The sequence below is a fragment of the Streptomyces sp. CA-249302 genome (assembly GCF_050936785.1).
In the GTDB taxonomy this organism is placed as follows: domain Bacteria; phylum Actinomycetota; class Actinomycetes; order Streptomycetales; family Streptomycetaceae; genus Streptomyces.
The window spans coordinates 8,032,844-8,147,433 of the sequence record NZ_JBNJMG010000001.1 but is presented as its reverse complement, the minus strand read 5'-3'; the positions used below and the strand labels follow the sequence as shown (position 1 = coordinate 8,147,433).

Here is a 114,590-nt window from a genome sequence, read left to right as displayed (position 1 = left end):
GCGGCCGACCTCCTGGAACCCGGACGCACGGTGACGGGCGCCGTGTCCGTCACCGGCGGCCCCAACTCCCACGCCGCCATCGTCGCCCGCGCCCAGAACATCCCGCTGCTGCTCGGCGTCGATCCCCACCTGCTCGAACAGGCGGAGGGCCGGGAACTGCTCCTGGACACCGAGCGGCAGCGGGTCGTCCTCCACCCGGCCGAGCAGGAGCGCACCACGGCTCTGAGCGCCATCGGTGCGGCACGGATCCGCCGCCGGGCCCTGGCGGCCGAACGCCATCTGCCCGCACGGACACTCGACCATCACGCGGTGGTGCTGCAAGCGAACGTGGCCACCGCGGCCGACGCGCGCGCCGCGCTGTCCGCCGGAGCCCAGGGCGTCGGTCTGCTCCGCACGGAACTGCCCTTCCTGAACCATCCCGCCTGGCCCACCCGCGAACAGCACACGGCGGTCCTGCTTCCCGTCCTGCGCGCTCTGGTGGGCCGGACCGTCACCGCCCGCACGCTGGACTTCGCCGACGACAAACTGCCCCCCTTCCTGCGCCCGGACGCCGAGGACGCACGGATCGGGCGCGGCCTGCCGCTGCTGCTCGCCCGGCCGGACGCCTTCGCCGACCAACTCCGCAGCCTGCTACGGGCCGGAGCCGATACCGACCTGCGCGTCATGATCCCCATGGTCGCCGGTCCGGATGAACTGCGGGCCTGCCGCCGGCTCCTCCAGCGGGCCGCCGCCGATGTCGGTGTCGGGGTGCCGCCGCTGGGCATCATGGTGGAACTACCGGAGGCGATCGCCCACGCCGACGTCCTCGCCCGCGAGGCCGACTTCTTCTCCATCGGCAGCAACGACCTGACCTGCCGGCTCCTGGGCCTGGACCGCCGGGATCCCGCCGCCACGCCGGCGATGGCCGCGCATCCGGTCGTCCTGAACGCGATCGCCACGGCCGTGACCGCCGCACACCGGCACGGCAGGCGGGTCTCGGTCTGCGGAGACGCCGCCGCCGACCCCCTCGTCGTTCCCCTCCTGGTCGGCCTCGGCTGCGACAGCCTGTCCGTCGCCCCGTCCGCCCTGGACGAGGTACGCGCCCGCATCCGCCGCCTCACCCGGTCCACCTGCACCACCGTGGCCCACACCGCCCGCACGCTCGAAACGGCCGCGGACGTCCGGCAACTCGTCACCACCGAGTGCGCACCGTCCCTGCCGTGACCCCAACGCCCGGCTCCCGCCCGGGAGGCTAGCGAGGTGCCGCGAGTACGTCCCGGAGTACGTTCTCCAGCGTGACCCGGGACAGCTCGCCTCTCAGCGTCTCCTCGATGCCCTGGTAGATGCCCTGCATCGCCGGCTGGATGCCGTGACCCACCACGCATTCCTGGTCCGGGGCGGCGCGGTGCATCGCGAACAGCGGGCCGGGTTCCACTGCCTCGTACACGTCGAGCAGGGTCATCGACCCCAGCTCGCGCGCCAGCGACCAGCCCGCGCCCACACCCCGCCGGGACTCCACGAGCCCGGCCCTGCGCAGCTCGCCGAGCAGCCGCCTGATCACCACGGGGTTGGTGTTCGCGCTGCTCGCGATCTGCTCGGAGGTGGCGACCTCGTGGCCCTGGCGCTGGTAGAGACCGATCCAGGCCAGCGCGTGGGCGGCAAGGGTCAACCGGCTGTTGGCGCTCATGAACCCCTCTTCTCGGTCGCAACGCTTCATGTTACGACCGCCCAGTCGTAACAATGATGGTTGCGACAGCTCGTCGTAACACTTAATGTTACGACTACCGCGAAGGATCAACCAACGAGGTGAGAAGAATGAGCAAGCCGCTTGCGGGCAAGGTCGCCCTGGTCACCGGAGGGTCGCGCGGATTGGGAGCCGCGACCGTACGACTGCTGGCCGAGCAGGGCGCCGACGTCGCCTTCACCTATGTCAGCTCCGAGAAGCAGGCGCAGGTCGTCGTCGACGACGTGCGTCTCAAGGGGGCGAAGGCCATCGCCGTCAAGTCCGACCAGGCGGACACGAGTCGGGCACCGGCGCTGATCGACGACGTGGTCGCGCACTTCGGCGGCCTGGACATCCTCGTCAACAACGCGGCGATCTCGGTGGAGCAGGGCCGCACGGTGGACGACCCGGACGCCGACACCGCCGCGCTGGACCGGATGCACGCCACCAACTACCTCGGCGTGATCGCCGTCATCCGGGCCGCCGCCCGAGTGCTGCGCGCGGGCGGCCGCATCATCACGGTCAGTTCCGGACTGGGCTCCCGGGTCGGCGTCCCGGGCCTTGCCGACTACTCGGCGACCAAGTCGGGGATCGAGAGGTACACCATGGGGGTCGCCCGGGACCTCGGCCCCCGGGACATCACGGCCAACGTCGTGGAAGCCGGACTGATGGACGGCGGCATGGAAGGGCCGGACCCCGAGACCCTCAAGGCCCTGGTCAGCTCGCTGTCCCTGCAACGCGTGGGCCACCCCGAAGAAATCGCCGCGGCGATCGCCTTCCTGGCGAGCCCCGCCGCGTCCTACGTCACGGGCGCGGTGCTGGACGCCCACGGCGGCTACAACGCCTGAACCGGAACCCCCGCCGCGCGGCCCGAAGGGTGGGCGGGACCTCCGTCGCGTCAGTGCCCGGCGCGTGCGAGCAGGCCGGTGAGGAAGACGGCGAGTGACCGTCCGAGAGCCTCGGCGAAGTCCAGGCGCAGGGTGGCCAGAGCGGGGTCCGCGTCGTAGGCGGCCTGCACGGCGAGGGCGGGGTGGGCGTGCGTCCACAGGGCGCCGATCAGCATGATGGCGGTGTGCGCGGCCAGGGCGGCGGCGTCCTCGCCGAGCTCGGGGAGCAGGCGGCGGATCAGGTCGGCGAAGCCGTTGAGGCCGTCGAGGGCGGCGTGCTTGTAGCGCAGGGCGACCTCGGTGGAGATGTTGTGCTCCAGCACCGCGGCCTGGGCGCTGATCAGGTCGCACAGGACCCGCTGTTCCGCGAGCGAGCGGGCCAACGCGTCGGCGAGGCGCTCGGCGCGCTCCCGCGGGCCGGCTCCGGCGTCGACGCGGTCGGGCAGCCGACCGGCGACTTCGGCGAGCCATGCGCGGGCCGAGAGGTCGAGGAGGTCGAGCAGTACCGCCTCGCGGGACTCGAAGTACCGCAGCACGTTCGACTTGGCCAGGCCGACGCGTCGGCTCAGTTCGTTCAGGCTGACGGCCGAGGCCGGCATCTCGTCCAGCATGGCGGCCGCGGTGTCCAGGATCGCCTGGCGCCGGACCTCTCGCTGTTCCTGGCTGCGTGCACGCTGGAAGGTCATGCCGCCATATTACGCACCACCGGTCTCTTGACATCAGACCGGCGGTCTCTTACGTTCGAATCACAAGAGACCGCAGGTCTGTAAATCCTGGGACGCAATGAGGTGCCCGATCATGACTGACAAGGTTGCCCTGGTCACCGGCGCTTCGTCCGGCATCGGCGAAGCCATCGCCCGCCGGCTGAAGGAGGCCGGCTACACCGTGTACGGCGCCGCCCGCCGAGTGGACCGTATGGCCGCCCTGGCCGATTTCGGCGTACACGTGCTGCCCCTCGACATCACGGACGACGCCTCGGTCAAGACGGCCGTGGAGCACATCATCGGCGCCGAAGGCCAGATCGACGTCCTGGTCAACAACGCGGGCTACGGCTCCTACGGCGCCCTCGAAGACGTCCCCCTGGACGAGGCCCGCGCCCAGATCGAGGTCAACGTCTTCGGCCTCGCCCGCCTCACCCAGCTCGTCGTGCCGCACATGCGCGCCCGGCGCCGCGGCACGATCATCAACATCAGCTCGATGGGCGGGAAGTTCACCACTCCCCTGGGCGCCTGGTACCACGCCAGCAAGTACGCCGTCGAAGCCCTCAGCGACGCCCTGCGCATGGAGACCCGGCCCTTCGGCATCCACGTGAGCGTCGTGGAGCCCGGCTCCATCCGGACCGACTGGGGAACCATCGCCGCCGACAAGCTCCGCCGTACCTCGGGCCACGGGCCCTACGTGGAGCAGGCCGAAGCGATGGCGAAGGCCCTGGAGGACAGCTCCCGGCCCGGCGCCCGCATGACCTCGCCGCCGCTGGTCATCGCCCGGACCGTCACCAGGGCCGCCACCGCCCGCCGCCCGAAGACGCGCTACCGGGCCGGTTTCGGCGCCAAGCCCCTGGTCTTCCTCAGCAGGGTCCTCTCCGACCGGACGTTCGATGCGCTGATCAAGCGTGCCTCGGGCGTCCCGGCCTGACACAGGCGTCCCCTCTCCCCTGATGCAGCCGTCCCGCCGGTTTGATCAGGCCACCGCGGCGAGCGGCGGCCCCGTAACTTTTCAGCCATCGAGAACCGGTACCCTCCCGCCTGCGTCGTAGGGCAATGGGCCGGCGGCTTCGACTGTGGGGGGACCACATGAGCAGCGAGATCTACTTCAGCAACAACTACCGTGACCTGTGCGAGCGCAGCGGCACGGGCGCGGGTTTCCAGTTCGAGTTCTCCTGCTACCGCTGCTACGACACCTGGCGCTCACCGTTCGAGGCGTACGCCGGTGAGCGCGCCGCCAGTTGGCTCAGGAAGGGCACCGACGTGGCCTGGAGCCTGCTCGGCAACACGGGCCGGGGGGTGACGTCGGCGGCCGACGGGCTCGCCGGGGCCGGCTGGGGGCAGGCCCGCGACCAGGCCTTCCAGCGGGCGATCGACAACGCCCAGGGTCACTTCAACCGCTGCGCGCGCTGCACGAACTACGTCTGCGGACGCTGCTGGAACGCGGCGCAGGGGCTGTGTCTGAACTGCGCCCCCGACACCGCGGCCGAGGCCATGGCGGCCCAGCAGCGTGGCCTGAACGACATGGCCTCCCAGCGGGCCTACGCCGCCGGGCAACAGGCGGGTCAGGGCTACGACCCCAACACGCCGCGGCAGTTGGTCTGCCCCCAGTGCCGCACCGAGACCCACGGGGCCGCCTACTGCTCCGGTTGCGGCTACCACCTCGCCCAGTCCGACCAATGCTCCTCGTGCTCCGGCGTGGTGCCGGACGGCGCGGCGTTCTGCCCTGGCTGCGGCACACGGCGGTAGCCCGCTCCTCGACAGCGGCCACCCGCAGGTATCCGTGGCGGTGGACGTCACCCGCCGCTGGTCGCCCCCCTTCAGGTTGCGTCGCAATCCGGCAGGGAAGGGCGGAAATCCGGGCGAGCCGCCTCTTTAGGGATGCCGCCTCCGGTCGGGTCGGACGATGCCCGATGATGGGCGGGCCATGACCGAGTTCCGTACGACGACGCACCACGCGCCGCTGCCCGTTCTGCGGGCGGCGGTGTTCGCGCTCGTCGGGGTGGTGCTCGGCGTGAGCGCGCACCACCTGGTCGCCGAGGGACCGGTGCCGTGGCGGCAGGCCGTGCCGGCGGCCGCGGCGCTCTTCGCGGTGGGCCTGATCGGCACGCGGCGCCCCCGCTCGCTCGGCGCGGTCGTGGCGGTGTGTGGTACCGCGCAGGCGGGGCTGCACCTGTGGCTCATGGCAGAACACGCGGACGGTACGGCGTCCATGGCCGGGACCATGCCCGCGCGCATGCATCACGGCATGGACGCCCACACGGTATGGCACGAGCGGGTGCACGACTCGGTGGCCATGACCGCCGTGCACATGGTGGCCGCCGTGCTCGTCGCCGTACTGCTGCACCGCGCCGACAGCGTCTGCTGGTCGCTGGCGCGCGGGCTGACGACCGCCGTCGAGGCGGCCCGCGCCCGCGTCGTCACGGCCTGGCTGCTGCTCACCGAGCGCCCGGCACCGCCGACTGCCGGGCCCCCGGCCCGCATGCGCACCTGGCTGGAACTGCCGCCCCTCAAGGGGGCGTTGCTCGCGGACGTGGTGGTCCGCAGGGGTCCTCCCCGGGCGGGGCTCGCTCGAGCCATCGCCGACTGACCTCGCCGGGACGGCCGTTCGCCGTCCCGTGCACCACCACGCCTGGAGAGACCCATGTTCCGTTTCCCTGCCATCGGCAAGCCCCGCACCGCCCGCCGTCTGACCCTCGTCACCGCGGCGACCGCGACCGCCCTCCTCCTCACCGCGGGCCCGGCCGCCGCGCACGTCGAGGTCGAGTCCGACAGGGCCCAGGCCCTCGCCGAGAACGTCGAGATCGGCTTCGACGCCGAGTCGGAGTCCGACACCGCCGGCATCACCAAGATCCGCGTGGTCCTGCCGGAGGGCATCGCGCCCGCCGACGTGGCCTACGGCGAGGGCCCCAAGGGCTGGAAGTTCACCGCGGCCGACGACGGCTACACCGTCGGGGGCCCGGCGGTGAAGGCCGGTGCGAACGTCGAGTACTCCGTCGTCGTCAAGCAGCTGCCCGACGCGAAGGAACTGGCCTTCAAGACGCTGCAGAGCTACAGCGACGGACGTACCGACCGCTGGATCGAACTGGACGAGAGCGGCGAGAACCCCGCTCCCGTCCTGAAGTTGAAGCCAGCCGCGCCGGGCGCGAAGCCGATCACCCCGTCGCCGAGCGCGAGCGCGACGGCCTCGTCGTCGCCCACCCCCGAGGAGACCGAGCCGTCCGCCTCCCCCGTCGCGGAAGCCGAGGAGCAGAAGGACGACGGCGGCCTGTCGGCCGGCGCCTGGGCGGGCATCGCTCTCGCGGTGGCCGTCGTGGCGGGCGGCGCCGTGTATCTCGTCCGCCGTCGCGGCACAACCCAGGAGTAAGCCGGCCAGGAGTAACCCGTCACGGAGGCCCCGGCCGGCCGATCGCCCTCAGGCGTGCGGCGCCTTGCCGCTCACCCGGTGGTCGGCATGGCTGAGGGCCTCCGTCACCAGCCGGCGCAGATGCCCGTCGCGCAGGCTGTAGTAGATGTGCCGCCCCTCCCTCCGGGTCTCCACCAGCCCGGCGAGCCGCAGCTTCGCCAGGTGCTGGCTCACCCCCGTCCGGGACGCCTCGCACCGCTCGGCCAGCGAGCCGACGTCCGACTCCCCCTGTGCGAGCAGCCACAGCAGATGCAGCCGGGTCGCGTCGGACAGCAGCGCGAACACCCCGGTCGCCTCCGCGAGACGCGCGCTGTCCGGTGGCCGCAGATGCGCATCGGGTGCAGGTGGCAGAGGGTCGCGAGCAGACATGCACACAGGGTAGAGGGGTACGGAGGCGCACGCGGATGCACACAACCCCGCCCCCGAGTCAACATGTGCACAGATGCGCACTCATTGGTACGGTGGACGGGCAGTCTCCCCGCCCCGTCCGGCCCGTCCGGCCCAGGAGCCTCCGCATGCTCTCCGTCCTGCGCAACCGCACCTATCGCCATCTCTTCGCCGCCCAGGTCATCGCCCTGGTCGGCACGGGACTGGCGACGGTCGCGCTCGGCCTGCTCGCTTACGACATCGCGGGCGCCGACGCCGGTTCGGTGCTCGGCACGGCGCTCGCGATCAAGATGACGGCGTACGTGGTGATCGCCCCGGCCATCGGCGCGGTCGCCGACCGGCTGCCGCGCCGGGCCCTGCTGGTGGGCTCGGACCTGACCCGGGCGGGCGTGGCGCTCTGCCTGCCGTTCGTGGACCAGGTCTGGCAGGTCTACGTCCTGATCTTCCTGCTCCAGTCGGCGTCGGCCGCCTTCACGCCCACTTTCCAGGCGGTCGTCCCGGACGTCCTGCCCGCCGAGCGCGACTACACGCAGGCGCTGTCGCTCTCACGCCTCGCCTACGACCTGGAGAGCCTGTTCAGCCCGGCGCTCGCCGCCGCCCTGCTCTCCCTCATCACCTACAACTGGCTGTTCCTGGGCACGGTGGCCGGCTTCCTCGCCTCGGCGACCCTGGTGCTCTCGGCCGTCCTGCCCAAACCCCTCACGGCGTCGGCGCCCCGCGGCGACGGCGTGTACGCGAAGGCCACCGCGGGCACCCGCCTCTTCTTCGCCACCCCACAGCTACGCGCCCTGCTCGTCCTCAACCTGGCCGTGGCGGCGGCGAGCGCGATGGTCACCGTCAACACCGTGGTCTATGTCCGCGACCAGCTGGCGCGCGGCGCGGCGGACGTCTCCCTGGCGCTCGGCGCGTACGGCGCGGGTTCGATGGTCGTCGCGCTCCTGCTGCCCCGCGTGCTCGACCGGGCCTCCGACCGCACGGTGATGCTGTCCGGAGCCCTGCTGCTCACGGTCGTGTTCGCCGGACTCGGGGCCGTGACGGCGGTCGGCAGCTGGCCCGCCCTGCTGCTGACCTGGGCCGCCTTCGGTGCCGCCTGCTCGATGGTGCTGACGCCGACCGGACGGCTGATCCGCCGCTCGGCGCCGCCCGAGGAGCGCACCCAGGCGTTCGCGGCCCAGTTCTCCCTCTCCCACAGCTGCTGGCTGCTGACGTACCCACTGGCCGGATGGCTCGGCGCTGCGGCGGGCCTTCAGGCCGCCGTGATCGCGCTGGGTGCCATCGCCCTGACCGCCGGGCTGCTGGCCCTGCGACTGTGGCCCGCGCGGGTGCGGACGCCCGACGAGCACGAGCACACCGGCCTGTACGACGACCACCCGCACCTCGCGGACGCGGTACGGGTGGGCAGTGGCTGGCGGCACAGCCACTCCCGGCTCGCGGACGGCCTGCACGCTCACCCTTGACGCGCCACCGGCCATCGGCAGCGGCCAGCGCTCCAAGTGCGGGGGCGACCTCGGTGTTCCGACCGGGGCGACGACAACAGCCAAGTGGCATCCGGGATTCTCGTGTCGGACCCAGCGATACATGGGCATCATGGACTTCACCACGCACACGCCCGGTCTTGTGGGGGAAGCAGGTCATCACGGGCGTTCAGGCCTGGTTGGCACGAATCAACAACCGCGGGGCAAACGCCACCGTCACGACGGTGCGTCCGCGCCCGCGGTCTCACGACCCGAGGGGGGAATGCCCGATGAGCTCAACAGGGCGGAGAATGTCGGTATTGAAGTCAGGGGTCAAGCGACTCCTGGGCCGTACCGGATTCGACATAGTACGGAGCACCAACAGCCGGGGCGGAGTGGACGACTTCATCCCGTTCGAGGCGACGATGCGGGCCGCGCGGGCGGCCGATCTGCCCGTCGGCGACTACGTCGACGAGGTCATGAACGGGACGCCGGGCGCCACCCAGTCCACCATCAACGAACTGAGCGCTCTCGACGTCTTCGCCGCCGACCCGGGCACGGTGCTGGAGATCGGCCCCGGGACCGGACGGTACCTGGAGAAGACACTGAAGGAGTGCTCACCCGACCGCTACGAGATCTACGAGACCGCGAAACCCTGGGCCGACTACCTCGTGGACACGTTCGGCGTGGTGGCCCAGCCGACCGCCGGATCCAGCCTCGCCCCGACACCCGACGACAGCGTCGACCTCGTCCAGGCCCACAAGGTCTTCAACACCGTGACCTTCCTCTGCGCCTCCCGCTACTTCTTCGAGATGGCCCGGGTCACGCGACCCGGCGGCCGCATCGTCTTCGACGTCATGACGGAGACCTGCCTCGACCCGGCCACGGTGAGCGCCTGGGCGACGAAGGGCGGCACGGGACACGACTCCTACCCGACCGCGATGCCCCGCCAGACCTGCGTGGACCTCTTCGCGACCCTCGACTGCAGCCTGGAGGCCGGCTTCCTGGCCCCCATGGGCGTCGCCTCCACGGAGGTGCTCGTCTTCCGAAAGAGCGCCTGACACTCAGACCTCACAAGACGCACTCTCACACGTCCAACGCCGCCGCTGCCTACGAGGAACTCGGCACCGGCGGCGCCAGGCGTCAGTCCGGGCCGGGGCCGAGCATGCGACGCGAGAGCTCGGCGAACTGGAGCAGCTCGGGCATGGTCCTGTGCTTGGAGTAGGCCAGCGCGACCATGCGCGGAGCAACGCCCTCCAACGTCAGGTAGACGACGTCGTCACGACGGTAGAAGCCGGCCATTCCGGCCGGCATGACATAGCACCCGGACCCGGACGCCACGGACTCCAGGCATTCCTCGATCGTCGCCGGGAACCGTCCGGTGTCCCCCGGCGCCGGCGGATCGCGCGGGACACGCCCGCGCCATTCCGGTACGTCCCGCGGATCCTGGAGCAACGCCATGTCCCGCAGATCCTCGACATGCACCGCCTTGAGCTCCGCGAACGGATGCTCACCGGACAAGGCCACCACGCGCGGCTCCGGGAAGAGCGGGACCACCTCGAACATGCCCTCCGGCAAGGGCAGTCGGACGTAGCACACGTCGACCCGACCATCGATCAGGAAGTCGACCTGGTCGCTGATCGATGTGTGCACGACCTCGATGTCGAGCTGCGGCGCCATCGCGGCGAACTCCCGAACGATGGGGGTGACGACGACACCCGGCATGAAGCCGATGGCGAACTGGTTCACCTCCCGGTCCGCCATCCGCACCCGCTGCTGCACCGCCTGCGACATCGCCAGCATCGGCCGGGCGTCCTCCAGCAGCTGGTGTCCGGCCCGCGTCAGCACGGTGCCCTGCCGGTCCCGCAGGAAGAGGACCACGCCCAAGTCCTCCTCCAACGCCCGGATCTGACGGCTGAGCGCGGGCTGGGTCATGTAGAGACGGCTCGCCGCCCGCACGAAGCTGCACTCCTCGGCCACGGCCACGAAGTAGCGCACCCGGCGTAAGTCGAGATCCATGAGGCTCATCGTAGCCACACCCGCTTCGGCATATGCCGAGACGACCTCGGAATCGAACAGACAAACGCGCAGACGGCCCTGACGGGATGTCAGGGACCAGTCTCCCGGTTGCGCCAGCTCAGCGAATAGGCCGCCCGGCGGGCACGCATCAACTCTCCGAGAGGTCGATGCTCCGTTGCCGCGATCCAGGGGTTGAAGCTGCTCTTCTCGACCGCCTCGGCCAATTCCCTGTCCGGCGTCTGCCGAGGCACGCACAACCGCGCCACCGTAAGCCACGGCGCGTCCCAGCGGACCGACGAGTTCTCGATCGGCGTACGAGTCTCGTCCTCGAAGAACTGTGCCTGGAGAAGGAATTCCAGATCGTCGTCGGCCAGTCGCCCGTAGATGTCGGCGGCCAGACCCTTGCGGGCTGCTTTGTTGACCCGCGTCGAGGCGGCGCACAGCTTCAGCCGGGCCGCGTAGTCGCCGAACGTGATCGGCATGATGCTGTAGAAGTCATGCGTGGCGAATCCACTGAACGGCTTCACCATGTCCCGGACGTTCGCGACGGCCGTGCGGGTCAGCTGCGGATTCGTTGCGGCCCTACGGAGAGCAGCCGCGGGCCCGCTCGCAGAGAGCTCGACGATCCCGACGACGTCCGCGCTACCGCTGACCCTCAGGGTCTCCTGACTGACCAGGGTGAAGTTCTGCTCGACATCGGCGGACGACGGCGTCGAGGCCCCGAAGACCTTGATCGCGAAACCGCGGATGTCGGGAGCCCGGTCGACGGAGAAGTTCCCGTTGGACAGCCGAACATGTGCGTCAAGAAAAGCGGGAGCGGCAAAAATTCCTTGCCTGGCATGATCAGGAAGATCTTCTCCCACCGCCAAGACCGCCTTCAGGGCGGCCACCTGATTACGGTGCAGCGCTCGCCCGTGGCCATGCTCATTCAGACGCTTGCGTTGCAGTTCACTGAAAACGTGTACCTGTTCCGCATGCTGGACACTCTCGTCCGGCCGAAATATCTCTCGCCACTGAGTGCTCGGCATATTCAGAGACCTCTTCAATGTTACGGCCCTCCGTCAGGCGGAGAGCGGTCACGGGGGTGTTGTGTGTTCGCGCACAGCCAGGACAGTCGCGTCGACTCCGCCGAGCATTGCGGCCCACGACTCGTCACGCCAATGCCGATTGCCGAAGCCGTCATGCCGATCGGGCATGACGTCAGCAAAGGGCGGTACAAACAGGGACTTCATGTCCGCAGGAGCCGCGCCGCTTCTCCGTACCAATTCGGCTGAACAGCTCGAGAGGAACACCAGCACATGAAATCCATCGCTCGAATCAAAGCGCTGGCGGCTGCGCGCGAAGCCGACGGTGGTCCTGGTCCACGGGGCTTTCGCCGACTCCTCAAGCTGGAACAGCGAGATCGGCTACCTACGACAGCACTGCTACCAGGTCTACGCGACGCGGGAGAACTTCCGCGCCGTCCCCCTCCCCGGCGGTGACACCGACGTCTACCTCAAGGCCGACAAGTTCGGGACCGTGTACGGCAACGGGCTGCCGAAGGCGGCCATCACGACCGCGGACCACGCCGTGCCGACGGCCGCCCAGAAGTTCGGCGCCGAGCGAGTGGGCGCCCACGCCATCTCCGTGCGCTGATTGAACCCAGCGGTGAGGCGAACTGTCGACCCCGGAAAGGGCGGCGTCCCTCACGCGGCGATCGTCAACAGCGCCTCCAAACCGCCGTGTGGTCCGGTGCAGAAGCCGAGCAGGCACATCGTCCGCCAAGGCGTTGCGTCAGTTCATGGTCCCGGTCAGCCGGCGTTGCGGGTCACAGGGCCACCTGCTCCCTTCCGCGGAATCTGACCGGCAGGAGCTGCGCAACATCCTCTGCCCTCGCATGCGCACGCACAAAAACCGCAGCTCAGGAACCCTTCGCGACCGGCTCCAGAATCGCCACGCACTCCACATGATGAGTCATCGGAAACAGATCGAACGCCCGCAACATCCGCACCCGATAACCCCCCTCCCGGAAATACCCCAAATCCCGAGCCAACGCCGCCGGATCGCAAGCCACATAAGCGATCCGCCGTGCCCTCAACGACGCCAGATGCTCCACCGTCTTCCGCCCCGCCCCCGCCCGCGGCGGATCCAGGACGATCAGGTCGACCTCCGTGATACCGGTACGCGGCAGGACCGACTCCACCTTGCCCTGTTCGATCCGCACCCGTTCGAAGTCCGCGAGGTTGTGCCGCGCGTCCTCCACCGCCCGCTTCCCGGACTCAATGCCGAGCACCGCACCCTTGTCGCCGAGCCGGTCGGCCAGTGCCCCCGCGAACAGGCCCACCCCGCAGTACAGGTCGAGCGCCATGTCGCCCTTGCGCGGCAGCAGGCCCTGCATGACGGCCTTGACGAGGGTGTCCGCCGCCATCGGGTGGACCTGCCAGAAGCCGCCGCTGCCCACCCGGTGCGTACGGCCGTCGGCCCGCTCACGCACGAACGCGCGCCCGTGCACACGGTGGATGCCGCCGTCCTTCTCCTCGACCCGCATCACGGAGACCGGCTTGTCCAGCTCGACCAGAGGCAGCCGGGCGCCCGGGCGGGGCTCCAGGATCACCATCCGGTCCTGGGAGCCCGTCGCGGCGATCGCCTCCACCGACGCCATCCCGGACCAGTCGCGCTCCTCGATCCCCAGCTCGCTCACGCCCGGCGCCGCGATCATGCAGTGCTCGACCGGCTCGACCTCGTGCGAGCGGTGCCGGCGCAGACCGGCGCGGCCGTCCGGGGACACCGCGTACTGGACCCGCGTACGCCACGCAGGCACCTCGCCCGCCGGCAGCTTGTCGCCCTCGGCCGGCATCACCGTGCCGTCCCAGCCGACGTCCTCCGGCGTCAGCCCCGCCAGCCGCTGCAACTGCTCGGCGATCACCTCGCCCTTGAGCCGCCGCTGCGCCCCCGGCTTGGCGTGCTGCCAGTCGCAGCCGCCGCAGCGGCCCGGACCGGCGTAGGGGCAGGGCGCCTCGATGCGGTCCTTGGACGGCGACAACACCGACACCGCGTCCGCGCGCAGGAAGCGCGCGCCTTCCTCGCCCTCCGTCACCCGCGCCACGACCCGCTCACCGGGCAGCGCGTGCCGGACGAAGAGGACCTGGCCCTCGGCGGTACGGGCGATGCAGTGCCCGCCGTGTGCGACGGGCCCGACCTCGACCTCGTACTCCTGCCCCACCAGCGATTTCTTCGGTTCTGCCTGCATGGTGGGGTGACTCCAGGGTTGAGAGAGAACAGGGGGAAAGGACAACGGCCGGACAACAGCCCACCAGTCTACGTGGGTGTCGTCCGGCCGCCGACCGGTGAACCTCAGCCCTTGCCGCCGCCCGACGAGCCCGCCGTGCCCGAGGGCTCCTTCGGCCGGCCCTGGTCGGCCGGACCGCGCCGGACCGAACCCGGCGCGTTCCACTCCTGCCGCTTGCGGGCGCGGTTCTTCGCGGCCTCGGAGGACTCCAGCTGGTAGGGCACGGACGTCACCATGACACCCGGCGTGAACAGCAGCCGGCCCTTCAGCCGCAGCGCGCTCTGGTTGTGCAGCAGGTGCTCGTACCAGTGGCCGACCACGTACTCGGGGATGATCACGGACACCGCGTCGCGCGGCGACTCCTTCCGCAGCCCCTTCACGTACTCGATGATCGGCCGGGTGATCTCGCGGTACGGCGAGTCCAGCACCTTCAGCGGTACGTCGATGCCGCGCCGTTCCCACTCCTCGCGCAGCGCCTTGGTCTCCGCCGGGTCGACGTTGACGGTGAGCGCCTCCAGGGTGTCGGAGCGCATCAGCTTGGCGTAGGCGAGGGCGCGGAGCGTGGGGCGGTGGATCTTGGAGATCAGCACGAGGGAGTGCACGCGGGACGGCCGTACGCTGTCGTCGCTCGGGCCCTCGGGTGCCGCGATCTCGGAGGCCACCCGGTCGTAGTGCTTACGGATCGCCGTCATCGTCGCGTAGAAGATGACCATGCCGAGCAGGGCGACCCAGGCACCGTGCGTGAACTTGGTGACCAGCACGACGACCAGCACCAGGCCGGTGAAGAAGGCGCCGAAGGTGTTGATCGCGCGGGAGCGCACCATGTGGCGGCGCTTGGCGGGGTCCTTCTCGACCGCCAGGTGGCGGTTCCAGTGCCGGACCATGCCGGTCTGGCTGAGCGTGAAGGAGACGAACACGCCGACGATGTAGAGCTGGATGAGGCGGGTGGAGTCCGCGCCGTAGATCACCGTCAGCAGGGTGGCCGCGCCGGCCAGGAGCACGATGCCGTTGGAGAAGGCCAGGCGGTCGCCGCGGGTGTGCAGCTGGCGGGGGAGGTAGCGGTCCTGGGCGAGGATCGAGCCGAGCACCGGGAAGCCGTTGTACGCGGTGTTGGCCGCCAGGAACAGGACCAGCGCGGTGGCCGCCGCGAGGACCACGAAGAAGAAGCTGCCCTTGCCGAAGACGGCCTCGGCGACCTGGGTGATCACCGGGTTCTGGACGTAGTCGGCGCCGACCCCGATGCCGTTCTTGAGCAGGTCGGTGGCCGGGTTCTCGGCCATCCGGACCTTGGTCGTCAGGGCGAGGACGATGATGCCGCAGAACATGGTGACGGCGAGCAGGCCCATCGCGGCGAGCGTGGTCGCCGCGTTCTTCGACTTGGGCTTGCGGAAGGCCGGGACGCCGTTGGAGATCGCCTCGACGCCGGTGAGCGCGGCACAGCCGGAGGAGAAGGCGCGCAGCATCAGGAAGACCAGCGCGAAGCCCGCGAGGCCCTGGTGCTCGGCCTTGATCGTGTACTGGGCCGTCGGCGCGCGCATGGTGTCGTCGAGCACCAGTCCGCGGAAGGCGCCCCACGCGATCATGATGAAGACGCCGCCGACGAAGACGTACGTCGGAATCGCGAACAGCTTGCCGGACTCCTTGACGCCCCGCAGGTTCATCAGCGTGAGCAGCACGATCACGGCAACGGCGCAGAGCACCTTGTGCTCGACCACGAACGGCACCGCCGAGCCGAGGTTCTCGATGCCGGAGGCGATCGAGACGGCGACGGTGAGGACGTAGTCGACCAGCAGGGCGCTGGCGACGGTGAGGCCGGCCCGGGGGCCGAGGTTGGTCGTCGCCACCTCGTAGTCGCCGCCGCCGCTGGGGTAGGCGTGCACGTTCTGCCGGTAGGAGGCGACCACGGTGAACATCAGCACGACCACCGCGAGGGCGATCCAGGGGCTGAAGTGGTACGCCGACACGCCCGCGATGGACAGGACCAGCAGCACCTCTCCGGGGGCGTAGGCCACGGAGGACAGCGGGTCGGAGGCGAAGACGGGGAGGGCGATGCGCTTCGGCAGGAGCGTTTCGCCCAGCCGGTCACTGCGCAGTGCGCGCCCGATCAAGATCCGTTTGGGCACGTCGGTCAGTTTGGACACAACAGAGAATCGTAGGCGTTCGAACGGGTGCCCAACCACCCACCACCCCGCATCTGCTCTCCGAGTGAAATCACCCCCCGCTCCGGCTGCGGATTCCGCAGCTCAGCGCGCCCGCATGCCTATATGACAAAACCCCGCCCGTTTTCGCGGCCGTTGCCGCACCCCGGAGGTCCCATGCACGCCACCGCCGAACTGATCGGCGCCGTCGCGACCCTCGTCGGCCTCGGAATCCTGACACTTGTGAGCATCCGCAGCATCAGCCGTCGCTGAGAACTCCCTGTGCACGGCAACCGTGCACAGGGCTGCCTACGTCCTACCGCGCGTGTGTAGCTTGGGCGTCGGTCTGAGACCCTGATCTGAGCAGTAGTTTTCGGTCATTCGGAAGGACGGTCGTGCACATCGTCATCATGGGCTGCGGAAGAGTGGGTTCCGCTCTGGCCCAGACACTGGAGCAACAGGGGCACACGGTCGCGGTGATCGACCAGGACCCCACGGCCTTCCGGCGTCTCGGCCCCGGGTTCGGTGGCCGTCGCGTGACCGGCATCGGCTTCGACCAGGACACCCTGCGCGAGGCCGGCATCGAGGAGGCGGGCGCCTTCGCCGCCGTCTCCAGCGGCGACAACTCCAACATCATCTCGGCCCGGGTGGCCCGCGAGATGTTCGGCGTGGAGAACGTCGCGGCCCGTATCTACGACCCGCGTCGTGCCGAGGTCTACCAGCGCCTGGGCATCCCCACCGTCGCGACGGTCCGCTGGACGGCCGACCAGATGCTGCGCCGGCTGCTCCCCTCGGGCGCCGAGCCGCTGTGGCGCGACCCCACCGGTGGCGTCCAGCTCGCCGAGGTGCACGCCTCCGCGGCCTGGGTCGGTCACAAGATCAGCAAGCTGCAGGAGGAGACGGGCGTCCGTGTGGCGTTCCTGACCCGGCTCGGCGAAGCGATCCTGCCCACCTCCCAGACGGTGCTGCAGGAAGGCGACCTGGTGCACGTGATGATGCGCACCGACGAGGTCGACAAGGTCGAGGCGTCCTTCGCCAAGGGTCCCGAAGAGGAGGGCGGTCACTGATGAGGGTCGCCATTGCCGGTGCCGGCGCGGTCGGCCGCTCGATCGCGGGCGAGCTGCTGGAGAACGGTCACGAGATCCTGCTCATCGACAAGGCGCCGACCGCCATCTCGGTCGAGCGCGTCCCCCAGGCGGAGTGGCTGCTGGCCGACGCCTGCGAGATCACGTCGTTGGACGAGGCCGCGCTCCAGCGCTGCAACGTCGTCATCGCCGCGACCGGCGACGACAAGGTGAACCTGGTCGTCTCGCTCCTGGCGAAGACGGAGTACGGCGTCCCGCGCGTCGTCGCCCGCGTCAACAACCCCAAGAACGAGTGGCTCTTCAACGAGTCCTGGGGCGTCGACGTCGCCGTCTCCACCCCGCGCCTGATGTCCGCCCTGGTCGAGGAGGCGGTCTCGGTCGGCGACCTGGTCCGCCTGCTCCGCTTCAGCCACGGGGACGCGAACCTGGTCGAACTGACCCTCCCGGAGGAGTCGGCGCTGGCCGGCACCCAGGTGGGCGACGTGGAATGGCCCGAGGACACGTCCCTGGTCACCATCATCCGCGGCACCCGCGTCCTCACCCCCACCCGCGACGACTCCCTGGAACCGGGCGACGAACTCCTGTTCGTCGCCGCCCAGGCAAGGGAGGAACAGCTGGAGGACCTGCTGTCGGTGCGGCGCGAGGACGCGGCGGGTTAGGCACTGCGGTTACGACGATGAGGGGCGCCCCGCACTCACGGGGCGCCCCTCATCGTCGTACCGCTGACTACGCCTCTCGGCGGTGGCGTCCGCCGGTCGGCTCACCCTGCTCTGCCGCGAGCGCCGCCTTGCGCTCCTTCTCGGCCTGTTCCTCCGCCTCCATCTCGGCGAAGACGTCGATCGGCGCGGGCGCCTTCGCCAGGAATACCCAGGTCAGCCAAACCGCCAGCAGGAAGGGCGGGATCTTGAGGGCGATCAGGACCCAGCCGAGCTGAGCCGTGTTCGCCCACCAGTACAGCGGGAAGAGGATCGCGCACTTGGCGAGAAGGATCAGACCCCAGGCCCAACTGGCCTTCGCGTACGCCTTCTTGCGGCCGGGGTTGCGGGTGCGCCAGGAGAGGTTCTCCTTGAAGACCGGGCCGAGGATCAGGCCCATCAGCGGCATTCCGGCGAGCGTCGTGATGATGTACGCCAGGGCCAGACCCAGCGTGTAGAGCATGCCGGGGAGGTAGAAGTTCTTGGCGTTGCCCGTCATCATCGCGAACACGACACCGAAGGCGACGCCGAAGACCCCGCTGAAGGCGTGCTTGACGGTGTCCCGCATGGCCAGCCGCACCACGACCAGCACCAGCGACACGGCGAGGGCGGCGATCGCCGACCAGTGCAGGTCCTTGTTGATCGTGAAGATCGTGACGAAGAGGAGGCCGGGCAGCACCGTCTCGACCATGCCCCGCACGCCGCCGAACGCCTCGAACAGGGCTGCCTCGGTCACCGCCCGGGCATCGTCGGCAGACGTGTCCTCCGTCGGCTTGTCGAGCGACGTCACCGGCTACTCCCGTCCGAGGGGTCTCAGTTCGTACTTCGGGTTGAACAGCACCCGGCGGCCTCTGCTCATCGAGATCCGGCCCGATGCGATCAGCTTGCGCCCCGGTTCTATGCCCACGATGGAGCGTCTGCCGAGCCACACCACGTCCAGCGCGGCGGAGCCGTCGAACAGCTCGGCCTCCAGGGCCGGGACGCCCGCCCGCGGCCGCAGGGTGACCGTGCGCAAGGTACCAGTAACCGTGACGATCTGGCGGTCGTGGCAGTCACCGATGCGCACGCAGCCCGCCGTCTCGGCGTCCTCCCGCAGCTCCTCCGACTCCAGGTCCTCCTGCGACGTGGAGAGCCGGTCGAGCATGCGCCGGAACCGGCCCACCGGCTTTTCGGAACGAGGAACAGCACTCATGTCTGAAGCGTACCGGGGTGCACTGACACGTTCGTACCCGCGGGCCTAGCGCTCGAACCGGTAACCCATCCCCGGCTCCGTGACGAAGTGCTTGGGGTGCGAGGGGTCCGCCTCCAGCTTCCTGCGCAGTTGCGCCATGTAGACCCGGAGGTAGTTGGTCTCGGTCCCGTATGACGGACCCCACACCTCCTGGAGCAGCTGCTTCTGGCTCACCAGCCGGCCCGTGTTGCGGACCAGCACCTCCAGCAGATGCCACTCGGTGGGCGTCAGCCGTACGTCCCGGCCGTCCCGGTTGACCTTCTTCGCGGCCAGGTCGACGGTGAACTCCTCGGTCTCCACGAGGGTCACCTCGTCGTCCCCGGCCCCGACCGGCTCGGCACGCCGGACGGCGGCCCGCAGCCGGGCCAGCAGCTCGTCCATGCCGAAGGGCTTGGTGACGTAGTCGTCGGCGCCCGCGTCCAGCGCCTCGACCTTCTCGTCGGAGGTGTGCCGGGCGGAAAGGACCAGGATCGGCACCCGCGTCCAGCCGCGCAGGCCCCGGATCACCTCGACGCCGTCCATGTCGGGCAGGCCCAGGTCGAGGACGACCACGTCGGGGTGGCGGGCGGCGGCGAGCTGGAGGGCGGTGGCACCGTCGTGGGCCGCGTCGACCTCGTACTTGCGCGCCTTGAGGTTGATCACGAGGGCGCGCACGATCTGCGGCTCGTCGTCAATGACCAACACGCGGGTCATGTGACCTGCCTTTCGGGTTGTGCCAGGGCGGCGCCGTCGTCGAAGACTTCCGCGCGCGATCCTTCCGCGCGCAGGGTGAGCACCATGGTGAGGCCGCCGCCGGGCGTGTCCTCGGCGTTGAGGGTGCCGCCCATGGCCTCGGCGAAGCCCCGGGCGACCGCGAGGCCGAGTCCGACTCCGGCGCCGCGCGGGGCGTCGCCGTAGCGCTGGAAGGGGGCGAAGATACGCTCCTTGGCCTCGTCGGGGACGCCGGGGCCACGGTCGACGACCCGCACCTCGACGCGGTCGGCGATGGCACTGGCGGCCACCAGGACCGGCTTGCCCGCCGGGCTGTACTTGACCGCGTTCTCGACCAGGTTGGCCACCGACCGCTCCAGCAGCCCCGGGTCGACGGCGACCATGGGCAGCGTCTCCGGCACGTCCAGGTCGACGCTGTCCTCGGGCACCCCGACCAGCGCCATGGGCACCACCTCGTCGAGGTCGACCTCGCGGATCAGCGGGGTGACCGTGCCGGTCTGCAGCCGGGACATGTCGAGCAGGTTCCCGACCAGGTGGTCGAGCCGGTCGGCGCCCTCCTCGATGCCCGCCAGGAGCTCCGCCTGGTCCTCCTCGGACCACGCCACGTCGTCCGACCGCAGGGACGAGACGGCCGCCTTGATCCCCGCGAGCGGAGTCCGCAGATCATGGCTTACGGCGGCCAGCAGAGCCGTCCGGATCCGGTTGCCCTCGGCCAGCGCCCGCGCCCGGTCGGCCTCCTCCTGGAGGCGCCGCCGGTCCAGTACGACGGCGGCCTGGGCGGCGAACGCGGCCAGCACCCGGCGGTCCTCGGCGGGCAGCACCCGGCCGGTCAGCGCGAGGGCCATGTGGTCGCCCACCGGGACGTCCACGTCGGCGTCCTCGGGCCGCTCGACGGCGCTGCCGGGCCCGGCGCGGCCCGCGCAGGTCCACGGGTCGTGTTCGCCCGCCCGCTCCAGCAGGGCCGCCGACTCCATGCCGAAGGTCTCCCGGACCCGCTCCAGGAGGTCCTCCAGGCCGGTCTCGCCGCGCAGCACGTTGCCGGCGAGGAAGGACAGGATCTCCGACTCGGCGCGCAGCCGGGCCGCCTGGTGGGTGCGGCGGGCGGCGAGGTCGACGACCGAGGCCACCGAGATGCCGACGCCGACGAAGATCACGATGGCGACGATGTTCTTGGGGTCGGCGATGGTGAAGCGGTGCAGGGGCGGTGTGTAGAAGTAGTTCAGCAGCAGGGAGCCCACCGCGGCCGAGGCCAGCGCGGGCAGCAGTCCGCCGAGCAGGGCGGCCGCGACCGTCACCGCCAGGAACAGCAGCATGTCGTTGGCGAGGCCGAGGTCGACGGTGCTCAGGAGCACCGCCATGAGGGCCGGTCCGCCGACGCCGACCACCCAGCCCCAGATGATCCGGGACCGGCCGAGCCGGGCGCCCCGGGCCACCGGCAGCCCGCGCCCCTTGCCGGCCTCGCCGTGGGTGATCAGGTGGACGTCGAGGTCGGGCCCCGAGTCCCGGGCGACGCTCGCGCCGACGCCCGGTCCGAACACGTACTGCCAGCTCTTGCGCCGGGAGACGCCGAGCACGATCTGGGTGGCGTTGACCCCGCGCGCGAAGGCGAGCAGCGCGGCCGGTATGTCGTCGCCGACGACATGGTGGAAGGTGCCGCCGAGGTCCTCGACGAGGGTGCGCTGGACGGCGAGTTCCTTCGGGGAGGCGGAGGTCAGCCCGTCGCTGCTGGCTATGTAGACGGCCAGGACCTCGCCGCCGGCACCCTTCTCGGCGAGCCGCGCGGCCCGGCGGATCAGCGTGCGCCCCTCCGGCCCGCCGGTGAGCCCGACCACGATCCGTTCCCGTGAGCCCCAGATCTTCGACACCCGGTGCTCGCTGCGGTACTCGTTCAGGTACTCGTCGACGCGGTCGGCGACCCACAGCAGCGCCAGCTCGCGCAGGGCGGTGAGGTTGCCGGGGCGGAAGTAGTTCGAGAGGGCCGCGTCGACCTTGTCGGGCTGGTAGATGTTCCCGTGCGCCATACGGCGTCTGAGCGCCTCCGGCGACATGTCGACAAGCTCGATCTGGTCGGCCCGCCGCACCACCTCGTCCGGCACGGTCTCCCGCTGCCGTACACCGGTGATCGACTCGACGACGTCCCCCAGCGATTCGAGGTGCTGGATGTTGACCGTCGAGACGACGTCGATGCCGGCCGCGAGCAGCTCCTCCACGTCCTGCCAGCGCCTGGCGTTGCGGGAGCCCGGGATGTTGGTGTGGGCGAGCTCGTCGACCAGGGCGACCGCGGGGGCGCGGCGCAGCACGGCGTCCACGTCCATCTCGGTGAAGACGGCCCCGCGGTACTCCAGCTCCCGGCGCGGGACCTGTTCCAGGCCGTGCAGCATCACCTCGGTGCGCGGCCGGCCGTGGTGCTCCACGAAGCCGACGACACAGTCGGTGCCCCGCTCCACGCGCCGGTGCGCCTCGGAGAGCATGGCGTACGTCTTGCCGACGCCCGGTGCCGCACCGAGGTAGATCCGAAGCTTGCCGCGTCCCATGGCCCCTATTGTCTTCCGGTCACTGCTGCCTACGCAGCGTCGACCTTACGGCCAACAATCACGACATAAGGGGTCGGGCGGGGGCTCGGGGCTCTCTTTGACGGAACTCTGACGCCGGCCTTGCTCAGTGCTCGACGATCTCCCCGTCGCTCAGCTCCAGCACCCGGTCGGCCAGGTCCAGCAGGGTCGCGTCGTGGGTGGCGACCAGGGCGGTGACCTGCTCGCTGTGGACGACGGCGCGCAGCAGCTCCATCACCGCGTGCCCGGTCTCCGCGTCCAGCTGGCCGGTCGGCTCGTCGGCGACCAGGAGCGCGGGGCTGTTGGCGAGGGCGCGGGCGATGGCTACGCGCTGCTGCTGGCCGCCGGAGAGCTCACCGGGCCGCTGCTTCGCGTGGTCGGCGAGCCCGACCAGGGCGAGCAGCAGCTCGACCCGCTCCTCGCGCTCGCGGACGTCCGCCTTGCGCAGCCGCATCGGGACACCGACGTTCTCGGCGGCGGTGAGGATCGGGATCAGCCCGAAGGACTGGAAGACGAACCCGATCCGGTCCCGGCGCAGCGCGAGCAGCCCGTCCTCGCCGAGCCGCGACAGCTCCTGCCCGTCGACGCTCACCCGCCCCTGGTCGGGTACGTCGAGTCCGCCGACGATGTTGAGCAGGGTCGTCTTGCCCGATCCCGACCGCCCCTTGAGGGCGACGAGTTCGCCGCGCGGGACCTCGAAGGAGACACCGCGCAGGGCGTGCACGGCGGCCGCTCCATGGCCGTACGACTTGTGGATGTTCTCGACGCGCACCATGGTCTCGGTGACCACCTGGCTGCTCATGTCTTCTCCCCCGTCGACCGGGCGCCAGTATCACCGCCGGGCGCCCGGTCCATCAACGGTTCAGCTGGGGTTGTCCCCGTGGGTGAGCGTCTCCCAGGCCACGAAGAGGTTGTTGCTGCCGGCCGGGCGCTGCTGCTGGGTCAGCGTCTGGGTGTTGGACATCGCGATGCCGAGGCGGTTGTGCAGGGCGTTGTAGCCGACCTCGGTGACCGGCCCGAGCCCGAGCTTCAAGGACCCTCCGCACAGCCAGCTCGGCACGGCGGCGCCCAGCTGGTACTTGGCCTGGAACCCGAGCGCCTGCCGCAGCCGCTCGCCGACGTCGGTGCCGTACAGGTCCTGGCCCTGGATCCGGCTGGTCTCGGCGATGTGCGAGATCGCGGAGATGCCGTAGCCCGTATGGGTGAAGTCGCGGCAGGTCTCCTGGGTGAGCCCCGTGACGAAGGTGGACTGTCCCTGCCAGTAGTTGACGATCTTCGCCTTGGTGTCGAGGTTCTGGCTGGGCACGGTCTTCGGCAGCTCGCCGTCCGTGGACAGGTAGACGTAGGCGGCCGCGCGGGTGCGGAACCTCGCCATGGCCTTGTCGTACGACGCCTTGTCCTCCAGGAAGACAGAGATGCCGACGGCGGCCTCCATCATCGACAGCTCCCAGTTCCCGTTGGAGTTGGAGCCGTTGATGATCTCGGGGAGGTAGACGGTGCGAAGCATGGTCGCGAAGCGGCCGGAGTTCGTCCAGGTGCCGGTGTACGTGTACTTGATGATCTCGGCGGCCTTCGGCCAGGAGGAGCCCGCCCAGCCGGTCTGCAGGGGCGCGTTGCTGTTGGTGTGCTCCTTGATCACACCGGACCAGGCGTCCATGAGCTGGATCGCCTTCTTCGCGTAGCGGTCGTCGCGGGTGATGTACCAGGCGAGCGCGTCCGTGTACGCGGCTATCGCGTCCTCGCGCTCGTCGGTGCAGCCGTAGTCGGGGTTCGAGTACGAGCCGCACTCGACCGTCGCCCGCGGTTTCGGCGTGCGGTTCAGGTCGGCGTACTTGCTCGCCAGCATCTGGTCGAAGGCGCCCTTCCAGGGCTGGGCACCGGCGTTGACCTTGGTGCGGGTGAAGTCCAACTGCGCCTGGGAGACGGTGACTCCGGGGTGGACGAAGGTGCTGGGGGCGGCCTGCACCGGCCAGGAGAGGGCTCCGGCGAGGAGGGCTCCGGCAGCCACGAGGAGTCCGGTTCTGCGCATACCTGAAGGCCTTTCGTTCATGTAAGTGAACGCGAGGCGCCTTTATGAACGGCGCGTTGAGCCGTGACCGTAGGTACAGACCAATACGCCGTCAAGGGGTCGCGCATGCAAAAGAGCCGCACCCCGAAGGGTGCGGCTCTCGAACGGTTCTTCCCGCGGAGCGACTAGCGGACCTCGGTGATCTCCGGACCGCGCTGGAGCTGCCCCATGCCGCCGGAGAAGCGCGAGCCCTCCTCCTGCTGCTGGACGCCCTCGGGGACCATCTGGGCGTCGTTCGGCAGCTTCAGGACGATCGGGTCGCGGGGCGCCATCGGGCCCTCGCCGCGGACCACGACCGTGTCCCGGAAGATCTGCTCGAGCAGACCGGCCGCCTGCGGCTGCACCGCGCCCTGGCCCGAGATCACCCCGCGCAGGAACCAGCGCGGACCGTCCACACCGACGAACCGCACGACCTGGAAACCGCCCGTGCCGTCCGGCAGCTGCACCGGCACCTGGGCGCGCAGCTCCCAGCCGAGCGGGCCCTCGACCTCGTCGACGATGCCACCCTGCTGGGTGATGCCGGAGCCGATCTCCTCGCGCACCTCGCCCCAGATGCCCTCGCGCTTGGGAGCGGCGAAGGCCTGCAGCTGGATGGCGCTGTCGCGCAGTACCACGGTCGCCGCGACGATCGCGTCGCCCGCGACCTCGACCCGCAGCTCCATGCCGTCGACGCCGGGCACGAAGAGGCCGCCCAGGTCCACGCGGCCCTCGGCGGGGTCGCGCACCTCGGAGTCGTCCCAGGGCCCGTCGGGCCGCGGTTCGGGCTCGAGCCTCACACGCTCGCGCTCGACCTCTTCTTCCTCGTCCGCCTCAGTGTCGACACTGTCGACGACCTGCTCGGCCTCGCCGGCCGCGTCCTCGGCGGCACCCTTCTTCTTGCGACGTCCGAACACGTCACTGTCCTTCCCGGTCGGATACGACCGAAGCGTATCGATTCCCACCCGCCCGGCCGCCGTCGGCGGCCTGACCGTTCGTGCTGCTCGTGCCGGCCACCGCCGCATGTCCTCCGGTGGACCCGAAGCCCCCTTCGGCCCGCGCCGAGCCGGGAAGCTCCGCGACCTCCCGGAAGCGGACCCTCTCGACCTGCTGGACGACCAGTTGGGCGATCCGGTCGAAGCGCTCGAACCGCACGGCCTCGCGCGGGTCGAGATTCACCACGATCACCTTGATCTCCCCACGGTACCCGGCATCAACCGTCCCCGGGGCATTCACCAGAGCGACACCGCAGCGGGCGGCGAGACCGGATCGGGGGTGCACGAAGGCCGCGTACCCCTCCGGGAGGGCGATCGACACCCCCGTGGGCAGAACAACCCGCTCCCCGGGCTTCAGTTCGCACGCCTCGGTGGTCCGCAGATCGGCTCCCGCGTCGCCGGGGTGCTCGTACGACGGAAGCGGTACGTCCGGGTCGACGCGCCGCAGCAGCACGTTCAGGGGATCGCGGCTCACGGGTTCACCTCGAAGGCGCGGGCGCGCCTGTGCTGGTCGGGGTCGCTCATGGCGGCGCGGATCTCCTCCGGGCGGCCGTTGTCGATGAAGTGATCGACCTTGACCTCGATGAAGAGCGCGTCAGCGCGGACGGCGACGGCGCCCTCGGGGCCGTCGAGCCGGCCGGTGGCCGACGAGTAGATCTTGCGGCCCGCCACCGCCGTCACCTCGGCCGTCAGGTACAGGGTCGTGCCCACCGGCACCGGTCGGACGAAGTCGGTCTCCAGGCGTCCGGTCACGGCGATCGTGCGCAGCAGCCAGTTCAGGGAGCCGAGCGTCTCGTCGAGGGCGGTCGCCAGCACGCCCCCGTGCGCGAGGCCGGGCGCGCCCTGATGGGCGGGCTGCACGGTGAACTCCGCGGTGATCGTGACGCCTTCGCCGGCCCGCGCCGCCAGGTGCAGCCCGTGGGGCTGCTCGCCACCGCACCCGAAACACTGTTCGTAGTGCGCCCCGAGAAGCTCACCGGGCGCGGGAGCGTCGGGGTGCCGCACGGGTTTCACCGCGTCGGCGGGCGGCTTAAGCGCTGGGGAAGTACCACTCACAGCCGCAGACCTTACCCGCGCGTCCGCCATATCCGGACACCGTGCCAAGCTTGGCCCCATGCAGCTCTCGACCGCCCCTTACGAAGAACGCCTCACCGCCCCGCGCTCCTGGTGGCTGATCTCCTTCCTGGTGGGCGTCTCCTTCGCCCTGATCCTGCTGCCCTTCGGCACCCTGCCGCTGCTCGGCGGCCTGGTCGGCGGGACGGCGGCCGCGGCGGTCGTGGCGAGCTCGTACGGCTCGGTCCGCATCCGGGTGGTGGGCGGCTCGCTGATCGCGGGCGAGGCGAAGATCCCGGTGACGGCGCTGGGGGACGCGGAGGTGCTGGACGCGGAGGAGGCGCGCGCCTGGCGCACGTACAAGGCGGACACGCGCGCGTTCCTGCTGCTGCGCGCCTACATCCCGGGCGCTCTGAAGGTGGAGGTCACCGACCCGGAGGACCCGACGCCGTACCTGTACCTGTCGACGCGGGAGCCGGAGCGGCTGGCCGAGGCGCTGAAGGCGGCCCGTCAGACGGCGGTGTAGGGCCGCTCAGCGGCCGAGTTCCCTGGCGATGTCCCCGAGGTCCAGCGGCTGTGCTGGGGCCTCCAGGGCGGGCAGTTCGGGCAGCGCGTCCCAGGACACCTGCGTCTTGCGCAGGTCCTTGCGGATGCGCTCTGCGAGCTTCTTGGTGTCGCGGCGGTTCATGACCGCGCCCACCGCGGCGCCCACCATGAAGGGCATCAGGTTCGGCAGGTCGCGCACCACGCGCTTCATGATCTGCTGCCGCAGCTGGTGCTTCATCTGGCTGTTGACCGCGCCGCCGAAGCTCGACGGCTTCGTCACGTCGACCCCGCGCTCTCCCGACCAGGAGTTCAGGTAGGCGGTGCTGCGCTCCTTGAGGTTGCCGGGCGGTCGTACGCCGTAGACCTCGTGCAGTTCGGCGATGAGCTTCAGCTCGATCGCGGCGACGCCGGTGATCTCGGCGGCGAGCTCCGTCGGCATGGCGGGCGGCACGGGCAGCATCGCCATCGCTCCGATCCCCGCTCCGACCGTCGAGGTCGCGGCCGCGGCGCCCATCACGAGCTTGTCGGCGAGTTGCTCGGGCCCGAGGCCCGGGAACTGCCTGCGGAGGGTCGCGAGGTCGCGTACGGGGATCCGCGGGGCGTTCTCGATGATCCGGTCGGTGAGGTACGCCAGACCCGCCCTGGCCCGGCTGCCGCCCTTACGGACGCCTTCCGTGGCCTTGTCCCGGATCGCCGCAGCCCGCCGCTTGGCGACGGGCGCAGGTTTCCGCTCCGACGGCACCGGGAGGTCAACCCGGTGCGCCGCCGGTTCGAGCGAGGCCGATCCGGTGGATCCGGTGCTGCCGGATGTCGTACCGGACGAGCCCCGCTCGTCGTCACGCGTGCCGTGGGGGCCTGCCTGCGGCCCCTGGTCCGCTCCCGACGGGAGGAAGCGGCGCTTCCGAGGTGGGGTCGAGCCAGTCACGGCCGACCCGTCCTCAGTCGCAGTCGCGGCAGATCGGCTGACCGTTCTTCTCCCTGGCCAGCTGGCTGCGGTGGTGCACCAGGAAGCAGCTCATGCAAGTGAACTCGTCCTGCTGCTTGGGCAGCACCCGGACGGCCAGCTCCTCGTTCGAGAGGTCGGCTCCGGGCAGTTCAAGGCCCTCCGCGGCCTCGAACTCGTCGACGTCGACCGCCGAGGTCGACTTGTCGTTCCTCCTGGCCTTGAGCTCCTCAAGGCTGTCGGAATCGACGTCGTCGTCGGTCTTGCGTGGGGTGTCGTAATCCGTTGCCATTTCGCTCTCCCCCTCTGGGTGTCTGCGGGTGTCTCCAGCGCACGTAACGCGTGAGAGGCCGGACTTGTGCCCGCCTCGAGGCGGAGATTTTGCCTCACATCAAGGTCTGTTACTCAATCGACACCCAATCGGACCCCTCAAGAGTGATCGGCTTGGATGGCGAACGGGACCGTACACGGTCCCCCTGCCGCACTTCAAAGGCGTCTCAACCTGTACTTCCCGTGATCTCGACACCCGAAAACCCGGATTTTCCCGGCTTTCCGACTGCTTACATGATCACGGAGAGTAGATGGCCGGAAATTCGCCCATGTGATCGATCACACACGAAGTACCCGCTTCGAAGCCCGGAAAATTCCGCGCAAAGCGAACAACCCCGTGCGCCCACGATCCCATCTCAGATGGGCAGTGTGACGCGCATCACCAGCCCGCCCCCCTCTCGCGGCTGTGCCGAAATGTGCCCGCCGTGCGCCCGGGCCACGGACCGGACGATGGACAGGCCGAGGCCGACGCCCTTGTCGCTGCCCGTGCGCTCGGTACGCAGCCGCCGGAACGGCTCGAACAGGTTATCGACCTCGTACGCCGGTACGACCGGCCCGGTGTTCGACACGACCAGGACAGCCTGACCGTGCTGGACCTCGGTGGTCACCTCGACCCAGCCGCCCTCGGACACGTTGTACCGCACCGCGTTCTGCACGAGGTTCAGCGCGATCCGCTCCAGCAGTACGCCGTTGCCCTGGACCACGGCGGGCTTCTGCTCGCCGCGGATCACCACGCCCTTGGCCTGTGCCTCCGCGTGCACCTGGTCGACGGCCTGCTGGGCGACCTCGGCGAGGTCGACCGGCTTGCGCTCGACGATCTGGTTGTCGCTGCGGGCGAGCAGCAGGAGCCCCTCCACGAGCTGCTCGCTGCGCTCGTTGGTGGCCAGCAGCGTCTTGCCGAGCTGTTGCAGCTCCATCGGCGCGTTCGGATCGGAGAGATGGACCTCCAGGAGCGTGCGGTTGATCGCGAGCGGTGTTCTCAGCTCGTGCGAGGCGTTGCCGACGAAGCGCTGCTGGGCGGTGAAGGCCCGTTGGAGGCGTTCCAGCATGTCGTCGAAGGTGTCCGCCAGCTCCTTCAGCTCGTCGTCCGGGCCGTCCAGCTCGATCCGCCGGGACAGGTCCGAGCCCGCCACCGCGCGCGCGGTGCGGGTGATCCTGCCCAGCGGCGACAGCACCCGGCCGGCCATCGCGTAACCGAACGCGAAGGCGATCACCGCGAGGCCCAGCAGGGCCAGCAGGGAGCGGCTGAGCAGGTCGTCCAGGGCGTGCTGGCGCTGGACCGCGTCGCAGGACTTGAGGATCGAGTTGAGCTCGGTGTCGTTGGTGGCCTGGTCGAGCTTGGGGCAGGTGGTGCTGCTGATGTCGATGTTGGCGCCGGTCACCTGGAAGGACTGTCCGCTGCCCTCGTGCAGGGCCTGGGCGGCGAGCAGGTAGATGATCGACAGCAGCAGGATCCCGGCGATCAGGAACATGCCGCCGTACAGCAGCGTCAGCCGTATCCGGATGGTCGGGCGCAGCCACGGGAACGGCGGCTCGGGCTTGCGGGGGTCCCAGGTGGGCTTCGGGGGTGCCGTGGGGAGAGCGGGGGTGGCGGCCATCGGTGATCAGATCCGGTATCCCGAGCCGGGGACGGTGACGATGACCGGCGGCTCGCCCAGCTTTCGGCGCAGGGTCATGACGGTCACCCGTACGACGTTGGTGAACGGGTCGGTGTTCTCGTCCCAGGCCTTCTCCAGGAGCTGCTCCGCGGAGACGACGGCGCCCTCGGAGCGCATCAGCACCTCCAGGACGGCGAACTCCTTGGGCGCGAGCTGGACTTCCTTGCCGTCCCGGAAGACCTCGCGGCGGTTGGGGTCGAGCTTGATGCCGGCGCGCTCCAGGACCGGCGGCAGCGGCACGCTGGTGCGCCGGCCCAGCGCACGCACGCGTGCGATGAGCTCGCTGAACGCGAAGGGCTTGGGGAGGTAGTCGTCGGCGCCGATCTCCAGGCCCTCGACCCGGTCGCTGACGTCGCCGGAGGCCGTGAGCATCAGCACGCGAGTGGGCATGCCCAGCTCGACGATCTTGCGGCAGACGTCGTCGCCGTGGACCAGCGGGAGGTCGCGGTCGAGGACGACCACGTCGTAGTCGTTGACGCCGATGCGCTCCAGGGCGGCCGCACCGTCGTACACGACGTCGACGGCCATGGCCTCCCGGCGCAGTCCGGTGGCCACCGCATCGGCGAGCAGCTGCTCGTCCTCGACGACGAGTACGCGCACGTCGCTTGTCCTTCCTGTGTCCACCCGCGTAGCCCCGTCAAGGGCACACGCGGGCAGGGATCCTCATGAGTGTGTGCCTCCATCCTGCCCTTTTCGGCCATAAGTCGGCTGTAAGGCGGGGGCGGAGCCGTGGAGGCCGAGATGGTCTCAACATGAAGAACAGGTGTGAGGCCCGGGAATGCGAGATTTTCTCGTCGGGTTGAGGTTTCCGTGGAAGGAAGCGCGGGGAGGACGGTTCATACCCCGCGATCACGCTCTGCTAGTGCCGCAGCACCATGCGGTACGGCGCAATCCGCTTTCCGCAGAGTGGGCGTGGGTGTCCGGCACCGTCGCCGCCCGGCGCGGGCTGTGCCGGGCACCTGTTGGAGACGTGATCGCCCCTTCCGAACGGCACACCCCCGTGCCATCGACCCACGACCCAGGACGAGGGGGCGCAGCATGGACGCATTCACCGCAGGACTTCTGCAGCGCATAAGGACGACCGAGTCCGACCTGACGCGGGCTCGCGACGAGGGCGACGACTTCCTCGCCGAGGTGGAGCAGGCCGAACTCGAGGACCTGCGCCGCCTGGCCGCCGAGCACGGTGTGGAGGTCGGCGCATAGCGTCTGATCGGCTTTGAGCAGGGCAGTGGGCCCCCGGCGAATCCAGCGCCGGGGCCCACTGTTTTCCGTCAGCTGCGCCGGGTTTCCGGTCGATCCTGCTCAGTCGTGCCAGGCGCCGAAGTCCTCCAGGAGGCGCTGGAGGGGCTCGAAGACGCCCGGGGTGGCCGCGACAGTCAGGTCGCGTGAGGGGCGCTCTCCGGGGCGGCCACCGGTCAGGGCGCCCGCCTCCCGGGCGATCAGGTCGCCCGCTCCGTAGTCCCAGGCGTTCAACCCGCGCTCGTAGTAGCCGTCCAGGCGGCCGGCGGCCACGTCGCAGAGGTCGACCGCCGCCGAGCCGCTGCGCCGGATGTCCCGCAGGAGCGGGATCAGCCGGTGGGCCACCTCGGCCTGGTGGGCGCGGACCTCGGTGACGTAGTTGAAGCCCGTGGAGACCAGGGCCTGGTCCAGGGGCGGGGCCGATCGGCAGGTGAGCCGGCGGTCGCCCTGCCAGGCTCCGGCGCCCCGGACCGCGTGGTACGTCTCACCGCGCATCGGGGCCGCGACGACCCCGACGACGGTCTCGCCGTCCAGCTCGGCCGCGATGGAGACGGCCCAGGTGGGCAGCCCGTACAGGTAGTTGACCGTGCCGTCCAGCGGGTCGATCACCCAGCGGACGCCGCTGGTGCCCTCCGTGGCGGCGCCCTCCTCGCCCAGGAAGCCGTCGTCCGGGCGGTGGGCGGAGATCAGGTCCGTGATCAGCTTCTCCGCCGCGATGTCCATCTCGGTCACCACGTCGATGGGGCTCGACTTCGTGGCGGCCACCGCGAGGTCGGCCGGGCGGCCGTCCCTGAGCAGGTCGCCGGCCCGGCGGGCGGCCTCCTGGGCCAGTTCCAGCAGCTCCTGGTGGAGGGGGGCGGTCACGTCACTCCTCACGCGTAGGGGCTGTCGGCGCCCGCCGCGGCGGGGTGCGGGGCGCGGGCCGGACAGCAGCCGACCGGGCAGAGGTTGTGGCTCGCGCCGAGGGCGCCCAGGGCGCAGGGGGTGACCTCCTGGCCGCGCTCCACGGCCGCGCGCTCCAGCACGAGGTCGCGGACGGCCGCGGCGAACCGCGGGTCGGCGCCCACGGTGGCCGAGCGGCGCATCGGCAGCCCCAGCTCGGCCGCCTTGTCCTTGGCCTCCGTGTCGAGGTCGTAGAGGACCTCCATGTGGTCGGAGACGAAGCCGATGGGGGCGATGACGACCGCGGGGGCACCGGCGCCGTGCAGCTCCTCCAGGTGGTCGCAGATGTCCGGCTCCAGCCACGGGATGTGCGGGGCGCCCGAGCGGGACTGGTAGACGAGCCGCCAGGGGTGGTCCACGCCGGTGCGCTCGCGGACCGCGTCGGCGATCAGCTGGGCCACGTCCAGGTGCTGCTCGACGTATGCGCCACCCTCGCCGTGGTCCGCGACCGGGCCGGAGCCGTCCGCCGAGGCGGTGGGGATCGAGTGGGTCGAGAACGCGAGGTGGGCGCCGTCCCGGACCTCCTCGGGGAGGTCGGCGAGGGACCTCAGGACACCCTCGATCATCGGCTCCAGGAAGCCCTCGTGGTTGAAGTAGTGCCGGACTTTGTCGACCTTCGGTAGCTCCAGGCCCTCGGCCTCGAGGGCGGCGAGCGAGTCGGCGAGGTTCTCGCGGTACTGGCGGCAGCCCGAGTACGAGGCGTACGCGCTGGTGGCCAGGACCAGGATGCGGCGGTGCCCGTCGACCGTCATCTCGCGCAGGGTGTCGGTCAGGTAGGGCGCCCAGTTGCGGTTGCCCCAGTAGATCGGCAGGTCCAGGCCGTGGTCCGCGAAGTCCTTGCGGAGGGCGTCGAGGAGGGCCCGGTTCTGGTCGTTGATGGGGCTGACCCCGCCGAACAGGAAGTAGTGCCGGCCGACTTCCTTCAGGCGTTCCTTGGGGATGCCGCGCCCGCGCGTCACGTTCTCCAGGAACGGGACCACGTCGTCCGGGCCCTCGGGGCCGCCGAAGGAGAGCAGGAGCAGGGCGTCGTAGGGGGTGGCATCGAGCGCGTCTGACATGGGTCGATCCTGCCACCCGCCACTGACAGCCGGGAAACGGCGGGTGGCGGGCCAGGGGGCGGCTGCCCCAACAGCGGCTTCCCTAGTGCATTAGGGTGACCTAACTCGTAAGCTGTATCGGTTGCCTTCGCGCCTTACCGCACCTGCAGCACACCCCGTACGCCCCTCTGCCGTTCTCTGACCGGAGCCCGCCGTGCCCAGCCCCTACCGCGCCCTGTTCGCCGCCCCCGGCTCCAAGGGCTTCTCCGCCGCGGGGTTCCTCGGGCGGATGCCGCTGTCGATGATGGGCATCGGCGTGGTCACGATGATGTCCCAGATCAGCGGGCGCTACGGGCTCGCGGGCGCCCTCTCGGCCACCATGGCGCTGGCCGCCGCGGCGATCGGGCCGCAGATCTCCCGGCTGGTGGACCGGCACGGGCAGCGCCGGGTGCTGAGACCGGCGACCCTGGTCGCGCTCGTCTCGGCGGCCGGGCTGCTGTTCGCAGCGCGCTTCGGGTGGCCGGACTGGCTGCTGTTCGTGTGCGCGGCCGGCATCGGCGCGGTGCCCAGTCTGGGCGCGATGATCCGCGCCCGGTGGGCCGCCCTGTACCGGGGCACCCCGCAGCTGCACACCGCGTACTCCTTCGAGTCCGTGGTCGACGAGGTGTGCTTCATCTTCGGGCCGATCATCTCCATCGGGCTGTCCACTGCCTGGTTCCCGGAGGCCGGGCCGCTGCTGGCCGCCTGCTTCCTGACGGTCGGCGTCTTCTGGCTGACCGCCCAGCGGGCCACCGAGCCCGAGCCGCATCCGCGGGAGCAGCACGGCGGAAGGAGCGCACTACGCGCGCGTGGGCTTCAGGTTCTGGTGGCCACCTTCGTGGCGACCGGCGCGATCTTCGGCGCGGTGGACGTGGTGACCGTGGCCTTCGCCGACGAGCGGGGCCACAAGGGGGCCGCGAGCGTGGTCCTGGCGCTGTACGCGGCGGGTTCCTGTACGGCGGGACTCGTCTTCGGGCTGCTGCGGTTCACAGGGGCACCACAGCGCCGCTGGCTGCTGGGCATATGCGCGATGGCCGTGAGTATGATCCCCCTCCTACTGGTCGGAAACTTGCCGTTTCTGGCCGTGGCGCTGTTCGTCTCGGGCCTGTCCATCGCTCCCACGATGATCACGACGATGTCCCTGATCGAAGAGCACGTACCACGCGCGCAGTTGACCGAGGGCATGACCTGGATCAGTACCGGGCTCGCGGTCGGCGTCGCGCTCGGCTCCTCGGTGGCCGGCTGGGTCATCGACGCGGCCGGGGCGCGGGCCGGGTACGGGGTTCCGGTGGTGGCCGGGGCCGTCGCGGTCGCGGTCGGTTTCCTGGGGTACCGCCGGCTCAGCAGGCCGGCTCCGCGTCGGGGAGGCACCGTTGAGCAGCACGACGAGCGCGAAGAACGGCACGTGGCGTAACTGGGGCGGCAACGTCTCGGCCCGCCCCGCGCGGGAGGTCGAGCCGGCCTCCGTGGAGGAACTGGCGGCGGCCGTACGGAAGGCGGCCGAGGACGGGCTCACCGTGAAGGCGGTCGGCACCGGGCACTCCTTCACGTCCATCGCCGCGACGGACGGTGTGTTGATCCGCCCTCAACTGTTGACCGGCATCCGCAAGATTGATCGCGATGCCATGACCGTCACGGTGGAGGCCGGCACCCCCCTCAAGAGGCTCAACATGGCCCTGGCCCGCGAGGGCCTGTCGCTGACCAACATGGGCGACATCATGGAGCAGACGGTCTCCGGGGCCACCAGCACCGGCACCCACGGCACCGGGCGCGAGTCCGCCTCGATCGCCGCCCAGATCAGGGCACTGGAGCTGGTCACCGCGGACGGAGCGGTGCTCACCTGTTCCGAGAAGGAGAACCCGGACGTCTTCGCGGCCGCCCGGATCGGCCTGGGCGCGCTCGGCATCGTCACCGCGATCACCTTCGCCGTGGAGCCGGTCTTCCTGCTCACGGCCCGCGAGGAGCCGATGCCCTTCGACAAGGTGCTCGCCGACTTCGACGAACTCTGGGCCGAGAACGAGCACTTCGAGTTCTACTGGTTCCCGCACACCGGCTCCACCAACACCAAGCGCAACAACCGCAGCGCGGGCCCGGAGCAGCCGGTGAGCCCGGTTGCGGGCTGGGTCGAGGACGAGTTCCTCTCCAACGGCGTCTTCCAGGTGGCCCAGTGGGTCGGCCGCGCGGTGCCGGCGACGGTCCCGACGATCGCCCAGATCTCCAGCAAGGCCCTCTCCGCGCGCACCTACACCGACATCCCGTACAAGGTCTTCACCTCCCCGCGCCGGGTGCGCTTCGTGGAGATGGAGTACGCCGTCCCGCGCGAGGCGCTGACCGAGGTGCTGCGCGAGCTGCGGACGATGGTCGAGCGCTCCGGCCTCCGGGTCAGCTTCCCGGTCGAGGTGCGCACGGCCCCCGCCGACGACATCACGCTGTCCACCGCGTCGGGCCGGGACAGCGCGTACGTCGCCGTCCACATGTTCAAGGGCACCCCCTACCAGGCGTACTTCACTGCGGCCGAGCGCATCTTCACCGCGCACGAGGGCCGGCCGCACTGGGGGAAGGTCCACACCCGGGACGCCGAGTACTTCGCCGGGGTCTACCCGCGCTTCGGGGAGTTCACTGCGCTGCGGGATCGCCTTGATCCTGATCGGCGGTTCCAGAACGACTACTTGCGGAGGGTGTTGGGCTCGTAGCCGACGCGCTGGGCGTGGGAGCGACCGAGCTCTCGCCGCCGTCGGAGTCCTGGCTGCCGGTGGCGCTCGGGGTCGGCGTCGAGCTGTCCGCCGTACCGTCTTCGGCGCTCTGCGAGGAGGCGCTGTCCGAGGGGGTGGCGCCGTCGGTCGCGGACCCCGACGGCGTGGCCGTGGACTCCGGTTCGTCGTCGGACTCGGACTTCGAGGACGACGAACCGGTGCCGGAGACGGCGTCGCTGACGGTCGTGCCCCCGCCGCCGCTGAAGCTGCTGCCGGAGACGAGTTCGTAGCCGGTGATGCCGGCCATGGTGACGCCGAAGACCAGGGCCGCCGCCACCAGCGGCCGCTTCCAGCTCCTGACCCGCGCCCGGTACACGGTGCCCTCGGTGAACTCGCCCGGAGCCGGGGGCGCTTGCTCCCCGAGGCCGGAGGTCGCCGCGGCATCGCGGAGCTGCTCGCCGGTCCGTCTGAAGAAGTGCTGGAAGAGCGAGCCGCCGCAGGTCGCGATGACGCTGACCAGTCCGGCGCCGAGGATCGTGCCGTAGACCCCGAAGTACGAGGCGAGTTTGGCGGCGACCACCGCCGCCACCGCACCGCCCGCGACCTGAGGGACGTTCAGATCGATCCGCTTTTCCCTGATATCCGGCCTTTCACGCATTCCGGGGCCTTGCCGTCCTTTCCCACACTTGATCAACCAACTGCACGAGAAAGGGACGTACACGCGAAACCATTAGTTCCGTTTCTGGTGATTCCGTGAAGTACGCCACGTTCAAGATCCCGGAATTCCCGCAACGGGCGGCCGGGCCCGCTCCGTTGCCAGAAGTTGGGGGGCGAGCCAATCCACGCACGTGGCCCAAATGGAGTACTGTTGCGAGCCCTGGGTCCGGTCTCCCGCCAGGGTGTCCGCGGCTTCAAGGACCGCCGGGAGGGGGCTAGTTGCACAGGGTGACGGAGTTGGTCACTTAGCGTTGCGAATAGGTAACCGTGCCATAACGGCGATCCAGGGCCCCGGCCCGACACGCCGGGCAACTCGGCAAGGTTGTGGCAGGCTGCACCCGGGCAGGCCACACTCGACTAGCGGAAGCAGCGACGCACGTGACGTCGGCAGGCACCACCCGGGAGGTCCCCATGCCCGAACTGCGTGTCGTGGCCGTCTCGAATGACGGCACACGGCTGGTGCTCAAGGCTGCCGACTCAACGGAGTACACCCTTCCGATCGACGAGCGGCTCCGCGCCGCCGTCCGCGGTGACCGGCCCCGTCTCGGTCAGATCGAGATCGAGGTCGAGAGCCATCTCCGTCCGCGTGACATCCAGGCGCGTATACGCGCCGGTGCCAGCGCGGAAGAAGTCGCGCAGCTCGCAGGAATCCCGGTCGACCGGGTACGCCGCTTCGAGGGCCCCGTCCTCGCAGAGCGCGCGTTCATGGCCGAGCGGGCCCGCAAGACCCCTGTCCGACGCCCCGGCGAGAACGCGGCGGGTCCGCAGCTCGGCGAGGCCGTCCAGGAGCGGTTGCTGCTGCGCGGCGCCGAGAAGGACACCGTGCAGTGGGACTCCTGGCGCCGCGACGACGGCACCTGGGAGGTCCTGCTCGTCTACCGGGTCGCGGGCGAACCGCACGCGGCGAGCTGGACGTACGACCCGCCCAGGCGGCTCGTCCAGGCCGTCGACGAGGAGGCGCGCTCGCTGATCGGCGAGTCCGAGGACCTCGCCGCTCCGGAGCCCAGCTTCCCCTTCGTCCCGCGCATCGCACGGCTGCCGCGCGACCGCCCGCTGGACGGCGCGCTCCACCGGCCGAGCCCGCCGGCTCAGTCGACCGAGCCCGCCGAGGAGGTCACGGCGAGTGAACGGGACTCGCTGACCAGCCTGTTGGAGGCGGTACCGAGCTTCCGCGGCGACCTGGTGGTCCCGGAGCGCCCGTCGGAGACACCCCCTCCGCCCCCGGAGGAGCCCGTCGCCGAACCCGAGGCGGAGGAGCCGCCGGCTCCCGCGGCCTCGGCCGGTGCCGGTTCCGCCTACGCGGACGTCCTGATGCCCCGTTCGGTCGGCAGCCACCGCGACCGCCTGGTCGGCGCCACGGACCGCCAGGCCGAAGCGGACGGCGTCCGTCCGGGCCGCCGCGCGGCGGTCCCGAGCTGGGACGAGATCGTGTTCGGGACGCGCCGCAAGAAGCAGGAGTAGCCGGTCGTACGGCGGTTGACGCGACGGTACGAGGTGTAAGGGGCCGCGCCCATGGGCGCGGCCCCTTACACATGGCCTGCTCGCCCTACTGGGGCTCGGCCCCCACGGCGACCGGCCGCGACGGATCCGAGGACCACTCCGACCACGACCCCACGTACAGGGCGGCATCGATCCCGGCGACCGCCAGAGCCAGCACCTCGTGCGCCCCCGAGACGCCCGAGCCGCAGTAGACGCCGACGTCCGAACCGCCGCCCGCGCCAAGGGACTTGAAGCGCTCGGCCAGTTCCTCGGCGGGCTTGAAGCGGCCGTCGGTGCCCACGTTCTCGTTCGTCGGCGCCGACACCGCGCCCGGAATGTGCCCACCGACCCGGTCGATCGGCTCCACCTCCCCGCGATAGCGCTCCCCCGCGCGCGCGTCGAACAGCACCCCGGAACGGGCCAGCGCCGCCGCGCCGTCGGCGTCCAGCAGCCCTGCCGCCCCCGGAACCGGCGTGAAGTCGCCCTCCGCGGGCGCCGGCGCGGACGTCTCGAGCGCCCCCTCCCAGGTCGGCAACCCGCCGTCGAGGACCCGCACGTCCGGGTGACCCGTCCAGCGCAGCAGCCACCACGCCCGGGCCGCGGCCCAGCCCTGCCCGCCGTCGTACACGACCACCGGCGCACCGGCCGAGACGCCCGCCCGGCGCATCGCGGCGCCGAAGACCGCCAGGTCGGGCAGCGGGTGCCGGCCGCGCCCGCCGGCCGCGGAAGCGAGCTCCGAGTCCAGGTCGACGTAGACGGCGCCCGGGATATGCCCGGCCGCGTACTCCGCGCGGCCGTCGAAGGACGGCTCGCCGGCCGCCTTGGCCACGCTGAGCTGCCAGCGGACGTCGAGCAGGGTGGGCGGGGTCGTTCCCGCCAGGTCGCTCGCGAGTTCGGAAGCGGAGATGATGGCGTTCATGGCCACCATCCTTGCGCACGGGGTGGCCGCATCGTCCATGCCCGGCTAGTCTGCTCCGCCGGACAGGCCCGATCACGAGGCGTACGGACTCGGGCACATGCTGTACAGCCGATGGACATACGTCGGCCATCGCACGGAAACGGACGGTGAACCGCACACCGGGCATTCTGGGGCACGGGCCCCCGGGCGCGGCGCGCCCGGAGCGCGCGGTGGCACGGGTGGTGCGAGCATCGGCACGGGGATCCGGAGAGCGGAATCGACACGGCCACCGCGAGGGGTCGAGGGAGAGTGACGATGACCGAGGCACGGGGGTCGGCCGGCCCGAACGGCGACGCGCACGCCCGGCACACGCCCGGCACGCCCTGCTGGGTGAGTCTGATGGTGCACGGACTGGCCGCCACCGAGGAGTTCTACGGCGCCCTGTTCGGCTGGGAGTTCGAGCCGGGGCCGCACCAGCTCGGGCCCTACGCCCGGGCCCTGTTGGACGGCTACGAGGTGGCCGGCATCGGCCAGCTCCCGGCGGACCGCCACCTGCCCGTCGCCTGGACGCCGTACCTCGCCTCGGACGACGTGGACCTGACCGCGGAGACGGTACGGCTGTGCGGCGGCACGATCGGGGTGGGCCCCCTGGACGCGGCGGAAGCCGGCCGCCTGGCCATCGGCTCCGACCCCTCGGGCGCGGTCTTCGGCATCTGGCAGGCAGCGGCACACCTCGGCACCGGCATCACCGGCGTCCCCGGCACCCCCGCCTGGAACGAGCTCCAGACCTTCGAGTCGGCGAGCGTGGCCAAGTTCTACGAAACGGTCTTCGGCTACGAGGAGGAGCCCACCGCCTCCACGGACCTGGACTACGTCACCCTCCACATCGCGGGCCACCCGGTGGCCGGCATCCACGGCGTCGGCCACGCCCTCCCCCGCGACCGGGGCCCACACTGGATGACGTACTTCGAGGTGGCCGACACGGACGAGGCGACAACCCGTCTGGTCGACCTCGGCGGCCACGTCCTGAAGCCCCCGGCCGACACCGCCCACGGCAGGGTGTCAACGGTGGCCGACCCCGAAGGAGCCCGCTTCTCCCTCGTCCAGAGCCCGCACTGAGTCCTGGCTCGCCAGAAGGACCGCACAGGCAGATCATGGTGGCCGTCCCCGCTCTGGCACTGGCTCCCGCCGCCGACGGGATGGTCGGGGACACGCTGACTCTCACGGGCACCGGTGTCCACAACGACTCCCCTTCCAATGGAGCCACCGTGATCGACAAGGCGGGTCAGCGTTTCAGCGTCACGGTGGAGAACACGACGGCCGGCCCGGGGTTCCCCGGAACGGTGGCCATCAGCCCGGGCAGGACGGCTCTCGGCTTCATCACCTTCGCCGTGGCGAACGGCTCCCGTGTCGTCACCGTCCAGTTCGCCATGGACAGCGGCTTCTCCGACGACGTCGGTGAATGGGCCGTTCCCTAAGCCGACGAAACCGGCAGCACATCCGGGGACAGGGCTGCGGCTCGGGCCGTTGACGCTGTCATGCGGCGGCTGAAGTGGCGGCGGCAGAGGACCTCGTAGCCGATCGTGTCCGACTGGTCGACGTCGCCCACGACCACCTGGGCGCCCTCGACCACCATCTCGCCGCCTATCGTGCGGGCGTTGTGGGTGGCTCGGGCGCCGCACCAGCACAGGGCCTCGACCTGGAGGACCTCCACGCGGTCGGCGAGTTCGACGAGGCGTTGGGAGCCGGGGAAGAGCTTGGAGCGGAAGTCCGTGGTGATGCCGAAGGCGTAGGCGTCCAGGCCCAGGTCGTCGACCACACGGGCCAGTTGGTCGATCTGCTCCGGCGCCAGGAACTGCGCCTCGTCGGCGATCACGTAGTCCGCCCGGCCGCCCTGCGAGAGGTGGTCGACGATGTACGCGTACAGGTCCTGGTCGTCCTCGACCTCCACCGCGTCCGTGACCAGGCCGAGGCGCGAGGAGAGCTTTCCCTCGCCCGCCCGGTCGTCGCGCGTGAAGATCATGCCCGCCAGACCCCGCGCCGAGCGGTTGTGCTCGATCTGGAGAGCCAGCGTGGACTTCCCGCAGTCCATGGTTCCGGAGAAGAACACCAGCTCGGGCATGGGGAGTTGAACACCTTTCGGTGAAGAAGGGGGGTGCAGGGCCTCAGGAGCGTACTTCGAGCAACGGGATCAGTTGTTCGGCGGGGGTCATCGAACCGTGGTTGCCGACCATCGCCGACTCCTTCGGCTCCCGCTCCGACGCGATGATCAGCACGTCGTCCCGCGCGGCCGCGACGACGTCGCCGATCCGGGCGTACACCCGCTCGTCGACGCGCGGCCCGAACCAGCCCGCGGTGATCGCCTCGTCCCGCGAAGCCACCCAGAACTGCTCGCCGAGCACCTCGCGCCAGCAGGTCAGGACGTCGTTCTCGGCGCCGGGGACCGCGTACACGTGACGGGCACGGCCCTCGCCGCCCAACAGGGCGACCCCGGCGCGCAGTTCCCAGTCCTCGTCGAAGTCGATGCGGTGCTGCTCGTCGAACGGGACGTCGATCATGCCGTGGTCGGCGGTGACGTACAGCGCCGTGCGCGGCGGGAGTTGCTCGGCGAGGCGCTGGACCAGCCGGTCGACATGCATGAGCTGGCCGCGCCAGGTGTCCGACTCGACGCCGTAGCGGTGCCCGGCGCCGTCCAGCTCGGCGTAGTACGTGTAGACCAAGGAGCGGTCGCCGGCGGCCAGTTGCTCGGCCGCGAGATCCATCCGGTCCTCGCCGGACAGCCGCCCCAGGAACGTTCCGCCACTGAGCGCGACCTTGGTGAGCGGCGTATTCTGGAAGGTCGGGGAGGACACCTGGGCGGCGTGCACACCGGCCGCGTGGGCCAGTTGGAAGATCGTGGGATACGGCTGCCACGCGCGAGGCGACGTCCAGGGCTGCCAGCGCAGCTGGTTCATCAGTTCGCCGGTCTCCGGATTGCGCGCGGTGTAGCCGGGCAGGCCGTGCGCGCCCGGCGGCAGGCCGGTGCCGACGGAGGCGAGCGAGGTCGCGGTGGTCGCCGGGTAACCGGTGGTCAGCGGGCGCCCGGTGCCGCCGCGCGAGCTGCCGAGCAGCGAGGTCATGAACGGCGCCTCGTCCGGGTGCGCCCTCAGCTGCTCCCAGCCGAGCCCGTCGATCAGGAACACGCAGTTCCGGTCGGCGGGGGTCAGCTCGGTGATCGCGGAGGTCGTGTCCGGTACGCCCATGCCCGCGGCCAGCGTGGGCAGCAGGTCGGCGAGGGAGCCGCTGCCGTACTCGGGCAGCGGGGCGGAGTCGACGGAGAGAGGTTCGGGGTGGGCGTCCCAGGGAGCGTGGACCATCAGCGGGTGGTGTCCGCGGTCGCCTCGGAGAGCGCCTGGGCGAAGGCGAGGGCCTGGCGCACGGTCTCGGGGCCGTCGCCGGCCTCGCTGACGCGCAGGCTGAGGTCGTCCGCGGTGGAGTTGCCCGTGTAGCCGTGGTCCGCCTCGCAGTTGGGGTCGCCGCAGGCGGCGGGCTCCAGGTCGATACGGGAGACAGCACCCCAGCCGATGGTCAGCACGACCTCGCGGGGCAGCGTGCCCGGCTGGTACTGCTCCGGATTGGCGACCACCCGGCTGAGCACGACCGAGGAGATCCGGCCGAGCTTGACCGACTCGGTGGAGGTCGTCGCGTACGGCGTCGGGGAGGTGGTGTCCGCGGCCTGCTCGTCGGTGTGGCTGACGATGAAGCGGTTGCCGGTGAGGACGAGCACGGTCACGTGCCGCCGCACCTCGTTCTGGTCGAACGTCGTCTCCTGGTGGACCAGGTACGACCGGATGGGCTCGCCGCCCACGGCGGCCTCCACCGCCTCGGCCACGAGGGCCGGGTAGTAGCCGCTGCGCTCGATCGCCGCTCGCAGCCCCTGGGTCGTCGTACTGGTCTTGGCCATGACGTCCATCCTACGGGGGTGCACTGACTGCGAGGCACCGGTCAGGGCTGTCTCCGGGCTCGTCTCAGTAGACGGGAAGGGTGCGCGGGCCGAGGTCGTCGCGCGCGGGCGGGGGCGCGAGGCGCACGGAGGCGCCGAGAACGCTCAGGCCACGCGGGGCGACGACGACCGGCTCCAGGGTCACCGCGACGACCTCGGGGTGGTCGTCGACCAGGCGCGACACCCGCAACAGCAGTTCCTCCAGGGCAGGCGTGTCGACCGGGGTCGAGCCGCGCCAGCCGAACAGGAGCGGTGCCGTCCGGATCGACCGGATCAGCGAGGTCGCGTCCCGGTCGGTGACCGGGACCAGCCGGTGCGCCATGTCGCCGAGCAGCTGCGAGGCCGCCCCGGCCAGTCCGAAGGACACGACGGCCCCGGCCGCCGGGTCGATGACGGCCCGTATCACCGTGTCCACCCCGCGCGGCGCCATGCCCTGCACGACCGGCCGCAGCTCCTCGGGCTTCCCGAACAGCTCGGTCAACTCGGCGTACGCCCGCCGCAGTTGCTCCTCGTCCGCGAGATCCAGGCGTACGCCGCCCAGGTCGGCGCGGTGGCGCAGGTGCGGGGCGGTGGCCTTGAGGGCGACGGGGTAGCCGAGCGTCCCGGCGGCCCGTGCGGCGTCGTCCGCGGTGAAGGACGGGACGGCCCTGCGTACGGCGATTCCGTACCGCCCGAGCAGCTCGCAGGTCTCCTCGGTGCCGAGGGTGAGGCCCTGTCCGCGCGTGAGCATGCCGTCGATCTGGGCGGCGGCGCCCTTCTCGTCGATGTCCTCGTACTCGGGCACCTTGCCGGGCTCGGCGGCCTCGCGCCGCCACTGGGCGTACTTCACGGCTTCGCCGAGGGCCCGGACGGCGCGCTCGGCGGCGGGGTAGGCGGGGATGAGGCGGGGTTCGGTGTCAGGGGGCCGCGGCGCCCCGGGCGGGGTCGGTGCGGAGGACGGCGGGGGCAACTGCTGCGAAGGGCGGAGCCGGCGGGCACCGGAGGCCTTGGCCTCGGCCTGCGGTGCGGTGCCGGCCGCGGCCGACAGGGCTTCGGCGAGCCCGCCGAGCTCCACATGTACGACGAGCACGGGCTTGCCGGGGACCTGTTCCGCGGCGGACCGCAGCGCCTCGGCCAGCTCGGCGTCCGCGACCGAGGCCTCGCCGATCGCCGGGATCGCGGTGACGACCACGGCGTCGCACGAGTCGTCCCCGAGGGCCCGCAGCAGCGCCGCGTGGAAGTCGCCCGCCGTGGCCCCCGTGGTCAGGTCCAGCGGCTGCTGCGGCCTGAGCCCCTCGGAGAGGCAGGCGTCGTACGTCAGCAGCCCCAGCGACTCGGAGTTGCCGAGGATCGCCACGCGCGGGCCCTTCGGCAGCGGTTGCCGGGCCAGCAGCAGGCCCGCGTCGACGAGTTCGGTGATGGTGTCGACACGGATGACCCCGGCCTGCCTCAGCAGCGCGGACACCGTCGCGTGCGGCAGGCGCGTGGCCCGTACGGCGTGCCCTTGCGGTGCGCTGCCGGCGCCCTGGACGACTACCAGCGGCTTGGCGGCCGCGGTGCGCCGGGCGAGGCGGGTGAACTTGCGCGGGTTGCCGATGGACTCCAGGTACATCAGTACGACGTCGGTGTCCGGGTCGTCGTACCAGTACTGGATGACGTCGTTGCCGGACACGTCCGCGCGGTTGCCGGACGACACGAAGGTCGAGACGCCGGTGACCCCTGTGACGCCGCCGCCGCGCCGGTGCAGCCGGGACAGCAGGGCGATGCCGATGGCGCCGGACTGGGCGAACAGGCCGATGCGGCCGGGGCGGGGCATCTCGGGGGCGAGGGAGGCGTTGAGCCGTACCTCGGCCGAGGTGTTGATGACCCCGAAGGCGTTCGGCCCGATGATCCGCATGCCGTACGTGCGCGCGTGCCGCACGAGTTCGCGCTGGCGCTCGCGCCCCTCGGGCCCGCTCTCGGCGTACCCGGCGGAGACCACGACCAGCCCCTGCACTCCGTGTTCGCCGCACTCGGTGACGACCTCGGGCACCTGCTCGGCGGGCACGGCGACGACCGCGAGGTCCACGTGCCCGTCGATGTCCCGGACCGAGCGGTGGGCGGGGATGCCGTCGAGTTCCTTGAGGTCGTCGGGGAAGGCCTTGTTCACGGCGTACAGCGAACCCGTGAACCCGGCGTCCCTGATGTTGTCGAGAACGCTGCGGCCCACGCCCCCGGCGGTGCGCCCGGTGCCGACCACGGCGACCGAGCCGGGCACCAGGAGCCGCCGTACGGACCGCGCCTCCGCGCGCTGCTCACGCGCGCGTTGGACGGCGAGCGAGCGGTCGGTGGGTTCGAGGTCGAACTCCAGGCGTACGACGCCGTCCTCGAAGTGGCGCTGCTGGGTGTAGCCCGCGTCCGTGAACACCTTGATCATCTTGGTGTTGGCGGGCAGCACCTCGGCGGCGAAGCGGCGGATGTCGCGCTCGCGGGCGACGGCCGCGATGTGCTCCAGGAGGGCGGAGGCGACACCACGGCCCTGGTGCGCGTCCTGGACAAGGAAGGCGACCTCGGCCTCGTCGGCGGGGGCCGACGCGGGCATGCCGTCGGCACCAATGCGGTCATAGCGTACGGTGGCGATGAACTCGCCGCCGACCGTGGCCGCGAGTCCCACCCGGTCCACAAAGTCGTGGTGCGTGAAGCGGTGGACGTCCTTTGCGGACAGACGCGGGTAGGGCGCGAAGAAGCGGTAGTACTTCGACTCGTCCGACACCTGCTCGTAGAAGCTGACCAGGCGCTCGGCGTCATCAACGGTGATGGGGCGGATGCGTGCGGTGCCGCCGTCGCGCAGCACCACGTCGGCTTCCCAGTGGGCGGGGTACTCGTGCCGGTCCGACGAGGTCTGCATGGGCCCCAGAGTACGGCTCGCGTCCGACAACGGCGCGAGGCAGTCTGTGGAGAACCGACAGCAGAGCGGGCAGGACGGAAGTCGGGCCGAGGCCGCGGCCCGACTACTCACACCGGACGGACGAAGGTCCGGTCCGGGCACGCTTCGCGTGTGGGAAACTGGTCTAGACAACCCTGAACACCGAAGGGCAGCATCACATGGCTGAGCGCCGCGTCAACGTCGGCTGGGCCGAGGGCCTCCACGCCCGCCCCGCTTCCATCTTCGTCCGGGCCACCACGGCCGCAGGTATCCCGGTGACGATCGCCAAGGCCGACGGCAACCCCGTCAACGCGGCCTCCATGCTGGCCGTCCTGGGCCTGGGCGCCCAGGGTGGCGAGGAGATCGTCCTCGCCTCCGACGCCGAGGGCGCGGACGTCGCCCTCGACCGTCTGGCCAAGCTGGTCTCCGAGGGCCTCGAGGAGCTTCCCGAGACCGTCTGATCAGGGCATCACAGAAGGGCTCGTCCGAATTACCGGGCGAGCCCTTCGCATTTCCTCCACCGGGATCGCCGAATTCCCGATCGGGGGCAGCATGAATAACCCCCGCGAATTTCTCACTTCTTTGTATACGGCGCCCGTGTTAATGCCGCAGGCTCGGCATGTTTACGGCATGTTGCGAGTTCCTCACACGGTCGGTGCGATCGCCGCCGGAGGTGAACCGCAGCCGGTGCACCGCGCTGGAGCGCTCGGTGTGCAGCGAGGTGACGGCACGCGCGCGTTCGCTGTCGCCACGGGCCACCGCGTCGACGATCGCGCCGTGCTCCGCCCAGGACTCCACGGGGTTGACGGGGGCGTCCACGGCGTACATCCAGGCGATCTTGTGGCGCAGCTGCGTCAGCATCGAGGTCAGCGCGGGGCTGCCGGAGGCCTGGGCGAGCGTCTCGTGGAACCAGCTGCCCAGGGAGCGCAGATCCTCGCTGCTGCCCCTCCTGGCCCGCTCCTGACCCAGTCTCACCAGGCCGCGCAGGACCTTGAGGTGGGCCTCTGTACGCCGCTGGGCGGCGCGGGAGGCGCCGAGCGGCTCCAGGAGCATGCGCATCTCCAGCAGGTCGGCGGCCTCCTGCTCGTTCGGTTCGGCCACGCACGCGCCCGCGTGCCGCCGGGTCACCACGAAGCCCTCGGCCTCCAGGGTGCGCAGGGCCTCACGGACGGGGACGCGCGAGACGCCGTAGCGACGGGCCAGGAGTTCCTCGGTGAGGCGGCTCCCGCGCTCGTAGACACCGGCGACGATGTCGTCTCTGATCGCCGTGCATACCGAGTGCGCCGGAATACGCATGACCGACCTCCGTCTTAATCCCCGTGAAACGTCGCCGATTGACGTGTGTTCGGTGACTCTATTGCAAACGGCGGGAATTTCCGACGGGGGGTCGGAATCCATGGATATTTTTTGGACACCAAGGTGACGGAAACGGCGAAACCCCGGCTCGGGGAGCCGGGGTTCCAGGAGATCCTGCGGTCCGTCGTCAGACGTTCACGCCGTGCGAGCGCAGGTAGGCGACGGGGTCGATGTCCGAGCCGTAGTCGGGGGTCGTACGGGCCTCGAAGTGCAGGTGCGGTCCGGTGACGTTGCCGGTCGCGCCGGAGAGGCCGATCTGCTGGCCCGGGGTGACGGTCTGGCCCACCGAGACGCCTATGGACGACAGGTGACCGTACTGGGTGTACGTCCCGTCGCTCATCTTGATCACGATGTTGTTCCCGTAGGACCCGCCCCACCCGGCCTCCACGACCGTGCCGGAGCCGACCGCGTGGACGGACGTACCGCTCGCCGCGTGGAAGTCGATGCCGGTGTGGCTGCCGGAGGACCAGAGGGAACCGCCGGTCTTGTAGCCCGTGGAGACGTACGAGTTGGAGATCGGCGCGACGAAGGTGTTGAGGCGCTTGCGCTCGGCCGCGCGGGCGGCGCGCTCCTTGGCCTCACGCTCCGCCTTGGCCTTGGCGGCGGCCTTCTTGCGCGCGGCCTCCAGGGCGGCCTTCTTGCGGGCGGCCTCCTCGGCGGCCTGCTTCTGCGCGTCGGCCTGGGCGTCGATCTTGTCGGCTATGGAGTCGCCGATGGCGATGACGGGGTTGAGGCCGGTCTGCTCGACCGAGTTGTCGGCGGCGAGCGCGGGAGACGCGAGGGTGCCGATGACACCGGTGGTGGCGAGGGCGGCGACGCCGGCCGCCTGGACGGTGGAACGCTTGACGCGGCTGGGACGGCGGTGCTTCCCGGTGGCGCACATGAACGCCATGTACTGGCTGGTCCTTTCCTTCCTTCTCGCCTACCGGGTTAGCTGACGGGTTCGGAGCAGGAAGGTCTCCTACGGACCCCCTCGCTGGCGCGCGGGCGTCCGATTCACCCCAGGGACTTCGATGGGTCCCCGGCTCCCCTGGCTCGCGCCGTACGGGGACTCGGCGATGACTGCCCGGTGCCACGGATGCGGCGCGGTGCCTGACGGACAGCCCGGACGACGCTAAGCGGGCCCGCTTTCAATCCCCAAACGGATCACGGTGTTTGTAGCGCATCCCACAGGGCAGACAGGCAACCTCCGCCCCAATTCGGACATACGAGGGCCCTGGTGACACTTCAGTCACCAGGGCCCTCACGCGCGCGTGCCCCTACTCGGCGGCCACCACGGTCACTTCACCGATGCCGAGGGCCTCCACGGGCGCCTTGATCTGCGCCGCGTCACCGACGAGGACGGTCACCAGGCGGTCCACCGGGAAGGCGCTCACTGCCGCCGCGGTGGCCTCCACGGTGCCGGTCGCGGCGAGCTGCCGGTACAGCGTCGCCTGGTAGTCGTCGGGCAGGTGCTGCTCGACCTGGTCGGCCAGCGTGCTCGCGACGGCCGCCGCGGTCTCGTACTTGAGCGGCGCCACCCCGACGAGGTTCTGCACGGCGACGTCCCGCTCGGCGTCGGTGAGGCCGCCCTCGGCGAGCGTGCGCAGCACCTTCCAGAGGTCGTCGAGCGCCGGGCCGGTGTTCGGGGTGTCGACGGAGCCGCTGATGGCGAGCATCGAGGCGCCGGTGCCGTCCGGGGCGGAGCGCAGGACCTGGCCGAAGGCCCGCACGCCGTAGGTGTAGCCCTTCTCCTCGCGCAGGACGCGGTCCAGGCGGGAGGTGAGGGTGCCGCCCAGGCAGTACGTGCCGAGCACCTGCGCGGGCCACACGCGGTCGTGCCGGTCGGCGCCGACGCGGCCGATGAGCAGCTGCGTCTGGACGGCGCCGGGGCGGTCGACGATGATCACGCGCCCGGTGTCGTCGGCGGTCACCGGGGGCACGGGGCGGGGGTCGGCCTTGGAGCCGGTCCAGGTGCCCAGGGTCTCGCCGAGCAGCGCGTCCAGGTCGATGCCGGTGAGGTCGCCGACGACCACCGCGGTGGCCGTGGCGGGCCGGACATGGCGGTCGTAGAAGGCACGTACGGCCGCCGCGTCGATCTTCTCGACGGTCTCCTCGGTGCCCTGGCGCGGGCGCGACATCCGCGAGGTCGCCGGGAACAGCTCCTTGGAGAGCTCCTTGGCGGCCCGGCGGGAGGGGTTGGCCAGCTCGTGCGGGATCTCGTCGAGGCGGTTGCGGACCAGCCGCTCGACCTCGCTGTCGGCGAACGCGGGCGCCCTGAGGGCGTCGGCGAGCAGACCGAGCGCCTTGGCCAGGCGGGAGGCCGGTACCTCGAGGCTGATGCGGACGCCCGGGTGGTCGGCGTGCGCGTCGAGGGTGGCGCCGCAGCGCTCCAGCTCGGCGGCGAACTCCTCGGCGGAGTGCTTGTCGGTGCCCTCGGAGAAGGCGCGCGCCATGATCGTGGCGACACCGTCGAAGCCGGCCGGTTCGGCCTCCAGGGGCGCGTCGAGGAGCACCTCGACGGCGACGACCTGCTGGCCGGGGCGGTGGCAGCGCAGCACGGTGAGGCCGTTGCCGAGCGCCCCGCGCGTGGGTGCCGGGAACGCCCACGGCTTGGCCTCGCCCGCCTGGGGCTGCGGGTGGAACTCCATCGTGGCGAGCTCGGTCACTTGGCCGCCTCCTCGTTCTTGTCGCCGGCTTCGACCGTGGCCTCGGCCTCGGGGTCATCGGGGAGATCCGCGTCCTCGGCGGCCTCCGGGGAGACGGGCTCGTAGACGAGCACCGCGCGGTTGTCGGGCCGCAGCCGGGCCTTGGCGACCTCCTGGACCTCCTGCGGAGTCACCTCCAGGACGCGCTTGACGGCGGTCAGGGCGAGCTGCGGGTCGCCGAACAGGACGGCGAACCGGCACAGTTCGTCGGCGCGGCCCGCGACCGTGCCGAGGCGGTCCAGCCACTCGCGCTCCAACTGGGCCTGGGCGCGCTCCATTTCCTCGGCCGTGGGGCCCTCCTCGGCGAACCGGGCGAGCTCCTCGTCGATGGCGGTCTCGATGACCGGCACCTCGACGTCACCGGAGGTCTTCACGTCCAGCCAGCCCAGGGAGGGCGCGCCGGCCAGCCGCAGCAGGCCGAATCCGGCCGCGACGGCCGTACGGTCGCGGCGTACCAGGCGGTTGTACAGGCGGGAGGACTCGCCGCCGCCGAGGACGGTGAGCGCCAGGTCGGCCGCGTCGCACGCGCGCGTGCCGTCCTCGGGCAGCCGGTAGGCGGCCATCAACGCGCGCGCGGGGACCTCCTCCTCGACGACCTCGCGCAGCTGCTCGCCGATGATCTCGGGCAGCGAACCGTCACGGGGCGCGGGCTTGCCGTCGTGCGCGGCGATGGAGCCGAAGTACTTCTCGACCCAGGCGAGCGTCTGCTCCGGGTCGATGTCGCCGACCACCGACAGGACCGCGTTGCCCGGCGCGTAGTACGTGCGGAAGAACGAGCGCGCGTCCTCCAGGGTCGCCGCGTCCAGGTCGGCCATCGAGCCGATCGGGGTGTGGTGGTAGGGGTGGCCCTCCGGGTAGGCGAGGGCGGTGAGCTTCTCGAACGCGGTGCCGTAGGGGACGTTGTCGTAACGCTGCCTGCGCTCGTTCTTGACGACGTCGCGCTGGTTCTCCATGGACTCGTCGTCCAGGGCGGCGAGCAGGGAGCCCATGCGGTCGGCCTCCAGCCAGAGGGCGAGCTCCAGCTGGTGGGCGGGCATCGTCTCGAAGTAGTTGGTTCGCTCGAAGCTGGTGGTGCCGTTCAGCGAGCCGCCGGCGCCCTGCACCAGCTCGAAGTGGCCGTTGCCCTTGACCTGGCCCGAGCCCTGGAACATCAGGTGCTCGAAGAGGTGAGCAAGGCCGGTGCGTCCCTTGACTTCGTGGCGCGAGCCGACGTCGTACCAGAGGCACACCGCCGCGACCGGGGTCAGGTGGTCCTCGGAGAGCACCACGCGCAGCCCGTTGGCCAGGCGGTGCTCGGTCGCTGTCAGGCCCCCGGTGCCTGCCTGGTCTGTGGCCGTGTGACCCATGGGCATGTACGTCCCTTCACCTCGCGGATGCGGTGGTTGAAACCGCGGTTTTCCTGCCGGTCCTGCCACTGTATGCAAGCGTGCGGATCGTCGGCGAAGTTCCCGCGGGACGTACGCCCACAGCGGATCGCGTAGCCTGCGGGCAGCCGCGGCGGAGTTGACCCCGCGCGCCGGGTGGACCGCCGACACCGGGTCCTGACCCCTGTTGTCAGTGCCACGGTCCACAATGGTCCGCGTCAGATACCGTTCACGCTTCAGCAAGGAGCCGGCAGCGATGGCCCGCCGCAGCACGAAGACCCCGCCGCCCGACGACTCGTTCGAGGAGCGGATCCTCGACATCGACGTCGTCGACGAGATGCAGGGCTCCTTCCTCGAGTACGCGTACTCGGTCATCTACTCCCGCGCCCTGCCCGACGCCCGCGACGGCCTCAAGCCGGTGCACCGGCGCATCGTCTACCAGATGAACGAGATGGGGCTGCGCCCCGACCGCGGCTATGTGAAGTGCGCGCGCGTGGTCGGCGAGGTCATGGGCAAGCTGCACCCCCATGGCGACGCGTCGATCTACGACGCCCTCGTGCGCATGGCCCAGCCCTTCTCGATGCGCGTGCCGCTGGTCGACGGCCACGGCAACTTCGGTTCGCTGGGCAACGACGACCCGCCGGCCGCCATGCGGTACACCGAGTGCCGCCAGGCCCAGGCGACCAGCCTGATGACGGAGTCGATCGACGAGGACACGGTCGACTTCGCGCCCAACTACGACGGCCAGGAGCAGGAGCCGGTCGCCCTCCCGGCCGCCTTCCCGAACCTGCTGGTGAACGGCTCCTCGGGCATCGCGGTCGGCATGGCGACGAACATGCCCCCGCACAACCTCGGCGAAGTCATCGCGGCCGCCCGCCATCTGATCCGCTATCCGAACGCGGATCTGGAAACGCTGATGAAGTACGTCCCCGGCCCCGACCTGCCCACCGGCGGCCGGATCGTCGGCCTCGCCAGCATCCGGGAGGCGTACGAGACGGGCCGCGGCACCTTCAAGATCCGCGCCACCGTCGAGGTCGAGACCGTCACCGCCCGCCGCAAGGGCCTGGTCGTCACCGAGCTGCCCTTCACGGTCGGCCCGGAGAAGGTCATCGCCAAGATCAAGGACCTGGTCGGTTCGAAGAAGATCCAGGGCATCGCGGACGTCAAGGACCTCACCGACCGCGCGCACGGCCTGCGTCTGGTCATCGAGATCAAGAACGGCTTCGTGCCGGAGGCCGTCCTGGAGCAGCTCTACAAGCTGACGCCGATGGAGGAGTCCTTCGGCATCAACAACGTGGCGCTGGTGGACGGCCAGCCGCTCACCCTCGGCCTCAAGGAGCTCCTGGAGGTCTACCTCGACCACCGCTTCGAGGTCGTACGGCGCCGGAGCGAGTACCGCCGCACCAAGCGCCGCGACCGCCTGCACCTGGTGGAGGGCCTGCTGACCGCCCTCGTCGACATCGACGAGGTCATCCGGCTGATCCGTTCCAGCGAGAACAGCGCGCAGGCCAAGCAGCGCCTGATGGAGCGCTTCTCGCTCTCGGAGATCCAGACCCAGTACATCCTCGACACCCCGCTGCGCCGTCTCACCAAGTACGACCGCATCGAGCTGGAGTCGGAGAAGGAGAAGCTCAACGCGGAGATCGCCGAGCTGACCCGGATCCTGGAGTCGGACACCGAGCTGCGCAAGCTGGTCTCCACCGAACTGGCCGCGGTGGCCAAGCAGTTCGGCACCGATCGGCGGACGGTCCTGCTGGAGGCGTCGGGCGCCCCGACCGCCGCCGTACCGCTGCAGGTGGCGGACGACCCGTGCCGGATCCTGCTCTCCTCGACGGGCCTGCTGGCCCGTACGTCGAACGGCGAGCCCTTCCCGGAGGACGCCGACGCCAGGCGCGTGAAGCACGACGTGATCGTCTCGGCGGTCCCGGCGACGGCGCGCGGCGAGGTCGGCGCGGTCACGTCCTCCGGCCGCCTCCTGCGGATCAACGTCGTAGACCTCCCGCAACTCCCCGAGACGGCGTCGGCGCCGAACCTCGCGGGCGGAGCGCCTCTGTCCGAGTTCCTCACCCTGGAGGACGACGAGACGGTGGTCTGCCTGATCACACTCGACGAGTCCTCCCCCGGCCTCGCGCTCGGCACCGAGCAGGGCGTGGTCAAGCGTGTGGTGCCCGACTACCCGTCCAACAAGGAGGAGTTGGAGGTCATCACGCTCAAGGACGGCGACCGGATCGTCGGCGCGGTCGAGCTGAGCACCGGCGAGGAGGACCTGGTCTTCATCACGGACGACGCGCAACTGCTGCGCTACCAGGCCTCCCAGGTCCGCCCGCAGGGCCGCCCGGCGGGCGGTATGGCCGGCATCAAGCTCACCGACGGCGCGAAGGTCATCTCCTTCACGGCGGTGGACCCGGCGGCCGACGCGGTGGTCTTCACGGTCGCGGGCTCGCGCGGCACGCTCGACGACTCGGTCCAGACGACGGCCAAGCTGACCCCGTTCGACCAGTACCCGCGCAAGGGCCGGGCCACCGGCGGCGTCCGCTGCCAGCGGTTCCTCAAGGGCGAGGACTGCCTGTCCCTGGCCTGGGCGGGCCCCGTCCCGGCCAAGGCGGCCCAGAAGAACGGCACCCCGGCCGACCTCCCCGAGATGGACCCGCGCCGCGACGGCTCGGGCGTGTCCCTGCCGAAGACGGTGGCGGTGGTGGCGGGTCCGGTCTAGGCCGGCGGGTCCGTACGGTCGTCTTCCGGATCCTGTACGTAGCGCAGGACGCCCCACATACCGTGCTCGTCGGCGGTGTGCGGGGCGTCTGCCGTGCAGGCCTCCAGCTCCTTGCCGAGGGCGGCCGTGTCGATGCCGGAGCCGATGAGGACGAGCTGGGTGAGGCCGGGGTCACCGGCCGCCCGGGCTTCCGGGTAGAACCGCAGGAACCTCCCCACGGCGTGTACGGCGTAACGGTTGCGGACGTCGTACGCGCCGAAGTCGACGTACCCCTTGATCCGGTACAGCCCCTCGGGCCGGCTGTCGAGGAACGCCATCAACCGGCGCGGATCCATGGGCGCTTCGGAGCTGAAGGACAGGCTGTCGTACGCCGTGTGGAGGTGACCGGCGTGCTCGTGCCCGTGCCCGCCGCGCGCGTCATCCTCGTCGTGCTCGTGCAGGTCGTCGAAGGAGAGCTGACCGATACGTTCCTCGCTGGGCCGGCAGTCGAAGAGGAACTCCGGGTCGATACGGCCGTATGTCGCCGGTACGACGGCGGCGCGGTCGACGAGCGACCGTACGACCCCGAGGACCCTCTGCCCCTCCTCAGCCCGGTCGAGCTTGTTGACGACGACGAGGTCGGCGAGGGCGAGATGCCGGTCGAGCCCGGGGTGCTTGGCGCGGGTGTCGTCGAACTCGGCCGCGTCGACGACCTCGACGAGACCGCCGTAGACAACCCCCGACTGCTCGCTGGCCAGCACCATCCGCACGAGTTCCTCCGGCTCGGCGAGCCCGCTCGCCTCGATGACGATCACGTCGATACCGGCGCCGGGCCGGGCGAGCTTCTCGAGGTACACGTCGAGTTCGCTGACGTCGACGGCGCAGCACAGGCATCCGTTGCCGAGCGAGACGGTGGAATCGCCGAGCGCGCCCGCGACGGCCATGGCGTCGATCTCGATGGCGCCGAAGTCGTTGACGATGGCGCCGATACGGCTGCCACCGCTGCGGTGGAGGAGGTGGTTGAGGAGCGTGGTCTTGCCGGAACCGAGGAATCCGGCGAGGACGACGACCGGGATCTGCCGACGGCTGTGGCTCGGCTGGCTCAACGTGCGACCCTCTTCCGCGCTTCCGTGTGCGCCGGATCGCGGCTGCGGCGCACGTACGAGATTTGAATGCCGGACCAGGATACGAGCCGGAATAATCACTGCGAAGTGAACGATTGTTAGCAGCTCTTGCGGGGCAGACGTTGGGCAAGGCGCCGGAGCGTGCGACCCTCGCATCCCTCCGTGCGCCTCCTCTCCGCCTCCCCGCCGATCAGAGCCGCTCGGCACCCTGGGAGACGGCAAGCGCCGCCCACCGCTCGCCGGTCCCCTTCAGTCGACCCGCACCCCGACGACCGGCGGACGGCCGCCTGATCGGGGGTAGTTGACATGGCCACACAGAAAGACGCAGCGGGGAGGCTCGGTTTCGCCGTGGCCGGCCTGCTGCTCGCCACCACCGGGATGGCCCTGGCCGCAGGACGTCGGCGCGTCGAGGCGGAACGGCTGGAGACGAAACGGTTGGAGCTCGAGGAGCGGGCCGCCCGCCGCAGGGCGCTGGCGCACCAGCAGCGCATGCATTGGGAGTTGCTGTCCAGGGCGATCGACGATCCGTCCCTGGCCGCGGTGATCGACACCTACGACTCGCGCATTCCGGAAGCGAAGCGGCGGCAGTACTTCTACGCCAACGCCTGGTACGTCAACCTGTACCACCTCTATCGGGCGGGGATCGTCAACCAGGAGCAGTTCTACGGTCATGCGCGCGAGCTCTTCCAGAACCCCTTGATGCGCGAGTACTGGGAAGCCTCCAAGGGGCAGCGCGCGACCCTGAAGACGTCGTCCGACGAGGCGCGGCTGGGACGCATGGTGGACAGCCTCATCAGGGAGATCGACGAGGCCGACACGGACGAGTGGTGGGTGGTGGGCGACCCGCTGTCCGACTGAGCTTCCGACGGTCCGGTCCACCAGTCAACGCAGGGGTATCAGCAGCCTGGTCGAGTGACTTTCGTAGATGCAGACGCACGTGCATCAGCAATCCCAGTAGCCTGCTGCCCACCACTCTGCCCAGATCGTGTGTAAGGACCGGTATCCCTTGAAGATCGTGCGCCGCATCGGTGTGCCTCCAAGCGCCCGTGGCAGTGCCTCAGGAGCCAACTGCCCGGACGTTTTCGAACTGAGTGACGGAAACTTCGCCGTCATCGGTACGGAGGCCACCGAGTCGCTGGAGCATGAGCTCCCCGCAGACGCCTCGAGAGCCGACTACGAACGCATTGTCGTCGTGAGCCGGGAGACGCTGATCCGCGCCAAGGCGGACATCCCCGACGCCTGACCCCATCGCACGAGCACGCGTCCACCCAGACCCGTGTCGTCCCACCTCCCGGCCGCGCGCCACCGTTGAGCGAGCCGGTCCCCGACCCGGCGAGCAGCCGGTACCCCGTCACTGCTCGATCTCCACCGATGAGGCCTGGCGTCAGAACGGCACCAGGCCGCACGCGTTCCTCACGCCGGCACCGCCACCGGCGCCCCCGGCCCCACATACCGCGCCACCGGCCTGATGATCTTCCGGTCCTCCGCCTGTTCCAGGATGTTCGCGCTCCAGCCCACCACCCGCGCCGCCGCGAAGGTCGGGGTGAACATCTCGCGGGGCAGGCCGCAGAGTTCCATGACGACGCCCGCGTAGAACTCGACGTTCGTGTGCAGTTCCCGGCCGGGCTTCAGTTCCGCCAGGATCGCCTCCACCTGACGCTCGACCTCCACGGCGAACGCCACCCGCGGACCACCGAAGCTCTCGGCCACCTCGCGCAGCATCCGGGAACGGGGGTCCTCCGTACGGTAGATCGCGTGGCCGAAACCCATGATGCGGTCGCCGGTCAGCACACGTTCGCGGATCCACGCGTCGATGCGGTCCGGCGTCCCGATCGCGTCCAGGGTGTCCAGCGCCCGGCTCGGCGCGCCCCCGTGCAGCGGACCCGACAGCGCCCCCACGGCCCCGACGAGACACGCGGCCACGTCCGCCCCGGTCGACGCGATCACCCTCGCCGTGAAGGTTGACGCATTGAAGCCGTGATCAATGGTTGAGATCAAGTACTGCTCGACCGCCCGCGCCTGCCGCGCGCCCGGTTCCGAACCCGTCAGCATGTAGAGGTAGTTGGCCGCGTAGGACAGGTCGTCGCGGGGTTCGACCGGGTCGAGGCCCTGACCCAGCCGGTACAGGGCCGTGAGCAGGGTCGGTACGGCCGCGGCCGCCACGAGGGTGTCCCGGCGCCGCTCCTCCGCGTCGATGTCGTACACCGGCCGGAAGCCCTTGGCCGCGCCGAGCAGCGAGAGCGCGGTGCGCATGCCGACCAGCGGGCCGGAGCGGCCGCTCGCCGCCGCGATGGCGGGCAGCGCCGCCCGCACCTCGTCGGGCAGTCGCCGCAGGGCGGCCGTCTCCGCGGCGAACGCCACCCGCCGCGCCGCGTCCGGCAGTTCACCGTGGACCAGGAGATGCCAGACGTCCTCGAAGCCGCGGGTCCGGGCGAGCTCGACGGCCGAGTACTGACGGTAGTGATAGAAGCCCTCGCGCCCCCGGACGTCCCCGATCTCGGTGTCGGTGACGACGACGCCGGCGAGTCCCCGCGGGACGTCGACGGTGACGGCTGCTGACCTGTTGACGGACATGATTCCTCCCTGGACTTGATTTGACTGTCCATGCTTGACTGAGCTTCTGTCAATATTGATTGGATCAATGTAATCAGTCCATACGTCGTGATGCCGATACGGTGACCCCATGCGCGATCAAGAGCCCTCCCCCGGTCCCGCCGAGCAGCGGCTGACCACCAAGGAAGCCGCCGAACTGCTGGGCGTGAAACCCGAGACCGTGTATGCCTACGTAAGCCGCGGCCAGCTCAGCAGCCGACGCGTGCCCGGCGGCCGGGGCAGCACCTTCGACGCCGCGGAGGTGTCCGCGCTCGCCCGGCGCAACAGGCGGGAGAGCAGCGGGAGTCCGGCGTCCGGCGGCGAGCTGTCGGTCCGGACCCGGATCACGCTCATCGAGGAGGACCGGTACTACTTCCGGGGCGTCGACGCCACCCAACTGGCCACCGCGCACTCCTACGAAGAGGTCGCGGAGTGGCTCTGGACCGGGACGCTGCGCCCCGGCATCGCCTTCACCGCGCCGAAGGCCTCGGTCACCGTGGCCCGCCGCGCGGTCGACGCGCTGCCCGAACACGCCGGTCCCACCGACCGGTTGAGGGTCGCGGCGATCGCCGCCGCGGTGGCGGACCCGCTGCGCTTCGACCTCTCCGAGGACGCCGTGCTCGGCACCGCGCGCACCCTCATCCCCACCCTCGTCGCAGCTCTCCCGGCCCGGCGCGGCCACCGCGACGAGGGCCCGCTGGCCCGCCGGCTGTGGGCGCGGCTGAGCGGGAGCGAGCCCGATGAGGACTCACTGCGCGTCCTGGACACCGCCCTCGCCCTGCTCGTCGACCACGACCTCGCCGCCTCGACCCTGGCCGTCCGCGTCGCCGCGTCGGCCCGTGCCCACGCCTACGCGGCCGTCTCCGCCGGCCTCGGCGTGCTCGAAGGCCCCCTGCACGGAGCCGCCAGCAGCCATGCCCACCGGCTGCTGCTCGACGTCCTCGACCGGGGCGACGCGGCCCCCGTGATCGCCGAGGAGCTGCGCGCCGGCCGCCGCATCCCGGGACTCGGCCACCGGCTCTACCCCGGCGAGGACCCACGCGCGCGTGTCCTCTTCGGCCTCCTGGAGCAGCTCCCGCACGCGGCCCCCGCGCTCGCCGCGGCCCACGACATCGTGGCCACCACCGCCCGTCACACCTCGCTGCACGCCAATGTCGACCTCGCCCTCGCCGTCTTCACCACGTCCTCCGCAATGCCGTCATCGGCGGGCGAGACGATCTTCGCGGTGGCCCGTACGGCGGGGTGGATCGCACACGCCCTGGAGGAGTACGGGGAACGTCCGCTGCGCATGCGCCCGAGCGGCCACTACGTAGGTCCGAAGCCGCCTCAGCCCCTGCCGGAGTAGGACACGACCGCGCCAACAAGTCGCCACGGGCCGAGTCAGGTTAGGCTCACCTCTGTGAGTACGTGCTCAACCGCGTCGCGGGTGCTCGACGAGCCCCTTGCGGGAACCGCGGCCACCGCGCGGACCTGGCTGCTGCTGGAGCAGCCCGGTCCCTGGGGCGCCAAGGCGCTCACGTCGAGCCACCTCGATTCGGCACTCGGCCGCGCCCTGGAGGCGGCCGCGAAGGGCACGGGCGTCCGCATCGCGCTCATCCGCCGGCCCGGACGGCACGCCGACTGCGGCACGCCCGCCGCCCGGCAGGTGTACGCGGCCCACACCGTGCCCGGCAAGGTGTGGCTGCACTCCGCCACCACCCGTGACCCCCGGGAACTGCTCGACCTGGACTTCGCCGCGCTCGGCAGGGGCGAGGTCCAGAGCTTCGACTCGGCCCTCGGCGCGCGGCCGCACACGGGCGACCCGCTCGCGCTCGTCTGCACCAACGGCAAGCGCGACCGCTGCTGCGCCCTGCTGGGCCGCCCGCTCGCGGCCGAGCTCGCCGCCTCGGGGGTGGAGGGCGTCTGGGAGGTCACTCATCTGGGTGGTCATCGCTTCTCGCCCACGCTGCTGGTCCTGCCGTACGGCTACGCGTACGGCCGCGCCGAGGCCCACGCCGTCAAGGAAGTCCTGCACGGCGCCCAGGAGGGACGGATCGTCGTCGAGGGCTGCCGCGGGAGCTCCGCCTGGGAGCGGCCCGGCCAGGCGGCCGAGCTGGCCGTGCGCTCGCAGGCGCGCGTGGAGGCCGCGGAAGCCCTGACTGTCGTACGGACGGAGGGTGCCGCCCCGCGCTGGGAGGTGACCGTCGCGCACGTGGACGGGCGCCGCTGGCGGGTCGTCGTGGCCCAGGGCGCCTCGGCGCCGCCCCGCCCGGAGAGCTGCGGCACGTCGATCCTGGGCGCGCCGGCACGCATGGACGTCGTGGAGGTCCGTGAGGTGGTCAGGACAACCGCACTGGCGAGTTGATCAGGACGGCTGGAGCAACAAGTTGATCAGGACTGCCGGATTCACGAGTCCATCCGGTCGATCAACACCACGACCTGCACGTCTCAGCATTGATCAAGAGATCCATGCCACACCCCCTACGGCAGTTCCGGCGCGCCCACGTACCGTCGTGGGTATGAGCCCCACTCCCCCCGCACGCCGCCTGCGCCTCGGTATGCCGAAGCGGATGTTCTCGCAGGTGCTGCTGATGCAGGTGGCGATCGCCGCGGGGGTCGCGGTGCTCGCGACCGGACTCTTCCTCGCACCGCTCAGCCATCAGCTGGACGACCAGGCGATGCGCCGCGCGCTCTCGATCGCGGAGACGACCGCGCAGGAGCCGCAGATCGCCGAGGAGCTCCGGACCACCGCACCGTCGCCGGACGGGCCACTGCAGAAGGCCGCGGAGCGGATCCGCAAGGCCACCGACGCCCGGTACGTCGTGATCATGGACTGGCGGGGCGTGCGCTGGTCGCACACCGACATCAAGCAGATCGGCGGCATCGTCTCGACCAACCCCGGCGAGGCCCTGGCCGGCAACGAGGTCATGGCGATCGACAACGGCACCCTGGGCCGCACGGCCCGCGGAAAAGTGCCGCTGTACGACGCCGAGCACCGGATCGTCGGCGCGGTCTCGGTCGGCATCGCCTACGACAGCGTGCGGGCCCGGCTGCTCAGCGCCATCCCGGGGCTGCTCGCGTACGCCGGCGGCGCCCTGGCAGTCGGTGCGCTGGCCGCCTGGCTGGTCTCCCGCCGGGTCCAGCGGCAGACCCGCGACCTCGCCTTCTCCGACATCTCGGGGCTGCTGGCGGAGCGCGAGGCGATGCTGCACGGCATCCGGGAGGGCGTCGTCGCCCTGGACCGAACCGGCAGGGTGCGCCTCCTCAACGACGAGGCGCACCGCCTGCTGGGCATCGACGAGGAGGCCGTCGGCCGCTCCCCCGACGAGGCGCTCGGCGAGGGACGTACCGCCGACATCCTGGCGGGCCGGGTGACCGGCACCGACCTGCTCACCGTCCGCGGCCAGCGTGTCCTGGTCGCCAACCGCATGCCCACCGACGACGGCGGCGCCGTCGCCACCCTGCGCGACCGCACCGAGCTGGAGCAGCTCGGCCGGGAGCTCGACTCCACGCGCGGACTGATCGACGCCCTGCGCGCCCAGGACCACGAGCACGCCAACCGCATGCACACGCTTCTCGGGCTGCTGGAACTGGAGATGTTCGACGACGCCGTGGACTTCGTCGGAGAGGTGGTCGGCGACCACCGGGCCACCTCGGAGCAGGTCACCGAGAAGATCCACGACCCGCTGCTGGCCGCCCTGCTGGTCGGCAAGGCGACCGTCGCGGCCGAGCGTGGTGTCGCCCTGTGGATCTCGGACCGGACCCGGCTGCCCGACCGGTTGATCGACCCCAGAGGGCTCGTCACCGTCGTGGGCAACCTGGTCGACAACGCGCTCGACGCGGTGGCGGGCACTCCGCACGCGCGCGTGGAGGTCGAGTTGCGCGCCGAGGGGCGTACCGCCGTCCTCAGGGTGCGCGACACCGGGCCCGGAATCCCGGCGGAACAGCGGGAGTTGGTCTTCACCGAGGGGTGGTCCACCAAGGAGCCGCCCGCCCACCGCAAGCGCGGCATCGGGCTCTCCATGGTGCGCAGGCTCGCGGAGCGGCAGGGCGGCAGCGCGACCGTGGAAGAGGCGCACGGTGGCGGCGCGGAGTTCACCGTCGTACTGCCCGAGGCGCTCACCGAGCCTGGGCCGGAGTCGGAACCGGCCCAGTCGGAACCGGCCCTGAGCGCATCCGAGGACGCGCCCGTCAAGGAGGAGTCGCGATGATCGAGGTCCTGGTCGTGGACGACGACACCAGGGTCGCGCAGGTCAACGCGGCCTACGTCGAGAAGGTGCCGGGCTTCCACGTCGCCGGCGAGGCGCACAGTGCGGCCGAGGCGCTGCGCCGGCTGGAGACGCTGCCTCGCCTGGATCTGGTCCTGATGGACCACTATCTGCCCGACGAGACGGGTCTTGCGGTCGTCCAGGAGATGCGCCGGCGCGGCCACCAGACCGACGTGATCATGGTGACGGCGGCCCGGGACGTGTCGACCGTGCAGGCCGCGATGCGGCACGGGGCGCTCCAGTACCTGGTGAAGCCGTTCGCGTTCGCGGGCCTGCGCACCAAGCTGGAGGCGTACGCGGCGCTGCGGCGCACGCTGGACGGCGGCGGAGAGGCGGAGCAGGCCGAGGTGGACCGTATCTTCGGCGCACTGTCCGCGCCTTCGGAGCCGGGGCTGCCCAAGGGCCACTCCCCCACCACCGCGGAACTGGTGCGCCAGTCCCTGATGAGCGCCGAAGGCCCGCTGTCGGCCCAGGAGATCGCCGACCGGACGGGAGTGAGCCGGCAGACCGCCCAGCGCTATCTGAAGCTCCTGGAGCGCACGGGCCGGGCCCGGCTCACCCTCAAGTACGGCGACGCGGGCCGCCCTGAACACCGTTACGTGTGGGCGACCCGCGCCTGAGGGCACGGCCGTTGGGGGCGGGGGAAGGGGCCGTACCCCCCTCATGGATACGTACTCAGTGCGCGGCCTTCTCCACGAACTCGGTCGTGAAGGTCTTGCTCAGATCCACCTTGGCGTTCTTGATGTTGGGGTTGAACGCCTTGAGCACCTTCTCAACAGTTGCGGGACCGTCGGCGGGCATCACGCCGTCCTTGGTGAACATCGGCAGCGAGCTCTCGATGGCCGCGGCGTAGAGGACCTTGTTGCCCTGCGAGTAGTCGGCGGGCATCTTGTCGGCGATTTCCGTCGAGCTGTGGGTGGACATCCAGTTGAGCGTCTTGACGAATGCATTGGCCAACTTCTGGACGGTGTCCTTGTGACCGTTGACCCAGTCCGTCTGCATGTACAGGCTTGACGACGGGTACGGACCGCCGAGCGCCTCCTGGGATCCCTCGGGCGTCCGCATGTCGAGCAGGACCTTGCCGGCCTTCTTGTCGAGGATCGTGGCGACGGTCGGGTCGGTCGTCATACCTCCGTCGATCGCGCCCTTCTGGAGGGCCGAGATGAAGGTCGGTCCCGCTCCGACGGCGACCGGCGTGAACTCGCTGACCTTCACGCCGTTCTTGACGGCGAGGTACTTGGTGAGGAAGTCGGTCGACGAACCGAGGCCGGTGATGCCGAGCTTCTTGCCCTTGAAGTCCTTGGGCGACTTGATGTCGCCCTCCGCCTTGGTGGAGACGATCTCGACCTCGCCGGGCGCCTGCGAGAACTGCACGACGGACTCCACGGACTTGCCCTTGGTCTGCAGGTCGAGGGTGTGGTCGTAGAAGCCGACGGCCCCCTGGACCTGCCCGGAGACGAGCGCCGTCTCGGCCTGGACGCCGGCCGGCTCGCTCAGCAGCTCGACGTCGAGGCCCTCGGCGTCGAAGTAGCCCAGGCGCTGGGCGAGCATCGCGGGCAGGTAGATGACCTTGTCCAGGCCGCCGACCATGATCTTGACCTTCGTACCCTTGCCGTCGCCCTTGCTGGTGGAGGCGGTGCTGGCCGCGTCGTTGGCGCAGGCGGTGAGGGAGGAGAGGGCGAGCAGGCCGGCGGCGGCCAGGGAGGCGTATCTGGCGGACTTGCGCATGAGGGTTCACGTCCTTGTGAGGTGGCGGTGCGGGGAGGAAGAGGAAGGGGGGTGACGTCAGGGGGCGTTCAGCTGTCGGAGCCCGTCGGCTTCCAGCGGAAGATGCGGCGCTCAGCGAAGGTCAGCAGCCCCTCGGCGGCGAGTGCGACGACGGCGAGGATGACCATCGCGGCGTACACACCGGCCGTGTTGAAGGTGCCCTGCGACTGCGAGATGAGCAGGCCGACGCCCTTGGTCGCGCCGATGTACTCGCCGACGATGGCGCCGATGAGGGCGAAGCCGAAGCTGACGTGGAGGCTGGTGAAGATCCACGAGGTCGCGGAGGGGATGACCACCTGGAGCGTCACCCTGCGGCTGCTCGCGCCGAGGATCCGGGCGTTGGCGACGAGGTTGCGGTCGACCTCGCGGGCGCCCTGGAAGGCGTTGAAGAAGACCGGGAAGAAGACCAGGACGACGGCGGAGGCGACCTTGGAGGCCGGGCCGAGTCCGAACCAGATCATGAAGATCGGGGCGAGGACGATCCTGGGTATTGAGTTGAGCACCTTGATGTATGGACCAAGGACATCGGCGAGGAAGGTGATCCGCCCCAGGACGATGCCGAACACGACACCGGCGATCACACCGAACACCCAGCCGAGCAGCGCCTCGTACAGCGTGTACCAGATCTGTTCGCCCAGGGAGCCGATGGCCGTCCCGTGCATCACCCAGGTGGAGATCTGGTCCCAGATCTTCGAGGGCATCGAGAAGTTGAACGGATCGATGACCTTGGTCCGGGCGAGCACCTCCCACAGACCGAGGACGGCGACCAGAAGCAGTACGCGGGTGACGTTGACTACGATCTTGCGTCTGCGGGCGGCACGCGCGCGTGAGTGCGTACGGCTCGTCTTGTCGCCGGGCTCGGTCATGGTCACGGCGACCTGGGCCTCGGGCATGACGTCAGGCGACATTGGCGGCACCCCTCTCACGGGTGATGCGGACCTCTTCGCCGAGCGACTCCCAGATCTCGCGGTAGATCTCGATGAACCGCGGCTCCAGGCGCACCGACTCGACCTTGCGCGGCCGCGGCAGGTCGATGTCGAAGACCTGCTTCACGGTGGCGGGCCCGGCCGTCATCACGACGACCTTGTCGGCCAGGGCGATGGACTCCTCCAGGTCGTGGGTGACGAAGACCACGGAGGCGCCCGTGCCCGACCACAGCTCCAGCAGCTCGTCCGACATCAGCGCCCTGGTCTGCACGTCGAGCGCCGAGAAGGGCTCGTCCATCAGCAGGATCTCGGGGTCGTTGACGAAGGTCGCGGCGAGCGCGACGCGCTTGCGCTGCCCGCCGGAGAGCTGGTGCGGGTAGCGGTCCTCGAAGGCGGCGAGCCCGACTCGGGCCAGCCATTCGCGCGCCTTCCGCTTCGCCTCCGCCTTGGGCACACCGCGGAAGCGCGGGCCCGCCATGACGTTGGACAGAACGGTGCGCCAGGGGAAGGTGGCGTCCTGCTGGAAGACGAAACCGACCTTGTCGCCGACGCCCTGCACCGGCTCACCGGCGACCAGGACCTCGCCCTCGGTGGGCTCCTCCAACCCGCTGACCAGCGTCAACGTGGTCGACTTGCCGCAGCCGGTGGGGCCGACGACCGCCACGAACTCCCCACGCCCGACCGTGAGATCGAGTTCCCTGACGGCCGTGTGCAGACCCCCCGACGGGGTCCTGAAGATCTTGCTCGCGCCCCGCAGCTGGATGGCGGGGCTGGTGTCTGCGCTCATGGCGGGGGACGGTAGATGTGGCCCGGGCCACAGCAGCAGCCTTGTGAGCACATGCCGTTCTTTTGCTTGCAACAGCCTGTTGTGCTCTTTTTGCTCGCGCTACAACAGCGGAGCCGAAACACGGGCTTAACGCTCGCCAGGCCTTGACAGAAAGAGGCCCGATGATTGACGTCCTGGTCGTGGACGACGATTTCCGCGTCGCCGAGATCAACGCCAAGTACGTGGGAAAGGTTCCCGGCTTCCGGGTGGCCGCCCGCGCACACAGTGCTGCCCAGGCCCTGGCCAGCGTCCAGCGGGGAACCATCGACCTGGTCCTGCTCGACCACTATCTGCCCGACCAGACGGGCCTCGAACTCGTCCACCGCATGCGGGAACAGGGCCACGGCACCGACGTCATCATGATCACCGCGGCCAGCGACGTGACGACCGTTCAGGCCGCGATGCGCCTGGGCGCGCTGCACTACCTGGTGAAACCGTTCACCTTCGCCGCCCTGCGCACCCGCCTGGACTCCTACGCCGCCCTGCGCCGCACGGTCGACCGGGTCGGCGGCCGCGGCATCGCCGGCCAGGAGCAGGTCGACCGCATCTTCGGCGCCCTGCGCACCGGCCCGGTGCCGTCATCGCCCGGACTCCCCAGCGGCCACTCCGAGCCGACGAGCGATCTCATCTGCCGCGTCCTGCACATCGCCGACCACCCGCTCTCGGCCCACGAGGTCGCCGCCGAGACAGGCCTGAGCCGCTCCACCGCCCAGCGCTACCTCCGCAACCTCGAACAGGCCGGCCGCCTCCGCCTCTCCCTCAAGTACGGCGACACGGGCCGCCCGGAGCACCTTTACGCGTGGGTGGCCCCATAGCCCGAAGGCCGCGCCTCAGGCGGTACGCCGGTGGGGGTGCCCGCCCTTTCACGCGGTACGCCGGTGAGCGCGTCCGCCATGTCATGCGGTACGCCGATCAGGGCGCCCCACTTACGCGGCTCCCGCCCCCGTCAGCGACCGCACCTCGGTCTCCGCGTGCTTGGCCTCGTCCGGGACCTCGGCGGAGGTGACCGTGCCGAGCCAGCCCGCGAGGAAGCCGAGCGGGATCGACACGAGGCCGGGGTTCTGGAGCGGGAAGTACTGGAAGTCGACGCCGGGGAACAGCGATTCGGGGCTGCCCGAGACCACGGGGGACAGCATGACCAGCCCCAGTGCCGGGACGAGCCCGCCGTATACGGCCCACACCGCGCCACGGGTGGTGAAGCCGCGCCAGAAGAGCGAGTACATCAGCACCGGGAGGTTCGCGGACGCGGCAACGGCGAAGGCGAGGCCCACCAGGAAGGCGACGTTCAGGTCGCGGGCCAGCAGGCCGAGGGCGATCGCCACCACACCGATACCGACGGAGGCGACGCGCGCGACGGCCACTTCGCTGCGCGGCTCGGCCCGTCGGCGCCGCAGGGAGGCGTACAGGTCGTGGGCGACGGAGGCCGAGGAGGCGAGTGTGATCCCGGCGACCACCGCGAGGATGGTTGCGAAGGCGACCGCAGCGACGATCGCGAAGAGAACCGTTCCTCCGGTGGAATCCGCACCGCCTCCCAGATCGAGTGCCAGCAGCGGAACCGCCGTGTTCCCCGCCGCGTTCGACCCGCGTACCGCCTCCGGCCCCACGATCGCGGCCGCGCCGAAGCCGAGGACGATCGTCATCAGGTAGAAGCCGCCGATGAGCCCGATCGCCCAGAGCACCGAACGCCGGGCCGCCCGGGCGGTGGGCACGGTGTAGAAGCGGGACAGGATGTGCGGCAGCCCCGCCGTGCCCAGCACCAGCGCGAGCCCCAGGCTGATGAAGTCGAAGCGGGCGGTCCAACTCCCGCCGTACTTCAGTCCCGGTGCCAGGAAGGCGTCGCCGTGTCCACTGCGCTCGGCCGCGGTGAGCAGCAGTCGGTCGAAGTCGCCGTGGAACCGCAGCAGGACGAGCACGGTGAGCGCGACCGTGCCGCCGAGCAGCAGAACCGCCTTGACGATCTGGATCCAGGTGGTGGCCCGCATCCCTCCCAACGACACATAGATCACCATGAGCGCGCCGACGCCGATCACGGTCCACGCCTGCGCCGCCTGACTCGTCCGCCCGAGCAGCAGCGCGACCAGACTGCCCGCCCCGACCATTTGCGCCACCAAATACAGAACGGACACGGTGACCGAGGAAGTTCCCGTCGCGATCCGCACCGGCCGCTCGCTCATCCGTGCCGCCACCACGTCGGCGAGCGTGAACCGCCCGCAGTTGCGGACCAGTTCGGCGACGAGGAACAGCACCAGCAGCCAGGCCACCAGGAAGCCGACCACGTACAGCAGCCCGTCGTAGCCGAACAGCGAGATGAGGCCGGTGACACCCAGGAAGGACGCGGCCGACATGTAGTCGCCCGCGATGGCAAAACCATTCTCCAGGGGTGAGAAGAGGCGCCCGCCGGCGTAGAACTCCTCCGCCGAGCCATGCCGGTTGCGGCTGACCCAGGTCGTGATCGCCAGCGTGACGGCCACGAACGCGCTGAACAGGAGCAACGCCAGCGTCTGATGATGCCCCGTCACAGCCCACCGCCCCGCGCCGAGCGCGTCAGCTCCTGGGTGTCCCAGCGCAGTTCGAGCGCGGGGCGGTCCCGGCGCAGCCGCGCGTGCCGGGCGTACGCCCAGGCGAGCAGGAACGTGGTGAGGAACTGACCGAGCCCGGCGAGCATCGCCACGTTCACCGCGCCCGCCACCGGCCGCGCCATCAGCCCCGGCGCGGTCGTGGCGGTCACGACGTACCCCACGTACCAGGTGAGGAAGACGGCGACTCCCGGCACCACGAACCGCCGGTACCGGCTGCGCACTTCCTGGAACGCCGCGCTCCGCTGCACCTCCAGGTAGACGTCAGCCGCGCCCGCTCCGCCGTCCTCGCCCGTCTGCTGTGCCGGTACAGCCCCGGCCGCGGGCGCGCCGGCACCGGCCGACTCACCCCAGCCGGAAGCCAGTGCGTCGTACCACGGGTCGTCGTACCGCATGCCCCCGGGCGCCTCGGCGGAGGCCTGGTCCTGACCCTCGCGGTGCTCGGCCGAACTCTCGGCGCCACCCCCGCCTCCGCGGGGACGACCGTTGCTTGACTGCATGCCCAAGGATGGACAGAACGGGAAGATCCCCGACTTCTCTTCCCCGCGCTCTTCACCCCATCAGGTGATTCAACCCACCGGTGGCCGTGCGATCCCCTTCGCGTACGCGTAACGCACCGCCTGGGCGCGGTCCTTGAGCCCCGTCTTGGTGAAGATGTTGTTGATGTGCGTCTTCACCGTCGCCGTGGACACATGCAGCTTCCGGCCGATCTCCGTGTTGCTGAACCCCTCGGAGATCAGCACCAGCACCTCGATCTCCCGGGCGGTGAGCCCGTCGGGCGGCTCGGCCGGCGCCACCGGCCGCGGCTCGGGCTCCGACAGCCGCTCCAGCAGCCGCCGTTGGATGCTGGGCGACAGCCCCGCGTCGCCGGACAGCACGCTGTGTACGGCCCGTACGATCTCGTCCCCTCCCGCGTCCTTGGTGAGATAACCCCGCGCCCCCGCCCGCAGCGCCGGGAACAGCGACTCGTCGTCCGCGAACGTCGTGAGCACCACGACCTGCGTCCCCGGGTGCTCGGCCCGGATCCGCCGGGTCGCCTCCACGCCGTCGCACCGGGGCATGCGCAGGTCCATCAGCACCACGTCCGGAGCGAGTTCGGCGACGAGCTTCACCGCCTCCTCCCCGTCCCCCGCGGCTCCCACGACCTCGATCCCGGGCAGCAGGCCCAGCAACATCACGATGCCCTCCCGGACGACGGTCTGGTCGTCCGCGACGACGACCCGTGCGGGCCGCGGCTGTGCTCCTTCCGTCATACGGGCACCTTCAGCGTCACCACGAACCCCTCCTCGTCCGGCCCCGCGTCCAGCGAGCCGCCCAGCAGCTCGGCACGCTCCCGCATGCCCAGCAGACCGTACCCGGCACCCGCCTCGCTCAGCTCGCCCGGCGGACCGCCCGAGTCCCGTACAGCCAGCGTCACTTGACGGTCGCCGTAGTCCAGCCGCACCCGCACCTTGGCCCCCGGCGCGTGCTTGCGGACGTTCGTCAGGGCCTCCTGGGCGACCCTGCGCACCGCCTGCGAGGCTTCAACCGGCAGCGGCTTGCGCTCACCCGTAATGGTGACCTCGGCGCCGGCGGTCGTACCGACGAGCTGCGACAGGAAGTCCTCCAGCGGAGTCAGCTCGCCGCGCAGCGCGGAGAGCGCCTGCCGGGTCTCCTCGAGGCCGTCCCGGGCCATGCCGCGCGCCGCCACCACCCGCTCCAGGATCTGCTGCCGCTCCGCGCCCCGCTCGATCAGCAGGCGGGCCGCCTCCAGGTGCACGAGCTGCGCCGAGAGACTGTGCGCCAGCACGTCGTGGATCTCTCGCGCGATCCGGGCCCGCTCGGCGAGCGCCGCCGACTCCGTCTCGGCGGCCCGGGCGGCCCGTTCATGGGCCAGCAGCCGCTGGGCGGTGCCCCGGGATTCGGCGTCCAGCCGCAGAACGTAGCCGGCCAGGGCCAGCCCGGCTGTCGTCACGGTCGTGGTCAGCCATACGTCGTTGTTGGTCGCGGCGTAGGCCGCGAGGGAGACGGACGTCACGGGCACCCCAGCGGCGAGGGGGAGCCGCTCCAGGGCGGTAATGGCACAGCCGCACCAGATGACGAGGGACACCGTCTGGAAGCCGGCCGCCTGCGCCGCGACCGCGAGTCCCACGAGGGTCGTGATGAGCATGATCGACGGCAGGAGCCGGTGCGCGAGCGTGGTGCGCCAGAACGCCCAGGCGGCGACGGCGGTCACCAGGACTCCGGCCAGCGCCGCGACCCCGGCCCAGCCATTCACACGGGTGCTGTTATAGGTGCCCCACAGCAGCATGCCGATCACCAGTGACCGCACGACCCAGCCGAGCAGCCGCCGGGACCGTGAGGCACCCTCACGGCCCAGCGCCTCCCGGGAAGGCCAGCGCAGCCAGGGGTTCTCCGTCACACACGCTCCTTCCGCGTGGACCAGGCCGTGTCGTCACCGTACGTCGTGGCCGCACCGACCGCCGGTACGACGGACTGGGCCCGCCAGACCAGGATCCCGCCGCGGACCAGCAGGGTGGCCGCGAGGGCGAGGAGCAGGGCGGAGCTGTCCTGGTGCACGCCGATCGCGGCACCGAGCGCGAAGAGGCCGATGCGCAGGGCGATGCCGATGATCCAGACGGTCACGCTGGCCTTGCTGCTCTTGCTCCACACGGTGCCGTCCGGCTCCGCCCATATCCGGGTGGTCCAGGCCCAGCCGGCCCCGGTGGCGAGACCGATGAGCAGTTCGACGACGAGCAGGGCCACCGACTCCGTGCGGTGGTGGGCGTCGACGACTCCGGGCTCACGCAGCGCTACGACGGCGAGGACGACGGGGACGAGCCACCAGCGCTTCGAGGTGCCTATCTGCTGTGCGCGGAACTGCCGCACGACCACCAGGACGACGACGGCCGCGATCATCAGCGCGTTGGCAAGCCCGGACATCAGAGCCTCCGTGGGCGAAGAAGGGAGATGCGGCAGCGAGCGCTGCCGACGCCTTCGACGCTACGGAAGTTCGCAGGTCGCCAGATCGGAGCAGGGGTGGATCGTGGGTGGATCCGCAAACGCCCGTCGGCTCCACCCACGGGTGGAGCCGACCGGGCCGGCCTTTGCGGACCGGCCGACGGCCGACTCCCAGCAGCTGTCGGACCAGTCCCGGCGCAGCCGCTACGCGTCGATGCGCGACCTGTCCAGCGTGGCCGCCGAGCTGGAGATGAACTCCTTGCGGGGCGCCACGTCATTGCCCATCAGCAGATCGAAGACCGTCTCCGCGGAGTCCAGGTCGGAGAGGTTGATCCGGCGAAGGGTGCGGTGGCGCGGGTCCATCGTCGTTTCGGCCAGCTGGTCGGCGTCCATCTCGCCCAGACCCTTGTAGCGCTGGATGGAGTCCTTGTACCGGACGCCCTTGCTCTCGAACTCGAGCAGCTTGTCGCGCAGTTCACGGTCCGAGTACGTGTAGACGTACTTGTCCTGGCCCTTCTTGGGCTGGACGAGCTCGATGCGGTGCAGCGGCGGCACGGCGGCGAACACCCGGCCGGCCTCGACCATCGGCCGCATGTAGCGGTGGAAGAGCGTCAACAGCAGCGTCCGGATGTGCGAGCCGTCGACGTCGGCGTCGGTCATCATGATGATCTTGCCGTAGCGGGCCGCGTCGATGTCGAAGGTCCGGCCCGAGCCCGCCCCTATGACCTGGATGATCGCGCCGCACTCGGCGTTCTTCAGCATGTCGGTCACGGACGACTTCTGGACGTTGAGGATCTTGCCGCGGATCGGCAGCAGCGCCTGGAACTCGGAGTTGCGTGCGAGCTTGGCGGTACCGAGCGCGGAGTCTCCCTCGACGATGAACAGCTCGCTGCGGTCCACGTCGTCGCTGCGGCAGTCGGCGAGCTTGGCCGGCAGCGAGGAGGACTCCAGGGCCGTCTTCCGGCGCTGCGCGTCCTTGTGCTGGCGGGCCGCGATACGCGTGCGTGCCGCGGCGACGGCCTTCTCCATGACGACCCGGGCCTGGGCCGCGGCGTCGCGCTTGGTGGAGGTCAGGAACGCCTTGAGCTCCTTGGAGATCACGGTGTTCACGATGCGGCGGGCCGCCGAGGTGCCGAGGACCTCCTTGGTCTGGCCCTCGAACTGCGGCTCGGCCAGCCGGACGGTGACGACCGCCGTGAGGCCCTCCAGGGCGTCGTCCTTGACGATGTCGTCCTCGGCGACGCGCAGCAGCTTCTTGGCACGCAACACCTCGTTGATCGTGCTGGTCACCGCGGTCTCGAAGCCGGCGACATGGGTGCCGCCCTTGGGGGTGGCGATGATGTTCACGAACGACTTCAGGGTCGTGTCGTACCCCGTGCCCCACCGCATCGCGACGTCTACGTCGAGCTCGCGCGTGACCTGGGTGGGCGTCATCTGCCCGTGCTCGTCGAGGACCGGGACGGTCTCCTTGAAGGTGCCCTGGCCGGAGAGGCGGAGGACGTCGTTGACCGGCTTGTCGGTCGCCAGGTACTCGCAGAACTCGCTGATACCGCCGTCGAAGCGGAAGGACTCCTCGCCCTTGCTGCCGCCCTCGCCGAGCCCGAACTCGTCGCGGACGACGATGGTCAGGCCGGGCACCAGGAACGCGGTCTGGCGGGCGCGCTGGTGGAGGTTCTCCAGGGAGAGCTTGGCGTCCTTGAGGAAGATCTGGCGGTCGGCCCAGTAGCGCACGCGCGTGCCGGTGCGGGTCCTGGGGATCTTCTTGGCCTTGCGCAGGCCGCTCGTGGCGTCGAACGTGGCGTCCGGGCCGGTCGCGGCGAAGGCGCCCGGCACACCGCGCCGGAAGCTGATGGCGTGGGTGTGGCCGCTGCGGTCCACCTCGACGTCCAGCCGGGCGGACAGGGCGTTCACCACGGAGGCGCCGACGCCGTGCAGACCGCCGGAGGCGGCGTAGGAGCCGCCGCCGAACTTGCCGCCGGCGTGCAGCTTGGTCATGACGACCTCGACGCCGGACAGGCCGGTCTTCGGCTCGACGTCGACCGGGATGCCCCGGCCGTTGTCCCGGACCTCCACCGAGCCGTCGTCGTGGAGGATGACGTCGATGTGGTCGCAGAAGCCACCGAGGGCCTCGTCGACGGAGTTGTCGATGATCTCCCACAGGCAGTGCATCAGACCGCGGCTGTCGGTCGACCCGATGTACATGCCCGGGCGCTTGCGCACGGCCTCGAGCCCTTCGAGGACGAGCAGGTGCCGCGCGGTGTAGTTGGAACCGTCCCGCTCGGCTCCTGCCAGCAGCGCTGTGGACGACACGGACGTTTCGGCGGTCACGCGGTTCGCTCCTCGCTGAATTTCAGATGGGGCCCTTCTGGGTAAGGGCACGGCTTCGGTTGCCGTGAAGAGGGTACCGAGGCCTGGTAGAGCCGTTGTAACGCCACCCTCATCTGAACTCAGGGTAGTCCAGAGTCGTATGCATGTTCGACCCCTCGATGGAGTGAAGTACATATCACGTTCCCTTCGAGGCATGAACCATTTAGGCTCCGGGCACGTCCTCATGAACAAACCGGCAAGCCAGCCGGGCGGACGAACCCTGACAGCCAGCGCGAACCCGTAAGACACATAGACACGCAATACGGCACATTCGCCGCCAACCGGCAGCAGACAGCCGGCCTCGAAAAAATCTTTCGAGGAAAAGCCCCGGGCGGGAACGTTTTGGGGCTGGTTGGATGTTGACCCTGGTACGACAGCTCGTCGAGCTAGAGAAGAGGCGACGTGACTACTGTTCTGACCCCCGCGAGCCCGCTGACGGCCGCCGATCGCTGCGACCGCTGCGGCGCACAGGCATACGTGCGCGTTGTACTGCTCAGCGGCGGCGAACTGCTCTTCTGCGCCCACCACGGTCGCAAGTTCGAGCCGGAACTCAAGAAGATCGCCGCTGAGATACAGGACGAGACGGAGCGGCTGACCACCGTGCCGGCCATCGCTTCCGAAGAAGAGCGCTGACACCTCGCATCCACGACGAGCCAGCTCCGGCACAGGCCGGTGTACGGGCGGCGCGGTCCCTGCTTCAGGGACCGCGCCGCCCGCTCTCGTAGCCGTGGATACGCTCAGGCTCCGCCGGCGGCCCTCTCCGGGCCTCCCGTGGCACCGCCCCGGCCCAGCGCCCGTACGACCTCGGACACGCGCGTGTAGACGCCGGGACTGCCCGCCCGACCGCAGCCACTCCCCCAGGAGACCAGCCCGATCAGCTTCCCCTGGGCGACGAGGGGCCCGCCGCTGTCCCCCTGGCAGGCGTCGCGCCCGCCCTCCGGCTCCCCGGCACACAGCATGCTCCGGGCCACATAGGTGCCGTCGGAGCTCCCCGGATACGCCTCCTCGCACTGTGCGTCGGGCAGTACGTGCACCTGTGCCGCGCGCAGACTGCGCGCGTAGTCGCCGCCGCCCGTGACATCCCCCCAGCCGTAGACCGTGGCGCTCGTACCGGGCTCGTAGGCGGGATCGCCGGTGGCCGCCATCGGGAGGACCGAACTGTCGGGCAGCGGCTCGGCGAGAGTGAGTACGGCGAAGTCCCCGGCGTTACTGACACTGTCGTAGCCCGGATTCACCCGGACCTTGCGGACCCGGATCTCCCTGCCCTGCGCCGAGAGCAGGTCCGTACGGCCCACGATGGCCTTCAGGTCCCGAACCCGGTTCGGCGGTGCCCCCAGGACGTCCTCGCCCATGCAGTGGGCCGCGGTGAGCACGGTCGTCCGGCCGATGGCCACACCGCCGCAGAACTGCCCCGCGCGCGTACCCCCGAACCGGTCACGGCTGGACAGCGCGACCGTCCAGGGGCTCTGGGAGATGTCGACCGGGAAGCCGCCGACGACGACGTCCGCGGGCGCGGGGGCGGCCGACAACAGCGGTATGCCGGTCGCCGCGGCCGCCAGGACCAACGGCCGGGTCAGGGCCCGGACAAGAGAACGGCGCATGCACGCTCCTCACTCTGGGGTGTTCATGGGAAACCCAGAGTGATCCAGTCGGCGGCGCACCGCACCCGCGCACCGGCACGACAAGGCCCGGTTCCCCACGGGGAACCGGGCCTTGGACGTCGTACGCCCGCGATCTAGTCGAGGTAGTCGCGCAGTATGGACTGGTGAGCGCTGTGCTTGACCTGCATAAATGCAGGTGGGTGGGGAGCGCAGGCTGCGAAATATCTTGGATTGCGATGACCCACCATGAACCTCCGTACGATCGCCCACGACCTCGGTCTGCCCGTCCGGCGCGACCCGCAGGAGGTCGCAAAGATCATCGAGGGACTCCGCCCCAACCTGGACGAGCTTCCTAATGACAGTCGGGAGGGGCTTGTCGCCGACTGGACCAAGGTCCCCAGTGAACGCCACTAGCACGGGCCCTATCTCCGGGACTGAGCGTCACTGCGCCCTACGGCAACACTACGACCAGTACTAATCGCGGGATGCGTCCAGCCTGCGTCGACTCCTCTGGACCGCCTCTGACCTGCGCAGGAGGGTTATCGTTGATTCTGGTTGTTTCTGGTCGTCGCTCGGTGCCTGGTGTCCTGACTGTCTACAGGAAGGAGCCACAGGCAGCACAAGGCCCCTTTGGTCATTCCTCCGGCGAAGAGGGCGGCTGCACCGCCGCGAGTTCGATGCCCCGTACCCGACGCAGCCAGCGGGCTAGGACATAGAGACCCGCCCCGAAAGCTCCGCAGGGCTCCCAGATCTCTGTCACCAGAGCCGGGATGCCGCCGTCATCCACGATGTAGATCGCCTGCGCGCCGACCACGCTGGCGATGAACCCGTTCGTGCGAGAGCCCTTCGACAGCAGCCAGTCCGCTGGGCGCCACAGAGGCTGGGCAATATCGTGGAGACGGTACTGCAGCGCCGCACGAAGGAAGCCCGCGGCATATTGGCGCTGCTGACGTCGAGTGAGTACGACCCCGTTGGCTGGATCTCCTTCGAGATGAGCATGCCATGCGTTCAGGGTGTTGCGGCGCTCACCCGCTAACTTCGCGGCGCACCACGTGGCCTTGAACGCAGCCTGCGACCTCCAGTGCCCGGACTGCGGTGGGCTGCCCTCGACCTGGTCAGCCCACCGACGCATAACGATGATCGCGATCACGGGAAAGCCCGCTTGGGCGATAGCCAGGAGAGTTAGCGGATCCGTTGGGTCCCCGCCTGACTCGCATACCACTCGTGCTGTTGCCGCCACCACCCCGACGCCCAGGACGAGGAGCATCGTGGTCGACCATTTCACGCAGTGCCTCCGGACAAGCCGAGGCCGAGCGTCGTGCGCCGGGCTCGCCTGGCATCAAGCGCAGCCTGAGCCTGCGCGCGGCCAGTGCCCGTGAGTTCGTAGTAACGCCGGGCAGGACGACCGGGATGGGGTTCGGCCTCGTCGTAGCTCGTCACCCAGCCTCGTTCCAGCAGGCGATCGAGGATCGGATACACGGTGCCGGAGCCGAGGTCCGCGTCGCGACAGATACTCAGCCCCCACGCGGGGGCGTCGTGCGTCGCGGCCAGCAGCACCTCCAGCACGGCGATGGTCGGCTTTGTAAGCCTCGGAGCGGTCATGACCCCATCAGATCATATGTCGAGTACGACACACCTGCACTTCGGGGGTGCACTACTCGACGGGCTCACGCTCACGGCACCGTGAGGGTGGCGCAACCGAAAGCAACCGACGCGACATGGGGAGGGGGGCCATGGGCCTACGGTTCGCCGGGAAAGATCCAGAGTCCGGAGACCACGGCTGCCCAGTCGCGTGGGGGACGAAGAGCGGTCACACCGACCGTGCAGGACGAGCCGATCCCGGACCCTGAAGGCGCGATCCGGCTGCCGCAGCGCCTGGCTCGCTGTCCATCTGACGACGATCCTCGCCGGCCAAGCACATCGCGCAGCCAAGGAGATGACCGCCCAGGCCGACCCGGGTCATCCTGTTCGCAGGTCGGGCTGATGCCTACTCTTGCCTGGCCGGCCACCTCGACCAACTCCGCCACGACATCGATCTGGCCTCGCGTCGTCTAGGGCCTGTCCGGCGGATCATGTGACTGTCGGGTGGCCTGCTCGTTGATGTCGGCGTGGGGCGGGGTGATCTGACGAACGCGGAGTGGGTGCGGCTGGAGCCGCATCTGCCTCCGTCCGGGCGGCGTGGCGGCCGGTGGAACGACCACCGCTCGGTGGTCAACGGGATCCTGTTCCGGGTCCGCACCGGCATACCGTGGCGCGACCTGCCCGAGCGTTTCGGCAGCTGGAAGACCGTCTATGAACGCCACCGGCGCTGGTCGGCGGACGGCACGTGGGACCGGATCCTCACGGCCGTCCAGGCGGATGCCGACCTGGCCGGCCGGATCGACTGGAGCATGGTCGGTGTGGATTCGACGTCCTGGCGTGCTCATCAGCACGCGGCCGGCGCCCGCAAGACCAAGCCGCGCGTCCCGAAAAAAGGACCACGCCCCGAAACCATCGCCCCGATGAGGGACTTGGACGGTCCGGGGCGGCCTGACCTGCAAAATCCACCTCGCAGGCGAAGGCGGATGCCGCCCCCTGGCCCTGCTCGTCACCCCCGGCCAGTTCGGTGACGCTCCGCAGATGATCGAGGTCCTCAGCCGCATCCGCGTTCCCCGCCCCCAGGGCGGACACCCACGCACCCGCCCCGGCCACCTCAGCGGCGACAAGGCATACAGCTCCCGCCGAAACCGCCGCTACCTGCGAAGACGTCAGATCAAGCACACCATCCCGGAGCCGAAGGACCAGCGGGCCCACCGCAAACGACGCGGCAGCAAGGGCGGCCGGCCCGCCGGCTTCGACAGCGAAATCTACAGACGCCGCAACGAGGTCGAGCGGACCATCAACCGGCTCAAGAACTCCCGGGCCGTCGCGACCCGTTACGACAAGCGGGCCTACGTCTTCCACGGCACCGTCACCACCGCAGCCATCAAACTATGGCTCCGACCATGATCCGCCGGACAGAACCTAGCCCTGCCGAGCCCTCGCCGATCACGCGCGCCCGAGGCCGGCCATCGACGCACTGTCAGCTACCGCTTCCTGCGGGGTGCAACCTGCGAGAAGGCCGACGAGAGGATGCCGGTGTCCCCTATCATCCGTTGCACGCTACACCTTTGGCCATGCCTAGCACTCCACTGCCGGAACCAGTGCGTCCTTAAGGGTTCAATCACCTAAGGGTGTGTGATCAAATGGTGAGGGATATGCGGCTATAGCGCCTAGGGAGGGGCGAGCCGCGCAGTACGTGGGGGGCAAGATCATGAACAACGGTCATGCGGATGATTCCCTGTGCGGGGCTTTCGTCCGGGTACCGGGCGGACCGGGGATCGGCAAGGTCGGGGAAGTAGAAGAGGGACGCCTTCGCGTCGATTACTTCGAATCGCCCATCACGATGGTTGCGCACTCGCAATGGGTTGCCGCTCCAGCGGCGCAGCGGGTGCTGCTCGACCGCGAGGAGCGCATCTGGTGGAAGAGCCGCAATGGGGCTTGGAACGCCGGCCGCGTCGTTCATGCCAGCACGCTCGAGTACATCGTGCGGTTCCCTAATGCGGACTACGACCTCCCGGTACCCGTAGACGATCTTTACGTCCGCTGGGATCGTCCGGTGCAAGATCCGGTGGCCAATCTCGCCGTGCGCGGGGGCAGCACAGCGCCCTTCCGGGACGCCCGATTGCCGATGTTGCACAGTCTGATGCGGCAACGGGGCGCATGTGCCGGGATGGGCACGTTCTTGTCCTCTTCGGTGGAGGTCTACCCACACCAAGTAGAGGCGGCACTAACAGTGTTGTCCGATCCCGTCCAGCGTTATCTGTTGGCCGACGAGGTGGGACTGGGGAAGACGATCGAGGCAGGCTTTGTGATCCGGCAGGTGCTGCTGGACGATCCGACTGCGCATGTCGTGATCGTCTGCCCTGCCGCACTCCGCCGACAATGGCTGAGGGAGCTTCAGGAGAAGTTTCACATCGGAGACTTCCCGGTGGAGCGTCTGGTTGTCACCTCACATGAGACGCCACAAAAGTGGCAGGCCTACCAGGGGTCTGCGCTGCTAGTCGTGGATGAGGCGCACGCTTTGGTGCAGTCGAGCCCACAGCAGTCGCCGTATCGAGAACTGCGTGGTCTTGCCCACTCGGCCGAGCGGTTACTGCTGCTGTCTGCAACGCCCGTCACGTCACACTACCTGACCAACCTGGGACTGCTGCACCTGCTGGATCCTGAGCTGTACCGGTGGGACCAGCAAGCTGAATTCGAGCAGCGCTATGCGATGCGCTCGGCCCTGGCAGACAGTGTCCAATCGCTGGATCCGGACTTGAACTACATCATCCGCGAAAGCCTCAAGGACATCGCCAAACTGCTCCCGGACGCCGACACCCGCTTCCACGAACTCGCCCAGGGTGTCCTGGCCTTGCTCGACGACGAGGACGAGTTGGTTGACGCCTCGCTGCAGGGCGAGTTCAGCTATCGGGTCGCGCAGGTGCGTGCCCATCTCAGCGAGACCTACCGCATCCATCGCCGTGTGATCCGCCATCGCCGCGAGGCGGTGCTGCGGGAGAGCACCGACCCCGAGGCAGTGGGGCTGGCGTATGCGGTGCGAGGCCGGGCCCGACCCACGCTCATACCCGCTCCGGCCGGCGGCGGCGAAGCGGGATCCGAGTTGGTGCTGCACTGGTGGAATCAGGTACAAGACCACCTAGACAACGAGGCAGCCACGGGCAGCAGCAGCGCCTACAGCATGGTCCTGGCGGTCCTGGCGGCACGGGCGACTGTGTTGCCTGCAGACGTTGTGGACGTGCTGCGGTGGCGCGTGCACGCTGACCCTGAGGCTGCCGAACGGGCCGGTTTGAGCGCTCACGAGATGGCCTTGCTGGCCGCGGCCCCCGTGGTGGCCGTCGAGCGTAGCCTAGTGAACAGCCTGGAAGAGGGAGAGCACTCCCCTACGCAGGAAGACATGCAGGTGCTCGTCGACACCCTGCTGCCGCAAATGCGGCAATTGAAGAAGTCGGTCATCTTCTGCGGTCCGGGGCAGTTGGCCGGGCATCTAGCCGCATATCTGCATAATCGCTTTGGTCGTCTGATGGTGGCCGAGCACACCCGGCGCCGGGAACCTGGGCATGCCGCGAATGCGCTCACAGCCTGGTCGGGTGCCACGGGACAGGCGGTGCTTGTTGCGGATGACTCCGCAGAGGATGGTTTGAACCTGCAGGTGGCCGACGGCGTGTTTCATTTGCGGCTGCCGTGGTCCGCCAACCAACTGGAACAGCGACTGGGGCGCGTCGACCGCTACCCCGGCGCGCAAAGGAGTGGACAGGACGTACCCGCGGCGCAGTTCCGTCTGGCAGACGAAAGTGGGAGCGATGCTTCCTTCGCCGAGGCGTGGGCGACGCTGCTGACTGAGGGCTACGAGGTCTTTGACGCCTCCACGTCCACTCTGCAGGACGCCATCGCACAGTCCCTTGACGGGGTGTGGGCGCAGGCCTTTGCCGCAGGACCCGAAGGGTTGCTGGTTCAGCGGGAAGAGGTGCGGCGTCAGTTGCGGGCAGAGCAGCGGGAGATCGCCAAGATGGATCTTCTGGAGTCAATTCACACCGCGGGCCAGGGGCTGCGCAGTGTGCCGACGTCCTTGATCGATGCGGAAACGGATTGGAAGCAGTTCCAGTCGGCCATGCTGCGCTACACCGAGAAGGATGGCGGAGGAATCCGTCTGCCCCATGTGACACGTTCTGTTGATGGTGTGCCGATGGTGCAGTTCGCTGTGCGCTCGGCGCATCCCTTGCTGGCGCCCCGGCATTGGCGGCGGGTGCAGCAGCGCATCACAGATGATGCTCTGGCGTCAGGATTGTTCAACCGTTCCTCAGCGCTGCGCCAACCTGGCACCCGCTTGTTCCGGTTGGGCAATCCGCTGGTGGATCTGCTCAGTGAAGCAGTCCTTAACGACGACCTGGGGCAAAGCGCAGTCTTTCGTCGCATCGACCGCCATATGCCTCGTGGTGAGGAGCCTCAGCCGTACTACGGGTTTGATTTCCTCGTCGAAGCCGACGTTGCCGCCGCCCTGTCCTGTGTGGTGAATAGTTCCGATGCAGGGCGTGCGCTGCGCCGGCAGGCGGACCGCATCCTAGCTCCCTTCGTGCGTCGGGTCTGGGTGGAAGGGGGTACCAACCGGGCGGTGACCAATCCGGCGCAACTGGCGTGGCTGAATGAGCCGTACGACAAGACCAACGGTGACCGCAATTACAACAGTGCCCGTGCTGATGAGTACTTCGGCCTCTTCGGCGGGCAGGAGGCTGCAGCTTCCTTTGCCCGTGAAGCTTCGCAGGCAGCCCTGGAATTCTTGCACCAGTACACGAATCTGGCGGCCACCTGCGAAGAAGCCCAGCAGCAGGCGTTGGAGGTGGCAGCAGTCCTCAACGCCCAGTGCGGTGCGCGGCGCGCTGCGGGACACCTGGTGGGAGACATCGAAGGCCTGGTCACCGACGCAGCCGTCTTGCAAGCCTTGGCCGAGGGGCTGTCCCGTCCGGTGATTCGTATTGTGGCGGCCGTGTGTGTCGTGCGGCGCGGGTTGGAGTCCGTGCAGGCATGAGCGCAGACGAGTGGGGACAGACCCGGCGTCTATTCGCGGCTTGGCCGGCAGCAGCTACGGATGTGGCCCAGGCGGGCACGGTGCGCCGTCTGGGCGATGCACTGGCCGGGCTGGGCAGTGGCCAGAGCGGATGGCGTGACGTGGTCACGTTGACACATCAAATCCTGCTGCGGGCCCAGGCCCTGGGCAACGCCAATCCTCTTCCAGTCCCCTTGCGTACGGGGCTACCAACGCGTGAGCAGTGGCGGATGGGTGGCGTGGACGTGGTCTTCGACGGCGAGCGAGTCTTGCTGCGCGGTGTGCCGTGGGCGCCGGCACAGGGGTCTGTTGCAGCCGAAGAGGCAGCACTGGACCAGGTGCGTCACGCCGTCTTGGGGACTGACTCTGCGATGCGGCGAACGTTGGACCACACACCCGCCGACCCTTTTTGGACCCATGCCAACGGCTACCACCACTACCTGTCCCGGGGGCAGCAGCAGGCCGCGCGGTCGCTGGCGATAATGCCGCCGGGGGAAACGGCGATCGTCTGTCTTCCCACTGGGCACGGCAAAACACCGGTGGCTCTGGCCGCGTGTCTGCTGGCCGGCACCCACGGCGGCGTATCAGTGCTCGTGGTTCCCACCGTGGTGCTGGCCCTCGACATGGAGCGCCGCATCCGCAGCCTGCTCGGGCGCAGCGACCCCCACGGCCGCCAGCGCCGATATGCCTATATCGGCTCGCTGGATGCCGCTGCCAAGCAGCGTATCCGCGACGACATCGTCTCCGGACGCCAAGGTCTGGTCGTGGCCTCCCCGGAAGCCGTAACCATGGGGTTGCAAGCGGCCCTGCTGGAGGCTGCCAGCGCGAGGCATCTGCACTACCTCATTTTGGACGAGGCTCACCTTGTCGAGCAGTGGGGCAACGACTTCCGCACGGCGTTTCAGTCCCTGGCCGCGCAGCGGCGCAACTGGATCAGCGCAGCCGGCAAACGGCGGGCTCCGCGCACCGTAGCCATGAGTGCCACTCTCACGCAGCAGCAGGTGAACACGCTCGAGAACCTTTTCGCCCAGCCGCGGCAAGCCAAATTGGTGTGGGCGTCGGAGTTGCGGCAGGAGCCCGCTTACTTCCTCGACTCCTTCCCCAGTGAGGATGAACGCGCCGAGGCCGTGCTGGAAGCAGTCACGCGTCTGCCCAAGCCCTTGGCCCTGTATGTCGCACGGCGTGAGGACGCCAAGCGGTGGCTGCAGCACCTGCACTCAGCCGGGCTATATCGGGTGGCCACCGTCCATGGTGATTCCACCGAAGACGAGCGGCGTACCGCTTTGACCGGGTGGTCAGGTCGCAGCCAGGACACCCCCGTGGCCACGCAGTTCGACATTATTGTGGGCACCTCAGCCTTCGGCCTCGGAGTCGATCTCGCCGATGTACGCACAGTCATCCACGCCTGCCTTCCGGAAACCGTGGACCGCTACTACCAAGAAGTCGGACGCGGTGGTCGGGACGGTAGCCCCTCCCTGGCCTACCTCGCCACCTCTGGCGCGGACCGAGGCATTGCCCAGAGCCTGAATCGACAGAAACTCATCTCCGCGCCTACGGCGTGGGAGCGCTGGTGGGAGGGCATGTTCCTGCAGCGCCCTCGTACCGACAGCACGCTGTATCGGCTGAATTTGACGCATCGGCCGGCTCGCTTGGCCGAGGGCTACAAGCGCCACCGCAGTTGGAACGAACAGATCCTCAACTTCATGGTGCGGGCCGGGCTGATCGAGATCCTGCCCCCCGAACCACCGCGGCGAACGCCGGATGAGGACGACCAGGCGTGGGATCGGCGGTTGAATGCGTTCTACGAGCAGGCGCCAGATCTCGTCGACGTTGTGCTCAAAGATGGGCAGACGAACAATCGCGACTACTTCGCCGACGCCATCAACCGAGTTCGTCAAGACATCAAGGTGGCGCAGGACAGCGCTTTGCAACGGATGGAACAGTTGCTCTTGCGTCGGCGGTGCATGGCCGATGATCTGGTGGAGTACTACACCGTCCACAGCTATTTCACGATGCCGGCCTGTCGCGGATGCCCTTCCTGCCGCCGCCGGGGACTGCCGCCGGCCGGGCCTGGGACGATGTATCGCACTCCCCTGTCTCCCGACCCGGACATTGCCGAATGGGTGCGCAGCGACGCGCCGCTACATGGGCTGCATCCCTATGGCCCGAGCCTGTGCCTGTACTGGCGTAGCGACGACGAGCGACGTACGGAACTGATGCCTTTGTTGGTGCGCCTGGCGCGGGCCGGGGTGTCCTACTTTGGCGGTCCCGGCCTGAGCCTGACCCAGGCCTGCGAGATCCAGGACGAGGCCGGATCGACAGCTGTCGTGTTCGACTACGACGGCAGCCTCGTGCACGAGGTCCGCGGGCTGATGGTGTGGGTGGAGAAGGAACACACAGCCGTTGTGGATGCTGAGGCGTGGACGCGCCTGTGCGAGGACGAGCCCGTCTATCTGCTGCACCCCGAGCAGGCGGAAGATCCTGAACGGCCTGGCCGACTCCTTCTCGACACGCACGTGACCGCGCTTCCTCTACAGCATGCAAGAAAAGGGCTCTGACCATGCAGTTGCTGAACACACCCACACCCTCCCCGGCCGTTGTCTGGGCGGTGGTGCGTTTCCTCGCTGCGGAGCGAAAGCCCCTGCCCAAAAAAACGATCACCGTATATTTGGAGCCTGGAGAAGAGGCGAGGAACTCCGGGCCTGTGCATCATGCGCTGAGCACACTGAGGGATCTTGGGCTGGCGGCCGTATCGCAGGACGGTGCCTGGTCGCTGGCGGGCGGGCTGGAAGAGATCACCGCCGACGACTACGCCGCATTCCAACGAATCGCTCGTGCGGCGATCTTGGCCGTGGAGGGCGAGGTGCCGGATCCGCCGGAGGACATGCGCCGCGCCCTTGCCTGGATTCTGACGAGGGACCCGTTCCATGAGTCGTTCAACTGGGCCACCGTCGATCAACTACACAACCGCTCCGCCCCGGATGGCGAGTTGGTGCTGGCCAACGACACTCGGTGGCCCTCGTTTGCCGCCTGGGGCACGGCCCTGGGACTGATCGCGCCTGCGTCGCACGCCGCCAACCGGCAGGTGGCGGACTGCACACGTGCCGTGCATCAGGTGCTCACCGATGGACTCAAGCGCGGCCGCTCCACCGACGCCATGAGCGTTCTGCACCTGCTGCGCCGGCACTTGCCGGTGGTGGCCGGCGGGTCACTGGCCACCTCCCTGGGCTACCCCCTTGATGCGGCGAAGACGGTCGGTGCTGCCCTCTCCTTTGCCCTGATGCGTGGGGAGCACGAGGGGTGGCTGCTGCTGGGACAGGACTCGGACGCCTCCCTGGTCATCAACCTGTATGACCCGGAACGGTCTTCCGCACGGATTTGTTCATCTATCACCCTGCTGGAGGGCGACGATGCCTGACCTGCGCGACTACGTCTGCTGGGACATCGAGCGGGTCATCTCGACGATCCAGACCGAGGCGGTGGTGGCCTCTTCCGCGGTGTTCCTTGCCACCCACACGCATCTACAGATCCAGCGTGCTGAGATTGATGGCAGGTCGTTCACCAACACAGGCCGGATGGTCAGCGAAAAGGACGTCCTGAAGGATTTTCTAGGGCGCAAGACCGCAACGGGGACCGTGCTGATGCCGGTCGTCGGCGAGTCTGGTTCCGGCAAGTCCCATCTGGTGCGCTGGGTGCGGGAGAAGCTCCCGGCCTCGGATAAGCGCAAGGTGATCTACCTTGAGAAGTCCAAGACCAGCCTGCGGCATGTAATCGAGTCGCTGCTGGACGGTGTCGACGACGAGGACGTCGCCCAGGTCCGCGCGGATGTGCGGGCATCCACCAGCAGCACCGACGCCTCCGCCCTGGCGCTGCGGCTCATCAATGAACTGATGATCGCCCTGGCCGGGACAACGGCGGCCGAACTGCGGGGCAGGCAGCGGCAACTGGCCGGCCCCAAGGGGTTGGCTCTGATACTGCAGGACCCCGTTCTGCAGGATCAAATGCTGGCGGAGGGGGAGTTCATCCCCCGCTTCGCGGAGCACATGCTCAGTGATCGCGATACGGATGACGAGCGACCCGCCCACTTCAGTGTTGATCACCTCCCGCTGAAGGTCACGGCCGCGATGGAGGGGGTGGCCGCACCTACCCGGGTCATGCTGCGGTTGCTGCTGTCGAAGCCGGAGATGCGCGATGCAGCCGTGGACATGCTCAACGAATACTGGGAAAAGTCCGTCCAAGCTACGTCGTCACTCGGCGGCGGACGCGTCTTGGACGCGATGAAGAAAGTCCGTGAGATCTATGCGCGACAGGGCAAAGAAATCGTTCTGCTGGTCGAGGACTTCGCTCTGATCCAGGGAGTCCAACGCGATCTGCTGGACGCCATCACTGAGACATCGCAGCGCGAAGGCCGCACCGTACTCGCCCCCATGCGCACCCTCATGGCAATCACCAGCGGTTACTTCCACGACCTGCCAGAGACAGCAATCACCCGAATCGAGGCGTCCACCGGCGGCCACGTCTACAACCTGGACCTCGTCCTAAATAACGAGGCCGACGGCATCGAAGCGATTGCTTCCTTCGCCGGCCGCTACCTCAACGCCGCCCGAGCGGGGCGCAAAGAGTTGGAGGCCCACACCGGGAAGTCGGTGCCCAACCGGTGCGACCAGTGCCAGGTTCGAGCCGCATGCCACGAAGCGTTCGGCACGTCCGCCGAAGGGTATGGCCTGTATCCGTTTAACCGGCCTGCCCTGCGCAGGACCGTCCACGCGGTCGCTCCGGCCGAGCAACCGCACACCTTCGTGCCACGGACAATTCTCAGCCGGGCCCTGATCCCCGTCCTGACTGAGGGCTACGACAGCATCCAAGCAGGCACGTTCCCCGACGAACAGTTCCGCAGCCGTTTCAAGAGCAACCGCGATGCCGGTGATATCCCGCTCGCTGGCCGAGTGCGCGAGCAGATCGACGACCTCGACCAGGCCGAAGGTGCTCGTCGTGAAAAGCTTCTAGAATTCTGGGCCGACAGCCCCACCGAACTCGTCAACATCGAGCCTGGGATCGCCACCGCGTTCTCCCTGCCTGACCTGTCGATTGACGCCGCTCGCACCAAACCACTCCCCGAGACAACCAGAACAACATCCCCGCCCAAGCCTGTGGTGGACGGCCCTCAAGGGCCCGGGGAGCCGGCTCTATCGCGGAGCCTGCAGAAGCGCTTGGACGCGGTGGAGAGTTGGAGCGCTGGCGATGGCCTGCCCACAACGGAAGCCTCGACGGTGCGTTCGGTGGTATCACGGGCTGCCGTCTACCGTCAGGACTGGCTCAACCCCCCTGTGAAGCCACTCGGTGTATCGGACGCTGGGCAGGCAGGCTGGGGGAACCGCGCCAACACCGTCTCTATCGAAGGAGCTGCCGCTCAGGCACTCGCAGGGGATGACTCACCTGTCACCTTCAAGCGGACTGCCGCCAACTCTGAGTTCTTCAAGAGCCTGATCCTGCTGAATGCTGAAACCCTCACGGCTGTGCGCTCTCAGGACGTCGTGCGGTTGGCAAGCATGGCTGACCGCTACGCACGCGTATTGCGCCAACGGGTCACCGCCCAAGCCCAGCTGAGTGACGACGATCTTGTATCGGGTTTGCGTGTGTCACTGATGGGAGCGGCACTCGCCGGCCACGCTCATCCCTACCTGCCCTTGGAGCAGTTGCACGCTGCCGCCTTTGATCACGGTCAGTCCTGGCAGCGCAGCGACGGCTCGTCCCGTACCGAGATGTGGCAGCGGAGTCTGAACACGCACCTGGCCAAACGTGAGGCATTGATCGACACGCTACGCGGAGCGCTCGGTGTGGGGCAGGGTACGGGCGCCGTGCAGGTTATCGACGCCGCGCGGGCGTTGCCGTTGCTGCGTCGCGCCGCCGAGCAGTGGGACTTGGACGGCGTCGAACTGCCCCGGTGGGCGCAGGAAGCGGCGCAACCGCTCGCGGGTTGGCGAGTGCTGGTGCCGGCACAGCATGCACAGTTGGTGAAGCTGCTGCACGACATTCGCCAGTGTTTTCCACGGGGCGAGCGCTCAGCAGACCTGCTCAGTCAGTTGGACGCTTCGCTACGGGTAGCAGCGGAGTTGGGGCTGGAAGGCGGCAGCCACATCTTGGCAATTCGGGCTCTCATGGAGAAGATCGAGGACGCGGGTTGGGCCAGTTTGACGGTGTTGGAACGCGACCTGGCCAAGCTCCCGGATGAGCTTGAGGGGCCTGCCGCGTTGGCTGCTGCACTTCAGGGCGTCGTTCCCTTGAGAGATCCGCACCTTGCTGGCATGCATCAATTGCTGCGTTCAGCAGATGCGTTTCTCAGCGATGCGTTGCAGGCCGCCGAGGCGCGCGGGCAGACAGCGGCCAGTACCGCCAGTCAGCAAATGGAAGCGTTGATGGATAGCTGGCAGCAAATCACCCAAGCGGTTTCGGGGGATCAAGCGTGAGCACGTCGGTGTTGGAGAAGGCGCGCGAACTGCAGAATCAGGCGCGGCACATCGCTGAGGCACAAAAGGACGCGGTGCAGCAAGAGCGTGTGGTGCGGCGTATCGATGAGGTCCGCAGCGCGCTGGAGAAGGCCACCGGCCAGGTGGGCATCGCCGGGCTGCTTAGGGAGCGCACAGGGCAGTCGGTGGACATGGCGGCGTTGGTGAGCGCCTACGAGCGTTTCGAGACCAAGTCGCGCGGCGGCCTTCCGGCCGACCGAGTGTTCACGGAGGCCCAAAAAGCGCTCGAGACCTGCGCCAAGGACATCGCCACCGCGATCCGGGATGTCTGGGGCGAGTGGGCTCGCGCGCGGGTGAGCGCTGTGTCGTCGGCGCGCTTTGCGGCCCTGGCTCCGGCGGATCGCCGGGAGGCGGAGACGCTGCTGCGGGACATGCGCGGGTATGCCGAACGTAGGAACATCGATGGCATCGTGATCCGCTCCTTTTGCACCGCTTACTCAGACGTGCAGCGCCTGGTCGAGCATGCGCCTAGCGAAGTTCCCCCAGAACTCGCCCAGTTGATCGAGCGGATCGATGCGGGCGGACTGACGCTACGTGATCTGAGTTTGGGTGACATCGAGTTGCTCCGCGAATACGATCAAGATGTTTGGATCTCTGTCACTCGAAAGGTGGACTGACGCTCGGTGGTGGCTTCGCAGACGGTTCCCAGTCGCGCCCTGCTCGGACGTGCGCTGACGGCGCTGGAAGACCTTGAGTTGCCGTTGCTGTCCTGGGGGGTGACAGAGGGAGCGCTGGCTCGCGACGAGGTAGTGCGTGAGTTGTGGGAACTGGCCGCTGCCGACCCCGATCCCGCAGCCGCCGAGCTAGGGGGCGATGGACTGCTCGCGGCCCTGGTGCAGCGCCATCTATTGTTGCGCCTGCCGGGCGGCCCCGAGCGCTACCGCACACGCCTGGCCGAAGGCGTGCGGTTGACCGCAACGTTGCGACAATCCTTCGCCCCCCGCGGCTATCAGCCCGGGGGGCCACTGCCCGACCGGTGGTGGGAGCAGGGCCGGCGCCTGGTCGCGGACTATCGCCTGCACGTGACCGAACGCCGCTACCCCACGCGGAACATTCCCGCCGCCGAGGCAATCACCGAATTGGCACAGGTGCCCGGGTGGACCGACCTGCACACCGAAGTGGCGCGCAGCCAGATCGGCACCTATGAACTGTCCCGCTTCCAAGTCGAGGCCACCAAAGCGGTCCTGCAGGGCCTGCAGGCCACTGACTCCCGCGGCATCGTGGTCAGCGCCGGAACCGGCAGTGGTAAGACGCTGGCGTTCTACCTGCCCGACTTCGCTGCCCTGGCCCACGACCAGCGTGCCAAGACCGTCCACACGCTGGCGCTGTACCCGCGAGTAGAACTGCTACGCGACCAATTGCGGGACGCCGTAGCAGGAAACCTTCGACTGTTAGAGCGAGGCCTTCCCGCGCCTCGCATCGGTGTGCTGTATGCCAGCACCCCCTGGGAGGGAGCCAACCTTACCGAGCCCGATCCCCGGCGCACGGGGACGGCCTGGCCTGTGCTGGGAGACGGATTCGTCTGCCCCTATCTGGGATGCCCCTCCTGCGAGGGCGGCCAGTTGGTGTGGTCGCGTCGCGACATCGCGCAGCAGCGAGAATTGCTGCAGTGTGCGCAGTGTCGGCGGCCTTTGCCCGCCGGGATGGTGGCACTGACTCGGCAGTCGCTGTGCAATGACGCTCCCAAACTGCTCTTCACCACCACGGAGATGCTCAACCGGGCCAGCGCCGGCTCGGCCTTGGGTCGTGTGCTGGGCTGGGTTCCGGGGGCAGGGCCACGGGTGGTCCTGCTGGATGAGGTGCACACGCATACCGGTTCGACGGGAGCGCAGACCGGCTTGTTGCTGCGGCGCTGGCGCCACGCCCGACGCACCCCGGTGACGTTCGTGGGCTTGAGCGCAACGCTGCGACAGGCAGACCAGTTCATGGCACAGTTGACCGGGCTGGAGACAGACAAGGTCACCTTGATTGAACCGCATCCGGCGGACATGGACAGCGAGGGGCGCGAGTATGCGCTAGCGCTGCGGGGCGACCCGGTCTCAGGGGTGAGTTTGCTGTCGGTGGCGATCCAGACGGCCATGCTGCACGGGCGCCTCCTCGACCACGCCGTCCCACTGCAGCAGTCACTCTTCGGCAGTCGGGGCTTCTTGTTCACGGACGACCTGGACGTCACCAACCGGTTGTACGACGACCTGCGGGACGCGGAAGGCGGCCAGGTAGGCCGTCAGGGGCGACGCAAGCGCGGCAAACCGGTGCTAGCGGCGCTGCGCAGCCCGGATCTGCCGGCACAAGATGCCCGCTACGAGGCTGGCCAGTCCTGGAACCTGCCCGAGCGCATCGGGCATCACCTCAGCGAAGATCTCTCGCAACGGCCGCTGCTGATCGGGCGGACCTCCTCACAGGACGCCGGGGTGGATGCGGACGCTAACCTGGTCGTGGCGACCGCATCGCTCGAGGTGGGCTTTAACGATCCCCGCGTCGGGCTGGTGCTGCAGCACAAGGCCCCGCACGATGCTGCCTCCTTCCTACAGCGGCGTGGCCGAGCCGGGCGTGAACGCGGCACCCGACCCTTCACGGTGGTCACCCTGTCCGATTTCGGCCGAGACCGGTTGGCATATCAGGGCTACGACGCGCTGTTCTCACCGGAAATCGCCGCGCGATCCTTGCCCATGGGTAACCGCCACATCATCAAAATCCAAGGCGCCCAGGCGCTCGTGGACTGGCTGGGCATCCGCTTGCGTCAGCGTCGCCTCGGGGTGGATGCACGTCACCTTCTGACCGGGCCAGCCGATCCGGATGTGGGTGAGAAATACGTCCGTGCGCGTCGGCACATCTGCGCCGATCTTGCGGCCTTGCTGGACGGTGACGACGGGTTGCTGGCCGAGTTGACCGTGCATCTGCAGAGGTCTTTGGCCTTGAACGACGACGGTGTGCTGGCTCTACTGTGGGAACAACCGCGGTCGCTGATGCTGGCCGTGGCACCGACGATCCTGCGGCGCCTTCAAGTGGGCCGTGACGCCGTGCACAATGATGCCGGGGCGGCCCCATCTGCGCTTTTGCCTGAGTTCATCACCCGCTCGCTGTTCGATCCGCTAAATCTGCCGGAGGTGGAGTTCACCCTCCCCTTCGTCACTGGCAGCGAGGAGCGTCTCCCCGTGGGCAGGGCGCTGGCAGAAGCGGTCCCCGGGCGCGTCAGTCGGCGCTACGGCTATCAAAGCGACCGTCACCGCACCTGGCTGGCTGTGCCGGCCGGCGCGACGGACGTCACGATTGACCTCAAAGCCATCGTCGAGCGTGATTTTCCCCAAGGCCGTTGGGACAGCGGTCGCGTGGATGTGGGGCGAGTACTGGTCACGCGGCCTCAGGTGATCAGCCTGGTCGCACCGCCCGATGATGTGGCCAGCCATTCCCAGGGACGTCCTCTGTGGGCGAGTGAGTTCGTACCCAACTGGTCGGGCGGCCCCACCGAAGCCGCTGTACCGGATCTGGCTGCCTGGCAGGGCCGGATCACGCAGGTGGGCTTTGCCACTCACGCGGCGGGAAACCCGATTGAGGTGCGCCGCATGACCTACGGCGCCGCGTGCGACATCGCACGGGGCACACCGGTAGCGCGGGAGCAGGTGTCGGTGCGCTACACGTTGGACGGCGAAGCCGCCGCCATGGGGTTTGCCTCCTCGGTTGATGCTCTGCAGGTACAGGTCGCTGCCTTGGAGGTCACCGCGCCGCGCGTGGTGAAACACCTTCGCTCTCGGCAATGGCGTACGAAGGCGTTCACGCGCGTAGTCGCCGAGGATGCGCGTATCGCGGCGCATGCCAATGTCTTCCAGCGAGGCTGGTTGGCGTTGGTCTACCTGGCCGCATTCGCCGTGCGGGGCCTGCGGGACGACACGCCGGAGACGATCCATGCCGCCTTGGCGGGCGGGGCGTGGCGCCAGGACGTCCCGCAAGTGATCCAGATGCTGTATCGGCAAGACCCGGTCACCGGTACGGCGCAGGCGGGGATAGCAGACAGAGTGACGGACGACTTGGTGGCGCTCAGCCAGCAAAACGATGTGGTGCAGGCCCTCGATGAGGCGGGCACGCTGCTCTTTGGCGTCGACGTCGAATCGGCCACCGCCGCTCTGGCTCGCCGGGCCTACCGCGATACGTTGGCCGCGGCGATCCTCGAGGCGGTGTTGCGTTCCTGCCCCGATGCTCAGGACGGTGACCTGACCATCGACGTGGTGGCCGGCGGCGAAGGCGTCGACACCCTCTGGATCAGTGAGACCTCGGAAGGTGGCCTGGGCATTGTCGAGGCGGTGGCCTACCGCTACAGCGAAGATCCCGCCCGCTTTTGGATGCTGGTGGCGGCTGCGTTGCGGCCCAACGTATACGAGTACACCGATCGACGGATGACCGATCTGCTGCGACACGTCGTCGAGGACGAGCCAGCGGGGGACTTGGCTCGGGCGATGGCGCAGGTGCGAGAAGCTGCGTCGGCCGGCCAAGCCACCACCGCGTTGGGGCAGGTCCGCGCGGCGTGGGCGGCGCTGGATGGCGCTCCCAGGCATGCTGATATCGCGGCGTTAGCAACGCGGCTACTGCGTCCAGGGTCGGACCGAACGACGGACACGGCCGCGTGGGCGCTGATTCAAGCGTGGGACGCTCTGGAGGAGACTCTCGGCATCGAGGTGGACGCCCGAGTGGTGGCTTATACAGCCGGCGCCGGCGAATTGCTGCTGCCGCGACCGCTGACATCGGACCAGGCCTTCAGCATGTTGTGGCCGCGTGGGGATCAAGCTCGCAACCATCACCTGGAGTCGTATCAGCCCTATCGGGACAGTGAGCAGCCCGCAGTGCTGGATCGGCTGCTGGTAGCGATTGTTCATGCGCATGATATTCCGCGCATTGACGCCACGACTGAAAACTGGACCACGCAGTATCAGAAAGTGCTGGCCCACGAAAGGGAAGTGGAGTTGGTGCTGCCGCTCAATCAGCCGGGGTTGCTGCGAAGCGTGCTGCTGCAGGTGCCGCTCATTATCGTGGACCGTGAAGTGATGCGCCTGTTCGGTGAGGTAGTGCAAGTAAGCCGAGATCATCAGCAGGTTCTGGTGCGGGCTGTCATCAAGGAGTCAGAGCAGTGAGCATGCCGAGCCGGACGCTGCGCACCAATGCGCGCAGTGCCTTGCGCGCGGACTCGCTGATCCGCACCGCACTGTTGGCGCAACTGGCTGCAGGCGGAGGTGAAGTGTGGCTGGTGTCCGCGTGGATCAGCGATGTGGCGTTGGTAGATAACGGCGACGGCTCCTTCGACTACCTACTCGGAGAGGACCCGCCTGAGCGCTGCCGGTTGTCGGATCTGCTGTTGCTGCTGGCGCGGGCCGGCACGAGGGTACGGGTGGTAACCCGGGCTGCCACTGCGAATGAGGTGTTCGTGCAACGGTTGAGGTCGGGTGCAGACCTCACGTGTGACCTACGGGTCGTGGAAGACGATGCCGTGCACGAAAAGTGCTTGGTGGGTCCGGGATGGATCTTCCAGGGTTCGATGAACTTCACCCGCAACGGCCTGGCCCGCAACAAGGAGCAGATCACGTACTCCCTGGACGAGCGCAGTGCAGCGCAGGCCCTGGTGGAGTTTCAGCATGAGTGGGAGCAGGCGTGACAGGCACTGACAAGCCCCAGCCAGGCCAGGCCGAAGCGCTGGAGACCTTCGTTGATTTGTTTCTCGACCCGCGGCACAACGCTGCCGGAAAGCATCCCGAGTGGTGCGCGCCGTTTCGTGACAATGCCCTGCAAGCCAAGCGCGCACCCGTGGTGCTGCCTCGCCTATGGGAGGAGAGGGATGAGTCCGCGTATTACGTGATCGCTCGCCGGCCGAACGAGGCGGGAGTGGTGCGTGATCTATTGGTCGCCTTTGCCGGCCCGTCCCTGGTGAAAGTAGGCTACGACGTTCCCCTCCTGCTAGATGACGAGGATGTAATCGAGTCAGCCATCGCAGCCCGTTTCGGACCGTCCAGCACGTTCAAGTTGCGTGCACCGCGCGAGAAGCGCAAGGAGTTGCACGCGGCGCTGATACGGCTGCTGGGCATGGTGGAACACAGCCCCCAGCGGGCGTGGTCGACGCCCAAGTCGTTGAGTCAGCTGCTGACGGACTTTGAGGCTGCCCTGGTCGGCGGTGCCTCGCAGGTGGCCGCTGACCTCCTGGATCAGATAAGCCGCCAGGGCGGACTGTCGGTGGCTAACCTCAAGCATCTGCAGATCAAGCGACTGGCGGTCACAGGTCAGGCTCGTCAACTGCTCGCACTGCCGGGGCTGCGCGAGGTGCTCCTGCAAGATCCTCCGCGGGCAGTGAAGGACATGGTGCTCAGCGCCATTTACGCCACCTGCATCGAGCCCGCGTTGGCCGAGGATTGTTTGGAGCAGGCCTTCGTCGCGCTGGCGCAGCCACGGGTACCGATGGCGCTGCTGGCCGAAGAGAACCCGGTGCACTTCAGCGATGCCGCGGCCGCTGCGCTGTTGATCGGTTTGCTGGCGCGCGGGCAGGAAACGGAGTTGGCTGGTGCCATCGCGGCCTTGGACGGGGTGCAGCGCTCGGCGGCGATACCGGCGGCATTGGACCGCTACCGCGTCAAGGTCGCGCCCTCGGAGGTGGCGGATGCAAGCACCGCCGCCGAAAGGGCAGTTGATGCAGCATCCGACGCTGGCGGGGCCTGGCGGCCAGCCACCTGGGAAGAGTTGCTCACCGCTGTGGCCAGCGGCGACAAGGCTGCCGTGCGCGTCTGCCAGGACTTGGAGGCGGACGGCGCAGCCGAAGTGCCTTTGGCCGCGGATACCGATGTGGACGCGGCCTTGGCCGAGTTGCTATCGGGCATGGGAGACGCCAGCTACGAGAACGTGTGGCGATATGCGCTGTCGCCGTTCTTGCAAGAGGTATCCCGCAGCGGGCTTTCTCTGCCGTTGACATTGGCGCAGATCACCGCGAGCAGTATCGGCCAGCGACGCGATCCGGCGAACCTGGCCGTGCTGGATCTGCTGCTCGAGTTGTTCCTGCGGACCTCTCCGTCCGCAAACGACTACGACGAATTCCTCGAGCATCTGACCATGCGGGTGCAGGAGTGGGTCGCCTCGGAGACGGCCAGCCAGGCACTGGACTTCGTCGACCGATTGGCAGCCTTCGCCACTCCCGACAGCCAGATGCGGGCACAGGCAGCACTCGAATTGCTGACGCCGCTGTATCGACATGCCCAGCGCCTAGATGAAGCCAGCCTGGCCTCGGCGCGTTCCTTGACGCACGAGTTGGAGTTGGACCTTGACTGGCCCCTCTGGCAGCAGTCGGACAGCGGCGAGGATACCGTCGACATCCCGCCAACTCACGTGCTGGTGTACGGCATGGATGCGGGAGTGCTGGACCGGGTGCAGCAGTGGATGGCGCAGCAATATCCTCAGGTGAAGGTCTCGGTGTCGGCGGACAAGGTGGGCTCCAGTCGGCTGCGGGAGGTGGCGCGCCATGCTGACTTCAGCGTGTTGATCACACAGTGTGCCACTCATGCCGCCACAAACTTCATCGGCCAGCACGCCCTAGCGGTGGTGTATCCCAGGGGGGCCGGTTCGGTCTCGGTGGTACGCGCCATCGTCGATGAGTTGCAGCATCGTGCCCGTTCGGCCCCTCTTGCTGCAGCCCTAGGCGGACGACGGCCCCGATAGGCCCTCGGCCCCGCAAGCCTTTAGTGTTCACCGTGTCCCGTCGGACACGGTGAACCACCCGTCATCCGCGGACGCTGCGTACCAGCAGGTCGGTTAGCAGGCGGATGTCGCTGGGGGTGTTTTGCAGGCCGTTCCAGCGGCGCTGCTCGCCGTCGGGGAAACGCCACATCCCGGAGGTCCAAGCGGTGATCGGCATCAATCCCAGGACGGCATTGCGCACTTCGGCGCAGTCGACGTCTTCGGCCGCCATGCCGTCGGTGAGGCTATCCATGACGAAGCCCATGGCCTGGATGCCGACACCATGAGTGAGCCGGGATTGGCGGGGCGGGAGTTTCCAGGCGTCGCTGTAGGTGTCCTTCACGATGGTCCAGTAGGAGCGCAGGTGCAGCACCATGCGCTCGACGTCGCCAGAGCCGTCTTCGGGGTTGCGGTATTGGTAGAGAGCGCCTTCGAAGAGGCTGTGCTCCAACATGCGCAGCAGGCTGGTGTCCTTGATGTTGCCGTTGGGTGAGGTGGGGCTGGCCACCCGGCCGTAGAACGGGCCCTGGCCGTCGGTGTTGAGGCGGGTCATCAACTGCGCCGGCAGGCGCTTCCGGGCGTAGGCCGGCGGGAGGTGACCGCTGGTTTCCGGCAGCAACTCGTGGATGAGCCCCTTGGGCAGCGGCTTGGTGGAGTTGACCAGAATGAACTGCGAGCGCTGGTCTTCGTGGTTGTCGGCGATGAATCCAACCGCGGCGACGGGAAATTCGGCCAGGGCGGCGTCGCGGATGGCGGCGCTGCGTTGCTGGCCGTCCACGATCAGGGCGGGCTTGTCCTCATCGGACTGCGATTCATCGACAGGGATGACCAACTCGCCGGGGACGGAATAGCCGACGCCATCGCGGTGTGCTGCGGTCTCGAACCTGACGGAATCGTCGAAGGCTAGGACAAGAGCGTTGGGGAGCATGGCATTGTCGGACTCAATGTAGCGGCGGATGCCCCGGATGTGGCTGAGGACTTCGGGGCGCTGATAGCCCTGGAGGTTGCTGCTGTCGTCCCGGCGGACGCGGGAGACGGCGGCGAAGCTATGGAGTCTCTTTCCATCGACGGCAAAGCAGTAAATTTTTCTATCGCCCTGGCGTACTTCGAGCGCCGGGAGCCGGAGTTCGTATCGGTCGGCCATCGCATCTCCTGACATGATTAAAATAAAAAGAGGGTGGTGCGTTTTACCCGAAGGTTAGGGAGCGCATTTTGGCCTCGAGCACGGTCAGATTGTGGAATCCGCGTCGCTTGTTGCGCTCGCTTCCCCGGAATATCGCAATCTCAATACCATGTTTGTCGCATAGGGCGCAGGGGCAGTTGCGCCAGGGTGCGTCACTCAGGGTGCGTTCGTAGTATTCGAGGTAGCTTTTCTTTTTTGGCCCGAGGACGAGGGATTCGTAGGCTTCGAGGGCGGTCAGTACGTCCTCAAGGGGTGTTTCTTCGCGGTCGAATTCTCGCAGGGCGCGCAGGCAGGCCCGCTCGGCAATAATTGCTTCTGCCTGGGAGACGCTGCCGGACAAGATGAGGCGTTTGAGTGCGGGGTTGCCGTCGACCTGGGGGACTCTGATGGCGGTGTAGGAGTCGGTGGCGGTGTGGTAGTTGTTGCGGTCGTCCATGAAGGCCTGGCGGAAGGCTGAGGTGCTGTCGAAACTGGTCACGCCGTGGCGGGCGAACTGTTCCATGCTGTCGACTCGGTTGATGCCGAGCAGGTGCAGTTCGGTACCGGGAGCGCGGACGGTGTCGATGACGCGCAGGCACGCGAGGATTTCGTGGGATTTGAGGGGGACCATACCGCCCAGGGCGATGCGCCGGTAGCCCATTTTCTGCAACTCTTGGACGCTGTGTGCGTAACTGTGTGGGCCCCATCCCTGTGCTGCACCAACCGGTTCGAAGCGTGCGCCTGAGGTGCGGGCGGTGGTGATGAAGTCTTCGGCGAGCTGGAGGGAGATCTGCTGGCGGTTAGTCCATGCGGCTTCGGGTTCCGCGTCGGATTCTTCCGGGATGTAGCCGAAGATGATGTGGTCGATGCTGATGCCTGCGTCGAATCCGCAGCGGCCGTAGAAGTCGAGGACTTCGTCGACCTCGTAGGGCGGGTGCTCTTCATCGATGTAGTTGAAGGCGCCGCAGTCGCCGATAGTGGAGCAGGTCTCGGGCAAGCGGAAGAAGTTTTTCACGCCCAGGCGGTAGAAGCGTTCTCTCTGCGGGGCAGAATATTTTCCCGCACCTTTCATGGATCCGTCGACCACCGCTTTACTGACGAGGATCCCGTCGTAGGGGATCGGTGTCACGGCCTGGTGGGCGTAGACGTCATCACGCTGGCGTACTCGGTAAGGCGAGTACTCGTCGTTGATGAAGTCGTAGGTAGGGCTCACCAGGTCCTGACTGTCAGGGAAATAGAATTTCACGCGGCTTTTGCCTTTTCCTGCACATAGATACGGAGGAGGTAGTTCGACAGAGTACTGATGTGGCGGGGATTGTTTTGGAGTTCGTTCCAGGGAATGTTCAGATCGGGCCAACGCCCCTTGGTCCAGTGGCAGTGCGGGGCGATCAGGGCGAGTTCGACCCGTGCCTGCTCAACGGCGCGAGGGGAGGCAGGATCGATGGCCATCATCACCCGGTCCATCAAGCGTCCCATCGAGCGGATGCCCACCCCGTGCATCAGCCGACTCTGGGTGGCGGGCAGTCCCCACGCTTCGGGGAAGGTGTCACGCACAGCAGTCCAGTAGACGACGAGGATCTGGCGGATCGTTGCGGTGTCCACCGTGCCGTTGGACAGGTTCTTGTAGGGGAAGAAGGCTCCCGACGGGGAGTTCAGGGATTCCTGGATAGCTGTGGTGAGGCTGTTGTCTGTGACGACGGTGTCCGCTTTTTGTTCGGCGGTGGTGGAGGGACGGCGCACCAGTCCGCGAAATGGTGAGTCCTTGTCGTGATTGAGGGCTTCGACGAGGACGGAGGGGAGTTTGCGGGCGGACAGTTTGGTGGGCAGGGCCGTGCCGACCTCTGGGAGGAGTTCCGTGACCAGGTTGGTGGGGAGGGGGGAGACCGTGTTCACGCGCAGGAACTGGTCGCGTTGGGTTTCCAAGTCTTCGGCGACAAAGCCGGCAATCGTGACGGCGAGACGGGTGTTGCGGGTGCGGGCCAGCGCCAGGCTGCGCTGCTGGCCGTCGACGATCCAGGCTGGCCGGGGAGCATCAGGTGAATCGGGCAGGGGGATTTCCAGCGTCCCCGACGTGCACAGGCCGTCGCTACTGCTGGGGCCGGGGCTGGACTTGAAGCGCACCGTGGAGGGCAGCGCCAGGATCAGACCGTTAGGGAAGAGGACCTCGTCACTGTCGAGGTATTCCAGGATCTGCTTCACGTGCTGCTTCTTCTCGGGACGCTGATAGCCGATGAGCTTGCCGGCCTCATCCCGGGAGATCCGTGCGACGTCGGCGACCTGATAGACCTCCTCGGCGGCCAAGGTGAAGACATACAGCGGGATCGTGGGGTGCTGCTCGATCCGCAGGGCCCGGCGCTTAAGCACAGTGGAAGTCATCAGCGGCCAATCGTTGCGGTGTACAGGTCCGCGAAACGCTTCTGTTCGCAGGCCATCCCCTTGTCTCTGAACAGACGCAGCAGACGAGTACGAGACGAGTCGGGGTGGAGGTTTTTCATCTCTTGAATGAAAGAGATCACCGTCTCGTCCGACACGGGGGTACGGGCGTAGCGTTCGGGCCGAGCCGCCTGCAGGGTCCAGGCATCCCAACGCGCCTGCGCTTCACGAGTGATGAGGCGGCCCGATGAACAGTGCTCCAGCCAGATGGCCGCCGTGCGGACGTTCAAGCTGGTGAGGGTGCCACCCAGGGCGTGACGCAGGGCGGCATTGGCCGGCACGCGCAGCACCCCGTCTAGATCGCAGGCGCCTCCGATCAGCACCACGTCGGCGCCGGTAGCGCCGAGCGCGAGCAGCTCGTGGTGCATGGCCTGTGCGTAGGTCTCCGACAACACGACAAGCGCCCGTCCCGCGGCCGTCGCGATCTGGGGCAGGCCGCAACTGCCCTCCATGCGCTGCAGATGATCCCACCAGTGGGATGCCTGGGCGGTGGAGGAAACCACGGAATCTGCGTGTCGTCGCATGAAAGTTGCGGCATACGAGGGCGCGAGGCTAGAGACTGGCCGCAGGCCCAGACCGGCCGAGGCCACGTACAGGCGGGGCGCGAATCCCGCTTGGGAGGCGGTGGTGGTGAGCGCCAGGGCGCGCCTCCACTGATCTCCCTGATACAGCCCTTCCAACGGTTGCTGATCCGGCGCGGTGCGCAGGCGGCGTGCCCATTCCGCGGCGCGCTGCGGCACCTCCTCTGCCGGCAGCGCGCGGGCGTGCAGGTCCGCCGCAGGCGGTGAGGCCTTCCGGTCCGTGCACGTGACCACGATGGGCAACTCGTTCACTGCGGCTCGACCTCTGACTTCCGTAACTCGTTTGCTGTTGTGGTTACTGTAGCCGGTAGTTAGCGGGGTAGGCTGCACCTGTCTCAACTGAGGCAACTGGACTTCAGACAAGGGAGTGACGGCATGAACAGTCCTGCGATCGTATTGCTGAGCGGTGGCCTGGACTCGACCACCGTGCTGGCCATCGCCAAGGACCAGGGCTTCACTCCCTATGCGCTCAGCTTCCGCTACGGCCAGCGGCACAGCATCGAGTTGGAGGCCGCGCAGCGGGTCGCGGCGGCGCAGGGCGTGGCCCGGCATGTCATCGCCGACATCGATCTGCGGGTCTTCGGTGGCTCCGCCCTGACGGCTGATATCGAGGTGCCGAAGCACGAGACGCTCGCGGACGTGGAGGATGCAGGGGTGCCGATCACCTATGTACCCGCTCGCAACACGATCTTTTTGTCGTTCGCGCTGGCGTTCGCGGAGACCGTCGGCGCCAGTGACATCTTCACCGGGGTAACGGCCGTGGACTACAGTGGCTACCCCGACTGCCGGCCCGAGTACATGGAGGCGTTTGCCACCATGGCCAACCTGGCCACCCGCGCGGGCGTCGAGGGAACCTCCAAGATCACGCTGCACTCCCCTCTGATCGCGCTGTCCAAGGCCGACATCGTCCGCGAGGGCTTGCGTCTGGGCGTCGACTACTCCCTGACCTCCTCCTGCTACGACCCCGACGAGCAGGGTCGGGCCTGCGGCAAGTGCGACACTTGCCTGCTGCGGCTGAAGGGCTTCGCTGAGGCCGGCATGAAGGATCCCGTCCGGTACCAGAGCGCCTGAGCATGACCTACCTGATCAAGGAAATTTTCTACACGCTACAGGGGGAAGGCGGCCATGCTGGGCGGCCGGCCGTCTTTTGCCGCTTCTCCCGCTGCAACCTGTGGACGGGCCGGGAGAAAGATCGCTCCCGTGCCATCTGCCAGTTCTGCGACACCGACTTCGTCGGCACCGACGGCGACGGGGGCGGCCGCTTCCGCACCGCCAGCGACCTGGCCGACGCGGTGGAGGCCGCCTGGCCCACTGACGATCGCGCCCACCGGTTTGTCGTGTGCACCGGAGGAGAACCCTTGCTGCAGTTGGACGTGGACGCCATCGACGCCATCCACGGCCGCGGCTTTGAGATCGCGGTGGAGACGAACGGCACCCGGCCCGCTCCCCACGGCATCGACTGGCTTTGCGTCAGCCCGAAGATCGGCTCCACATTGGTCCTCACCCACGGCGACGAACTGAAACTGGTCTACCCCCAAACCGGCGGCGACCCGGCGCAGTTCGAGGATCTCGACTTCCGCTTCTTCAGACTGCAACCGTTGGATGACGCCCATCGCGAGGACCACACCCGCGCCGCCGTCGAATACTGCATGAAGAACCCGCGCTGGACACTTTCTCTCCAGACGCACAAGTATCTGGGAATTGAGTAATGGAAATCTTTCGCGAGTTCGCCTTTGAAGCAGCCCACCGCCTACCGCGGGTGCCTGATGGTCACAAGTGCGCACGCCTGCACGGCCACTCCTACAAGGTTTCCGTGCACGTCGAAGCGCCTGTGGATAGGGAACTGGGCTGGGTGATGGACTTCGGTGACATCAAGCGAGCCTTTCGGCCCATCGATGCGCAGTTGGACCACTACTACCTCAATGACATCGAGGGACTTGAGAATCCCACCAGCGAGAACCTGGCTCGCTGGATCTGGGACCGGATGATCACTGAACTGCCCCACCTGTCCGCGATCACCGTGCGCGAGACCTGCACCTCCGGCTGCACTTACCGAGGCGAATAAGGCATGCACGACATCCAAAACGAGCCCGATGGTCGCGGCATCGCGATTGACGAGGTGGGCATCAGCGGCCTGCGCTACCCCCTCACCTTCGATGACGGCCACACCCGCCAGCAAGGCATTGCCGACATCAGTGTCACCGTCGCCCTGCAAGCCGATCGGCGCGGCACCCACATGAGCCGCATGATCGCGCTCGTGCACGAGGAGGTTGCCATCCTCACCCCGCAGGAGTTGCCCCTTGCTCTCAAGCGAGGCCTCGCCCTGCTGGACGCCCCGGCCCTGACGCTCACCCTCACTCTGCCCCTTGCCACACCCGTCACCGCTCCCGCCAGCCAGCAGGAGTCCTGGCAGACCCACGACGTCACCATCACCGGCCGCATAGACACTGACGGCTGCACCGTCACCACCGCGGTGACCACCCATGTCACCAGTCTGTGCCCGTGCTCCAAGGCCATCTCCGACTACGGCGCACACAATCAGCGCAGCGAGATCACTCTCCATGTCACCGGCAATGCCGACACCCCTTACCCCCTCCCCGTCCACGAGATGGTCCACCTGCTGCGCTCCGCCGGTTCTGCCCCCGTGATTCCCCTCATCAAGCGGCCTGATGAACGTGTGGTCACCATGCAGGCCTACGACCACCCCGTCTTCGTCGAAGACATCATCCGTGACATAAGCCTTGTTTGTAGAAGAAAGGGTCTCCCTCACATCATCAAGGCAAGGAACCTGGAAAGTATCCACAGTCACGACGCCATCGCCGCCCTCCGCTACACCTCCTGATACGCGGACACGGAGCGCTGCCCCGATTGCCAGGGCCTCGACATATAATCGCCTAACGTCTGATTTGTGGCGATATTCCAGATAGGCGGCCCTGGGTACATGACTGGCACGACTTCCAAGATCATTGACTGCGGCACTGCCATAACCGGTGCCACCCTCGCCGAACGTCGCCGCCGCCATGTGGTACCAGAACGCAGCCGCGACGCCGAACTCGTACAACCACGCACCCCACACCCGCTAGAAACGACGACGGGCGCCGGGATTCCCCACCGCGAGAGTCCCGACGTCCGCTGCTGTCCTGTCTGTGCCGAGCCGCTGCCCGCGTACGGAATCACGTTACGATCACCGTAGGCGTTCGACTGCGGTGGCGGTTCGCATGTGAGAGAGTGCCGCTGTTGCCGTCAACCTATCGAAGAACCAGAGGCTCACGATGCCGTTTCCCGTGATCCTGGTAGCAGTCGGCGTCGGCACGACGGTCGTCAATCTGGCCGGCAACAAGATCATCGCGGATCATGCAAAGAAACAGATTACAGACCGGCACGGGCACCACGACGTCGAGTACGAGAAGCATTGCCAGGTCGCGAACTCCACCACCGCGGAGCTGGAGAGTCTCGGTCACAAGCAACAAGCCGCGCTCGACGACGTGTTGCCTCGAATGAAGGCCTTTGCAGAACGCAACGAGCGACAGTTACGTATACTTGCGCGCGAAATCGTCGACGGCGGCGACGCACCCACGAATCGCAAGATCGACGCATCCCCAGACATCTCAGGGCCCGGCGCCGTCCCGAGCGCATTGGCTGGTGTCGGCTCGGCCGTTGCTGGCAATTGGCTGAGTGGCGCGGCCTACGTGGCCGTGGCCAAGTTCGCTACCGCGTCCACAGGTGCCGCGATCAATACGCTGAGCGGAGCGGCTGCAAGAAATGCCATCCTCGCGGCCATCGGAGGCGGGGCCAAGGCCGCTGGCGGTGGTGGCATTGCTGCAGGTGTGCTCAGGCTCAACGTCATCACTGCGATCCCAGCGGCTGCGCTGACCGTCGGATTGATGATCAAGTCAAAGTCCGACGCCGACAAGGCCGTCGCGAAGTACGACGTGGACGTCAAGAAGGCAATCGCCACTTACAAACATCGCAACACGCTTCTTCGCGGCGTGGACAGACGAGTGGATGAGTTGCGAGACGTGCTCGCAGGACTGGTTTCTCAGGCTGGCGAGGCCCTTCGCCACCTGGAAGCGACAGAGCGCGAGCCTGGCGGGTTTAACCTCGACAACGACAACCATGCCCACCGGCTCCAAACGGCGCTCCTGGTCGCGAAGGGCGTGGGCGACATCGCCACTGCGACTGTGGTGAATCCGGATCTGACGCTTGACCCGAACGGTGAGTACCTGGTGGTCAAGTACCGTAACTACAACCCGGAGCAGGCAAATGGTTGACGTTCATATGGCCACAGGTGCCCTCGAATCGGCCCGCGGCACCGTCACACAAGCGAACGCTACTCAATCCCTATTGGCAATCATCGAAGTCGCCAAAGGTATCGACACCAACATCACCGAGCGTGCCCGAATCGCTGCAGACCGCGACAGGGAGGTGGCCAGAGTACACGCCGCGAGCACGGGTTTGCGGGACTATCTGGACCGCGTTTTCGAGGAGCGTCGCGAACTCCACCGAGGGTTCTTCGCCAGGCTGGACAAAGCCATCGGGGATCGCGACCCCGTAACCATTCAGGCCTGCGTCACCGGGATCGTCGAAGTCGCCAAAAACTCGCCGCTCAGTGACATCATGGAACTTCGCTCTGTCTGGGCAGACCCGAACGCGGCGATCGAGATTTAGTGGTCAAGCCTCGCGTTCGATGTATCACCAGGACCTCGACATGGTCGCCTGACGCCCCGTTTGTGGCGATCTGCCGATCTGCCAGATATGCACCCCTGGAAACATGTCGGTACGGCTTCCAAGATCATGAGAAACGGCGCCGACCCCTACCGGTGGGCCAGCGCCGCGTCTCAGGCCTCGATACGGGCGACTTGCGGTCCACTCTGAGGTACAAAATCGGCACCTTCAAGTGCCCTGATCTCGCTCACGACTTCGGTGAGCGTCTGCTGGACCGAAGCCTCCGTGAGTGGCGTCGGCTGCTGGTCTCCGTTCGATTCATTATCAGACCGCGAGGTGGGATCTGGACCTACAGGCGCATCTCTTCCTCGATGGCACGGGCGATCTCAGGCCACGGTGCGCGCAGCGCACCAACGAGCGACCAAGTAGGCGTGCATGTCTCGGACCAGGGCCCCGACGCCAAGGCGTGCGGCATCTCGGTCGATGGTGCCTATGACACGCCGGGTGATTCCTCCAACTCCTCGGGCAACTGGGATGATCCCGTGTCCGAGGAGGAGCGTGGCCGTGCGGATGGCATCCAGTGTGGCCGGCGGCGCAGTCCCGGCGAAGCTGCCATAGATCAGTTGGTGCCAGCGCTCCTGGGTGCGAGCCCATGCCAGGCGTTCCAGTCCGCTGCCGAGGTCTACGGCCATCCGGCCTGGGTGTTCGGTGTTCCACAGGAGGACGATGTCGCCAAGGGTACGGTCCAGATGGCGGAAGCGCAGCGTGATCCCCTCCACCTGACGCCGGCGCCACGAGGTCGGGTCACCGATGACGCTCAGGTGTCGTGCGTGGAAGCCGAGTTGGGAACGGACTGTCAGCCAGCCATCGAGAATTACGCCGTACTCGTCCAGGCTGCCTATGGGTTGGACCCGGGACACGTTGACGAAGGAGGTCAGGAAGCCGTCCTTCAGGTGGCCGGTAGCGTCGCGCTGGCCTGTGAAGCGGACGACTGACTGGGGAAGGAACCCGCTTCGGTACGTGCGGAGTTGGCCATCTTTGAGGAGTGGGTCAAGTGCCTGGACCGCGGAGATGGTCAGTTCGGTCTCCCGCCCTCAGCGGAGGGGAAGGCAGGCATCGCGTGGGGCTCCCGCTCGCGCGAAGCCAGTCTCCAGGGAGTCGAGCAGTTCCCGCCACGAGGGCGGTCTGCGCGGTGGCCTGTAGGGGGTACCGCGGTTCGGGTGGAGGATCTGGATGCGGCGGCCGTCGGCCGTGAACTCCCAGTGGGGGCCTAACGCAGCACGCAGTACGACCGGCATCTGCTGGGCCAGGTCCTCCCCGAGCGCGCGGTTCGCGCGGGTCAGCACGGTCGCGTCGCCATCGTCTGGAAGTGGCGTTCCGGGTCGAAGCGCTGCATCCCGATGGCCTGGACCCGGCGGTGGTCGAGGTCTTCTGCCTGCTGAATCGCGTCGGCGAGCTTTTGCGCCGCCGTCTCGTCGTCCTCCAGCGGGTCGACGACGGCGACCCCACCGGTCTCGTTGCACAGGGCGGCCTGGGCGCATGTCCCTTCCCGCCAGGTCAGAGCCGCGATTGGGGTGCCGGAGCGAAGGGATTCACCGAAGACAGCAGCACCGGCTTCCACGTACGCACGGGCGTACGTATAGACGAAGACAGACGCCTCGGCGATCGCGGCCGTCTTGGCGGTGCCGCCGAGTTCCCCGACCCACTCCACGTGTTCGGCGCCAAGGAGGTCCTCATGGCGGCGCACATATTCCTTGTCGAAGACCGGGCCGCGACGATTCGGATCCGGCTGCCGAGGATCTGTGCCGCCCGCACAGCGATGTGCGGGGCCTTGTCCTCGTCGATCCGGCCGAGCCAGACGAGGTCGGTACCGGCGGTGGCTGGAGGTTCCTCCTCGTGGAGGCCCAGGTGAACAGCGAGTTCGGGTATTGGTCGGTGGCCGGCGTAGCGCTCCGTCATCTCGGGCGAGTAGCAGTAGAGCCGCGACCGCTGGCCGTCGAAGGCGCTGGCGGTGTGCTGGAAGACCGGCGAGTGCTGGAATGTGGCGACGTCGCAGTCCAACTCGCTCCATGTGCGAGTCCAGGTCGGAAGCGGTGGGTATTCGTGGCCCACGACCAGGAGGTCGTAGCCGCTGTCGCACAGTTCACGCTCGGCGAGGGTTCCGGGCTTGATGTCCTCCAGGCGGACCGGCTTGCGGACCCAGTCGTGTTCCAGGTCCGTGAGCCAGCCCGGCCCGAGGAGGTGTACGTCGGCGCCTGCGGCTCGGGCGCCTGTGGCGACCGCCCATAGCCATCGTTCGATTCCGCCGTATCCGGCGGGTGGAAAAGCGTAGCTACCAGGGAAGTCGCAGACACCGACGAGCACTATGCCTCCGGTGTTCCGTCCGCCGAGATCCGGCGGAAGCCGAGGTATGGGACGAGGGATTCGGGCGGGAGGATGGAACCGTCCTGCTGCTGGCACTGCTCAAGGAGAGCGGCCAGGGTGCGGCCGATGGGCAGGCCGGAGCCGTTGAGCGTGGCGACGAGCTTGGGCTTGCCGTCCTCGCCACGGGTCCGGATGTTCGCCCGACGGGCTTGGAAAGTGCCGAAGTTGGAGACCGAGGAGATCTCGCGGTACGTGTTCTGGCTCGGGATCCAGACCTCGAGGTCGTAGGTGAGCTGCGCGGAGAAGCCTGTGTCGCCGGCGGCCAGCTTGATGACGCGGAAGGCGAGGCCGAGTTCCTTAAGGCACGCCTCGGCGTGGCCGATCATCTTCTCCAACTCGGCGTCGGCGTCCGCCGGGTCGACGAGCCGGACGATCTCTACCTTCGCGAACTGGTGCTGGCGGATCAGGCTGCGGGTGTCGCGGCCATACGAACCGGCCTCGGACCGGAAGCAGGGGGTGTGTGCGGTGAGTGCCAACGGCAGCTCCGCCGGAGGGATGATCTCGTCGGCGTAGAGGTTGGTCAGCGGGACCTCGGCCGTGGGGATGAGGAACAGTTCACGGTCGGCGACGCCGGTCTTGAACAGGTCCTCCTCGAACTTCGGGAGCTGGCCGGTGCCGGTCATGGTCTTGCGGCTGACCAGGTAGGGGACGGCGTACTCGACGTAGCCGTGCCGACGGGTGTGGAGGTCGAGGAAGAGCGTCGCCAGTGCGCGCTCCAGGGCAGCACCGGCACCGCGGGAGACCGCGAAGCGCGGGCCGAACAGCTTCGTGGCCCTGCCGAAGTCGAGGATGCCGGTGGCCTCGCCGAGGTGGTCGTCGCAGTTGGCCCACATCTCGTGGGCGGCGATCTCAGCGCGGAGACGGCGCTGCTTGGCGGTGAGGGAAGTGGACGCGGCCACCTTGGAACCTCCACGGTAAACGTGGTGTTCGCAGGTGCTCGCCTACGTCTACATGTCCGGGAAGCGATGGCACCTAGACGAGCTTGCGAGCTAGCGTACCGGACGCGCTCGCAAGGTGACAGGACGGCGTTTGCTAGTGCTGTGACCGGGAAGGTTGGCCGGGTTGGGGTCTTCCGCCGGTGCTGATGGCCTCGGAGTATCGGAGTGTGGGGCATCAAGAGGGTCTGTTAGAGGCATTCCGGGCGGAAGCCGGCGTTGAGTTCGCGTTTCTGGTCGAGGACGCAGGTTTCTCGGGCCCGGAGCAGACTGACGTTGGACTGCTCTTCCACAGCAGTGATCTCGACGTGGAGGTCTGGTTCCTGGACGGGCATGAGCCCGTGGTGACGACGCTGGTCGCCCCGGTTGCACCGGACGGGGCGAGGACCAGGGGAGTGTGGCTGGACGAGCTGTACGTCTTGAGCGGATGCGGTCCCGCTCAAGACGTGCCCGGCTCGGCCCCGACCCGTCGAGCCACGCTTAAGCGTGTCCATCAGCATGCGGCTGCCCTGCGCCTGCTCATGCCGCAGTTGCTCACCGCTGAGGGTGCACAGCTCATTGCCCACTGTCGCCAGGACTGACTGCGGCGCCTGGATCCTTATGCGCCTTGGCTGCGGGGCGTCCGCCCCAGCGGATGCCCTTCTCGCTGCGGATGCGGGCGCGCTCCTTGCGCTCGGCGGCCAGGACGTCGCGGTGGCGGGCATTGGCGTTGCGCCAGCGCAGATAGGCGTGCAGGGCCCGGGTCTGCATCGTGTGGTTGGGGTGATGGGAGTTGGCGACGGTGAACTGCCGCAGCGGTCCGAAGTGGGCCTCGATGGGATTCGCCCAGGAGGCGTAGGTCGGTGTGAAGCACAGCTCGACCTTGTTCTTCTTCGCCCAGCGCCGGATGCCGGTGCCCTTGTGGGCGGAGAGGTTGTCCAGGATCACGTAGATCGGTGCGCGGTTGGGCCGGGCGGCGCGGATGGACTTCAGCGCGGCCAGCGTGTTGGCGGCCCCCTTCTTGCGCCTGTCGACGCCCCACAGCCGGTCGTCGCCGACCGAGTAGCAACCGTGGAAGTACCGCACGCCGTGGGTGCGGTGGTAGGTGGCGGGCAACCGGTCGGGGCGTTTCCGCGCGCCCCAGCACGAACCGGCGGTGGGCCGGATCCCGAGCGGGCCGAACCCGTCGAAGGCGAACACCCGGTCCGGAAAGCGGTCGAGGACTTCCTCGAACCTGTCCAGCTTCACCTCGCGTTCGGGGTCCGGGGATTCCTTCCAGGTCTTGGTGCGCTGAAAGGTGACGCCGCGGCGGGCGAGCAGGCAACGTAACGCCTCGCGGCCGATAAGGATCACCCGGCCATGGACTTTGCGCAGGTAGGCGACGAGTTTGCGCAGCGACCAACGGGTAAAAGGCTGGCCGAGCTTGGTGGGACGTGTGGTGGCCGTCTGGATGACGAACTCCTCCTCGTCACGACTGAGCAGGAGGGGACGGCCTCCCGCCCACCGAGGGTCCAGACAGGCCAGGCCGATCTCACTGAACCGGTGGATCACATCGCGCACGGTGTCCTCATCGGCCTGCACCAGCTGGGCGATCACCGGCACCCGATTCCCGCCGGCCGAAGCCAACAGCATCATCGCCCGCCGGTAGCGCACTGAGCCGGTGCTGCCCCGACGCACGATCTACTGCAGCTTCTGCCCCTCCTGATCGGTCAGTCTGCGCACACGGACAGGCTCAGCCACCACACATCCAGCGGTCGGACGGACATCACCGCACATCCAACCGCCACAACGGCCAACCCGGCGAACCTTCCCGGTCAGCGCACTAGACGCTTCGGCCATGCGCTGGTGCAGCTTGTCCAGGTCCAGACGACCGTGATCAGCACACTCCACGTCTGGCACACCTTGGTGCCTCCACCCTTGCCATAGGGTCACGGTGCTGTTGTCCTCTTCATCGACCTCCACCCGCGCCACACGCTTGCCACATCGTCCACAGACGATGTGCACCAGAGGTGTGCCAGGCATGTCGGGCTGGACCTGTCGCCAGATACCCGCCATCAGAGATCTCCCAAGTTCAGCCGCCGCGCCTCCTCCGCTGCCCGACGCTCGGACGTGGCGCGGGTGTGCCGGTCGATCATGTCGCGGCGCGACCATCCGGCCACAGCCATCAGCCCGCCTTCGGAGCCGCCAGCGGCGAGCCAGCGCCCGGCGGCGGTGTGGCGCAGCACGTGAGGATGGAAGTCGGGGATCCCGGCCGCGTCGGCGCGCGCCTTCAGCGCGCTGTACAGCGCCTGATAGGTGAAACCCTTGCTCCTGTCGCCCAGCCACAGGTACGGAAGGCCGGCCAGCCGGTGCGTCCGGCGGATCCGCAGGTAGCGGTCGATGGCCCGGCCAGTCTGTGCGCCGAAGGGCACGGTGCGGCTCTTGCCGCCCTTGCCGCGCCTGACAACCGCCATGCCAGCCTTGAGATCCACGTCCCTGATCTCCATGGCCACGACCTCACCCGCCCTCGTGCCGGTCTCGATCATCAGCCGGATGATCGCTTCGTCACGACGATCACGGAAGTCCCGCCCCGAACACGCCTTGAGCAGCAACCGGCACTGATCATCGTCGAGCTCCTGCACCACCTTGTGGTCGAGCTGTGGCGGCTTGAGGTTGACGAGCTGATCGGCAGCGACCTCGCCCTCCTCGGCGAGCCAGGCCGAGAAGCGGCGCACGGCCAGCTGTCGTGACCGCGCCGTGGACGCCTCCGCTCCCCCGCCCAGCAAGGCAGAGACGAAGGCGTTCACAGTCGGCCGGTCAAGGACCGTGGAACGACCCGTCGCCTCACACCACCTCAGGAAGGCACGGACTCCGCCGCCATAGGTCTTGATCGTCTGCACGCTCTTCCGCTCGGCGGACAGGTGAAGCAGTCAGGAGTCGAGGAGGGAGGCTATGTCCGGGTTTGCGCTCATGCCGCTAGCATATGCCAAAGGTCGAGTTATCTAGGCTAGGAGCGTTGTGTTCACACACAAAAGCGCCCCTGCCCGGTAAAATCCGAGGTCAGGGGCGCTTCCGAGAAAAGGCCTAGTCGAGGTAGTCGCGCAGCACCTGCGAACGCGACGGGTGGCGCAGCTTCGACATGGTCTTGGACTCGATCTGGCGGATCCGCTCGCGCGTGACGCCGTACACCTTGCCGATCTCGTCGAGGGTCTTCGGCTGACCGTCGGTGAGACCGAAGCGCATCGAGACGACGCCCGCCTCGCGCTCGGACAGGGTGTCGAGGACGGAGTGCAGTTGCTCCTGGAGGAGCGTGAAGCTGACCGCGTCGGCCGGGACGACGGCCTCGGAGTCCTCGATGAGGTCACCGAACTCGCTGTCGCCGTCCTCACCCAGGGGGGTGTGGAGGGAGATCGGCTCACGGCCGTACTTCTGGACCTCGATGACCTTCTCCGGGGTCATGTCGAGTTCCTTGGCCAGCTCCTCCGGGGTGGGCTCGCGGCCCAGGTCCTGGAGCATCTGGCGCTGCACGCGCGCAAGCTTGTTGATGACCTCGACCATGTGCACCGGGATACGGATGGTGCGGGCCTGGTCGGCCATGGCGCGGGTGATCGCCTGACGGATCCACCAGGTGGCGTACGTGGAGAACTTGTAGCCCTTGGTGTAGTCGAACTTCTCGACCGCGCGGATCAGACCGAGGTTGCCCTCCTGGATGAGGTCCAGGAAGAGCATGCCGCGGCCGGTGTAGCGCTTGGCCAGGGAGACCACCAGACGGAGGTTGGCCTCCAGGAGGTGGTTCTTGGCGCGGCGGCCGTCCTCGGCGATGATCTCCAGCTCGCGCTTGAGCTTGGGGGCCAGCTTGTCGGCGTTGGCCAGCTTGTCCTCGGCGAACAGACCGGCCTCGATGCGCTTGGCGAGCTCGACCTCCTGCTCGGCGTTGAGCAGCGGGACCTTGCCGATCTGCTTGAGGTAGTCCTTGACCGGGTCGGCGGTGGCACCGGCGACGGCGACCTGCTGGGCCGGCGCGTCGTCCTCGTCGTCGTCGGAGAGGACGAAGCCCTTGTTCTCGGCCCCCTCCTCTTCCTCTTCGCCGGGCTTGACGTCCTCGAGGACCTCGTCCTCGGGAACCTCGGCGTCGTCCTTGCCGGTGGTCTTCTTGGCCGCCGTCTTCTTGGCGACGGTCTTCTTCGCGACCGCCTTCTTGGCGGTCGTCGTCTTCTTGGCGGCGGCCTTCTTCACGGGCGCCTCATCCTCGGGGGAGGTCTCGGCGGTGGGCGCCGCCGGGGTGGCGGTGGCGGTGGCCTTCTTGGTGGTCACCGTCTTCGCCGCGACCGTCTTGGTGGCGGTGCGCTTGACCGGACTCTTCGCTGCGACGCTCTTTCGGGTGCGCTTGGGCTCCGCGGCACTGACCATCAGCGTCACACCCTCTTCCTCGAGGATCTGGTTGAGGCTGCGCAGTACGTTCTTCCACTGAGTGGCCGGAATCTGGTCAGCTTCGAAGGCCCGACGCACATCGTCGCCGGCGATCTGCCCCTCGGCCTTTCCCCGCTCGATGAGAGCCATGACAGAGACGGACTCGGCGATCTCCGGCGGGAGCGTACGGGATGTGCTGGCCGACACGAACAACCTCTCGGAACGTTGGAAAACGGCTTCCGGCCCCGTCCGGGACGGACAGGAGCCGACCGCCGGCTTTGGGGATTGGGCCGACGGCGCGGGCGGGGGCCGGGAAGATGCACAGCGCCGCGAACGGCGTCCGTATTCCCTCCTCGGCAGTCACCTCTTAGGTCATCGCGCTGTTCCCACGAGCGTTACGCCCAATCTGCGTGGCCCGAGTCACACCCCGTAAGCGGTCAAAAACGGTCAGACAAGGGCAGAGAAGGCCACCAACACCTCCTACCCAGGGCTCGCGCCCCGAACACACGTCCCGTCGCGCCGTCGGACCCCGCAGGATTACGCCCATCCTGCGGGGTCCGACGGAGGCGGTTCGCCGACCGGGCGATGCCACAGGAGGGGGAGACATCCCCGGCCGCGCCACCCGCGGTGCGCGCGGTCAGTGCTCGCGCGGCGCCGGCACCACGCGCTCCACCTCGGGGTGGACGGTGAGCAGTTGGCGCATGGCCGCCTCGGCGGCCGCGCCGTCGCCGGTGGCCAGGGCGTCGGCGATCCGGCCGTGGTGCGCCAGCGAGGTCTCGTTCGGCCGGTCACAGCCCGTGACGGGGCCGCCGGAGACCTGGAGCGCGGCCGACACGATGCCGGAGAGGTGCTCCAGCATGCGGTTGCCCGCGACCTGGATGAGCAGCGAGTGGAACTCGGCGTCGGCACGGGAGAAGGTGAGCGCATCGCCCTGCCCCATCGCGTGGCCCATGATCTCGACCATGTCGCCGAGGCGCTGCTGGACGTCCTCGCGCCCGTGCCCGGCGGCGAGGCGGGCGGCGAGCGGTTCGATCGTCCAGCGCAGCTCGCTGAGCTCGCGGCGCTGGTCGTCGCGCTGCGGCCCGAAGGCCCGCCACTCGATGATGTCCGGGTCGAGCAGGTTCCAGTCGCTGACGGGACGCACGCGCGTGCCGACGTTCGGCCGGGCGCTCACCAGGCCCTTGGCCTCCAGGACGCGGAGCGACTCGCGGACGACGGTGCGGGAGACCTCGAAACGCTGGCCGATCTCCTCGGGCACCAGCGGGCGGTCGGCGCCCAGGTCGCCGGAGACGATCATCTGGCCCAGCTGCTGGACGAGTTGGCCGTGCAGCCCGCGCCCGCGGCTGCCCGCGGTGCGCCGGCCCATGCGGCCCAGCTCCGGTTCCGCGCTCTCCCAGACAGGGGCTCCGACGCGGTCGGCGACGGGGGCCTCGGCGTAGGGGTAGCGGTCGAGTTCGCCCGGGCCGGCGAGACCTGAGTCTGCGGAGCGGGCGGCGGTCATCATGGTGTGCGCAAGGGTACTCACGGATCCTTTGTCGGCGCCGTCCCCAACTCCCTTGAGGTCTTTGGTGAAAAGCACACGAAAGGGTGATCGCTCACCCCGTCGCAATTGACGCCTTATCGGAAAGAAATGGGCTTTCCCCGGGGAGTTGTGCGCAGGGTGGGGCGAACGGACACGGACGGTCGTCATCGGACCCTGCTGCGCAGGGTCGTGAGCAGATACGCGCAGAGCAGAGCGGTCAGCGACAACGCCAGCGCGCCGCCCACGGGTTGGGCGAGCACCCGCACCGCGGCAGACAGATAGCGCTCTCCCCCGAAGGGCCACTGCAGCAGGAGCGTCTCCCGCAACCGCAGCGGAAGACCGGCCGCGGTCCGCACGGACGATCCCGCCAAGGCCTTCTGTACGAGGGGAACCACGAGCACCGGTACGGCGACCACGGCCGCGAGCCCGGCCGTGGTGGACCGGAAGACGCCGGCCGCCAGCACGCCGGCCCAGGCGCATCCGACCACGAGTCCGATCCAACTCGCGCTCAGCGAAAGCCAGTCGGCGGGAACCTGCGCGAGCTCCCGACCGTAGACGAGGTAGAGCACTTCGGCGTCGCAGCCGATCGTGAGGAAGGCCAGCGTCAGCGCGGTGGCCGCGGCGACGAGGAGCTTCGCGACGAGCAGCCCAAGCCGCCGGGGCACGGTGCCGCGATCCGCCGCCAGCGCGGGGTGGCGGAACTCGTCACCGAAGGCCAGCGCCCCGAGCAGCCCTGCCCCGACCGCGGCGGGCGGCAACGGCAGCTCCCGCGGCCACGCGGCGAGCAGCCGCGACTGCGGGGTGTGCCCGATCCGCGCCAGGAGTACGGCGGTGAGGGCGGACACGAGGAGCACGGCGGCGGCG

101 protein-coding genes, 2 pseudogenes and 1 riboswitch (2 of these 104 running past the window's edge) are annotated in these 114,590 nt (G+C 68.9%); of the genes and pseudogenes, 46 read left to right on the top strand and 57 right to left on the bottom strand.

Annotation, left to right across the window (positions count from 1 at the left end; translation table 11 throughout):
- A protein-coding gene (locus tag ACQEWB_RS36945; RefSeq protein ID WP_432838916.1) for a phosphoenolpyruvate--protein phosphotransferase crosses the window boundary here: on the top strand, positions 1-1,203 show its 3' portion. The gene continues 483 nt to the left of window position 1, outside the view; only the last 1,203 of its 1,686 coding nucleotides appear in the window; its start codon lies off the left edge, out of view; its stop codon occupies positions 1,201-1,203.
- A gap of 28 nt (positions 1,204-1,231) precedes the next feature.
- Here the strand turns inward: ACQEWB_RS36945 and ACQEWB_RS36940 are convergent, their stop codons facing one another.
- The gene (locus ACQEWB_RS36940; RefSeq protein WP_432838914.1) at positions 1,232-1,666 is read right to left on the bottom strand and encodes an Rrf2 family transcriptional regulator; all 435 of its coding nucleotides are present in this window, start codon (positions 1,664-1,666) and stop codon (positions 1,232-1,234) included.
- A 128-nt stretch (positions 1,667-1,794) separates the two neighbouring features.
- Here ACQEWB_RS36940 and ACQEWB_RS36935 point away from each other — a divergent pair, with 128 nt between their 5' ends.
- Complete coding sequence (locus tag ACQEWB_RS36935) at positions 1,795-2,550, top strand: SDR family NAD(P)-dependent oxidoreductase (protein WP_432838912.1); 756 nt, start codon at positions 1,795-1,797, stop codon at positions 2,548-2,550.
- A gap of 50 nt (positions 2,551-2,600) precedes the next feature.
- Here ACQEWB_RS36935 and ACQEWB_RS36930 read toward each other — a convergent pair whose 3' ends face one another.
- A complete protein-coding gene (locus tag ACQEWB_RS36930; RefSeq protein WP_432838910.1) occupies positions 2,601-3,275 on the bottom strand; it encodes a TetR family transcriptional regulator in 675 nt (224 codons plus the stop codon).
- A gap of 112 nt (positions 3,276-3,387) precedes the next feature.
- Here ACQEWB_RS36930 and ACQEWB_RS36925 point away from each other — a divergent pair, with 112 nt between their 5' ends.
- The 4 genes from ACQEWB_RS36925 (at position 3,388) to ACQEWB_RS36910 (ending at position 6,660) form a co-directional block, all read left to right on the top strand.
- A complete protein-coding gene (locus ACQEWB_RS36925; protein WP_432838908.1) occupies positions 3,388-4,224 on the top strand; it encodes an oxidoreductase in 837 nt (278 codons plus the stop codon).
- 158 nt (positions 4,225-4,382) lie between these two features.
- Complete coding sequence (locus tag ACQEWB_RS36920; protein ID WP_432838906.1) at positions 4,383-5,042, top strand: zinc ribbon domain-containing protein; 660 nt, start codon at positions 4,383-4,385, stop codon at positions 5,040-5,042.
- Between the two features lie 178 nt (positions 5,043-5,220).
- Positions 5,221-5,883, top strand: coding sequence for a hypothetical protein (locus ACQEWB_RS36915; protein ID WP_432838904.1), 663 nt, complete (start codon positions 5,221-5,223; stop codon positions 5,881-5,883).
- A gap of 54 nt (positions 5,884-5,937) precedes the next feature.
- Complete coding sequence (locus ACQEWB_RS36910) at positions 5,938-6,660, top strand: DUF1775 domain-containing protein (protein ID WP_432838902.1); 723 nt, start codon at positions 5,938-5,940, stop codon at positions 6,658-6,660.
- A gap of 48 nt (positions 6,661-6,708) precedes the next feature.
- Here the strand turns inward: ACQEWB_RS36910 and ACQEWB_RS36905 are convergent, their stop codons facing one another.
- Positions 6,709-7,068 (bottom strand): ArsR/SmtB family transcription factor, encoded by a 360-nt coding sequence (locus ACQEWB_RS36905; protein WP_432838900.1) that lies wholly within the window; start codon positions 7,066-7,068, stop codon positions 6,709-6,711.
- Positions 7,069-7,214: 146 nt separating this feature from the next.
- On the opposite strand from ACQEWB_RS36905, the gene ACQEWB_RS36900 reads away from it, so the two are divergent.
- Positions 7,215-8,543 carry an MFS transporter gene (locus ACQEWB_RS36900; protein WP_432838898.1) on the top strand — a complete coding sequence of 443 codons (1,329 nt, stop codon included), beginning with the start codon at positions 7,215-7,217 and terminating at the stop codon, positions 8,541-8,543.
- 308 nt (positions 8,544-8,851) lie between these two features.
- Positions 8,852-9,601, top strand: coding sequence for a methyltransferase domain-containing protein (locus ACQEWB_RS36895; protein WP_432838896.1), 750 nt, complete (start codon positions 8,852-8,854; stop codon positions 9,599-9,601).
- A gap of 82 nt (positions 9,602-9,683) precedes the next feature.
- Here ACQEWB_RS36895 and ACQEWB_RS36890 read toward each other — a convergent pair whose 3' ends face one another.
- Complete coding sequence (locus ACQEWB_RS36890; protein ID WP_432838894.1) at positions 9,684-10,559, bottom strand: LysR family transcriptional regulator; 876 nt, start codon at positions 10,557-10,559, stop codon at positions 9,684-9,686.
- 89 nt (positions 10,560-10,648) lie between these two features.
- Positions 10,649-11,587 (bottom strand): hypothetical protein, encoded by a 939-nt coding sequence (locus tag ACQEWB_RS36885; protein ID WP_432838892.1) that lies wholly within the window; start codon positions 11,585-11,587, stop codon positions 10,649-10,651.
- Between the two features lie 322 nt (positions 11,588-11,909).
- On the opposite strand from ACQEWB_RS36885, the gene ACQEWB_RS36880 reads away from it, so the two are divergent.
- A complete protein-coding gene (locus ACQEWB_RS36880; RefSeq protein WP_432838890.1) occupies positions 11,910-12,194 on the top strand; it encodes a hypothetical protein in 285 nt (94 codons plus the stop codon).
- A gap of 265 nt (positions 12,195-12,459) precedes the next feature.
- Here the strand turns inward: ACQEWB_RS36880 and ACQEWB_RS36875 are convergent, their stop codons facing one another.
- A complete protein-coding gene (locus tag ACQEWB_RS36875) occupies positions 12,460-13,788 on the bottom strand; it encodes a class I SAM-dependent RNA methyltransferase (RefSeq protein WP_432838888.1) in 1,329 nt (442 codons plus the stop codon).
- Between the two features lie 104 nt (positions 13,789-13,892).
- Positions 13,893-15,968 (bottom strand): APC family permease, encoded by a 2,076-nt coding sequence (locus ACQEWB_RS36870; protein WP_432838886.1) that lies wholly within the window; start codon positions 15,966-15,968, stop codon positions 13,893-13,895.
- A 392-nt stretch (positions 15,969-16,360) separates the two neighbouring features.
- On the opposite strand from ACQEWB_RS36870, the gene ACQEWB_RS36865 reads away from it, so the two are divergent.
- Together ACQEWB_RS36865 and ACQEWB_RS36860 are read left to right on the top strand one after the other, a co-directional pair.
- Entirely contained in the window at positions 16,361-17,032 is a 672-nt protein-coding gene (locus tag ACQEWB_RS36865) for a potassium channel family protein (protein ID WP_361270339.1), read from the top strand.
- The gene (locus tag ACQEWB_RS36860; protein ID WP_432838883.1) at positions 17,032-17,709 is read left to right on the top strand and encodes a potassium channel family protein; all 678 of its coding nucleotides are present in this window, start codon (positions 17,032-17,034) and stop codon (positions 17,707-17,709) included. The genes ACQEWB_RS36865 and ACQEWB_RS36860 overlap by 1 nt, the downstream gene beginning before the upstream one ends.
- Before the next feature lie 67 nt (positions 17,710-17,776).
- Here ACQEWB_RS36860 and ACQEWB_RS36855 read toward each other — a convergent pair whose 3' ends face one another.
- The 9 genes from ACQEWB_RS36855 to ACQEWB_RS36815 all read right to left on the bottom strand — a co-directional run bounded on the left by ACQEWB_RS36855 (position 17,777) and on the right by ACQEWB_RS36815 (position 26,334).
- Entirely contained in the window at positions 17,777-18,535 is a 759-nt protein-coding gene (locus ACQEWB_RS36855; protein ID WP_432838881.1) for a DUF3159 domain-containing protein, read from the bottom strand.
- Between the two features lie 3 nt (positions 18,536-18,538).
- On the bottom strand, positions 18,539-18,937 hold the full coding sequence (locus tag ACQEWB_RS36850) for an OB-fold nucleic acid binding domain-containing protein (RefSeq protein ID WP_432838879.1): 399 nt from the start codon (positions 18,935-18,937) through the stop codon (positions 18,539-18,541).
- A gap of 45 nt (positions 18,938-18,982) precedes the next feature.
- Positions 18,983-19,669 carry a response regulator gene (locus tag ACQEWB_RS36845; protein ID WP_432838877.1) on the bottom strand — a complete coding sequence of 229 codons (687 nt, stop codon included), beginning with the start codon at positions 19,667-19,669 and terminating at the stop codon, positions 18,983-18,985.
- A complete protein-coding gene (locus tag ACQEWB_RS36840) occupies positions 19,666-22,221 on the bottom strand; it encodes an ATP-binding protein (protein ID WP_432838875.1) in 2,556 nt (851 codons plus the stop codon). The genes ACQEWB_RS36845 and ACQEWB_RS36840 overlap by 4 nt, the downstream gene beginning before the upstream one ends.
- Before the next feature lie 124 nt (positions 22,222-22,345).
- Positions 22,346-23,041, bottom strand: a complete 696-nt coding sequence (locus ACQEWB_RS36835) for an ABC transporter ATP-binding protein (protein WP_432838873.1) — start codon at positions 23,039-23,041, stop codon at positions 22,346-22,348.
- A gap of 60 nt (positions 23,042-23,101) precedes the next feature.
- Entirely contained in the window at positions 23,102-24,268 is a 1,167-nt protein-coding gene (locus ACQEWB_RS36830) for an alginate lyase family protein (protein ID WP_432838871.1), read from the bottom strand.
- A 164-nt stretch (positions 24,269-24,432) separates the two neighbouring features.
- Complete coding sequence (locus ACQEWB_RS36825; protein ID WP_432838869.1) at positions 24,433-25,200, bottom strand: DUF3710 domain-containing protein; 768 nt, start codon at positions 25,198-25,200, stop codon at positions 24,433-24,435.
- 1 nt (position 25,201) lies between these two features.
- Positions 25,202-25,753 (bottom strand): dUTP diphosphatase, encoded by a 552-nt coding sequence (dut, locus tag ACQEWB_RS36820; protein WP_432838867.1) that lies wholly within the window; start codon positions 25,751-25,753, stop codon positions 25,202-25,204.
- Complete coding sequence (locus ACQEWB_RS36815; RefSeq protein ID WP_432838865.1) at positions 25,750-26,334, bottom strand: PaaI family thioesterase; 585 nt, start codon at positions 26,332-26,334, stop codon at positions 25,750-25,752. Before ACQEWB_RS36815 ends, dut begins: the two co-directional genes overlap by 4 nt.
- Positions 26,335-26,392: 58 nt before the next feature.
- On the opposite strand from ACQEWB_RS36815, the gene ACQEWB_RS36810 reads away from it, so the two are divergent.
- Positions 26,393-26,857: a DUF3093 domain-containing protein gene (locus ACQEWB_RS36810; RefSeq protein ID WP_432838863.1), complete on the top strand. Its 465-nt coding sequence runs from the start codon at positions 26,393-26,395 to the stop codon at positions 26,855-26,857.
- A gap of 6 nt (positions 26,858-26,863) precedes the next feature.
- Here the strand turns inward: ACQEWB_RS36810 and ACQEWB_RS36805 are convergent, their stop codons facing one another.
- The 4 genes from ACQEWB_RS36805 to ACQEWB_RS36790 form a co-directional block, all read right to left on the bottom strand.
- Positions 26,864-27,802, bottom strand: coding sequence for a hypothetical protein (locus ACQEWB_RS36805; RefSeq protein WP_432838861.1), 939 nt, complete (start codon positions 27,800-27,802; stop codon positions 26,864-26,866).
- A 13-nt stretch (positions 27,803-27,815) separates the two neighbouring features.
- Positions 27,816-28,112, bottom strand: coding sequence for a DUF4193 domain-containing protein (locus ACQEWB_RS36800; protein WP_005481602.1), 297 nt, complete (start codon positions 28,110-28,112; stop codon positions 27,816-27,818).
- A gap of 394 nt (positions 28,113-28,506) precedes the next feature.
- Positions 28,507-29,748 (bottom strand): sensor histidine kinase, encoded by a 1,242-nt coding sequence (locus ACQEWB_RS36795; protein WP_432838855.1) that lies wholly within the window; start codon positions 29,746-29,748, stop codon positions 28,507-28,509.
- A gap of 6 nt (positions 29,749-29,754) precedes the next feature.
- Complete coding sequence (locus ACQEWB_RS36790; protein ID WP_003993508.1) at positions 29,755-30,408, bottom strand: response regulator transcription factor; 654 nt, start codon at positions 30,406-30,408, stop codon at positions 29,755-29,757.
- A gap of 438 nt (positions 30,409-30,846) precedes the next feature.
- On the opposite strand from ACQEWB_RS36790, the gene ACQEWB_RS36785 reads away from it, so the two are divergent.
- Complete coding sequence (locus ACQEWB_RS36785; protein WP_432838853.1) at positions 30,847-31,011, top strand: hypothetical protein; 165 nt, start codon at positions 30,847-30,849, stop codon at positions 31,009-31,011.
- 99 nt (positions 31,012-31,110) lie between these two features.
- Here the strand turns inward: ACQEWB_RS36785 and ACQEWB_RS36780 are convergent, their stop codons facing one another.
- Both ACQEWB_RS36780 and ACQEWB_RS36775 read right to left on the bottom strand, forming a co-directional pair.
- Complete coding sequence (locus tag ACQEWB_RS36780; protein WP_432838851.1) at positions 31,111-31,911, bottom strand: inositol monophosphatase family protein; 801 nt, start codon at positions 31,909-31,911, stop codon at positions 31,111-31,113.
- Between the two features lie 8 nt (positions 31,912-31,919).
- Positions 31,920-33,047 (bottom strand): ferrochelatase, encoded by a 1,128-nt coding sequence (locus ACQEWB_RS36775; RefSeq protein WP_432838849.1) that lies wholly within the window; start codon positions 33,045-33,047, stop codon positions 31,920-31,922.
- Between the two features lie 193 nt (positions 33,048-33,240).
- Between ACQEWB_RS36775 and ACQEWB_RS36770 the strand changes: the two genes are divergently transcribed.
- The gene (locus ACQEWB_RS36770; RefSeq protein ID WP_432838847.1) at positions 33,241-34,479 is read left to right on the top strand and encodes an MFS transporter; all 1,239 of its coding nucleotides are present in this window, start codon (positions 33,241-33,243) and stop codon (positions 34,477-34,479) included.
- Positions 34,439-35,758, top strand: coding sequence for a D-arabinono-1,4-lactone oxidase (locus ACQEWB_RS36765; RefSeq protein WP_432838845.1), 1,320 nt, complete (start codon positions 34,439-34,441; stop codon positions 35,756-35,758). Before ACQEWB_RS36770 ends, ACQEWB_RS36765 begins: the two co-directional genes overlap by 41 nt.
- Here the strand turns inward: ACQEWB_RS36765 and ACQEWB_RS36760 are convergent.
- Positions 35,682-36,416: a hypothetical protein gene (locus ACQEWB_RS36760; protein WP_432838843.1), complete on the bottom strand. Its 735-nt coding sequence runs from the start codon at positions 36,414-36,416 to the stop codon at positions 35,682-35,684. The two genes, ACQEWB_RS36765 and ACQEWB_RS36760, sit on opposite strands and share 77 nt — an antisense overlap.
- A 470-nt stretch (positions 36,417-36,886) precedes the next feature.
- Between ACQEWB_RS36760 and sepH the strand changes: the two genes are divergently transcribed.
- Positions 36,887-37,936 (top strand): septation protein SepH, encoded by a 1,050-nt coding sequence (sepH, locus tag ACQEWB_RS36755; protein WP_432838841.1) that lies wholly within the window; start codon positions 36,887-36,889, stop codon positions 37,934-37,936.
- 85 nt (positions 37,937-38,021) lie between these two features.
- Here sepH and ACQEWB_RS36750 read toward each other — a convergent pair whose 3' ends face one another.
- Positions 38,022-38,873 (bottom strand): sulfurtransferase, encoded by an 852-nt coding sequence (locus ACQEWB_RS36750; protein ID WP_432838839.1) that lies wholly within the window; start codon positions 38,871-38,873, stop codon positions 38,022-38,024.
- A 294-nt stretch (positions 38,874-39,167) separates the two neighbouring features.
- Here ACQEWB_RS36750 and ACQEWB_RS36745 point away from each other — a divergent pair, with 294 nt between their 5' ends.
- Both ACQEWB_RS36745 and ACQEWB_RS36740 read left to right on the top strand, forming a co-directional pair.
- A complete protein-coding gene (locus ACQEWB_RS36745) occupies positions 39,168-39,971 on the top strand; it encodes a VOC family protein (protein ID WP_432838837.1) in 804 nt (267 codons plus the stop codon).
- A gap of 35 nt (positions 39,972-40,006) precedes the next feature.
- Positions 40,007-40,330, top strand: coding sequence for a hypothetical protein (locus ACQEWB_RS36740; protein WP_432838835.1), 324 nt, complete (start codon positions 40,007-40,009; stop codon positions 40,328-40,330).
- Here the strand turns inward: ACQEWB_RS36740 and ACQEWB_RS36735 are convergent.
- Genes ACQEWB_RS36735 through ACQEWB_RS36720 form a run of 4 tightly spaced genes read right to left on the bottom strand, consistent with a single transcriptional unit; the run spans position 40,327 to position 45,700 of the window.
- Complete coding sequence (locus ACQEWB_RS36735) at positions 40,327-40,974, bottom strand: thymidine kinase (protein ID WP_432838833.1); 648 nt, start codon at positions 40,972-40,974, stop codon at positions 40,327-40,329. The genes ACQEWB_RS36740 and ACQEWB_RS36735 overlap by 4 nt on opposite strands.
- Before the next feature lie 43 nt (positions 40,975-41,017).
- Positions 41,018-42,208, bottom strand: coding sequence for an alkaline phosphatase family protein (locus ACQEWB_RS36730; protein WP_432838831.1), 1,191 nt, complete (start codon positions 42,206-42,208; stop codon positions 41,018-41,020).
- Complete coding sequence (locus ACQEWB_RS36725; protein ID WP_432838829.1) at positions 42,208-42,804, bottom strand: DUF5998 family protein; 597 nt, start codon at positions 42,802-42,804, stop codon at positions 42,208-42,210. Before ACQEWB_RS36725 ends, ACQEWB_RS36730 begins: the two co-directional genes overlap by 1 nt.
- Before the next feature lie 55 nt (positions 42,805-42,859).
- Positions 42,860-45,700 (bottom strand): GNAT family N-acetyltransferase, encoded by a 2,841-nt coding sequence (locus ACQEWB_RS36720; RefSeq protein ID WP_432838827.1) that lies wholly within the window; start codon positions 45,698-45,700, stop codon positions 42,860-42,862.
- 197 nt (positions 45,701-45,897) lie between these two features.
- On the opposite strand from ACQEWB_RS36720, the gene ACQEWB_RS36715 reads away from it, so the two are divergent.
- Positions 45,898-46,179 carry an HPr family phosphocarrier protein gene (locus tag ACQEWB_RS36715; protein WP_062703811.1) on the top strand — a complete coding sequence of 94 codons (282 nt, stop codon included), beginning with the start codon at positions 45,898-45,900 and terminating at the stop codon, positions 46,177-46,179.
- Between the two features lie 139 nt (positions 46,180-46,318).
- Here ACQEWB_RS36715 and ACQEWB_RS36710 read toward each other — a convergent pair whose 3' ends face one another.
- The 4 genes from ACQEWB_RS36710 to ACQEWB_RS36695 form a co-directional block, all read right to left on the bottom strand.
- Positions 46,319-47,014: a GntR family transcriptional regulator gene (locus ACQEWB_RS36710; protein WP_432838824.1), complete on the bottom strand. Its 696-nt coding sequence runs from the start codon at positions 47,012-47,014 to the stop codon at positions 46,319-46,321.
- Positions 47,015-47,201: 187 nt separating this feature from the next.
- A complete protein-coding gene (locus tag ACQEWB_RS36705; protein WP_432838822.1) occupies positions 47,202-47,966 on the bottom strand; it encodes a M23 family metallopeptidase in 765 nt (254 codons plus the stop codon).
- Positions 47,967-47,979: 13 nt separating this feature from the next.
- Positions 47,980-48,142, bottom strand: a riboswitch (cyclic di-AMP (ydaO/yuaA leader).
- A 191-nt stretch (positions 48,143-48,333) separates the two neighbouring features.
- Positions 48,334-49,722, bottom strand: coding sequence for a M16 family metallopeptidase (locus tag ACQEWB_RS36700; RefSeq protein ID WP_432838820.1), 1,389 nt, complete (start codon positions 49,720-49,722; stop codon positions 48,334-48,336).
- Positions 49,719-51,113, bottom strand: coding sequence for a M16 family metallopeptidase (locus ACQEWB_RS36695; RefSeq protein ID WP_432838818.1), 1,395 nt, complete (start codon positions 51,111-51,113; stop codon positions 49,719-49,721). The genes ACQEWB_RS36700 and ACQEWB_RS36695 overlap by 4 nt, the downstream gene beginning before the upstream one ends.
- A 268-nt stretch (positions 51,114-51,381) precedes the next feature.
- On the opposite strand from ACQEWB_RS36695, the gene ACQEWB_RS36690 reads away from it, so the two are divergent.
- Positions 51,382-53,838: a DNA gyrase/topoisomerase IV subunit A gene (locus ACQEWB_RS36690; protein ID WP_432838816.1), complete on the top strand. Its 2,457-nt coding sequence runs from the start codon at positions 51,382-51,384 to the stop codon at positions 53,836-53,838.
- Here ACQEWB_RS36690 and ACQEWB_RS36685 read toward each other — a convergent pair.
- Positions 53,835-54,923 carry a CobW family GTP-binding protein gene (locus ACQEWB_RS36685; protein WP_432838814.1) on the bottom strand — a complete coding sequence of 363 codons (1,089 nt, stop codon included), beginning with the start codon at positions 54,921-54,923 and terminating at the stop codon, positions 53,835-53,837. The two genes, ACQEWB_RS36690 and ACQEWB_RS36685, sit on opposite strands and share 4 nt — an antisense overlap.
- Positions 54,924-55,247: 324 nt before the next feature.
- Here ACQEWB_RS36685 and ACQEWB_RS36680 point away from each other — a divergent pair, with 324 nt between their 5' ends.
- A complete protein-coding gene (locus ACQEWB_RS36680) occupies positions 55,248-55,799 on the top strand; it encodes a DUF6082 family protein (RefSeq protein ID WP_432838812.1) in 552 nt (183 codons plus the stop codon).
- Between the two features lie 148 nt (positions 55,800-55,947).
- Positions 55,948-56,184, top strand: coding sequence for a hypothetical protein (locus ACQEWB_RS36675; RefSeq protein WP_432838810.1), 237 nt, complete (start codon positions 55,948-55,950; stop codon positions 56,182-56,184).
- 170 nt (positions 56,185-56,354) lie between these two features.
- On the opposite strand, the gene ACQEWB_RS36670 is transcribed toward ACQEWB_RS36675, so the two are convergent.
- Positions 56,355-57,515, bottom strand: coding sequence for a citrate synthase/methylcitrate synthase (locus ACQEWB_RS36670; protein ID WP_432838808.1), 1,161 nt, complete (start codon positions 57,513-57,515; stop codon positions 56,355-56,357).
- A 109-nt stretch (positions 57,516-57,624) separates the two neighbouring features.
- On the opposite strand from ACQEWB_RS36670, the gene ACQEWB_RS36665 reads away from it, so the two are divergent.
- From ACQEWB_RS36665 to ACQEWB_RS36650, 4 genes are all read left to right on the top strand, one after another.
- Positions 57,625-58,878 (top strand): citrate synthase, encoded by a 1,254-nt coding sequence (locus tag ACQEWB_RS36665; protein WP_432838806.1) that lies wholly within the window; start codon positions 57,625-57,627, stop codon positions 58,876-58,878.
- Positions 58,879-58,932: 54 nt separating this feature from the next.
- Entirely contained in the window at positions 58,933-59,877 is a 945-nt protein-coding gene (locus ACQEWB_RS36660) for a sucrase ferredoxin (RefSeq protein ID WP_432838804.1), read from the top strand.
- 154 nt (positions 59,878-60,031) lie between these two features.
- Entirely contained in the window at positions 60,032-61,723 is a 1,692-nt protein-coding gene (locus tag ACQEWB_RS36655; RefSeq protein ID WP_432838802.1) for an ATP-binding protein, read from the top strand.
- On the top strand, positions 61,720-62,400 hold the full coding sequence (locus tag ACQEWB_RS36650) for a response regulator (RefSeq protein WP_432838800.1): 681 nt from the start codon (positions 61,720-61,722) through the stop codon (positions 62,398-62,400). Before ACQEWB_RS36655 ends, ACQEWB_RS36650 begins: the two co-directional genes overlap by 4 nt.
- Before the next feature lie 55 nt (positions 62,401-62,455).
- On the opposite strand, the gene ACQEWB_RS36645 is transcribed toward ACQEWB_RS36650, so the two are convergent.
- From ACQEWB_RS36645 to ACQEWB_RS36635, 3 genes are all read right to left on the bottom strand, one after another.
- Positions 62,456-63,508 carry an ABC transporter substrate-binding protein gene (locus ACQEWB_RS36645; protein WP_432838798.1) on the bottom strand — a complete coding sequence of 351 codons (1,053 nt, stop codon included), beginning with the start codon at positions 63,506-63,508 and terminating at the stop codon, positions 62,456-62,458.
- A gap of 68 nt (positions 63,509-63,576) precedes the next feature.
- Complete coding sequence (locus ACQEWB_RS36640; RefSeq protein ID WP_432838796.1) at positions 63,577-64,455, bottom strand: ABC transporter permease; 879 nt, start codon at positions 64,453-64,455, stop codon at positions 63,577-63,579.
- Positions 64,445-65,260, bottom strand: a complete 816-nt coding sequence (locus ACQEWB_RS36635) for an ABC transporter ATP-binding protein (protein ID WP_432838794.1) — start codon at positions 65,258-65,260, stop codon at positions 64,445-64,447. Before ACQEWB_RS36635 ends, ACQEWB_RS36640 begins: the two co-directional genes overlap by 11 nt.
- Before the next feature lie 161 nt (positions 65,261-65,421).
- Between ACQEWB_RS36635 and ACQEWB_RS36630 the strand changes: the two genes are divergently transcribed.
- Positions 65,422-66,114 carry a response regulator gene (locus ACQEWB_RS36630; RefSeq protein ID WP_432838792.1) on the top strand — a complete coding sequence of 231 codons (693 nt, stop codon included), beginning with the start codon at positions 65,422-65,424 and terminating at the stop codon, positions 66,112-66,114.
- A gap of 111 nt (positions 66,115-66,225) precedes the next feature.
- Here ACQEWB_RS36630 and ACQEWB_RS36625 read toward each other — a convergent pair whose 3' ends face one another.
- The 6 genes from ACQEWB_RS36625 to ACQEWB_RS36600 all read right to left on the bottom strand — a co-directional run bounded on the left by ACQEWB_RS36625 (position 66,226) and on the right by ACQEWB_RS36600 (position 73,143).
- A complete protein-coding gene (locus tag ACQEWB_RS36625; RefSeq protein WP_432838790.1) occupies positions 66,226-67,818 on the bottom strand; it encodes a solute symporter family protein in 1,593 nt (530 codons plus the stop codon).
- Positions 67,815-68,375 (bottom strand): DUF485 domain-containing protein, encoded by a 561-nt coding sequence (locus tag ACQEWB_RS36620; RefSeq protein ID WP_432838788.1) that lies wholly within the window; start codon positions 68,373-68,375, stop codon positions 67,815-67,817. Before ACQEWB_RS36620 ends, ACQEWB_RS36625 begins: the two co-directional genes overlap by 4 nt.
- A gap of 69 nt (positions 68,376-68,444) precedes the next feature.
- On the bottom strand, positions 68,445-69,128 hold the full coding sequence (locus ACQEWB_RS36615) for a response regulator transcription factor (RefSeq protein ID WP_432838786.1): 684 nt from the start codon (positions 69,126-69,128) through the stop codon (positions 68,445-68,447).
- Entirely contained in the window at positions 69,125-70,276 is a 1,152-nt protein-coding gene (locus tag ACQEWB_RS36610) for a sensor histidine kinase (RefSeq protein WP_432838784.1), read from the bottom strand. The genes ACQEWB_RS36615 and ACQEWB_RS36610 overlap by 4 nt, the downstream gene beginning before the upstream one ends.
- Positions 70,273-70,797 (bottom strand): DUF1453 domain-containing protein, encoded by a 525-nt coding sequence (locus ACQEWB_RS36605; RefSeq protein ID WP_432838782.1) that lies wholly within the window; start codon positions 70,795-70,797, stop codon positions 70,273-70,275. Before ACQEWB_RS36605 ends, ACQEWB_RS36610 begins: the two co-directional genes overlap by 4 nt.
- A gap of 222 nt (positions 70,798-71,019) precedes the next feature.
- Positions 71,020-73,143 (bottom strand): DNA gyrase/topoisomerase IV subunit B, encoded by a 2,124-nt coding sequence (locus tag ACQEWB_RS36600; RefSeq protein ID WP_432838780.1) that lies wholly within the window; start codon positions 73,141-73,143, stop codon positions 71,020-71,022.
- Between the two features lie 441 nt (positions 73,144-73,584).
- Between ACQEWB_RS36600 and ACQEWB_RS36595 the strand changes: the two genes are divergently transcribed.
- Positions 73,585-73,815 (top strand): DUF7455 domain-containing protein, encoded by a 231-nt coding sequence (locus ACQEWB_RS36595; protein WP_432838778.1) that lies wholly within the window; start codon positions 73,585-73,587, stop codon positions 73,813-73,815.
- 104 nt (positions 73,816-73,919) lie between these two features.
- On the opposite strand, the gene ACQEWB_RS36590 is transcribed toward ACQEWB_RS36595, so the two are convergent.
- The gene (locus ACQEWB_RS36590) at positions 73,920-74,783 is read right to left on the bottom strand and encodes a serine protease (RefSeq protein ID WP_432838776.1); all 864 of its coding nucleotides are present in this window, start codon (positions 74,781-74,783) and stop codon (positions 73,920-73,922) included.
- A 246-nt stretch (positions 74,784-75,029) separates the two neighbouring features.
- Here ACQEWB_RS36590 and ACQEWB_RS36585 point away from each other — a divergent pair, with 246 nt between their 5' ends.
- Positions 75,030-75,197: a hypothetical protein gene (locus ACQEWB_RS36585; RefSeq protein ID WP_432838774.1), complete on the top strand. Its 168-nt coding sequence runs from the start codon at positions 75,030-75,032 to the stop codon at positions 75,195-75,197.
- Positions 75,198-75,417: 220 nt separating this feature from the next.
- Here the strand turns inward: ACQEWB_RS36585 and ACQEWB_RS36580 are convergent, their stop codons facing one another.
- Positions 75,418-75,933, bottom strand: a complete 516-nt coding sequence (locus ACQEWB_RS36580) for a hypothetical protein (RefSeq protein WP_432838772.1) — start codon at positions 75,931-75,933, stop codon at positions 75,418-75,420.
- Between the two features lie 131 nt (positions 75,934-76,064).
- Complete coding sequence (locus ACQEWB_RS36575) at positions 76,065-76,385, bottom strand: PadR family transcriptional regulator (protein WP_432838770.1); 321 nt, start codon at positions 76,383-76,385, stop codon at positions 76,065-76,067.
- A gap of 506 nt (positions 76,386-76,891) precedes the next feature.
- On the opposite strand from ACQEWB_RS36575, the pseudogene ACQEWB_RS36570 reads away from it, so the two are divergent.
- From ACQEWB_RS36570 to dpdD, 9 genes and pseudogenes are all read left to right on the top strand, one after another.
- Positions 76,892-77,771: pseudogene (locus ACQEWB_RS36570) on the top strand (IS5 family transposase).
- Between the two features lie 304 nt (positions 77,772-78,075).
- Complete coding sequence (gene dpdE / locus ACQEWB_RS36565) at positions 78,076-81,390, top strand: protein DpdE (RefSeq protein WP_432838768.1); 3,315 nt, start codon at positions 78,076-78,078, stop codon at positions 81,388-81,390.
- Positions 81,387-83,966, top strand: a complete 2,580-nt coding sequence (dpdF, locus tag ACQEWB_RS36560; protein WP_432838766.1) for a protein DpdF — start codon at positions 81,387-81,389, stop codon at positions 83,964-83,966. The genes dpdE and dpdF overlap by 4 nt, the downstream gene beginning before the upstream one ends.
- Before the next feature lie 2 nt (positions 83,967-83,968).
- The gene (gene dpdG / locus ACQEWB_RS36555) at positions 83,969-84,826 is read left to right on the top strand and encodes a protein DpdG (protein ID WP_432838763.1); all 858 of its coding nucleotides are present in this window, start codon (positions 83,969-83,971) and stop codon (positions 84,824-84,826) included.
- Entirely contained in the window at positions 84,819-87,875 is a 3,057-nt protein-coding gene (gene dpdH, locus ACQEWB_RS36550; RefSeq protein ID WP_432838761.1) for a protein DpdH, read from the top strand. Before dpdG ends, dpdH begins: the two co-directional genes overlap by 8 nt.
- Positions 87,872-88,552: a hypothetical protein gene (locus ACQEWB_RS36545; RefSeq protein ID WP_432838759.1), complete on the top strand. Its 681-nt coding sequence runs from the start codon at positions 87,872-87,874 to the stop codon at positions 88,550-88,552. The genes dpdH and ACQEWB_RS36545 overlap by 4 nt, the downstream gene beginning before the upstream one ends.
- 6 nt (positions 88,553-88,558) lie before the next feature.
- Positions 88,559-93,058 carry a protein DpdJ gene (gene dpdJ / locus ACQEWB_RS36540; protein ID WP_432838757.1) on the top strand — a complete coding sequence of 1,500 codons (4,500 nt, stop codon included), beginning with the start codon at positions 88,559-88,561 and terminating at the stop codon, positions 93,056-93,058.
- Positions 93,059-93,060: 2 nt separating this feature from the next.
- The gene (gene dpdK, locus ACQEWB_RS36535) at positions 93,061-93,576 is read left to right on the top strand and encodes a phospholipase D-like domain-containing protein DpdK (protein ID WP_432844205.1); all 516 of its coding nucleotides are present in this window, start codon (positions 93,061-93,063) and stop codon (positions 93,574-93,576) included.
- Complete coding sequence (gene dpdD / locus ACQEWB_RS36530) at positions 93,573-95,618, top strand: protein DpdD (RefSeq protein WP_432838755.1); 2,046 nt, start codon at positions 93,573-93,575, stop codon at positions 95,616-95,618. The genes dpdK and dpdD overlap by 4 nt, the downstream gene beginning before the upstream one ends.
- Positions 95,619-95,679: 61 nt before the next feature.
- On the opposite strand, the gene dbpB (ACQEWB_RS36525) is transcribed toward dpdD, so the two are convergent.
- Genes dbpB (ACQEWB_RS36525) through ACQEWB_RS36510 form a run of 4 tightly spaced genes read right to left on the bottom strand, consistent with a single transcriptional unit; the run spans position 95,680 to position 100,064 of the window.
- Positions 95,680-96,780: a DGQHR domain-containing protein DpdB gene (dbpB, locus tag ACQEWB_RS36525; protein WP_432838753.1), complete on the bottom strand. Its 1,101-nt coding sequence runs from the start codon at positions 96,778-96,780 to the stop codon at positions 95,680-95,682.
- Between the two features lie 43 nt (positions 96,781-96,823).
- A complete protein-coding gene (gene dpdA, locus ACQEWB_RS36520) occupies positions 96,824-98,044 on the bottom strand; it encodes a tRNA-guanine transglycosylase DpdA (protein ID WP_432838751.1) in 1,221 nt (406 codons plus the stop codon).
- The gene (gene dbpB, locus ACQEWB_RS36515; protein ID WP_432838749.1) at positions 98,041-99,174 is read right to left on the bottom strand and encodes a DGQHR domain-containing protein DpdB; all 1,134 of its coding nucleotides are present in this window, start codon (positions 99,172-99,174) and stop codon (positions 98,041-98,043) included. The genes dpdA and dbpB (ACQEWB_RS36515) overlap by 4 nt, the downstream gene beginning before the upstream one ends.
- A complete protein-coding gene (locus ACQEWB_RS36510; RefSeq protein WP_432838747.1) occupies positions 99,174-100,064 on the bottom strand; it encodes a hypothetical protein in 891 nt (296 codons plus the stop codon). The genes dbpB (ACQEWB_RS36515) and ACQEWB_RS36510 overlap by 1 nt, the downstream gene beginning before the upstream one ends.
- A gap of 123 nt (positions 100,065-100,187) precedes the next feature.
- Between ACQEWB_RS36510 and queC the strand changes: the two genes are divergently transcribed.
- From queC to ACQEWB_RS36475, 7 genes are all read left to right on the top strand, one after another.
- The gene (gene queC / locus ACQEWB_RS36505) at positions 100,188-100,883 is read left to right on the top strand and encodes a 7-cyano-7-deazaguanine synthase QueC (protein ID WP_432838744.1); all 696 of its coding nucleotides are present in this window, start codon (positions 100,188-100,190) and stop codon (positions 100,881-100,883) included.
- Between the two features lie 2 nt (positions 100,884-100,885).
- The gene (gene queE, locus ACQEWB_RS36500; protein WP_432838742.1) at positions 100,886-101,521 is read left to right on the top strand and encodes a 7-carboxy-7-deazaguanine synthase; all 636 of its coding nucleotides are present in this window, start codon (positions 100,886-100,888) and stop codon (positions 101,519-101,521) included.
- Positions 101,521-101,877, top strand: coding sequence for a 6-carboxytetrahydropterin synthase QueD (gene queD, locus ACQEWB_RS36495; protein WP_432838740.1), 357 nt, complete (start codon positions 101,521-101,523; stop codon positions 101,875-101,877). Before queE ends, queD begins: the two co-directional genes overlap by 1 nt.
- Before the next feature lie 3 nt (positions 101,878-101,880).
- Entirely contained in the window at positions 101,881-102,654 is a 774-nt protein-coding gene (locus ACQEWB_RS36490; protein WP_432838738.1) for a GTP cyclohydrolase, FolE2/MptA family, read from the top strand.
- 442 nt (positions 102,655-103,096) lie between these two features.
- Positions 103,097-104,083: a hypothetical protein gene (locus ACQEWB_RS36485; protein WP_432838736.1), complete on the top strand. Its 987-nt coding sequence runs from the start codon at positions 103,097-103,099 to the stop codon at positions 104,081-104,083.
- Positions 104,076-104,480, top strand: coding sequence for a hypothetical protein (locus tag ACQEWB_RS36480; RefSeq protein ID WP_432838734.1), 405 nt, complete (start codon positions 104,076-104,078; stop codon positions 104,478-104,480). Before ACQEWB_RS36485 ends, ACQEWB_RS36480 begins: the two co-directional genes overlap by 8 nt.
- Before the next feature lie 428 nt (positions 104,481-104,908).
- The gene (locus tag ACQEWB_RS36475) at positions 104,909-105,472 is read left to right on the top strand and encodes a hypothetical protein (RefSeq protein ID WP_432838732.1); all 564 of its coding nucleotides are present in this window, start codon (positions 104,909-104,911) and stop codon (positions 105,470-105,472) included.
- A gap of 344 nt (positions 105,473-105,816) precedes the next feature.
- Here the strand turns inward: ACQEWB_RS36475 and ACQEWB_RS36470 are convergent, their stop codons facing one another.
- Positions 105,817-106,224: a hypothetical protein gene (locus tag ACQEWB_RS36470; protein ID WP_432838730.1), complete on the bottom strand. Its 408-nt coding sequence runs from the start codon at positions 106,222-106,224 to the stop codon at positions 105,817-105,819.
- 616 nt (positions 106,225-106,840) lie between these two features.
- Positions 106,841-107,716, bottom strand: a pseudogene (gene serS / locus ACQEWB_RS36465) (serine--tRNA ligase); the annotation flags it as partial.
- Positions 107,717-108,006: 290 nt separating this feature from the next.
- Between serS and ACQEWB_RS36460 the strand changes: the two are divergent.
- The gene (locus tag ACQEWB_RS36460; protein ID WP_432838728.1) at positions 108,007-108,417 is read left to right on the top strand and encodes a hypothetical protein; all 411 of its coding nucleotides are present in this window, start codon (positions 108,007-108,009) and stop codon (positions 108,415-108,417) included.
- Here the strand turns inward: ACQEWB_RS36460 and ACQEWB_RS36455 are convergent.
- The 5 genes from ACQEWB_RS36455 to ACQEWB_RS36435 form a co-directional block, all read right to left on the bottom strand.
- A complete protein-coding gene (locus tag ACQEWB_RS36455) occupies positions 108,392-109,495 on the bottom strand; it encodes an IS630 family transposase (protein ID WP_432844203.1) in 1,104 nt (367 codons plus the stop codon). The two genes, ACQEWB_RS36460 and ACQEWB_RS36455, sit on opposite strands and share 26 nt — an antisense overlap.
- Positions 109,496-109,869: 374 nt before the next feature.
- Entirely contained in the window at positions 109,870-110,715 is an 846-nt protein-coding gene (locus ACQEWB_RS36450) for a tyrosine-type recombinase/integrase (RefSeq protein WP_432844201.1), read from the bottom strand.
- A 163-nt stretch (positions 110,716-110,878) separates the two neighbouring features.
- A complete protein-coding gene (locus ACQEWB_RS36445; protein WP_432838726.1) occupies positions 110,879-112,411 on the bottom strand; it encodes an RNA polymerase sigma factor in 1,533 nt (510 codons plus the stop codon).
- 430 nt (positions 112,412-112,841) lie between these two features.
- The gene (locus ACQEWB_RS36440) at positions 112,842-113,729 is read right to left on the bottom strand and encodes a FadR/GntR family transcriptional regulator (protein ID WP_432838724.1); all 888 of its coding nucleotides are present in this window, start codon (positions 113,727-113,729) and stop codon (positions 112,842-112,844) included.
- 161 nt (positions 113,730-113,890) lie between these two features.
- Positions 113,891-114,590: the end of an ABC transporter ATP-binding protein gene (locus ACQEWB_RS36435; protein ID WP_432838722.1), read on the bottom strand. Its footprint extends 1,274 nt past the window's final position; only the last 700 of its 1,974 coding nucleotides appear in the window; its start codon lies off the right edge, out of view — the gene reads right to left on this strand; it ends in the stop codon at positions 113,891-113,893.

What these genes read in the sequence shown, in the direction of transcription:
- dpdE (WP_432838768.1), top strand. Translation starts at nt 78,076, where the DNA reads ATGAACAACGGTCATGCGGATGATTCCCTGTGCGGGGCTTTCGTCCGG.
- ACQEWB_RS36800 (WP_005481602.1), bottom strand. Translation starts at nt 28,112, where the DNA reads ATGGCAACGGATTACGACACCCCACGCAAGACCGACGACGACGTCGAT.
- ACQEWB_RS36630 (WP_432838792.1), top strand. Translation starts at nt 65,422, where the DNA reads ATGATTGACGTCCTGGTCGTGGACGACGATTTCCGCGTCGCCGAGATC.
- ACQEWB_RS36590 (WP_432838776.1), bottom strand. Translation starts at nt 74,783, where the DNA reads ATGCGCCGTTCTCTTGTCCGGGCCCTGACCCGGCCGTTGGTCCTGGCG.
- ACQEWB_RS36925 (WP_432838908.1), top strand. Translation starts at nt 3,388, where the DNA reads ATGACTGACAAGGTTGCCCTGGTCACCGGCGCTTCGTCCGGCATCGGC.
- ACQEWB_RS36845 (WP_432838877.1), bottom strand. Translation starts at nt 19,669, where the DNA reads ATGACCCGCGTGTTGGTCATTGACGACGAGCCGCAGATCGTGCGCGCC.
- ACQEWB_RS36920 (WP_432838906.1), top strand. Translation starts at nt 4,383, where the DNA reads ATGAGCAGCGAGATCTACTTCAGCAACAACTACCGTGACCTGTGCGAG.
- ACQEWB_RS36710 (WP_432838824.1), bottom strand. Translation starts at nt 47,014, where the DNA reads ATGCGTATTCCGGCGCACTCGGTATGCACGGCGATCAGAGACGACATC.
- dbpB (WP_432838749.1), bottom strand. Translation starts at nt 99,174, where the DNA reads ATGACTTCCACTGTGCTTAAGCGCCGGGCCCTGCGGATCGAGCAGCAC.
- ACQEWB_RS36730 (WP_432838831.1), bottom strand. Translation starts at nt 42,208, where the DNA reads ATGGTCCACGCTCCCTGGGACGCCCACCCCGAACCTCTCTCCGTCGAC.
- ACQEWB_RS36695 (WP_432838818.1), bottom strand. Translation starts at nt 51,113, where the DNA reads ATGCCCATGGGTCACACGGCCACAGACCAGGCAGGCACCGGGGGCCTG.
- ACQEWB_RS36645 (WP_432838798.1), bottom strand. Translation starts at nt 63,508, where the DNA reads ATGCGCAAGTCCGCCAGATACGCCTCCCTGGCCGCCGCCGGCCTGCTC.
- dpdG (WP_432838763.1), top strand. Translation starts at nt 83,969, where the DNA reads ATGCAGTTGCTGAACACACCCACACCCTCCCCGGCCGTTGTCTGGGCG.
- ACQEWB_RS36760 (WP_432838843.1), bottom strand. Translation starts at nt 36,416, where the DNA reads ATGCGTGAAAGGCCGGATATCAGGGAAAAGCGGATCGATCTGAACGTC.
- ACQEWB_RS36750 (WP_432838839.1), bottom strand. Translation starts at nt 38,873, where the DNA reads ATGAACGCCATCATCTCCGCTTCCGAACTCGCGAGCGACCTGGCGGGA.
- ACQEWB_RS36585 (WP_432838774.1), top strand. Translation starts at nt 75,030, where the DNA reads ATGAACCTCCGTACGATCGCCCACGACCTCGGTCTGCCCGTCCGGCGC.
- ACQEWB_RS36640 (WP_432838796.1), bottom strand. Translation starts at nt 64,455, where the DNA reads ATGTCGCCTGACGTCATGCCCGAGGCCCAGGTCGCCGTGACCATGACC.
- ACQEWB_RS36900 (WP_432838898.1), top strand. Translation starts at nt 7,215, where the DNA reads ATGCTCTCCGTCCTGCGCAACCGCACCTATCGCCATCTCTTCGCCGCC.
- ACQEWB_RS36575 (WP_432838770.1), bottom strand. Translation starts at nt 76,385, where the DNA reads ATGACCGCTCCGAGGCTTACAAAGCCGACCATCGCCGTGCTGGAGGTG.
- ACQEWB_RS36850 (WP_432838879.1), bottom strand. Translation starts at nt 18,937, where the DNA reads ATGAGTGCTGTTCCTCGTTCCGAAAAGCCGGTGGGCCGGTTCCGGCGC.
- ACQEWB_RS36940 (WP_432838914.1), bottom strand. Translation starts at nt 1,666, where the DNA reads ATGAGCGCCAACAGCCGGTTGACCCTTGCCGCCCACGCGCTGGCCTGG.
- ACQEWB_RS36620 (WP_432838788.1), bottom strand. Translation starts at nt 68,375, where the DNA reads ATGCAGTCAAGCAACGGTCGTCCCCGCGGAGGCGGGGGTGGCGCCGAG.
- dpdK (WP_432844205.1), top strand. Translation starts at nt 93,061, where the DNA reads ATGCCGAGCCGGACGCTGCGCACCAATGCGCGCAGTGCCTTGCGCGCG.
- ACQEWB_RS36745 (WP_432838837.1), top strand. Translation starts at nt 39,168, where the DNA reads ATGACCGAGGCACGGGGGTCGGCCGGCCCGAACGGCGACGCGCACGCC.
- dpdF (WP_432838766.1), top strand. Translation starts at nt 81,387, where the DNA reads ATGAGCGCAGACGAGTGGGGACAGACCCGGCGTCTATTCGCGGCTTGG.
- ACQEWB_RS36860 (WP_432838883.1), top strand. Translation starts at nt 17,032, where the DNA reads ATGAGGGTCGCCATTGCCGGTGCCGGCGCGGTCGGCCGCTCGATCGCG.
- ACQEWB_RS36735 (WP_432838833.1), bottom strand. Translation starts at nt 40,974, where the DNA reads ATGCCCGAGCTGGTGTTCTTCTCCGGAACCATGGACTGCGGGAAGTCC.
- ACQEWB_RS36895 (WP_432838896.1), top strand. Translation starts at nt 8,852, where the DNA reads ATGTCGGTATTGAAGTCAGGGGTCAAGCGACTCCTGGGCCGTACCGGA.
- ACQEWB_RS36785 (WP_432838853.1), top strand. Translation starts at nt 30,847, where the DNA reads ATGGACGCATTCACCGCAGGACTTCTGCAGCGCATAAGGACGACCGAG.
- ACQEWB_RS36615 (WP_432838786.1), bottom strand. Translation starts at nt 69,128, where the DNA reads ATGACGGAAGGAGCACAGCCGCGGCCCGCACGGGTCGTCGTCGCGGAC.
- ACQEWB_RS36740 (WP_432838835.1), top strand. Translation starts at nt 40,007, where the DNA reads ATGGTGGCCGTCCCCGCTCTGGCACTGGCTCCCGCCGCCGACGGGATG.
- ACQEWB_RS36690 (WP_432838816.1), top strand. Translation starts at nt 51,382, where the DNA reads ATGGCCCGCCGCAGCACGAAGACCCCGCCGCCCGACGACTCGTTCGAG.
- sepH (WP_432838841.1), top strand. Translation starts at nt 36,887, where the DNA reads ATGCCCGAACTGCGTGTCGTGGCCGTCTCGAATGACGGCACACGGCTG.
- queC (WP_432838744.1), top strand. Translation starts at nt 100,188, where the DNA reads ATGAACAGTCCTGCGATCGTATTGCTGAGCGGTGGCCTGGACTCGACC.
- ACQEWB_RS36670 (WP_432838808.1), bottom strand. Translation starts at nt 57,515, where the DNA reads ATGTCCGTCAACAGGTCAGCAGCCGTCACCGTCGACGTCCCGCGGGGA.
- ACQEWB_RS36490 (WP_432838738.1), top strand. Translation starts at nt 101,881, where the DNA reads ATGCACGACATCCAAAACGAGCCCGATGGTCGCGGCATCGCGATTGAC.
- ACQEWB_RS36795 (WP_432838855.1), bottom strand. Translation starts at nt 29,748, where the DNA reads ATGGCCGCCACCCCCGCTCTCCCCACGGCACCCCCGAAGCCCACCTGG.
- ACQEWB_RS36480 (WP_432838734.1), top strand. Translation starts at nt 104,076, where the DNA reads ATGGTTGACGTTCATATGGCCACAGGTGCCCTCGAATCGGCCCGCGGC.
- ACQEWB_RS36875 (WP_432838888.1), bottom strand. Translation starts at nt 13,788, where the DNA reads ATGCAGGCAGAACCGAAGAAATCGCTGGTGGGGCAGGAGTACGAGGTC.
- ACQEWB_RS36715 (WP_062703811.1), top strand. Translation starts at nt 45,898, where the DNA reads ATGGCTGAGCGCCGCGTCAACGTCGGCTGGGCCGAGGGCCTCCACGCC.
- ACQEWB_RS36905 (WP_432838900.1), bottom strand. Translation starts at nt 7,068, where the DNA reads ATGTCTGCTCGCGACCCTCTGCCACCTGCACCCGATGCGCATCTGCGG.
- ACQEWB_RS36810 (WP_432838863.1), top strand. Translation starts at nt 26,393, where the DNA reads ATGCAGCTCTCGACCGCCCCTTACGAAGAACGCCTCACCGCCCCGCGC.
- ACQEWB_RS36915 (WP_432838904.1), top strand. Translation starts at nt 5,221, where the DNA reads ATGACCGAGTTCCGTACGACGACGCACCACGCGCCGCTGCCCGTTCTG.
- ACQEWB_RS36885 (WP_432838892.1), bottom strand. Translation starts at nt 11,587, where the DNA reads ATGCCGAGCACTCAGTGGCGAGAGATATTTCGGCCGGACGAGAGTGTC.
- ACQEWB_RS36910 (WP_432838902.1), top strand. Translation starts at nt 5,938, where the DNA reads ATGTTCCGTTTCCCTGCCATCGGCAAGCCCCGCACCGCCCGCCGTCTG.
- ACQEWB_RS36705 (WP_432838822.1), bottom strand. Translation starts at nt 47,966, where the DNA reads ATGGCGTTCATGTGCGCCACCGGGAAGCACCGCCGTCCCAGCCGCGTC.
- ACQEWB_RS36655 (WP_432838802.1), top strand. Translation starts at nt 60,032, where the DNA reads ATGAGCCCCACTCCCCCCGCACGCCGCCTGCGCCTCGGTATGCCGAAG.
- queE (WP_432838742.1), top strand. Translation starts at nt 100,886, where the DNA reads ATGACCTACCTGATCAAGGAAATTTTCTACACGCTACAGGGGGAAGGC.
- ACQEWB_RS36840 (WP_432838875.1), bottom strand. Translation starts at nt 22,221, where the DNA reads ATGGGACGCGGCAAGCTTCGGATCTACCTCGGTGCGGCACCGGGCGTC.
- ACQEWB_RS36650 (WP_432838800.1), top strand. Translation starts at nt 61,720, where the DNA reads ATGATCGAGGTCCTGGTCGTGGACGACGACACCAGGGTCGCGCAGGTC.
- queD (WP_432838740.1), top strand. Translation starts at nt 101,521, where the DNA reads ATGGAAATCTTTCGCGAGTTCGCCTTTGAAGCAGCCCACCGCCTACCG.
- ACQEWB_RS36935 (WP_432838912.1), top strand. Translation starts at nt 1,795, where the DNA reads ATGAGCAAGCCGCTTGCGGGCAAGGTCGCCCTGGTCACCGGAGGGTCG.
- ACQEWB_RS36635 (WP_432838794.1), bottom strand. Translation starts at nt 65,260, where the DNA reads ATGAGCGCAGACACCAGCCCCGCCATCCAGCTGCGGGGCGCGAGCAAG.
- ACQEWB_RS36605 (WP_432838782.1), bottom strand. Translation starts at nt 70,797, where the DNA reads ATGTCCGGGCTTGCCAACGCGCTGATGATCGCGGCCGTCGTCGTCCTG.
- ACQEWB_RS36775 (WP_432838849.1), bottom strand. Translation starts at nt 33,047, where the DNA reads ATGTCAGACGCGCTCGATGCCACCCCCTACGACGCCCTGCTCCTGCTC.
- ACQEWB_RS36680 (WP_432838812.1), top strand. Translation starts at nt 55,248, where the DNA reads ATGGCCACACAGAAAGACGCAGCGGGGAGGCTCGGTTTCGCCGTGGCC.
- ACQEWB_RS36725 (WP_432838829.1), bottom strand. Translation starts at nt 42,804, where the DNA reads ATGGACGTCATGGCCAAGACCAGTACGACGACCCAGGGGCTGCGAGCG.
- ACQEWB_RS36890 (WP_432838894.1), bottom strand. Translation starts at nt 10,559, where the DNA reads ATGGATCTCGACTTACGCCGGGTGCGCTACTTCGTGGCCGTGGCCGAG.
- ACQEWB_RS36665 (WP_432838806.1), top strand. Translation starts at nt 57,625, where the DNA reads ATGCGCGATCAAGAGCCCTCCCCCGGTCCCGCCGAGCAGCGGCTGACC.
- ACQEWB_RS36830 (WP_432838871.1), bottom strand. Translation starts at nt 24,268, where the DNA reads ATGCGCAGAACCGGACTCCTCGTGGCTGCCGGAGCCCTCCTCGCCGGA.
- ACQEWB_RS36930 (WP_432838910.1), bottom strand. Translation starts at nt 3,275, where the DNA reads ATGACCTTCCAGCGTGCACGCAGCCAGGAACAGCGAGAGGTCCGGCGC.
- ACQEWB_RS36720 (WP_432838827.1), bottom strand. Translation starts at nt 45,700, where the DNA reads ATGCAGACCTCGTCGGACCGGCACGAGTACCCCGCCCACTGGGAAGCC.
- dbpB (WP_432838753.1), bottom strand. Translation starts at nt 96,780, where the DNA reads ATGGCCGACCGATACGAACTCCGGCTCCCGGCGCTCGAAGTACGCCAG.
- ACQEWB_RS36835 (WP_432838873.1), bottom strand. Translation starts at nt 23,041, where the DNA reads ATGAGCAGCCAGGTGGTCACCGAGACCATGGTGCGCGTCGAGAACATC.
- dpdH (WP_432838761.1), top strand. Translation starts at nt 84,819, where the DNA reads ATGCCTGACCTGCGCGACTACGTCTGCTGGGACATCGAGCGGGTCATC.